Origin of the sequence: Streptomyces sp. NPDC058469, from assembly GCF_042721125.1 — a bacterium.
In the GTDB taxonomy this organism is placed as follows: domain Bacteria; phylum Actinomycetota; class Actinomycetes; order Streptomycetales; family Streptomycetaceae; genus Streptomyces.
This window is the reverse complement of the sequence record NZ_JBHXME010000008.1, coordinates 1-113754: the sequence shown is the minus strand read 5'-3', so window position 1 is coordinate 113754 and position 113754 is coordinate 1. Positions and strand designations below refer to the sequence as shown.

Below are 113754 nucleotides of genomic sequence, written 5' to 3'. Positions count from 1 at the left end.
CCTCGACTCCGCGCACGACGCCTCGGCCGACGCACTCGCCGCCGCGCGACTGGCCGGCGCGATAGCCGACCGCCACCCCAAGGTCGCGGCCCTCGGCCCGGCGGAGCTGCACCGCCGCCAGATCGAGTGGTACGCGGAATGGGCCGCGGACTTCCAGAGCTTCCTGCGCCGCAAGGGAGACCAGGACGCGGTGGTCGACGGCACGTGGCCGCTGCGCGAGCTGGAGGACGAGACCGTCTGACCCGGCGGCTCCGAAAGCGCCCAAAAGGGAAGCGCCCCAAAGGGGCGCGGGGAACTGCGCGACCAGCCACAGCGGACCGGCAGTCGCCCGAATACCAGTCAGCCCCCCATCATTAGGCGCTCAGAACGGAAACCACCGCACCGTCTCGTCCCCGTCCCGCAAAGACGCCACCCGCCGCCGAAACTCAACAAGCGCCTCAGGGTTGCTCGGTGCGTGCTGAGCAACCCAGGCACAGCTGGCCGTCTCCCGAGCACCACGGAGCACCCCGCAACCGTCCCACTCGCGCACATCCCACCCGTACGCCTCGGTGAACGAGTCATAGGCCCGGGCCGGAAAGGCGTACCGGTCCCGGGAGAGGGCCATCACCACCAGATCGTGCTCGCGCAGATCGGCGGAGAAGGTCTCCAGATCGACCAGCACCGGACCGTCCGGCCCGACATGCACATTGCGGGGCAGCGCGTCGCCATGGATCGGGCCGGGCGGCAGGTGCGGCGTGAGCGCGGCGGCGGCCGCCGCGAAACCGTCCCGCCGCTCGCGCAGATACGCCGCGTCCGCCGGGTCGATCGCGTCACCGGCGAGGCGCAGCCAGCGTTCCACACCGCCCAGCAGCTCGCGGGGCGGGAGGTCGAAGGGGGGAGAGGGGAGCGCGTGGACCACCCGTAGCAGTTCGGCCAAATCCCGGGCATCGGCCGGGCGTACGGAATCGGCCAGCCGGTGCCACACCGTCACCGGGTGCCCCTCGACCAGGCGCGCCCTCGGGTCGGCGGCCCGCACCGCCGGGACGCCGGCCTCGGCCAGCCACAGCGCGACGTTCAGCTCGCGCCGGGCACGGTCGAGGAGTTCGGCGTCACGGCCCACCTTGACGACCAGGTCACCGGCGGCGAACACCGCGTTCTCGCCGAGGGCGAGGAGCCGCGCGTCCCGTGCCGGGCCGGGCAGCACGTCCGCCGCGGCCAGTACGTCCCGGGCCCGTGCCTCGTCCATCGTCCGCCTCCGAGTGATCCCTGTGCGTGTGCGTACGGCGTCGGGTTCCCGCCATCCGACGGCCAGTGTCGCATTCGCACAGGTGGGACGCCGTGCGAGGTGCCTTGACGAGGCACGACGTGTTCACGACCATGACGGGGCCCGACCGGGCCGCGCAAAGGGGCTGATTCCATGACATCGGTGACGGAAGTGTGGAGGACGCCGAGCCGGGGCCGACAGCGACGCGCTCCCGACCACGCGGCCTGGTTCCTGGTGTTACCCGCCCTGATCCCGATCCTCGTGCTCAGCGTGGGACCGCTGCTGTACGGAATCCTGCTCGCCTTCACCGACTCCCAGTCGGGCCGGACCGCGCCCACCCAGTGGATCGGCGGTCTCAACTTCCGGGATCTGCTGCACGACACGCTGTTCTGGGAGTCGTTCCGCATCGGCCTGGTGTGGGCGGTCGGGGTGACCGTGCCGCAGTTCCTGCTCGCCCTCGGTCTCGCCCTGCTCCTCAACCAGGATCTGCGGATGCGCTGGCTCGCCCGAGCGCTGGCGATCGTCCCGTGGGCGATGCCCGAGGTCGTCGTCGGCATCATGTGGCGGATCGTCTACAACCCGGACGCGGGCATCCTCAACGAGACCCTGCACGACCTCGGCCTCGGGAACGGCCGGGACTGGCTCAGCAGCCTGACGACCGCGCTGCCCGCCGTGATCGTCGTCGGCGTCTGGGCCGGCATGCCGCAGACGACGGTCGCCCTGCTCGCCGGGCTGCAGAACACCCCGCGCGAACTGCACGAGGCGGCGGCGGTCGACGGCGCCGGAGCCTGGCGCCGCTTCCGCACGGTCACCTGGCCCGCCCTCAGACCCGTGGCGCTGGCGATCACGGCACTCAACCTGATCTGGAACTTCAACTCGTTCGCCCTGGTCTACGTCCTGACCAATGGCGGACCCGGCGGCCGCACCCGGCTGCCCATGCTCTTCGCCTACGAAGAGGCCTTCCGCTACGGCCAGTTCGGCTACGCGGCGGCGATGGGATGCGTGATGGTCGCGGTGATCTCGGTGCTCCTCGCCGTCTTCCTCGTCGGCCGCCTGAGGGGAGGAGACGACTCATGAGGACCAGCGGCACAACAGGTATGAGGACCAGCACCGGGGCCCGCGCCGGACAGTACGTCGCCCTGCTCGCGTATCTCGTCTTCCTCGCCTTCCCTCTCCTCTGGCTGATCTCCACCGCCTTCAAGTCACCGCGCGAGCTGGGCAGTCTGCACCCCACCTGGATCCCCAGACACCCCACCCTCGCCAACTTCCGCCAGGCCTTCGACGAACAGCCGCTGCTGCACGCCGCGTTGAACTCCCTGCTCGCGGCGCTCGGGGCCGCGCTGATCGCCGTGGTGATCGCGACACCGATGGCGTGGGTCATGGCCCGGCGCCGTACGGTGCTCGCGCGGGCCGCGACCGGGTGGGTGGTGGTCAGCCAGGCGTTCCCGTTCGTGCTGGTGATCATCCCGCTGTTCCTGGTGCTGAAGAACCTGCGGCTGATCGACTCCCTGGCCGGGCTGGTGCTGGTCTACGTGGTGTGGTCGCTGCCGTTCGCACTGTGGATGCTCGTCGGTTATGTACGGGCGGTACCCGCCGAGTTGGAGGAAGCGGCCGCGGTCGACGGCGCAGGGAAGCTGCGCACACTGGTGTCGGTGACAGCGCCCCTGCTCGCGCCGGGGATCGTGGCGACGGCGCTGTTCGCGTTCGTCACCGCGTGGAACGAGTTCTTCTTCGCACTGGTCCTGCTCAAGACCCCGGAGAAACAGACCCTGCCGGTCGTCCTCACCCACTTCATCGGCGCGGAGGGCGTCGCCGACCTCGGCCCGCTGGCCGCCGCCGCGTTCCTCGCGACCCTGCCCTCCCTGATCGTCTTCGCGCTGATCCAACGGCGGATCACCGGCGGCATGTTGACCGGGGCGGTGAAGAGCTGATGCGAGCGCGCTGGATCCTCGCCCTCGTCCTGACCCTGCTCCTCGCCGGCTGCACGGGCGGCGGAAACGGCTCCGCGAGCGGCCGGATCACCCTCCGCTTCCAGTCCCTGGCCTGGCAGGACGAGTCCGTCACCGCCAACAAGGAACTGGTGAAGGAGTGGAACGCCACCCATCCGGACGTCAAGGTCGAGTACTTACAGGGCAGTTGGGACAGCGTCCACGACCAACTACTCACCTCCTTCGAGGGCGGTGAAGCACCGGACATCATCCACGACGCCTCGGACGACCTCGCGGACTTCGCCTACGGCGGCTACCTCGCCGATCTGCGCAAGCTGCTGCCCGCGCGGCTCAAGTCCGAGATCCCGCAACGAAGTTGGGAGACGGCGACTTTCGGGGACGGCGTCTACGGCGTGCCGTTCCTCCAGGAGCCGAGGGTGCTGATCGCCAACGCCACCTGGCTGAAGAAGGCGGGCGTACGCATTCCCACCCCCGAACACCCGTGGAGCTGGGCGGAGTTCAGGGCCATCACCCGGCGGCTCAGCGGCGACGGCAAGTACGGCGTCGCCTGGCCGCTCAAGGAGCCGGTGTCCGCCACGCTCAACCTGTCGCTGTCGGCGGGCGGCGAGCTGTTCCACCGGGGTGCGGACGGCAAGGTGACCGTCCGCTTCGACGCGGCCGACCAGGTCGTACCCCGCACGATCCACGACCAGGTGGACGTGGACCACAGCGCCTCGCCCACGATCCTCGGCAGCGGCGGCTCCGACACCCTGCCCGGGTTCTTCGGCGGCAAGTACGCGATGATCCCGCTGGGCTTCTCCTACCGGCAGCAGATCGTGCAGCAGGCGCCCAAGGGCTTCGACTGGCAGGTGCTGCCCGCTCCCGCCGGCGCCGACGGGCTCACCCAGGGCGTCAGCCCGCAGACCCTGTCCGTCTCTCAGGACAGCCCGCACAAGAAGGAGGCCACCGAGTTCATCGACTTCCTCCTCCAGCCCAAGAACATGGTCCGACTGGCCCTGGGCGACTGGATGCTCCCCACCGGCACCCAGGCCCTCAAGGACCCGGCCCTGCACACCACCAAGAACGACTGGTCCACCGGCACCGCACTCGCTGGAGACCTCAACTCCGCGCCGGCACAGTCAGTACGCGGCTACCCGGAGTGGAAGGACAAGGTGGCCACCCCGGCGTTCCAGGAGTACTACAGCGGCGGCATCAGCCTGGCCGAACTACGCCAACGCCTGGAGAGGGACGGCAACTTGGTCCTGGCAAGATACCAACGCTGATGAGGGTGACGCCCTTCTTTCAGGGGCGCGGGGCTGTATCGATATGCGGCTCCGCCGCGTGGGCGCGACCAGCCCCCACCGCCCCGCACTCGCCACCCAACCGCACCCCACTCCCCGGATGGCGCTCCCCACCACAAAAATCCCGTTGCCCCACCTCGCCCGAACCCCCTAGCGTTCCCCACATGTCCGCCGCGAACGCGATCACGAACTCCGGTCTCGGCCGGAGCTGCACGTATGCGATCCGCATGCGCCGCGGCCCCGGTGCCCTGACCGGCCCGGGCGCGTACGCCCGCTGACACCTCCGCCGACCCGCCACTCGCGGTCCGCGGTTCCTCCTGCTCTTCCGGTCGGGGCCTTCGTCTGCCCGTATGCCCTTCACGGAAGACAAGGACCGCAGGCCATGGCCCGCCCCACCCACGTTTCCCGCGCGCTCTCGCAGAACTTCCTCGCCGACCGCGCCACCGCCGAATACGTCGCCCGCCTCGCCGTCCCGCACGGACGTCAGGTACCCCTTCTCCTCGAAGTGGGCGCAGGAAAAGGCGCGTTGACCGAGAAGCTAGCGCCCCACTGCCACGAGCTGCACGCCCACGAGATCGACCCCCGGCTCGTACCGAAACTCCGCACCCGCTTCTCCACCACACCCCAAGTGCGCGTCGTCGCCGGTGACTTCATGGATGCCCGGCCCCCGCGCACCCCGTTCGCCGTCGCCGGGAACGTGCCCTTCTCCCGCACCGCCGACATCGTCGACTGGTGTCTGCGCGCCCCCGCCCTCACCGACGCCACCCTGCTCACCCAGCTCGAATACGCCCGCAAACGCACCGGTGACTACGGCAGTTGGACCCTGCTGACGGTCCGCAGCTGGCCCCGGTACGAGTGGCGACTGGTCGGGCGGGTCGACCGTCGCCGGTTCAGTCCCGTGCCACGCGTCGACGCCGGGATCGTACGGATCGAGCGACGCCGGACCCCACTGCTCGAACCGGCCGCGCTGCGCGATTGGCGGCACCTGGTCGAGCTGGGCTTCTCAGGGGTGGGCGGCTCGCTGCACGCCTCACTGCGCCGGGCCCACCCGAGACGTCGCGTGGACGCCGCGTTCCGCGCGGCGCGCCTCGATCCACGCGCCCTTGTGGGCGAGGTGTCGCCGGACCACTGGCTACGGCTGCACGAGGAGCTGACGTCGTAGAAGGCGTCGCACAGAGGCCGTAGAAAAGAGGTCGTAGGAAGAGATGTCGTAGAACATGGGTGAGGGCCTGCTGGTTCCCCCGGGATACCAACAGGCCCTCGATCAGGGGGGAGTTACACCCGCGCGGGCTCGTCCTCGTCCTTCGTCGTGGACGGGAGCGGGTCCGGGGACTCGTCGTGGGTGAGGTCGGGGAGGCGGTGGAGCCACTTAGGGAAGTACCAGTTGCGCTCGCCGAGCAGGGCCATCACCGCGGGGAGCAGGACGCCTCGGATGACCGTGGCGTCGATGAGGACCGCGGCGGCGAGGCCGACGCCCATCTGCTTCATGGACTGCATGGACAGCGTGCCGAAGATCGCGAAGACGGCGACCATGATGACGGCGGCGCTGGTGACGACGCCGGCCGTGGTGACCACGCCGTGCTGGATCGCGTCCTGTGTCGTACGGCCGCGCTGGCGGGCCTCGCGGATGCGGGAGACGACGAACACGTGGTAGTCCATCGACAGGCCGAACAGGATCACGAAGAGGAACAGCGGCAGCCAGGTGACGATGGCGCCGACGCCCTCCGCGCCCACCAGTGAGGCGCCCCAGCCGTGTTGGAACACGGCGACGAGGATGCCGTAAGCGGCGCCCACGGACAGGAGGTTGAGGACGATCGAGGTGATCGCGACCGTCAGGGAGCGGAACGAGAGCAGCATCAGCAGGAAGGCGAAGACCACGACGAACGCGAAGACCGGGACGACCGATCCGAGAAGCTGGTCGTTGAAGTCCTTTGATCCCGCGACGTTTCCGGTGATCGGCGCCTGGACGCCGTCGACCTTGCCGAGGGTGGCGGGCCGTACCTCGTCGCGCAGCTTCTCCAGGCTCTTCGAGGCCTTGTCCTGGTCGGAGCCGCCGACGAGCGGGACGTAGACGAAGGCGACGTTCTGCGCGTCGTGCAGCTTGATGTCGACCGGGCCGCGCGAGGCACCCGAACTGACCGCCTGCGCCTTGAAGTCGGCCAACGCCTGCTTGACCTCAGGTGCGTTGATGTCCTTCGCCTTGACGATCACCTCGGCCGGATCGGAGCCGCCCGGGAAGGCGTCGTTGACGCGGTTGTAAGTCCCGACGATCGGCAGGGAGTTGCCGAACTCCTGGTCCAGGGTGAGGTTCTCGGTCTTCATGCCGACCGCGGGAGCGGCGATCGCGAGCAGCGTGCCGGCCGCGACGAGCACGGAGAGCAGCGGCTTGGCGAGAACGCGCTTGAGGACGGCGGTCCAGAACCGGCTCTCCCCGTTGCCCCGGCGGCCGCGCCGACGCAGGAACGGGATACGGCCCTTCTCGACCCGCTCGCCCAACAGCGAGAGCAGCGCGGGCAGTACGGTCACCGAGCCGACCATGGCGACCGCGACGACCATCAGCGAGGCCAGGCCCATCGCCTCGAACTCGGCGAGCCCGGTGAACAGCATGCCCGCCATCGCCACGCACACCGTGACACCGGAGACGATGATGGCGCGGCCACTGGTCGCGGCGGCGATGCGCAGCGCGGCCCCGGCGTCCCGGCCGGCCTCGCGCTCCTCGCGTTCGCGGCGCAGATAGAACAGGCAGTAGTCGACGCCGACGGCCAACCCGACCAGCAGCATCACGGAGTTGGCGGTGTCGCTCATCGGCTGGACGTGGCTGACGAGGCCCATCAGGCCCATCGTCGCCACGATCGCGGTGATGGCCAGAGCCACCGGCAGCAGCGCCGCCACCAGCGCGCCGAAGGCGATCAGCAGGATGCCGAAGGCGACGGGCACGGCGGAGTACTCGGCCTTCTTGAAGTCGTTGCCGAAGGCGTCGGAGTACTGCTTCGCCATGCTGGCGCCGCCGATCTCCTCGATCCGCAGCGAGCCGTGGTCCTTCTGCACCCCGGCGACGGCCTTCAGCACCGGCTCCACCCGGTCACCGGCGGTGTCCGCGTCGCCCCGCATGTCGAACTGGACGAGCGCGCTCCGGCCGTCCTTCGAGATCGTCCTCGTGTCGTACGGCGACGTCACGTCCGTGACCCGGCCGGTCCCCTCGACGGCCTTGACGACCGCGGTGACCGTGGTGCGGAACTCGCTGTCGGTGGACGTGACCGACGCGTCCTTCGACTGGATCAGAATGGTCTCGCTCGCCGGTTCCTTGATCCCGGCGTCGTCGATGATCGTGGCGGCTGTGTGCGTCTCGCCCTTCAGCTGGTCGCTCTCGTCGACATCGACACGGCCCGCCGCCGAACCGATTCCCATCGCCAGCACCACGAACAGCACCCAGACGCCGACCGCGGCCCATCGATGCCGGGCGCTCCAGCCGCCGGCTCGGGCGGCGAGCCCCCGCACCCGTGAATCTCGGTTCCCCATGACGGGCTTGCCCCCTTGTGCACGGTGACAGCCGCCTGCCGCCACCTCATGGTTCGAAGGTATGTGCGGGATAAGAACGTCTCCTCGTGCTTACCGGTGAAGTGCCGGGCGCGCGGCTCCTCCGGACGGACCCCGGGCCCTCACCACTGGGGAGGACGGCGGCCCCTTACATCTACCCGTGCGGCTCGGGGGTGGTGATCAGGGTGCGCGAGGTGCACGCGGTGTGTGGTGTGCGCGGTGTCCGATCCGTCGGTCCGGCCCGCTTTGTGATTACGAAACCTTGTTGAACAAGTCACAGGTGCATGTAGATGTTGATCCCGGCCCACCTCGTCCGCCAGAGTTTCCAAGGTCGTCGTGCCCACCCCCACTGGGCACGACGGCCGCTCTAAGGTGGCCGGATGACGACGTATGCGGCGCTCCTGCGCGGAATCAACGTGGGCGGCAACAAGAAGCTCCCGATGGCCGGGCTGCGCACGCTCCTGGAAGGCCTCGGGCACGACGGCGTCCGCACCTATCTGCAGAGCGGCCAGGCCGTGTTCGCGAGCGGGCACGGCGACGAGGAGTCCCTCGCGGCGGAACTCGCCCAGGCGATCGAGAAGCGGTTCGGCTTCACGGTCGACGTCATCGTCCGCGACCACGCCTACCTGAAGGCGATCGCCGACAACTGCCCTTTCCCCGCCGCCGAGTTGGAGGCCAAGCAACTCCACGTCACCTACTACTCGGTGCCGGTCGCCGAGGACCGCTTCGCGGAACTGGACCGGGCCGCGTACCTGCCCGAGGAGTTCCGAACCGGCGACCGCGCCCTGTACCTCTACGCCCCCGACGGCCTCGGCCGCTCCAAGCTCGCCGTGGGACTGTCCCGGCCGCGGCTGAACAAGGGGCTGATCGCGACGACCCGCAACTGGAACACCGTGGTCAAACTGGTGGAGATGACGGGCAGTTGACCAGTCGCCGTACCCGATGACCGGGCCCGCACACGCTGTGCGAGGCTCGTCCCATGCGCTACATCATCATCGGAGCAGGGGCGGTCGGCGGGGCCATCGGTGGTCGGCTGGCCGGGGCGGGGTGCGAGGTCGTGCTGGTCGCGCGGGGTGCGCAGCGGGCGGCGTTGGCCGAGCACGGGTTGCGGCTGAAGGTGCCGGACGGGGAGTCGACGTATCGGCTGCCGGTCGTCGAAGGGCCCGTGGAACTGGGCGAGTTGAGGGCCGACGACGTGCTCGTGCTCGCCGTCAAGACGCAGGACAGTGAGGCCGCGCTGGCGGTCTGGGGCCCGGCGCCGGTCACCGGTGGCGGCAGCGCCGCCGAGCGGTTGCCGGTCGTCTGCGCGCAGAACGGGGTGGAGAGCCAACGGCTGGCACTGCGCCGCTTCCGGCGGGTCTACGGCGTCTGCGTCTGGCTGCCCGCGACCTTCGTCGAACCGGGCGTGGTCGCCGCCGAAGGCACCCCGCTCACCGGCATCCTCCACCTCGGCCGCTACCCGCACGGCACGGACGAGACCGCCCGGCTGATCGCCGCCGACCTGGAGAAGTCGAGGTTCGAGGCGCCGGTCGTGCCGGACGTGACGCGCTGGCAGTACGCCAAGCTGCTCGGCAACCTCGTCAACGCGATCGAGGCGGTCGCCGAGGTACGCGGCACCGAGGAGAACCTGGCGCTGTACCGGCGGGTCCGGGCCGAGGGCGCGGCCGTGCTCGACGCGGCCGGTGTCGCGTACGCGAGCGCCGAGGAGGAGAAGGAGGCGCGCGGCGACAAGATCCAGCTCGTGGAGATCGACGGCACCCCGCGCGGCGGCGGCTCCTCCTGGCAGTCGCTGAACCGGGGCACCGGCACCATCGAGGCCGACTACCTCAACGGCGAGATCGCGCTGCTGGGGCGGCTGCACGGTGTACCGACACCGCTCAACGACCTGCTGCAACGGCTCGCGAACGGCTTCGCGCGCGAGCGCAGGGCGCCCGGTTCGCTGCCGTTCGACGAGCTGGTCCGCCTCGCCGACGACGCTGTCGCGTTTGTTCAAGAGTCCTGACGGCCCGCTCCCTAGCGTGGGAGCCATGAGCAACCACGACCTGCACTCGCACACGAACGACCTCCACCCGTCCACGAACGACCTCCACCCGTCCACGAACGAACTCCATCCGTACATGATCGAATGCGCCGCCGAGGCGGCCCGTGTCGCGCGCGGTGTCACCTCGGCCCAGCTCGACGACCCCACGCACTGCCCCGACTGGGACGTCCGCGCGATGGTCAACCACTGGGTCCTCTACACCTCGCACGGCCTGGAACACCGTGCCCTGCGCAAGCAGCTCCCCGAGGAGCTGACCGCGCGCGACTTCACCGCCGACCCGGAGTGGGCGGAGGCGTACGCCGCCCAGCTGGACCGGGCCGTCGCCGCCTGGGCCGACCCGGCGGTGTGGGAGGGCGAGGTCGACCTCGGCATGGCGAAGATGCCGGCCGACGAAATCGCCTCGATGATCATCAAGGAGCTGGCGGTCCACGGCTGGGACGTCGCCGCCGCCACCGGTCAGCGGTACACCGTCTCGGACGGCGCGGCCCGCCTGATCCTCGACGTGGTCGAGAAGCACGGCGACCTCTACCGCCAGTACGACGGCTTCGCCGACCCGGTACCCGTACCGGACGACGCCCCCGTCTTCGAACGCGCCCTCGCGTCCAGCGGACGGAACCCGCGGCAACAGGTCAAGGGAAAAATGGACCACTGAGAGTTCGGTGGATTGGGTCGTTCCTTCGCGCCACTCCGCGACTAACGTTCCCGGTATGAGCCGAGACAGCAGCCACGACGCGAACGGTGATGCCCCCGTCCCCGTCCGGGTCGACTTCTACTTCGACCCCGCCTGCCCCTTCGCGTGGATCACCTCCCGCTGGCTGCTGGAGGTCGAGCGCGAGCGCCCGCTCGACCTCCGCTTCCACGCGATGAGCCTCTACCTCCACAACACCGGCAACGAACTCCCCGACTGGTACCGGGAGTTGGTAGACAAGTCCATCGGCCCGGTCCGCGTCGCCGTGGCCGCCGCCGAACAGCAGGGCGACAAGGTCCTGCGGGACCTCTACACGGCCTTCGGTATCCGCATCCACGAGCGGCGCTACGACGACTTCGACGCCGTCATCGCCGAGTCCCTCGCCGACCTCGGACTCCCCGCCGAACTGGCCGACGCCGCCCACGATGTGGCCTACGACGACGCCGTGCGCCGCAGTCATGAGGCGGGCGTGGAGGAGGAGTCGGGCGGCTATGTGGGGACGCCGACCCTGCATGTCGACGGAACGGTGTGGTTCGGTCCCGTGCTGCGGGCGATTCCGCGCGGTGCGAAGGCGGCCGAACTCTTCGACAGTTTCCGGGTGTTGGCCACGTATCCCGACTTCTTCGAGCTGAAGCGGACGCGTACTGGAGGGCTGTCCTTCGCCTCCGAGGACCGACCGGATGCGGTGGCGGGGGTGGAGTGACAACAACGTCGGAAGAAACGCAGTACGGAAAGCGGCCCCCCGTCACGGCTCATCGCCGACTGGGGGCCGCTTCGCGGACGGGCCGTCCGGGGTCCGGCATCACAGGGGAGTGCCGGACTTCGGGCGGCGCTTCCCTGTCCACGGGTCGGTCATGTCCCGAGGTCGGTCACGCGCCGGGCTGTTCGGCGCGCCGGCCCCGTCCCGACAGCCGTCCCGCGAGGCGCCCCAGGGCGCCGGGGCGGTTCCAGGCGCGGAACGCGTCGAGTTTGCCGCGGCCCGCACGGTCGAGTGCCGCCTCGACCGCGCTCTGGTCCGCGACGGACAGGGCCCGCACGGCCGGCCGCAGCACCTTGGCCAGCAGCGCCGTACGGGTCTCGTCCCAGGCCGGATACGTCCCAGGGAACGCGCTCCAGTCGCAGAACCGGTCGGCGGCATACGCCGGTTCGCTCCGCAAGCGGTCGCCCACCCGCTCCGAGCGGCCCGCCCCCTCGTACGCCGCGAGCAGGCGCGGCTCGGCCGAACGGGCCAGCGAGTACAGCTCGTTCTCCGGTGCCGTCCCCTCCAGCAGCCGCCACGCGAGGGTCTGGAAGGCGCGCTCGGCGACGGTGTCCGGCACCGGATCGGCGGCGGCACCGGCCGTCAGGTCCAGCACTCTGCCGACCCACTCCTCGCCCTCGCTCGCGGTGCCCAACAGCCCGGTGAACTCCAGCAGGAGCAGGGCGGTACGCCGACCCGGCCCCAGTTCCGTGGTGAAGCAGCGGAGCAGATCGGTGGCGAGCGTCGGTATGCCGGGGTCGTCCGGGGGAGCGGCGAGCGCCGCCTCGATCAGCAACTCCCGGGTACCGGCGGTGCGGTGGGTGTCGGAGCCCAGCTCCTTCAACAGCAGGCTCGCCTCCGCGCCGGTCGGCAGCTCGCCGCCGGGCCAGGTGAGGCGGAGGGCCGTGCGCAGCACGCTCGGATCGGCGTGCGGCGACACCCCGGCCGTGCGGAGCAGACCGTGGAACCGGTCGAGCCGGTCGTCCGACCCGTCCGGCGCGACACACATCCGCAGATGCGGGAAACCGGACTGCTGGAGGTCCAGCGGCAGCCCCGAACCCTTCAACACCCGTGCCACCGGCGCCGGTTCGGCAGCGGCGAGCGTGTCGAGCGAACCGAACAGCGCGACCCGCAGCCCGGGGTGGGTGTGCACCGCGTCGAGGAGCGCGGGCGGACAGCCCACGGCGGAAGGCTCGCCGCCCGGGCGGATCTCGGCGGGTTCGGGCGACGGCTTCGTGTCGCCGCCCGACGGGGACGGGGTCGAGGAGTCCACCCACTCCCGCGCCAACCGCTCGGCCAGCTGCGGCAGTTCGTCCTGGCAGTCGACGTTGAGGAGGTCGGCGGCCCGCAGTAGCGCGAGGGGCCGTCCGGCGGCAGGCTCGGCCGTGTCCGCGATACCGGCCCGCAGGGAGGGCGCGAGATCGCGGGCCAGGTCGTCATGGGCCCGCGCGGTGAGGGACCCGGCACGCAGCGCGGGCACCGGTCCCCGGGCGAGGACCGCCGACGCCAGCACGCGCGCGGCGAGCGGCGCCGACACCGCGGCCGTCACACATCCGTCCAACCGGGCCAGCAGCGCGGCCAACGCGACCTGTTCGGCCTCGCCCGGCAGGGTCGCCGAGGGGGAGCCCAGATGCGGCACCGGGCCGCCGCACAACCCGGCGACCAACGCCGTCAGCGTGTCGTCCGGCAGTGCGCCCACCTGCTCGGCCGCCCAACTCGCCGCCGCCGCACGGGCGTCCGTACGCAGGTCGATCCCCGCGACGAGCGCGGCCACCGCCAAGGGGCCCAGATCGGCGGGGTCGTTGTCGAACAGGTCGGGGCGGCCCGCACGCCAGACGCGGGCGCACACCTCGGCCCAGGTGTTCGTGACCGGCCGGGACGGCTGCCGGCCCGTGCAGTTGTGCACGCGATAGCGCTCGTCGTCGGCGACGGGCTCGGAGGACGGCAGTACGCCGACGAGCTGCTGGTGGGCCTGCCGGGGGTCGCGGGTGTACGTCGTGAAGGTGAGCCGGTGCGCCTGTTCGCGAGGCAGGACCGTGCAGGCGAGCGCGATCCACCGGGCCACGTCGGCGCTGTCGTGCTCCACCACCACGATCTGCCCGGCGCCCGGGTCCGCGGCCACCGCCCGCAGATCGGCGAAGAACGGGGCGAGCCGTCCGGCCCGGGACACCGCGAACGCGACCAGCGCCTCCTTGCGCAGCAGCCCAGACGGTTCCACACGGTCGACGGGCTCGGGCCTGCCGTCCGGGGGAGTCGACTCGGCCCAACGCGGGGACTCCCAGGTGGAGATGGGCAGGACACCGTCCGGCAGCCGGTTCCCGGCGAGCAGCAGGAGGGCGTGCGTGTGGAAGGAGACCGGGCCCCCGGCCCAGTCTGTTCCGGTACACACGGAACGGCTCAACAGCCGTCCTCCGTCGGCGAGTTCACTGAAGCTGAAGACCGTGGGGAACCTTTTGAGCTGCTCGGCGTCGGGCTGCTGCGGGCTGTCGGGCGGTGGCTCGTACCCGAGGAGCCGCTCGGCCTCCCGCAGCACCCCCGGCGGCACCTCCGCGCCGACCGCCGTGAACCGGGGGCCGGAGTCCTCGGAGCCGGACGGCGCCGAGGTGTAGTGCAGCTGGGCCGGCGCAGGCCCTTCTCGATGCCCGAACTCCTGACCCGCCACGTGTACTTGCTCCCTACTAGCCCTCAGAGGCACCATCCCAGCAGATCCGGCAGCCGGGGGAGGCCCCTTTCCGGGAATCCGGGCAGGTGGGAACCGTGAAGGTCCTAGGCTCCGACGGCCGCCAACGCCGGTGCCAGGGCCGCGTCGTAGCGCTCCAGCAGCACCCGCGCCACCTCCGGTGCCGGGCCCAGTACGTCGGCCAGGACGTCCGCCTCCGCGGCGCCCCGTGCGATGCGGTCGGGAAGGAAGCCGGGCGCGAGGACGTACGGCGACACCGCGACGCGTTCGCAGCCCAGGGCCCGCAGTTCGCGGACCGCGTCCTCGGTGCGGGGGAGGGACGCGGAGGCGAACGCGGGGCGCACGGCGCGCCAACCGGTGTGCCACCAGTCCCGGGCGATGTCGGCGATCACCGCGATCGCCTCCGGGTCGGTGGAGCCCGCCGAGGCCAGGACGACCCCGGTCGAGGACTTATCGGCGGGCGTCAACCCGGCCTCGTAGAGCCGTCGTTCGAGGGCCCGGAGGAGGAGCGGGGACGGGCCCAGCACCTCCGCCTGCCTGATCCGCAGCCGCGGCGGTGCCTCCCGCAGGACCGCGGGGATGTCCGCCTTCGCGTGGAACGCGCGGGTCAGCAGCAGCGGGAGCGCCACGACATCCTGTACGCCCTCTGCCGCCAGTGACTCCAAGACACCTTGCACGGAAGGGATGTTGAAGTCCAGGAAGCCGATCTCCACGCGCAGCCCGGGCCGCCGCGACCGTATCCGCCGCACCAGGGCGTGGACAGTCGCGGCGTGCCGCGGATCGCGGCTGCCGTGGGCGATGACGAGAAGGACCGGCTTCCTGTGCATGGGACTCAGCTCAGCTCTTCACCAGCAGACCGCGGCTGCGCAGCACCCACCGCTCCAGCGGGCTGAACAACAGCAGGTCGATGGCGATACCGACGAACAGGATCAGGATGATCGCCTCGAACACCATCGCCATGTCGCTGTTGGTACGGCCGTTCTCCAGCAACTGGCCGAGGCCCACGCCCAGATCGGGGAACTGGGCGATGATCTCCGCCGCCATCAGCGAGCGCCACGAGAACGCCCAGCCCTGCTTCAGGCCCGCCACATAGCCGGGGAGCGCCGCCGGCAGCGTGACGTGCCAGATGCCCTTGACGCCGGTCGCGCCCATCGTGCGGCCCGCCCGCAGGAACAGCGGCGGCACCTGGTCGACGCCGGACACCAGGCCGTTGGCGATGGAGGGGACCGCGCCGAGCAGGATGACCGCGTACATCATCGAGTTGTTCAGGCCCAGCCAGATCACGGCCGGCGGCACCCAGGCCACCGACGGCAGCGACTGGAGGCCGGACAGGATCGGGCCGATCGCCGCGCGCACGAACTTCACCCGGGCCACCACCAGACCCAGCGGGGTGCCGATGAGCAGCGCGAAGAAGAAGCCCAGCAGACCGCGCGAGACGCTGGTCCAGATGTAGCCGAGCAGATCGCCCGCCAGCCAGGCGTTCTTGAACTCCGTACCCACAGCGCCGGGTGAGGGCAGCTTGCTCGGGTCGTCGACGATCGGGGTCAGGATCAGCCAGACCACGATGACCACCGCGAGCGCGACGATCGGCGGAAAGATCTTGTTGACGAAGGTCTGCCGGAAGGTCGGACGGCCGGTGACCGTGGTCTCCAGGGCGTCGAGGCCCGCCTCGACGCTCCCGGCGTCCTTGACCGTCGTCGTCTCAGTGCTGGCCATGACGGCGGATCTCCCCACGCAGTACATCGGTGATCTCAAGGGACAGTTCGGCCACGGGCGCGTCCTCGATGCGGCGCGGCTGCGGAATGTCGACCGTCCACTCGCGGGCGATCCGGCCGGGCCGGGAGGACAGCAGGACCACCCGCTGGGCGAGCCGTACCGCCTCCCGCACGTTGTGCGTGACGAACAGGACGGAGAGCCCCGTCTCGCCCCAGATACGGGTCAGTTCGTCGTGCAGGACGTCCCGTGTGATGGCGTCCAGGGCCGCGAACGGCTCGTCCATCAGCAGGATGCGGCTCTCCTGGGCGAGCGCGCGGGCCATGGCGACCCGCTGGCGCATACCGCCGGACAGCTCGTGCACCCGCTTGCCGTACGCGCCCGGCAGCCGGACCAGTTCGAGCAGCTCCTCGGTCCTGCCGCGCCGCTCCTCCTTCGGAACTCCCCTGAGTTTCAGGGCGAGTTCGATGTTCTTGCCCGCGGTGAGCCAGGGGAACAGGGCGTGCTCCTGGAACATCAGGGCGGGGCGGCCGTCCGCGGTGATGGACCCGGCGGTGGGCTTGTCGAGGCCCGCCACCAGGTTCAGCAGGGTGGACTTGCCGCAGCCCGAGGCCCCCAGGAGGGTGACGAACTCGCCGGGCGCGACATCGATGCTGATGTCGTCCAGGACGAGTTGCTGCCCAGCCGGCGTCGCGAAGGACTTCGAGACATGCTCAAGGCGTGCCGCGTACTCGACCGACGCGGTGGTCTCCTTGGCGAGCGTCGTGGCCATGGTCGTCACCTCCTGGGAAGTCATCGGGATCCTCCGATCAGCTCGTGCCGAGGCCGGCGGCGTCGACCGAGCTGTCGCCGTCCGCCTTGAGGACCTTGTTGAGGAGCGTCAGGTCGTAGATGCCCTTCAGATCGGGCTTCTCCAGCAGACCCGCCTTCACCGCGTGCGCCGCCTCGGCGTTGAGGGTGGAGGCCAGCGGGTCGTTGGTGAACTGGATCGAACTCCACGCCGGGTCGAGGACGTTGGCGGGCAGCGCCTTGCCGGAGTCGGCCTCCAGCTGCTTGTTCGCCGCGGCCTTCGCCTGCGTCGGGTTGGCGTTGATCCACTTGTTGGCCGCGACCGAGCCCTTCAGCACGGCCTCGACGACCTTCGGGTGCGCCTTCAGGAACTTCTGCGACACGATGATGTTCGTGATCACGAACTTCTTGTCGGGCCACAGCGTCGACTCGTCGAGGATCGTCTTGCCGCCCTCGGCGACCAGCTTCGACGCGGTCGGCTCCGGCACCCAGGCGCCGTCGATCGAACCGGCCTTGAAGGCGTCCGGGGTGATCTTGTTGTCGGTGCGGACGACGGTCACGTCACCCTTGCCGCTCTGCGCGTCGACCTTCCAGCCCTGGTCGGCGATCCAGTTGAGGAACGCCACGTCCTGCGTGTTGCCCAGCTGGGGCGTCGCGATCTTCTTGCCCTTGACGTCCGCGAGCGACTTGATCTTCTTCGGGTTGACGACCAGCTTCACACCGCCCGACGCCGAACCGCCGATGATCTTCAGGCTCTTGCCGTCGGACTTGGTGTAGCCGTTGATCGCCGGGGAGGGGCCGATCCAGCCGATGTCGATGGAGTTCGAGTTGAGCGCCTCGATCTCGGACGGCCCCGCGTTGAAGGTCGCGTAGTCGGCCTTGGTGGCGCCCAATTCCTTCTGGAAGAGGCCCTGTTCACGGCCGACCAGTGCGGTCGCGTGCGTCAGGTTGCCGAAGTAGCCGATCTTCACGGAGGCGAGACCCTCGATCTTCGAGGACCCGGCGGCGACCTTCTCCTTGGAGTTGGTGCTCTTGGAGTCCGACCCGTAACCGCAGGCGGCGAGGGTGAGCAGAGGGAGCGCGGCGATCACGGCTATGCCGCGACGCAGAAGTGCTGAGCGGTTGGCAGGCACGGGAGGTGTTCCTCTCGTTGGCCCGGCTGGTCACGGTCTCTCAGGTCGTGGCCGGGAGGTCGGCAGGTTTTCGTCGTCGCTTCCGGGACGTCGGGTGGGGGGACTGGGCGCGCAGGCAGTGCGCGTACGTCAGCACGCACATCGCGCCACTCCGCCCTGCCCGCTGCCGAGGGCGCCGCTGCCGACGCGGCCGCCCTCCTTCGCGAACGTGGAGTAGAAGTCGGTTGAGTTCATGGTCAGAAGTCCCAACCGTCCTCGTCCGACGCGTCCTTGACCGGCTCCGGCGCCGCGAACGACTCGCCGACCATGCCGGCGGTGAGCGTGGTGCCGTCGGCCGGGTCGATCAGGATGAACGAACCCGTGCGCCGTGAGTCGGCGTACGAGTCGACCGGCAGCGGCTCCGCGGTGCGGATCTTCACGCGGCCGATGTCGTTGGCGACGAGCTGTCCCGGGTGCGGGTGCAGGGACAGGTCGTCGAGCGTGAGGCGGGACGGGATGTCCTTGACGATCGCCTTGACCGTGCGGGTGCCGTGCTTGAGGAGCACCCGGTGGCCCACGGTCAGCGGCAGGTCGGCGACATGGCAGACGGTCGCCTCGATGTCCTGCGTGGTCGCCGGGGCGTCCTTGCTGGGCACGATGAGGTCGCCGCGCGAGATGTCGATGTCGTCCTCCAGCAGGAGGGTCACCGACTGCGTGGTCCACGCGGTCCTGACCGGCTTGCCGAGCAGGTCGATGCCGGAGATCTTCGTGGCGGCCCCGGACGGCAGCACCGTCACGGCGTCGCCGACGCGGAACGTACCGGCCGCGATCTGACCCGCGTACCCCCGGTAGTCCGGGAGGTCGGCGCTCTGCGGCCGGATCACGTACTGCACGGGCAGCCGCGCGTGGCAGTGCGCCAGGTCGTGGCTGACCGGCACCGACTCCAGGTGCTCAAGGAAGGTCGGCCCGCCGTACCAGTCCATGTTCGCGGACGGGTCCACCACGTTGTCGCCGGCCAGCGCCGAGATCGGGATCGCGGTGATCTCCGGGACGCCCAACTCGCTGGCGTACGCGGTGAATTCCTCGGCGATCGCGGCGAACACGGTCTCCTTGTACTCGACCAGGTCCATCTTGTTGACCGCGAGCACCACGTGCGGGACACGCAGCAGCGCGGCGATCGCGGCATGGCGCCGGGTCTGCTCGACGACACCGTTGCGGGCGTCGACGAGGATCACCGTCAGCTCGGCCGTGGAGGCACCCGTCACCATGTTGCGGGTGTACTGCACGTGACCGGGCGTGTCGGCGAGGATGAACCGGCGTTTGGGCGTGGCGAAGTAGCGGTACGCCACGTCGATCGTGATGCCCTGCTCCCGCTCGGCGCGCAGGCCGTCGGTGAGCAGCGCGAGGTCGGGACCGTCCTGGCCGCGATCGGCCGACACCCTTTGTACGGCCTCCAGTTGGTCGGTGAGGACCGACTTGGAGTCGTGCAACAGCCGCCCGACCAAAGTGGACTTGCCGTCGTCGACGGAGCCCGCCGTGGCGAACCGCAGCAGCGTGGTGGCCGAGAGCTCCTCGGTCGTGATGGTGCTCATGGTTAGAAGTACCCCTCGCGCTTGCGGTCTTCCATCGCGGCCTCGGACATCTTGTCGTCGGCACGCGTCGCGCCCCGCTCGGTCAGCCGGGAGGCGGCGATCTCGGTGATGACCTGCTCCAGCGTCACCGCGTCGGAGTCGACGGCACCCGTGCACGACATGTCGCCCACGGTCCGGTACCGGACGAGCCGCTTCTCGACCGACTCGGTCTCCTTCGGCCCGCCCCACTCACCGGCGGTCAGCCACATGCCGTCGCGAGCGAACACCTCACGCTCGTGCGCGAAGTAGATCTCGGGCAGTTCGATGCCCTCGCGGGCGATGTACTGCCAGACGTCCAGCTCGGTCCAGTTGCTCAAAGGGAACACGCGGACGTGCTCGCCGGGTGCGTGCCGGCCGTTGTACAGATTCCACAGCTCGGGCCGCTGGCGTCGCGGGTCCCACTGCGAGAACTCGTCGCGAAGGCTGAACACCCGTTCCTTGGCGCGGGCCTTCTCCTCGTCCCTACGACCTCCGCCGAAGACCGCGTCGAACTTCTCGCTCTGGATCTTCTCGGTGAGCGGCACGGTCTGGAGCGGGTTGCGGGTCCCGTCGGGGCGTTCGCGCAGCACACCGCGGTCGATGTAGTCCTGTACGGAGGCCACATGGAGCCGCAGCCCATGTGTGGCGACCGCACGGTCCCGGTACTCAAGTACTTCGGGGAAGTTGTGTCCGGTGTCCACATGGAGCAGGGAGAAGGGCACCGGCGCGGGCGCGAACGCCTTCAGCGCGAGGTGCAGCATGACGATGGAGTCCTTGCCGCCGGAGAAGAGGATCACCGGCCGCTCGAACTCACCCGCCACCTCACGGAAGATGTGCACCGCCTCGGACTCGAGAGCGTCCAGGTGCGAGAGGGCGTACGGCGTGTCCGTACCCTCGTCGGCCTTGGCAACGGTCGTCGTCATGCCAGTCCCCTCTCGGTGAGCAGCGCGTGGAGTGCCGCCGCCGACTCCTGCACGGTCTGGTGCTGCGACTCGATCCGCAGGTCGGGCGACTCGGGCTCCTCGTACGGGTCGTCGACCCCGGTGAGCCCGGTCAGTTCACCGGCGGCCTGCTTGGCGTAGAGACCCTTCACATCGCGTACGGAGCACACGTCGACCGGGGTCGCCACATGCACCTCGATGTAGGCGGCGCCGCTCTCCTGGTGCCGCTTGCGGACGGCCTCGCGGCTGTCGGTGTACGGCGCGATGACCGGGACGAGCGCCTTGACGCCGTTGCGGGCGAGCAGCTCGGCGAGGAAGCCGATGCGCTGCACGTTGGTGTGCCGGTCCTCGCGGCTGAAGCCGAGGCCCGCCGAGATGAACTCGCGGATCTCGTCGCCGTCGAGCACCTCGACGAGGTGGCCCTCCTCGCGCAGCCGGTCGGCCAGCTCGTACGCGATGGTGGTCTTGCCGGCACTCGGCAGTCCGGTGAGCCAGACGGTGGCTCCGGTCGTCACTTGGTTCTCCTGATCCGTAGAAAGCACATGCGTCCGTGTCGAAGGAGCCTGCGTCGATGGCGTGGCCGCGGTCATTCGTGCAGCCCGCACTCGGTCTTCCCGCGGCCCGCCCAGCGGCCGGCGCGCGCGTCCTCGCCTTCCAGGACCCGGCGGGTGCAGGGCGCACAGCCGACGGACGCGTAGCCGTCCATCAGCAACGGGTTGGTGAGGACGCCGTGTTCGGCCACATACGCGTCCACGTCGTCCTGGGTCCAGCGGGCGATGGGGGAGACCTTGACCTTCTGCCGCTTCTCGTCCCAGCCGACGACCGGGGTGTTCGCCCGGGTCGGGGACTCGTCGCGGCGCAGCCCGGTCGCCCAGGCCGCGTACTTGGTGAGGCCCTGCTCCAGGGGCTGCACCTTGCGCAGCTTGCAGCACAAGTCCGGGTCGCGGTCGTGCAGTTGAGGGCCGTACTCCGCGTCCTGCTCGGCGACGGTCTGGCGCGGGGTGAGCGTGATGACGTTGACGTCCATCACGGCCTCGACCGCGTCGCGGGTGCCGATGGTCTCCGGGAAGTGGTAGCCGGTGTCGAGGAACACCACGTCGACGCCGGGCATCGCACGGGAGGCGAGGTGGGCCACCACCGCGTCCTCCATCGAGGAGGTCACACAGAACTGCTTGCCGAAGGTCCGCACCGCCCACTGGAGGATCTCCAGCGCGGAGGCGTCCTCCAGGTCGCGGCCCGCCTGCTCGGCGAGTGCCTTCAAGTCGTCGGTGGGGCGCGCTTTCTGAGTCGTCGTCATATCTCGTCTCCCCCTGCGTCGGTCTGCCGGAGACCTCGGGCGAGGAGCCCGAGGAACTTCAGCTGAAAGGCCCGATTGCATGCCGCGCATTCCCATGCGCCATGGCCCTGCTCGTTGGGACGCAGGTCCTCGTCGCCGCAGTAGGGGCAGTAGAAGGGGGCCGCCCGCTCGCTCACGACAGTGCCTCCTCGGAGGCGCGGGTGGCCCAGACGGCGAAGCGCTCGCCGTCCTCGCGCTCCTGCTGGAACCGGGTGAGGACCCGCTCGACGTAGTCGGGCAGTTCCTCCGAAGTGACCTTCAGGCCACGGACCTTGCGGCCGAAGCCGGCCTCCAGACCGAGGGCGCCGCCGAGGTGCACCTGGAAGCCCTCGACCTGCTCACCCTGGTCGTTGAGGACCAACTGGCCCTTGAGACCGATGTCCGCGACCTGGATACGGGCGCAGGCGTTCGGGCAGCCGTTGATGTTGATGGTGATCGGCTCGTCGAACTCCGGGATGCGGCGCTCCAGTTCGTCGATGAGCGTGATGCCGCGCTGCTTGGTCTCGACGATCGCGAGCTTGCAGTACTCGATGCCGGTGCAGGCCATGGTGCCGCGCCGGAAGGGGGAGGGCTTTGCGGTGAGACCCAGTGCCTCCAGGCCCTCCACCAGGGACTCGATCCGGCTCTCCTCGACGTCGAGCACGATCATCTTCTGCTCGACCGTCGTGCGCAGCCGGCCCGAGCCGTGCGCGTGTGCCAGCTCGGCGATCTTCGTGAGCGTGGTGCCGTCGACGCGGCCGACGCGCGGGGCGAAACCGACGTAGAAGAGGCCGTCCTGCTGGCGGTGGACGCCGACGTGGTCGCGCCAGCGCTGGACCGGCTGGGCGGGGGCGGGGCCGTCGACGAGCTTGCGCTTGAGGTACTCGTCCTCCAGGATCTGGCGGAACTTCTCCTGGCCCCAGTCGGCGACGAGGAACTTCAGGCGAGCCCTCGTACGGAGGCGCCGGTAGCCGTAGTCGCGGAAGATGCCGATCACGCCGGCCCAGACGTCCGGGACCTCGTCCAGCGGGACCCAGGCACCGAGCCGGACGCCGATCTTCGGGTTGGTGGACAGACCGCCGCCGACCCACAGGTCGAAACCGGGGCCGTGCTCGGGGTGGTTCACGCCGACGAACGCGATGTCGTTGATCTCGTGTGCGACGTCGAGGAGCGGGGAGCCGGAGATCGCCGTCTTGAACTTGCGCGGCAGGTTGGAGAATTCCTTGGTGCCGATGTAGCGGCTGTGGATCTCGTCGATCGCCGAGCTGCCGTCGATGATCTCGTCCTCGGCGATGCCGGCCACCGGCGAGCCGAGGATGGTGCGGGGCGTGTCACCGCAGGCCTCGGTGGTGGAGAGACCGACCGCCTCCAGGCGGTTCCAGATCTCGGGCACGTCTTCGATGCGAATCCAGTGGTACTGCACGTTCTGCCGGTCGGTGAGGTCGGCCGTGCCGCGCGCGAACTCCTGCGAGATCTCGCCGATCACCCGCAGCTGGTCCGTGGTCAGCCGGCCGCCGTCGATCCGGACGCGCAGCATGAAGTACTTGTCGTCCAGCTCCTCCGGCTCCAGGATCGCGGTCTTGCCGCCGTCGATCCCGGGCTTGCGCTGGGTGTACAGCCCCCACCAGCGCATACGGCCGCGGAGGTCGTTCGGGTCGATCGAGTCGAACCCGCGCTTGGAGTAGATCGTCTCAATGCGTGTCCGCACATTGAGACCGTCGTCGTCCTTCTTGAACTGCTCGTTGCCGTTGAGCGGGGTGAAGTGTCCGGCGGCCCACTGACCCTCACCGCGGTGACGGCTCACCTTGCGGCGGGGCGCTGCGGCTGCAGGGTTCTCGGGGGTGGCGGCCATGTTTCTACGTCCTCCGGGACAGGCGGGTGATCGGCTCTGACCTGCGTGTACGGGCGCATGCGGACATACGCGCGCGTCTTTGCGCAGTATGAGGCAGATACGGGGAAATCCGGCGGTGCTGCGGCTCGGCTAGCCCGCCGGACAGATGGCGCTGGACATGCGGCCGAGGTCGACGTGCCGCCGACTCACCAAGGCAATTCCAGTTCCGGACATGACGGAAGCGTGTCACGGCGTTCTGGACACAGTCCAGCTTCGTCCGCCATGCGGACACCTTGGTCCCGCTATGTGAGACGAGGGTGTCATCGGTCACAAGCCGCGCACGCTGTCTTGTCGGCGCAGGTCAGGCAGGGTAGGCCCCCGGCCAGGGACCCGGCGTGGTCACCAGTGTCACTTCCTCGACCTGCGTGTCGAAGAGCTTGAAGCCCCGGCGCTGGTAGTTGTCCATCGCGTACGCCCCGTCCAGGCTGCAGGTATGCACCCACACGCGGCTGGTCGGCGCCCGCCCCGGCCAGCGGTCCGCGAGGTCCCAGGCACGGGCGGTGCCGTAGGAGAGGAGGTGGCCGCCGAGGCGGCGGCCGCGGAAGGCGGGGAGCAGCCCGAAATAGGCGATCTCGACGACGCCGTCGTCATGCGAGTCCAGTTCCAGGTACCCGGCGGGCGTGCCCCGGTCGTACACGACCCAGGTCTCCGTGCCCGGCCGGTCCAGGTACTCCTGCCACTGCGCGAACGTCCAGCCGAGCCGGTCGATCCAGAGGATGTCCCCGCCCACCGACGTGTACAGAAAGCGGCTGAACTCGGGGGAGGGCACTTCGCCGCGGACGATCCGCACGTCTCCGTCCGGCGTGATGGCCGGGAGGAGGTCGCGAGGGTCGGTCTGCTCCAGGAACCAGGTCGTCACGGGGGTGTTCGTCATGCCCGCCAGGGAATCATCCGGCCCGGGGATCTGTCGATCAGGTGATCAACCGAGCGAGCTGTCGATCGAGTTCAGCGGCAGCGCGAACAGCATCCGCCCCGACACCGACCAGACCTCGCCGGTCTCCTGCCAGTAGGAGAGGGACTCGGTCTGCGCGCTCCAGCACTGGTGCGTCTCGTCGGCGCCGCACTCGGTGGCCTTGGCGCCGTGCTCGTCCTGGCGCCACATCGAGCCGTGCGCGCTCTCCGGCCCGGTCGCGCCGCCCAGGTACCAGGCGGACCCGGTCGAGAGCACGCCCCCGGTGCCGCTGACCTTCGTCGCGTACGCCTCCTCGGGCACCGCGCGTCCCGCCGAGTCGGTGGCGAGCAGTCCCGGACGCGCGGGGTCCTTGCTGAAGGGGTAGCGCCACAGCCGCTTCGCCCCGCTGGCGACCAGACTGTCCGGCACCGAGCCGCGGTCGAGCGAGAGACCCACGGGCCGTACGGCCGCCTTGCCGCCGGTCAGCCGGTACGACCCGATCGCGGGCAGCACATACCGGTACCCGGCCGCCGACCAGCCGTCACGCACCCGGCCGACCGCGCCGGCCGTCACCGTGGTGCGCTGGATGCGGTTCATGTCGTACACGTACAGGGCGTCGCGGGTCCCGCTCGTGGTGGTGACCAGGAGTTTGTCCTGGTACCAGACCATGCCGGAGATCCTGGAGACGAGCCCTCGATAGTCACGTCCGCCGTCCGTCGGAACGGCGAGAAGGGCCCAGGTATAGGTGAGATGGGCGGAGTCGGCGGCGTTGACGAAGGCGACCCGGGCCAGGCCGCGGGTGTTCGCCGTCCAGCCGGAGAGGATCACCCGGTTCGAGCCCCACCAGCCGTCCTCGTCGGCGTCGCCCGAGGTCGTCACCGAGCGGGGCGTCCACGCCGGGTCGGCCGCGTCGCCGCTGTCCCAGCAGTACGCGCGCGTGGCCGCCGGTTCGACGGGCAGCGCCGACTTCTCGTCGGTCGTGCAGTCCGCGGCGTCGCGCAGGGTGTGGTCGGCGCTCTTCAGAACGGTGTCGACGCCCACCGGACGGCCCATCGCAGAGGAGAGCCGGTCCAACGACTGCTGCGGCTCCAGATGCTCCCGCAGCTGCAACGCGCCCAGATCGGAAGCCGAGGTGAGCGGCTTCAGCGCCCCGGGATCGGAACCGACCGTCGCCTGCGAGGCGCTGATCAGCGTCGCGGCCGCGGTGAGGCCGAGCGCGGCCCCGGTCAGCACGGCGCGCAGCGCCCTGCCCCGCCTGCGCCGGCGATGTCGCCCACGTGCACTCATAGTGTCCTCCCGAGGCGAGCCAACTGCGCCTGGTGATCCGTGCGTTGACCAGGGAGCAGGTGGGGTGGCCCGTAGAGGGATGCTACGGCAGTCATGGCCGCCTCATGGCTAAGACCCTGCAAATATGCGGAAGATGCCGCCGGACGCGCCTTTTGCGCCACCTGTCCGCGGCGTCCGGATCCGCTCCTCCGCCTCCGTCGCGGCATCCGGCAGCACCCTTCCGTCTCCGCCCCTCCGTCTCCGCTACGGCACTTGGACCGATGTCCGCCCCGTGGCCACCCCGGGTGCCGTCGACTGCGGCAGCAGCTCGCGCGGGTCGTCCGGCAACAGCACGTCGACCTCGGCGTCCTCGCGGAAGCGGTACGGCCGGTGCTCCAGGAACGCCCCGAGGTAGCGCCGTACCCGAGACATCTCGGCACGCACCGTCACCGTGCGGCCCGGGTCGCCGAACATGTCCTCGGCCAGGCCCGCGGCGCTGCGGCCGGTGCGGTGCAGGGCCAGGAGGTAGAGCAACTCGGCGTGCCGGGGGCTCAGTTCATGGGTCCAGGAGCCCGCGCTGCCGGACACCGTCACCGACCAGCGGCGCGGCAGCGCGAGGTCGAGGACGATGCGGGTGGGGGCGCCGGGCACCGGTTCGTCGGTGGCGCGGACCAACCAGCCCCCGGCCAGCGGCTCCAGAGAGCACAGCCCGAGCGACGGCAGCCAACGGCGTCCCCCGGACGGCGACTTGGGCAGCGCGATCCGCTTCACGTACGGCATTCCGGTGACCGCGGCGGTCCAGCCGTCCCGGTCCACCACCAGGGCCCGGCCGCCGATGCGGGGCAGGATCGGCGCCGCCACCGCGCGCAGCCGCTCCAGCGAGGTCATGTGCAGCTCGCGCAGCCGGGCCTCGGCGAGTTTGGCCACCGAGTCGACCCAGGCGAGGGTGGCCGGGTGCATGGTCTCCAGCGGGCCACTGACATCGACGACGCCGATCAGCCGGCCGTCCCTGGGGTCGGTGATCGGGGCGCCCGCGCAGGTGAACGCGGCCAGCGCGCGCGAGAGATGCTCGCCGGCGAAGACCTGCACGGGCCGTCGTACGACCGCCGGGGTGCCCACGCCGTTGGTGCCGATGACGTCCTCGCGCCAGTCGGTGCCGATCTCGATACCGGCCTCGTCGGCCTTGCGCAGCACCGCGGCGCTGCCCTCCCGCCAGAGCGCGCGGCCCTCGTCGTCGGCGACCAGCACGATGTGGTGGGCGGCGTCCGCGACCGACACCAGACCCTCCCGCAGCACCGGCAGGACGTGCCGCAACGGGCTTGCGCCGCGCCGCCGTTCGACCTCCTCGCGGGAGAGCAGCCCGGTCCGCAGATCGTGGTCGGGGTGGGTCCCCCCGCGTAACGCGCGCTCCCAGGACTCCTCGATCACCGGGCGCGGAACGGTGCGGGCGCGCTGTCCGGAGTGCGTGGCGTGCCGGGCGTCGCTCAACATCCGGGCCGTCCGCGCCGCGTCGACGGTGGTGCGCTGCGGCAGTCCGGCCGGCGGGTTCGCCATGGGTCCTTCTCTCCGGTCCCGTATCGACTGTTGTTCTCATAGTGCCGCTCCGCGGTGACGGAGGGAGACAGTCCGGACACAGAAGCCGCCAAGTTGCAACCCTCTGCAACCCTGGTGAACAGCCGTACGGTGTCTGAAACTTGTCCCACGCTGCGAGGGTGGTGCCGTGTCGGCGCAGCACCACCCTCGCGTTGCGTCGGCGTGGTTCAGACCGTCGGCCGGGCCCGTTCCGCGATCGACGTCAGGTCCAGGCTCGGCGGCAGGGTGCCGAAGGCGGAGCCCCAGTCACCGCCCAGCCGGGAGGCACAGAACGCGTCGGCGACCTCCGGCGGCGCGTGCTGGACGAGCAGCGCCCCTTGCAGCACCAACGCCATCCGCTCGACCACACGCCGGGCGCGGCCCTCGATGCCCTCCAGATCCGCGAACTCGGCGAGCAGGTTCTTCATCGCCCCGTCCAGCCGGTGATCGGCGCCGCGCACCCGGCCGACCTCGACCAGGAAGGCGTTCAGCGCCCGCGGTTCACGCTGCAACGCCCGCAGCACGTCGAGGGCCTGGATGTTCCCGGCGCCCTCCCAGACCGAGTTGAGCGGCGACTCCCGCACCAGGCGCGGCAGTCCGGACTCCTCGACGTATCCGTTACCGCCCAGGCACTCGGCCGCCTCGACCGCGACCGGCGAACAGCGCTTGGTCACCCAGTACTTGGCGGCCGGCACCGCCAACCGCAGGAACGCCAGCTCCTGTTCGCCACCGTCGTCATAGGCCGCCGCGAGCCGCAGTGCGAGCGTGGTGGCCGCCTCCGACTCCAGGGCGAGGTCGGCCAGCACATTGCGCATCAGCGGCTTGTCGAGGAGCTTGCCGCCGAACGCCTCGCGGTGGGCGGCGTGATGGACTGCCTGCGCGACGGCCTGCCGCATCAGACCGGCCGAGCCGAGCACACAGTCGAGCCGGGTCGCCGCGACCATCCCGATGATGGTCCGTACGCCGGCCCCCTCGTCCCCGACCCGGCGCGCCCAGGTGCCGTCGAACTCGACCTCGGCGGAGGCGTTCGACCGGTTGCCCAGCTTGTCCTTGAGCCGCTGGAGGAGGAACACGTTGCGGGTGCCGTCCGCCAGCACCCGGGGCACCAGGAAACAGGTGAGCCCGCCCGGTGCCTGCGCCAGCACGAGGAAACCGTCGGACATCGGCGCCGAGCAGAACCACTTGTGGCCGGTCAGCTCGTACGTCCCGTCCTCGGCGAGCGGTTGCGCGGCCGTCGTGTTCGCGCGGACGTCGCTGCCGCCCTGCTTCTCCGTCATGCCCATCCCGAAGACCACCCCCGCCTTGAGGTGGGCGGGCCGCAGATCACGGTCGTAGACCATGGACGTCAGCCGGGGCTCCCACTCGGCGGCGAGCGCGGGGTCGGCGCGCAGGGCGGGCACCGCCGCGTGGGTCATCGACAGCGGGCAGACGTTGCCTGCCTCGGCCTGGGTCCAGACCAGGAGTCCGGCGGCCCGGCGGACATGTCCGGCCGGGCGGTTCCAGGCGGCGGTCAGCCCGGCGGCCACGCCCTTGCCGAGCAGCCGGTGCCAGGCCGGATGGAACTCGACCTCGTCGATCCGGTGGCCGTAGCGGTCGTGGGTGCGCAGGCCCGGGGGGTTCTCGTTGGCCTGCGCACCCCACTCCTGGACCTGGGGCGAGCCGGCGGCGCGGCCCAGTGCGGACAGGTCGTCGCGGACCTCGTCCAGCAGTCCGGGCGCCGTGTGCCGTTCCACCGCCGCCGTCAGGACGCGGTCGGCGGTGAAGACGTCGTATCCGACCAGTGGGGGAGTCTGGTTCGTCACGGTGTGGGTGGTGCGTGCCATGGCTGGAACCTACCCGTGGGGACGGCGGTGGTCTGGATCTCCACCTGCGGGTGCTCTGGATCTCCACCCTGGCACAGCCGCCGTCGCGGACGTCAGGCCGAGCGGGACATGGCCGCCAGCATCGCGGTCTCGGGCGCCTCCTCCTCCAGCCAGCCGGTGCGGTAGACGGTGTCCAGATAGCGTTCGCCGAGGTCGGGGGCGATCGCCACCGCGGTTGGGCCGTGCCGTCCGTTCGGCCGCCCGTTGCGGGCGAGCCACTGTTCGGCCCCGCTGACGACCGTGCCGGTGGACCCGCCGAACAGGAAGCCCCGCGCGGCCAGCCGGCGGCAGGTCTGCACGGTGTCCGGCTCCTCGACATGGATCACGTCGTCGATGTACGACGTGTCGAGGAGGGGCGGCGCCACGCTGGTGCCCAGCCCCGGGATCATCCGGGGTCCGGCCTCCCCGCCGAAGGTGACCGAGCCGGCCGCGTCCACGGCGACGATCCGTACCCGGCGCCGCCACTGCCAGAACCAGCGCGCGCAGCCCATCAGCGTCCCGGTGGTGCCGGCGCCGACGAAGAGCACGTCCAGCTGCGGGAACCGGCGGGCGATGGCGGGTGCCGTGGTGCGGTAGTGCGCCCGCCAATTCCCTTGGTTGGTGTACTGGTTGAGCCACACGTACCGGTCGTCGGAGGCGCACAGCGCCCGGACGTACGCGATCCTGGCGCCCAGGAAACCGCCGTGCGCGTCGGGTTGGTCGACGACGTGGACCCGGCTGCCGAGCGCCTCCATCAGCTGCACCGTGGGCACGTTGCAGCGTCTGTCGGTGATGCAGAGAAACCCGTAACCGCGGCTCGCCGCGAGCACGCTCAGGGCCACCCCCAGGTTGCCGGACGACGACTCGACCAGCACCGAGCCGGGCCGCAGGATGCCGGCCCGCTCGGCGGCGTCCACCATCTCGGTGGCGGCCTTCAGTTTGACCGAGCCGGCGAAGTTGAACCCCTCGCACTTCAGATAGAGCGGCAGTTCCAGTGCTGCCCGCAGGTCGACGTAGAGGTCGTCCTCGTTGAACTCCGCGGGATCGGAAATAACAGCCATGTTTTCCCCCTAGTGGTGCGCCACGATCGCCGTCAGCCGTACCGGCGCAGCTCGTGGAAGAACCCGTCGACGACGTGGAGTTCGCCCCTACGAACCACTTCGTCATGGACGAACCTGCCGACCGCGAGGTCGAGCACCCCCAGCCCGAAGGGCGAGAACACCACCGTCCGGTCGGTCGGTACGGTCACGCGGCCTGTCAGTACGTCGTCCAGCGTGCCGTCGATGAACTCCCGCCCCCCGGTGGCCTGTTCGGCCAGATGCGGCGACGTGTCGGCCTTCAGACAGTGCTCGACGTCGTCCACGAAGTTGGCGGACGCGAGCAGGATCGCGGGGTCGAGGTCCCGCAACGACACGTGCAGGACCAGCGGATGATGCTCGAACCAGGCCGGATCGTGCACATGCGGCGTGCCGGCGATCGTCGCGAAGACCAGCAGGTCGCTGGAGCGGACGAGGACTTCGGCCTTGTCGTGCACCGTGATCCGCCCCGGCGCCCCCGACCGCTCCAGATACCCCCGGAACCCCTCCGCGCTGTCCGCGGACAGGTCGTAGACGCCCGTCTCCTCGAACTCCCAGCCGGTGGCCCGGAGATGGGTGTGGATGTAGCGGGCGATCAGCCCCGTCCCCACGAACCCGACCCGCAACGGCCGTTCACGTCCCTGGCTGAGCCGGTCGGCCGCGAGCGCCGCCGAACTGGCCGTGCGGGTCGCGCTGATCACCGAACTCTCCAGGCAGGCGTACGGATAGCCGGTGTCGGGGTCGTTGAGGATCAGTACCGCCGAGGCCCTGGGCAACCCCGACCCGGTGTTCCCCGGGAAACTAGAGATCCACTTCAGGCCGTCCACCCGCGACGGCCCGCCCAGCGACGCGGGCAGCCCGATGATCCGGGACGACGGGCGGTCCGGGAAGCGCAGGAAGAACGACGGCGGGTTCACCGACTCGCCCGCGCCGTGCAGCCGGTAGGTGGCCTCCACGAGGGCGCCGATCTCCGACTCCCGCCCGGTCAGGGCCTGTTGGACCTGTTCGCCACTGATGACCGCGAACGACGGCGTGTCGGCGCTCATGCCGCCCTCCCGCCGGCCGACGGGGCGAGGTCTTCCGGCCGCACCGGATCGCCGAGTCCGGCGAGCACCTCGCGCGGGCCCTCGAACGGCTCCCTGCCGTGCGCGGTACGGATGTTGTCCACCAGCAGCAGATCCCCGGAACGCCACGGCTCGCGCCGGACATGCCGGTCGTAGGCCTCGTTGATGGTCGCCACGATGTCGGCGTCGATCGGATCGCCGTTCCCGAAGCGGGTGTTGAAGGGCAGCGCGTCGGCGCCGTAGACGTCGACCAGGTACTCGCGCACCTCGGGCTCCATCGTCCACTCGTTCAGGAACGCGATCTGGTTGAACCAGCAGCGCCGTCCCGTGACCGGGTGGCGGCGGACGGCGGCGCGGTGCTGCAGGGTGCGCAGCGAACCGTCGCGCTGCCAGGTGAACTCGATGCCCTGGGCGCGGCAGTAGCGCTCCACGACGGCCCTGTCGTCGGTGCCGAAGGCCTCGGCGACCGACGCCCCGATCTCCTCGTGGTACGTCCGCGTCAGCAGCCAGCCCTCCCGCTCGAACCGCTCCACCAGCGGCGCGGGCAGCGAGCGCAGGACGGCCTCGGCGTCGGCGACCGGGGTCGCACCGCCCTCCGTCGGCGCCTCCAGGCAGGCGAAGAGCAGCAGCCCGGGAAACTCCAGGGCGTAGCTCAACTCGTGGTGCTGGCACATCGGTTGGTCGGTCGGCCACTTCGTGGCGGAGTACACGCCCTCCGCGTACGTACGGCGGGGTGCGAACGGCTCCCGGTCGGCCATCAGGGAGTCGGTGAGCCGCCGGAAGACGGTCTCGGCCCCGGCCGGGTCGGCGAGGCCGAGCCCGCGGACCAGGACGCAGCCGTACTCGGCGACGACGGAACGCAGCGCCGAACGGTGCCCGGCGGCCCAGCCGACCGGGTCCGAGCCGACGTCGGCGTGCAGCAGCGGTGGACTGTCCGGACTCAGGGCGACGGAGTTGAGCAGCGTCGCGGAAGAGAGCGACATCTCGGTGTTCCTTTCGGTAATGCTGTTGAGCGTTCGACCGGGGGTGCGGCTGGGCTCAGGAGGAGACCGGCGGGTCCAGCAGTCCGGCCAGGTCCGCGAGGACCGGGTGACGGGTGACGTCCTTGAGGCTGATCGCCCGGTCGAGGGCGACCGCCAGCTTCACCGCGGCCAGCGAGGTGCCGCCGCGGTCGAAGAAGTGGTCCTGGCGGCCGATCCGGTCGGCCGGAATGCCCAGCACCACCGCCCAGGCCGCCGCCAGCCGGCGCTCGGCCGGCGTATCGGGCCCGTCGCCGACCGCGTCCAGGTCACCGGCGAGCGCGGTGAGCGTCCGGCGGTCGGTCTTGCCGTTGGCGGTCAACGGCAGCGACGCCCGCCAGTGCACGACCGACGGCACCATGTACGCGGGCAGCGACTCCGCGAGCCGGGCCCGCACGACGTGCGCCCCGACGGGCTGCGAACCGGTGCAGAACGCCACCAGCTGCGTCCCGCGTACGACGACCACCGCGCCGTCCCGCACCCCGTCCACCCGCAGCAGCGCGTTCTCGATCTCGCCGATCTCGATGCGGAAGCCGCGGATCTTCACCTGGCTGTCCCGGCGCCCCAGGAACTCCAGCTTGCCGTCCGGCCGCCAGCGCCCGTGGTCACCGCTGCGGTACAGCCGCTCACCGGGCCGGTACGGGTCCTCGGTGAACGCCGCCCTCGTCCGCTCGGGATCGTTGACGTACCCCCGGCCGACGCACACACCGGAGAACACGATCTCGCCGGGCGCCCCCAGCGGCACGGGCACCAGATCCTCGTCGACGACGTACACCCGCACATTGGAGACGGGCCGGCCGAGCGGGACGCGGTCCCCGTCCGGCGCCCGGTCCATGACCTCGTGGTTGGTGTCGTCCGAAGTCTCGGTCAGGCCATAGGCGTTGACGAGCCGCACCCGGGGCCGCGCCGCGAACCAGCGCTCCACGAGCTCCTTCTTCACGGCCTCCCCGGTGACCGACACACAGCGCAGGTCCGGGAGTTCACGTGGTTGCCGCTCCAACTCGGCCAGTACGGCCTCCAGATACGACGGCACGACCTGGAGCGCGTTGACGCGCCCCGCCTCGACCGTGTCGACGAACCGCGCCACGTCCAGGATCACGTCCTGCTCCACCAGCAGCGTCCGCCCGCCCACGAGCGGCGCGCAGACCAGCTGCCACAGGGAGATGTCGAAGCACTGCGGCGCGGTCTGCGCGACCACCTGCCCGGCCCCGATCCCCAGGTCGTCGAGCTTGGCGAACACGTGGTTGAGGAAACCCGCGTGCTCGCACATGGCGCCCTTGGGCTCACCCGTGGAGCCCGACGTGAAGTAGATATAGGCGAGTTGGCCCGGTGAGACCGCGATGCCGAGGTCGCCGTCCGAGTGTCCCTCGGCATACGCCTCGTCGACGTAGAGCGTGCGGTCGGACGGGTCGCCCAGCGCGCCGTCGCTGCCGCGCTCGGTCAGCACCAGTTCGCACTCGGCGCGGTCGAGCACAATCGCCACCCGGTCGGCCGGGAAGTGCGGCTCGACGGGCAGATACACCCCGCCCGCCTTGAACACGGCGAGCACGGCGGCCATCCAGTCCAGGTTCCGCTCCAGCACCACGGCGACCACACCCTCACGGGTCAGTCCCCGGGAGAGCAGCGCCCGACTCAGCTGGTTCGCCCGGGAGTTGAGCTCCCGGTAGGTCCACCGCCGGTCGCCCTGCACGGCGGCCACCGCGTCCGGCTGCGCCGACACCCGCTCCTCGAACAGCTCGTGCACCCGCCGCTCGGGCAGCTCGCGGTGCGGGCCCGCCAACTCGTCGAGCTGGAAGCGGAGTTCGGCGTCCGACAGCAGGACCGGCCGGTCCGGCTCGGTGAGGGCCGTCAGGTGATAGCCCGCGACCCGGGCGGCGGCCTCGGCGTCCAGGACATCGGTGCGGTACCGCAGCCGCAGCGTGCGGCCGGTGACGCTCACCTGCACCGCCGGGTCCTCCTCGGCGGGTTCGCCGGACAGCGCGCCGAGGACCTTGGCGTGGGCGATTTTCAGTGCGGCGGGCTCGATCAACAGCCCGTCGGGCAGGGACACTTCGTACTCCGCCACACCGGGCACCGGAGCGAGCGTCCACCGCGGAATGATCTCCATCGTTCTCTTCCCCCCTGTTTCCTTCCCCCTACGGCATGAGCCGTCAGGGAGTCATGTGCTGTCCGGCGCGCCGTGGCGCCACCGCCGGATTCCCGCCCCACCGGGACCGCGCCGGCATCTCCTCGCCCTTCATCAGGAAGGAGTCGGCGGCGAGTTCGGCCCCGTCACCCATCGACACGCCGTAGTGAACGAGCGCACCCACCCCGAGGGTGCAGCCGGCGCCGATGGTGATCTGTTCGGACTTGAAGGTGCCGTCCTCCTGCGAGTGGGACTGCACCTTGGTGTGCGCCGACAGCGTGCAGTCGTCGCCGATCGCGGTCAGGGTGCGCTCGGTGATGTAGGCGCCGTCGTCGAAGACCCGGCGTCCGATCCGCACGCCCAGCAGCCGCCAGATCACGTTCTTGAACGGCGTGCCGTTGAACACCTGCATATAGGTGTCCGGCACCTTCCACAGCCGCTCGTGCCACCAGAAGTACGGGTCGTAGATCGAGCACAACTTGGGCTCCAGCGGCCGGAATCCGCCGACGAGACGTTCCACCAGCACGTAGTACCCGGCGGTGAAACCGAGCCCGAGCATCAGGGACGCGCCGATCAGCAGCCCCCCGCCGACGCCCTCGCCCCCGTACAGGTCGACGGCGGCGAAGCCGAACACGGTGAGCACGAACCAGTGCAGCCAGCGCACGAACAGGTACAGGCCCATCGAGCGCAGGTTGGAGCGGTTCTTCGCGGCCAGCCGGTGCTTCAGCTCGTCGCCCTCGCGCAGATGGTCGAAGCGGCTGTCGCGTTCCACCGAGCGCGGGATCTCGAAGCACGGGGAGCCCAACAGGCCCACGCCCTCACGGAGTTCGCCGTCGAGCGGCACCATCACCTTCGTGGCGAGCAGGCAGTTGTCGCCGGTGCGGCCCCCCGAGGGGTAGGCGATGTTGTTGCCCAGGAAGTTGCGCGGCCCGATCACAGCGCGCGACAGCCGGAACGACGTACTGGAGAAGTCCGCGTTGACGATCGACAGACCGTCCGCGACCATCGTGCCGCTGCCCACGGTGGCCAGATACGGCGTCTCGTGCTGCACCTCCGTACCGAAGTTGGAGCCGGTCTGCTCCACCTCGCCGAGGTCGTAGCCGATGGCCTTCAGATAGCCGACGATGTACGAGCTGTCGCCGCTCAGCCACTTGAAGAACTTCAGGTTGGTCATCCGCGCCACCGCGCGCTGCACCGAGTAGTGGAAGCCGTACAGCGGATACACCCGGTCGGGGCGCAGCAGTGGACGGAGCAGCCTCGGCAGCAGTGACACGGCGGCGAAGCCGAGCACGACGAACCCGACGAACGCCACGAGCGACAGGGCCAGCGCCTCGCCGTAGAACCGGGCGGAGTTGAGGTCCTTGGTGTTCGGATCCAGCAGGTGGTTGAGGGCCGGGACCACGGTCAGCACCATGTAGGTGCCGCCGACCGCCAGCGGGATGTAGACGAGCAGCATCTGCAGGACGGCGCCCAGGCCGTAGCCGGCGCGGCGCAGTGTCGAGCAGTCCGCGTGCGGGATCCGGACGTAGTCGACGTCCGTGGGCTGGGCCGGGGAGCCGTGCACGCGCTGCCCCGCCGGGACCTGGGCGCCGTCGTACAGCGCGGAGGAGTGGCCGAGTTGGGACCCGTCGCCCATGGTCGTGCCGATGTCGAGGACCGTCTTCTCGCCGACGTACACCTCGCTGCCGAGGGTGACCCGGCCGGTGCGGATACGGCCGGCTCGCGCCTGGTAGCAGAGGAAGAAGGTGTCCTTGCGGATGACCGTTCCGGCACCGATGGTCAGCAGGTCGGTGCAGACCGGTACGGAATGGGACAGGATCGTGACGCCCTTGCCGATCCGGGCGCCGAGGGCGCGCAGGTACAGGACGTAGACAGGGTTGCCGGCGAACAGGATCATCGGGTTGGCGTGCAGCAGGGCCTTGACGGTCCAGAACCGGACGTAGGCGAGGCCCCAGACCGGGAACTCGGTCTCTTTCCAGCGGCCCACAAGAATCCACTTGGCCACCACCGGCACCGTGCACACACCGACGAACACCGCGCCGCCGAATATCGCGGACCGCAGATAGACCTGGACCACTCCGGCACCGGAGGAAACCCATTCGTAGCCCTGCCCCGTGACCAACCCGGCGAGCACGCAATACATCGCGAAAACCAGGAACTGGAGGGCCCCGCACAGCAGATAGCGTGCCGTGCTCCCGGCCGGCGGCGCCTCCGCCTCGACCGGCGCGGCGGGCTCGGGCGTGTCGGCGAGTGCCGCCGCCAGACTGCGGATCGTCGGATATCCGTAGACGTCCCGCATCGACACCGACGGCAGATCCTCGCGTTTCCTGACCCGGGCACAGAAGTGCGCCATCACCAGCGAGTTGGCGCCCAGGTCGTCGAAGAAGTGACTGTCGAGCGGTATGACTTCCTTGCGTACGACACCGGCCAGGACCTCCGCGAGGACGGTCTCGGTGACGGTGCCGGGGTTTCCCACCACGTGGCTCCTTGGTGCTGATCGTTGTCTTTGAATTGTCAAAGACGAATACGGTGGAGTCGCGCCCGATGTTCACGGCAGGGGGAAATTAAAAAGCACGCGAAACGGGTGGGGTAAATGGGAATTCGTGAGATTGGAGTTCCCTATTGTGTGCCGAGTTTCCATACGGACGAGGCCCTGTTCCTGGGCCAATTGATTCCCCCGAGTCGTGTGCGCTGACGTCGTCCCAACGCGCGCAACGAATGCAGTCCGGATTATTTCTGGACATTCCGGAACGGGTCAAGGCTGTTTCGGTCAATGGCGCTTTTTCGTCTGCGCCGTCCGGGATGCGGGTCAACATGAATTGACGGCCGAAGGTCCCACCGGGACATTTTCCGAAACAACTGTCAAAGTTTCGAATGCGGCTTCGATTTTCGGTCTGATTATTTTCGGCCATCGCGAGCATGACACGACCGCCCCCGAGGACGTCCCGCCCGGCCGACGACCCCGGGGGACGAGTGCATCCCGGCGCGGCGGATACCTTTAGGGCGTGCAGTCAGCAAGTGAACCCCCCGAGCGGCCCACCAGCCGGTTCCACCGGGCGCGTGCCCTCTACCGGAACGTCTCCAAGCGCAGGACCGCCTGGCTGCTGGTCAAGGACACCGTCAACTCCTGCATGGAGTACCGCATCCTGGGCCTCGCGGCCGAGGCCGCGTTCTTCACGCTGCTGTCCGTGCCGCCGCTCCTGCTGAGCCTCATCGGCCTGCTGGGCTACGTCGACAGCTGGACCGGCGCCGACAGCATCGCCGGCCTGGAGAACAACATCCTGGAGGCGTCCCGCACGGTCCTGTCCGACAAGGGCGTGCACGAGATCGCCCAGCCGATCCTGCACGACGTGATGAAGGGCGGCCGGCCCGACGTCATCTCCATCGGCTTCCTGTTCGCCCTGTGGTCGGGCTCCCGCGCGGTCAACGTCTTCATCGACACCATCACCGTCATGTACGGCCTCGACGGCGTGCGCGGCCTCGTCAAGACCCGGATCGTGTCCTTCGCCCTGTTCGTCGCGGCCCTGCTGATCGGCTCGGTCGCGCTGCCGCTGATGGTGGCCGGGCCGGACGCCGTGGTGAACGTGGTGCCGTGGTCGGAGACGGTCGTACAGGTCCTGTACTGGCCGGTTGTCATCGTCCTGTCCGTCGTCTTCCTGACGACGCTGTACCACGTGTCCGTCCCCGTCCGCTCCCCGTGGATCGAGGACGTGCCCGGCGCCCTGGTCGCCCTCGCGATGTGGGTCCTCGGCAGCTACCTGCTGCGCATCTACCTCACCAGCACGGTCGAGGGCCCCACCATCTACGGCTCCCTCGCCGCGCCCGTCGCCGTCCTGCTGTGGATCGGCGTGTCCGCGTTCGCCGTGCTCGTCGGGGCCGCCGTCAACGCGGCCATCGACCGGGTCTGGCCGGCCGCCGCGACCGCCGCCGCCCGCGCCGCCAACGAACGCCGGCAGGACGAGCAGGTCGCCGAGTACGTCGCCAGAATGGCCGCGGTCCGCTCCCGGGACGGCGAGGACGACGACGACCCCGACGACTCCTACATGCCCTCAGAGTTCCCGGAACGCTGGTCCCGCTTCCTGCCCCCGGAGGACGTGACGTCCCGGCTGCGCACCCACGCCAAGAGCACCCACAACCACAAGGCAACCGGCGACTCTCAACCGCCGGACAAGTAAAACGCCCCCAGGGACGGGGCCTCTCGATCGCCAAACAGACGGGACCTCTCGATCGCCGCACAGTGAAGCGCGCCCCAAAGGGGCGCGGGGAACGGCGCGATCAGCCACGACGGACCCGCAGCCCGACGCACGGGCCTTCAGCGGGGAACGGGGCGACCAGCCACAACGAACCCGCAGCCAACGCACCGGTCTCCCCCCGGGGGGGGACTACGCCCCGACCTTCCAGACCCCCGCCGCCGCAGCCTCCCGCACGAACTCCGAGAAGTCACGCGGCTCCCGGCCCAGCACATCCTGAACCCCCTCGGAGAGATACGCGTTGCGCCCGTCGAGCAGCGACTCGAACAACTCCACCAGGAACTCGACCTCCTCGGCCGGCACCCCGAACCCCGCGAGATTCTCCCCGTACTGACGGGCCGACACCGCCCGGTACGTCAGCTCACGTCCCGTCACCGCGGCGATCTCCGCGACCGCCTCCCCGAACGTCAGCAACCGCGGCCCGGACACCGTGATCGCCTGCCCGACATACCGGTCACCGCCCGTCAGCGCCGCGACGACCACGTCCGCGATGTCCCGCACATCGACGAACGGTTCCCGTACATCACCACCGGGGAACACCAGTTCCCCACTCTCCCGCAGCCCCTCCACCAACGGCCCTTCACTGAAGTTCTGCGCGAACCACGACGCCCGTACGACCGTCCAGTCCGCCCCCGACCCCCGCAGCGCCTCCTCGGTCGGCCGCGCCCGCTCCTCACCCCGCGACGACAGCAGCACCAGCCGCCGTACGCCCAGCCCGACCGCTTCCTGCGCGAGCAGCCCCACCGCGAGGCCCGCGTCCGGCGCCCCGACGTCCGAGGGGTACACCAGGTACGCCGCGTCGGCGCCCCGCAACGTGTCCGCCCACGTCGACCGCTCCGCCCAGTCGAATCCCTGCGCCCGCGAGGCCGCCCGCACGGTCAGCCCCGCCGCCCGCGCGGCCTCCGCCACCCGGCGCCCGGTACGCCCCGAAGCACCCGTCACCACAATCGTCATGTTCCGCGCGTTCTGTGTCATGCCATCCAGTCAACGCCCGTGCGCGAGCACGGACCATCGCTGAACGGCTCATTCCCATAATCGCCCGTCTACGCTGGCCACATGGACGCCCTTGCAGGCCTTCTGGAGGGTCCACGCGCGCGTGGCGCCTTCATGATCCGCGCGTGCTTCGACCCGCCGTGGGCGGTACGCATCGAGGACCGCGCCCCGCTCACGGTCATGCTCATGGTCCGCGGCGACGCCTGGATCGCCCCGGACACGGGGGAGCGGATCCGGCTGCGGGCCGGCGACCTCGCCATCGCGCGCGGCCCCGACCCGTACACCTGCGGCGACACCCCGGACACCGCCCCGCAGGCGGTGATCCTGCCCGGCGGGGAGTGCCACTACCCCGACGGCAACCCGCTCAAGGGCTCCATGGACCTCGGCGTCCGCACCTGGGGTGACCGCCTGGACGGCTCCGCGGTCATGCTCATCGGCACCTACCTCATGCGCGGCGAGATCAACGGCCGCCTGCTGGACGCCCTCCCGCCGCTGCTCTCCCTCCCTTCCGAGGTCTGGGAGTGCCCGCTCACCCCGCTCCTCATGGAGGAGATCGTCCGCGACGAACCCGCCCAGGAGGTCGTCTTGGACCGTCTCCTCGACCTCCTGGTCATCGCCGCCCTGAGGGCCTGGTTCTCCCGCCCGGAGGCGGAGGCCCCAGCCTGGTACCGCGCCCTGGCGGACCCCGTCGTCGGCAGGGTCCTGCGCCTCCTCCAGGACGACCCGGCCCACCCCTGGACGGTCGCCTCCCTGGCCGCCAAAGCGGGCGTCTCCCGCGCGGCCCTGGCCCGCCGCTTCACCGACCTGGTCGGCGAACCCCCGATGTCCTACCTCACCGCCTGGCGCCTCGCCCTCACCGCGGACCGCCTCCGCGACACCGAGGACACCATCGGCGCGATCGCGAGGCAGGTCGGCTACGGCAGCGCGTTCGCCCTGTCCAGCGCCTTCAAACGGGTCTACGGCGTGAGCCCGCAGGAGCACCGGACGCGGTCGGCGTAGCCTTCTGAGTGTGTACGTGGAAAGGGCGTCCCGGCTGCCGGGCGCGGTGGTGTGGAGCCGAACGATCGAGGCCTCCACCGTCGGCCCGGTCCACCCCGTCCTCCCCGACGGCTGCATGGACCTCCTCTGGAACGAGGGCCGCCTGCTGGTCGCCGGCCCCGACACGCGCGCGTACGTCCCCGGGAACGCGCCCACCCATTGGGCGGGCATCCGCTTCGGCCCCGGCACCGCACCCACCTACCTGGGCGTCCCCGCACACGAACTCCGGGACCGCCGAGTCGACCTCACCGACCTGTGGCCCACCGCGACGGTACGACGCCTGCGCACCCGAATCGACAAGTCCCCCGACCCGGCCACCGCGTTGGAGGAACTGGCACTGCGACGCGCGACCGACACACCCCCACCGGATCCGCTCCTACGACACCTCGTGGCGGCCCTCGACACCGGCCGCCCCGTGGCCGCCACCGCCGACGAACTCGGCCTTGGCACCCGCCAGTTGCACCGCCGCTCCCTCACCGCGTTCGGCTACGGCCCCAAGACACTCGCCCGGGTGCTGCGCCTCCAGCGGGCCCTCGCACTGGCCCGCGCCGGAGTGCCGTTCGCGGAGACGGCGGCCCGGTCCGGTTACGCGGACCAGGCCCATCTCGCCCGGGACGTCAAGGAGTTGGCGGGGATGCCGCTGGGGGAACTGCTCGGCCGGGCCGGCTAGGCAGGCGTCAGCGGGGCGAAGAGATCCACACCGATGCCGTCGGGGTCGTGCACGACGGCGTACCGCTGGCCCCAGAAGGCGTCCCACGGCTTGAGTTCGCCGTGGTGCCCGGCGCCGGTCAACTCCTCGTAGACCCGGTCGACTTCGGCGGGGTCGTCGCAGAGCAGGGCGAGAGCGGCCCGACCACTGCCGCTGGGCGCCCGCCAACCCGGGTGGAACGAACGGACGGTGTCCTCCGTATCCAGCAACAGCCGCAGCCCACCGGGCAGTTGGGCTTCGGCGTGCGGCTGGCTCTCGGCATCCTCGGGGAACCCGAACCCGAGCCGACGGTAGAAGGCGACAGAGGCGGCCATGTCGGAGACGACCAGGCCGATCGCGTCGAATCGTGGAGTCATGGGTTCACGGTAGGCGGGACGGGTCGGCCGGTCTTGAAGGAATCGGACACGGCGGTCGTGTCGGGGCGGCTGCTCGGCGGAAGTTCACCGGTCCGCTCGGCGGAAGGTTCACCCGTCCGCTCAGTCGAAGGTCACCGGTCCGCTGGGCGTGTCCACAGTGAAGGTGAAACCCACCGGGCCCTCGGCCAGCGGCAGTTCCGCACCCACGGCCGACAGCAGCGGGTGGATCTCGTCCGGGACCGGGGCGGTCGCGGTCAGCTCCAGCAGAGGTGCGACTGGCAGGCCCGAGGCGGTCGGATGGGGCGAGGAACTCCAGTCGATGAGAAACGGCACCAGGCCGGAGGGATGCGCCGTGTCCCCATCGGTGAGCCGCCACTCCAGCAGCGTGCCGTCGGGTCGGCGACGGCTCATCGCCCGCACGGGTCCGGGGTCGTACCCCTGCGCCCGGGCCGCCGCGACCGCCGCGTCCAGGTCGGGAGGGGAGACCGCCCAGGTCACCGTCCGGGCGACGGCCAGCCCGTCGACACCGAAGGGACGCGGACCCGACGGCTCGGGCTGGTCCGGGTCCGGACCGATGATCTCCAGGTAACGGGAACCGCCGAGCGAGACAAGGTGGTTGCGGGTCCCGAGCCCGACATGGGCGCCGCCCGCGACCGGCGCGATGCCCGTGCGCTCGGTGAACTCGGCGACCGTGGCCGCCAGATCGGGGCTCGCGAGGACGAGATGGTCGAGGCGTGCGGGAAGGGCGTTCATCCCCACCGAGGCTACGCGGCGGGGCCGCGCCACAGGAGGGAGAAGTCCCTTAATTATGGAACACCTGTACGGCAGGATGGGTGCATGATCCGCACTGTGCGCGCCCTGCCGCTGCTGTTGCTCCCCGCGCTGCCCCTGCTGCTCGCCGGCTGCGGCTCGGAGCAGGCGGGCGCCGATGCCGGAACCCCCAGGGCTTCGCCCTCCCCTGCCACGTCCGCCGAAATCGCGTCCCGCGCAAGGCCGTTGGCCTTCGACCCCGCCCTCGTCTACGTCATCGACCCTCCCGGGTTCACTCTCGCCCAGCAGTCGGTCGGCGTATCGGACGTCGGTCTCTCCGTCGCGTACACGCAGCTGAAGACCGGTGCCGTGATCAACCTGCGGGTGGAACCGGGCACGATGACCGACGCGAACTGCGCGACGCAGGCGGCGTTCAGCGACCACATGACCTGCGTACGCGACGGGAACGCCTGGTACTACCGCACCGGCGGAGGAGAGATCGAGTACGTGCTGGCGCAGAAGGGCCACCTCGTACACGTCGACGCCGAACAGGGCAAGGTGACCCGCGCGGTCCTGCACAAGGCGGCCCAGTCGCTCCGCCGCCCCTACAAGAGCGAACTCCCGGTCATCCTCCCACCCGCCCGCACGGCCACCGCCCCCGTACAACGCGGCGACCTGCCCGCGAACGGGGACGGGGCGCCCAACAACGAGGTGGGGAACGGTGGTTGAGCACACGGCACAAAGGACGCCCGGTCCGTGAAATAGGCTCCGTCGCATGGCTGCCGCACCCAGACTCCTCGTCTGCACCCGCACCACCGCCTACCGCCACGACTCCATCCCGGCCGCGGTGACCGCCGTACGCACTCTCGGCCCCTTCGAGGTGGACGCCACCGAGGACCCGGCCGCCTTCGAACGCCCCCTGGACGACTACGCGGCCGTCGTCTTCCTCTCCACCAGCGGCGAGGTACTGACACCGACGGGCGGCGAACACCTCGCCGCCCACGTCGAGTCGGGCGGCGGCTTCGTCGGAGTCCACGCGGCTGCCTGCACGGAGTACGACTGGCAGTACTACGGCGACCTCCTGGGCGCCCGCTTCGACCGGCACCCCGCCTACCAGCCCGGCAACGCGCTGATCGAGGACCGCACCCACCCGGCCACCCGACACCTGCCCGCCGTATGGCGGTTCACGGACGAGTGGTACGACTTCCGCACCAGCCCGAGGAGTTCGGCGCACGTCCTGATCTCGGCCGACGAATCCTCGTACGAGGGCGGCCGGATGGGCGCCGACCACCCCCTGGCGTGGTGCCGCACCCAGGGCGCCGGCCGGGTCTTCTACACGGCCCTCGGCCACGCCTCGGAGGCCTACGAGGACCCGGACTTCCGCGCGCATCTGCTGGGCGGGATCAACTGGGCGGCGGGGCTGGGCTAGAGAGGATTCCAGGGCAGTCGCCGGATTGCCGGGATGCCGCCGGTCGCGAGCGGCCCGAAGAGCCGTAGTACATCCGCGAGGCCGATCCCGTGCGGCACCCGTCGCACCGTCTCCGCGTCGGGCTCGGCCACCGCCTCGCCCGTCACGTCGTACATGAACCGGGCCACGCGCCCACCACCGCCCGCGGTGACGCAGGGAAGCGTACCTACCCGCACGGCGACCCCGTGCTCCCTCGCGCCACCAACCGCGTCGACAGCTCCGTCCGCGTGCTCTCCGGACGGTCGCCGTCCATCATGCGGACCAGCAGCCGCAGAGCCGTGGCGGCCATCTCCGACAGCGGCTGCCGAATCGTAGTCAGCGCCGGGGTGACCCAGCGAGCCTCGGGAAGGTCGTCGAAGCCGACCACGCTGATGTCGTCCGGGACACTCAACCGCCGTTCCGCCAGGGCCTCGTAGACGCCGAGCGCCATGCGGTCGGAGCAGACGAAGACGGCCGTGGGTGGTTCGGGCAGGTCGAGGAGTTCGCGCATGCGGGCGCGGGCCATGGTCTGGTCGAAGCCGCCGTGGCGGAAGTACTCGGGGCGGCCGGGGACACCGGCGGCGGCGAGCGCGGAGCGGTAGCCGGCGACGCGGGCGCTGCTGCACATCTTGTGGCGGTGGCCCGCGATGACGGCGACGCGTTCGTGGCCCAGGGACAGCAGATGCTCGGTCGCCGTCACCCCGCCCTGCCAGTTGGCCGCGCCGACCGACACGACGCCCGGCGGCGGTTCGTGCACGGGGTCGATCATCACGAACGGGATGCGGTGCTGCTCGAGCCAGGAGTACTGGGACGGCGTCAACTCGGCCAGATTGAACAGGACTCCGGACGAACCCCGGCCAACCAGCTTGTCCAGCCAGCCCCGTTCGGGCCGGTCGGCCCGCGTCCGGGTCAGCCCGGCCGAGACCACCACCTCAAGACCGGCCTCGTACGCCGCCTCCTCCACCCCGTGCAGCACCGCCCCCGACCACGAACTCTCCAGCGCGTGGACCACCAGATCGACCATCCCCGGCGCCTTGCTCGCGTCGAACCTGGGCCTGCGCACATACCCGAGCCGCTCCAGCGCTTCCGTCACCCGCCGCCGCGTCTCCGGCGCCACGTCCTCCCGGCCGTTGACCACCTTGGACGCCGTCGGCACGGACACCCCCGCCTCCCGGGCCACGACCGCCAGAGTGGGCCCTGCCGTCACGCTCGCACTCCCCGTACGGACCATCGGGTACCGCCTCTCCAGCCCGCCCGAGGGCCATCGAAAGTTTCGACCAGCGCTGCTTCCCCGGCCCGACCACCAACCGTTCAGAAAGCGCTTCCTACGATAGGTGCGCGTCAACACGGCGGGAAGACCAGGGAATTCACGCGATCGCGCCGACCCGATCTTTCGAAACCCCGAACAGGGGAGAAAGCGTCACCTACGGGCGGGTCATCCCGGTGTGCATCTCAGCCGGAACCCGGAGAAGTCCGCCGTGAACGCGCCGTCGACCAGATCCCAGGCATGGATGCCCGCCATCGCACCGGTGAACCGCAGCCGCGACCCGTAGTCGTCGGACAGCCGACTGAAGTCCAGCACCGGCCCGACCGGCGTCCGTACCCCCTCCCGCAGACACCAGAACCGGGCATCGGCCCCCTCGACCGTCACCCCCAACGCCAGAGGAGCACGGACATCCACCTCTACGACGGCCACCTGCCGGGTGCCGTCCTCGTCCCGCTCCACAAGGCTCAGCACCGTTCGGCCAGCGCCCTGCCACTGCTGCCCCCGCTGCCCCTCACCCTCGGGCTCCGCCCAGGTCAGATGCAGGCTCAGATATGCCTCGGCGCCGTACCAGAGCACCAGCCCCGCCGCCTGCGTGAACGTCAACGGCCGTGCGTCGACCGTGACTTCGGCCTCCGCGTGATGTTCGGTGATCCGCTGGGCCAGCAGACTGTGCGCCCACCGCGACTCCGGCCCGTGCCGCCCGCGCAGCCGAATCCAGCCGGGGCGGGTGACGGTGTCGGCCCAGGACGGGTCCGGGTACGTACGCGGACTGCTCCACGGCCAGCCCAACGGACCGTCGGAATCCCGGACTTGGTCCAGCGGGGCGGCGTCGGTACGCGTCGGTACGTCCACCTCGACCGCCGGATGCCAGCCTCCCTGCCGCAGCCTCGGCCAGCCGTCCGCGTCCCACGTCACCGCCTGGATCGCGGTCTCCCGGCCCAGGGTGCAGCGCGGTCCGTCGAATGTCCGCACCGGACGCGCCGCCAGATGGCTCAACACCCAGTCTCCGCCCGGCAGTTGGACCAGTTCACCGTGTCCCGCCTTCTGCAACGGCACCGACGGGTCGTCCCGGGACGTCAGCAAGGGGCGGTCGTCGAGCTCGTACGGACCGGTGACCGTACGGCTGCGCGCCACCCGCACCCCGTGCTCGAACCCCGTGCCGCCCTCCGCGAGCAACAGGTAGTACCAGCCGCTCCGACGCACCAACTTCGGCCCCTCTATGAGCCGTTCGTGCTGGAGCAGCAGATGGGTCGCGCCGATCGGGGCGAGCGTGTCACGGTCCAGCTCCGTCGCGACGATGCCCGCGAAGCGGCGGCCACCGGGGCGACAGTCGTTCTGGAGGTTGAGCAGCCAGAGTCGGCCCTCGTCGTGGAACAGTGCAGGGTCGAAGCCGTGGCTCGCCACCCGCCGCGGGGCCGTCCACTTCCCGGCCAGGTCCGTCGCCGTCGTGATGTACGTGTCCAGGTCGAAGTACGGCGTGCCGACCGAGCGGACCACCGAGTACGTCAGCCAGAAACGCTCGCCGTCCCAGCTCAGCGAGGGTGCCCAGACGCCGCCCGAGTCGGGGACCCCGGCGAGGGAGTCGCCGGGGACCGCGCCCCGGACGTGGCCCGCGTACTGCCAGTCGGCCAGGTCCCGGGAGCGGTGGATCGGGATCGTGGGGAACCACTCGAAGGAACTGGTCGCCACGTAGTACCAGTCGCCGACCCCGACCATCGAGGGGTCGGGGGCGAAGCCGCGGACAACGGGGTTGTGCAGCAAGGTCACTTGAGGGCTCCCAGGGTGACCCCTGTACGCCAGTAGCGGCGCATCGCGACCATCATCACGGCCATCGGGACGATCGACAGGAGTGCGCCGGTGAGGACCAGGCTCGTGAGGTCGACGCCCGACTCCATGCGTTTTCCGGACCAGTTGTAGAGGCCGAGGTTGAGCGTCCAGTTCTCCTCGCCGCGCAGCACGGTCAGCGGGAGGAAGAAGGCGTTCCAGGTGTTCACGAACGCGAGCAGGAACACCGTGGCGCCGCCCGTCGTCATCATCCGCAGCACGATGCTGAAGAAGATCCGCAACTCGCCCGCGCCGTCCAGGCGTGCCGCCTCCAGGAGTTCGAACGGGACCGTGGCCTCCGTGTAGACCTTGGCGAGGTAGACGCTGAACGGGTTGATCAGGCAGGGGATCAGCATCGCCCAGGGAGTGTCGACCAGGCCGATCTTCGAGAACATCAGGTACAGCGGGAGCGTGAGCAACGCGATCGGGATCAGGAACGAGCCCACCACACACGCGAACACCGCACCGCGGCCCGGGAATTCGAAGCGCGCGAGGCCGTAGCCCGTCGCGAGCGCGATGAGCGTGCCGCCCAGGGAGCCGACTCCCGCGTACAGGAACGAGTTGGCGGTCCAGCGCAGGAAGATGCCGTTCTCGTAGGTGAAGACCTGACGCACGTTCGCCCACAGGTGCATGCCGGAGAACCACAGGCCGTTGCTCTGGTACAGGCCCGTGCGGTTCTTGGTCGCGGCGACGATCAGCCACCACACCGGGAACAGGCTGTAGGCGCTGGCCAGGACCAGACCGACGAGCAGGAAGCGCTGGCCGCCGCGTGAACGGGCCGCCGGATCGGGCTTGTTGAGGCGCCGGACCTGATGGGCGTTCCGGCGTTCTTCGGTGAGGGTCATCAGTCGGCCTCCTTCGCGGTGAGCCGGTAGAAGAGGAAGGAGGCGAGGCCGAGGATGAGCGCGAGGAGGACCGAAAGAGCCGCCGCGTAGTGGTAGTTGCCCGCGTTGAACGCCTGGTTGTAGATGATCATGATGGGCGTGAAGCTGTCGTTCACCGTCTGCGGGGTGACGTTCCGGAACAGCGCCGGCTCGTTGAAGATCTGCAGCATCTGGATGATCGAGAGCATCCCGGTCAGCACCAACGCCCCTCGTACGTAAGGGATTTTGATGCTCGTCGCGACCCGGAACTCGGAGGCGCCGTCCAGCCGCGCCGCCTCGAACAGGTCGCGGGGCACGCCCTGGAGCGCGGCGTAGATGATCACCATGTTGTAGCCGATGCCGTGCCAGGTCAGCAGGTTGCCGATGGACGGCCAGACCATCGAGGGCGCGAAGAAGTTCCAGGACAGCCCGAACAGCTTGCCCAGCGGCGTCAACGGGCCGACGTCCGGGCTGTAGAGGTTGATCCACACGATGGCCGCGACCACTCCGGGGATCATGTACGGCACGAGCAGCAGGATCCTGAACCGGCCCGCGGCCTTCGAGGACAGAGCGTCCAGGAACAGCGCCAGCAGCAGGCTGACGAGCAGCATCACCGGGATCTGTACGCACGCGAACAGCACCACGCGCAGCACCGAGTTCATGAACGCCGAGTCGGTCAGGCCCTGTTGGTAGTTGTCCAGGCCGGAGAACCGCTGCGTGGAGCCGCCGAGACCGAGCCCCGACTGGTGCTCCACGAACAGCGACTCGTAGACGGCGTACCCGATCGGTATCAAGTACAGGAACACGAAACCGAGTTGGAAGGGCACCGTGAACGCGGCGCCCTTCCAGCGCTGGGAGCGAATCATCGGCGCTGCCTCAGCCCTTGACGCTGATACCGCGGGACTTCAGGTCCTTGACCGTCCACTCCTGCATGTGCGCCAGCAGATCGGTGACCTTCTCCTGCTTGTTCATCACCTTCGCCCAGCCGGTCTGCAGCTCGGTGAACATCGCGGTCCAGTCGGGGCCGAACGCCCAGTCCGAGGTGACGGTGTTCAGGCTGTCGGTGACGATCTGCTTCGCGGGCTCGTAGTTCGTCCCGAGCAGCTTGTCGGAGATCGCCTCGTCGACGTACGCGTTGCTGTCGACCAGCGCCGGCATCACACCGTTGCCGGTGGTCGGGCTCGCCATCGTCTTCACCGCGCCCGTGTCGGTCGACATCCACAACGCGGCCTCGGCGGCCTGCTGTTGGTGCGCGCACTGCTTGGTGACCAGCGTGACGCCACCGCTCTGGTTGGTCCCGGCGGGCGTCTTCGCGGCCTCGCCCGGATAAGTCGGCCAGGGCGACAGCGCCCACTTGCCGTCGGACTTGGTGAAGTTCTGCACCATGCCCGCCATCTGCCAGGTGGAGATCTGCCGGGTCGCGGTGCCGCCGTTGTCGTAGTTGCGCTGTACGGCCGCGTAATCCGCGAAGGAGAGCGTGGAGTTGAGGTCGTTGTCGATGATGTCCTGGATCACCTGGGCCGCCTTGAGGCTGCCCGCGTCCTGGAAGTTCACCTTCCAGGAGTTGCCGTCGATGGCGTACCAGTGCGCCCCGGCCTGCATGGCCAGGACCTCCAGGGTGCTCGGGTCCTCACCGGCGTAGTTGGTGATCTTGATGCCGTGCTTCTTCAGGACCTTGCCCGCGGCGATGAACTCGTCCCAGGTCGTGGGCGCCTTCAGGCCGTACTTCTGGAAGACGTCGGTGCGGTAGATCGTGAACGCGGGGGCCGAACTGGTCGGCACGCCATACGACTTGCCCTGCACCTGTGCACTGGCCCACGAGCCCGCGTTGAACTTGGCCTTGTCCGCGGAGACGTACTGCGAGATGTCGGCGAGCGCGCCCTGCGAGACCCAGGTGGTCACGTACTCCGCCGTGTTCTGCACCAGGCAGGGCGCGTTGCCGGCCTTGACCGCGTTGGTCAGCTGCTTCTGCATCGTCAACTGGTCGGTGACCTTGGTGTACTTGAGCTTGATGTCCTTGTGCGAGGCGTTGAACGCCTTCACGACCGCGTCCTGTCCGTTGGCCCAGCCCCAGAAGGGGAGGGTGACCGGGCCGGAGGACGCCTTGTCTCCCGAGCCGGATCCGCCGCAGGCGGAGAGCAGACCCGTCAGCGCGAGGCCCGCGACGGCTGCACGAGCGAACCTTCTCCGGGGGCTGGTGAAGTTCATCAGACCGTGTTCCTTCGGAAGAGAAGAGGTAGAAACCGGTTGCTGTGAAGGTAGGCATCGGGGCCGGTTCGGAGCAAGAGGTGTGCAGCGACTTGTTTCGATCGCCCTGGACAGACCCGGTCCAGCCAGGGGATTCGAAGAGAAACCGGTTACGTAACGCCCTGGTTCCGTGTGCTGCGCTAATCCCGTCGGGTCGGCGGCCGTACCGAGTTCCGTACCACGACATGCGTGCCCAGGACCAGATGGTCGCCGTCGCTGCTTCTGCGTCGGCCCGTGCCGCCGCCTTCACGCCGGTCCGCCACCGCGCGCAGCGCGACCCGGCCCATCTCCTCGTACGGGACGTGCACGGTGGTGAGTTGGGGGGTGAGCTGGGAGGCCAGCGGGATGTCGTCGTAGCCGACGATCGACACGTCCTCGGGCACCCGCAGCCCCGCCGCGCGCAGCGCCTGCATGGCACCCGCGGCGACCACGTCGGTCCCCGCCAGCACCGCGGTGAAGTCCACGCCCTCCTTCAGGGTGTCCTCCACCGCCTCGTACCCGTGCTCGTAGTCGTACGGACCGTGCCGCACCATCCCCGGGTCGAACGGCACGCCGTACGCCTCGAAGGCCCGTTGCGCACCCCTCAACCGGCCCTGGGCGGTGGTGAGTTCGGCGTGTCCGGGCAGGACCAGGACCCGGCGGTGGCCCGCCGAGAGGAGGTGGCTGGCCATGGCGTAGGCGCCGCCCTCGTTGTCGTAGTCGACCGTCGTCGCCGGGACGTCGCCCTCCAGCGGCGGGCGGCCGACGAGCACGAGGTGCGAGCCCGCCGCGTCGAGGGAACGGGCGAAGCGGGCCATCCGCACCTGGTACTCGTCGAAGTCGTACGCGCCGCCCAGCAACACCACGGCGGCGACGCCCTGTTGGCGCATGAGGTTGACCAACGCGAGCTCGCGCTCCGGGTCGTCGCCGGTCGTGCCGACCAGGGAGAGCCAGCCGCGCAGTGTGGCAGCGCCCTCAACTCCCTTGGCCACATGGGCGAACGCGGCGCCGGTGATGTTGTTGATGAGGATGGCCACCGTGGGCGTACCGCCGCCGGCCAGGGAACGGGCGTGCGCGTTGGTGACGTAGTCCAGGTCGCCGACCACCTTCATCACCCGGCGGCGCAGCTCCTCCGACACCGGGTAGTTGCCGGACAGCACGCGCGAGACGCTCGCCACGGAGACGCCCGCGCGCTCCGCCACGTCCCGGATCGTCGCCCGGCCGACGTCGCCCGACGCCTTGCGCTGACTCACCGTAGCGACTCCTTCACCATGACCGCGTTCCCACCGGGCGCCCTGGGGCCTGCTCCCGCGCCGGTCCGGAAACCGTATCCCAAGGTCGTTCCCGGTGTGCCGGCCTGTGGACGGCGCGGATCAGGCGACACGGGCCAGGTCCGCGTGCCGTACCTCGTGGGCGGGTGGCAGGCCCGCGGCCAGGCGCTCCAGCTCGTCGACGACGATGGCGCCGAGCCGCGCCAGCTCGTTGCCGAGCGAGCCCGCGATGTGCGGCGTGAGGAAGACGTTCGGCAGCGTGTACAGCGGCGACGTGGGAGGCAGTGGCTCGGGTTCGGTGACGTCGAGGATCGCGGTCAGCCGGCCGGACGACAGCTCGTCGGTGAGGGCCTCGTGGTCGATCAGGGCGCCCCGGGAGGTGTTGATCAGCACCCCGCCGTCCCGGATGAGGGCGAGCCGCCCGCGGTCCAGCATGCGCTGCGTCTCGGGGATGTCGGGGGCGTGCAGGCTCACGATGTCGCTACGGCTCAACAGGTCGTCCAGCGGCAGGAGTTCGGCCCCCAGCGCGGCGGCCTCGGTGACGCTGACGTAGGGGTCGTGCAGGAGGACCTCGAAGTCGTACGACGGCAGCAGTTCCAGCAGTCGGCGGCCCACGCGGGAGGCGCCGATGACGCCGATCCGGCGGCCGAGGTTGCCGATCGGCGCGGTCTCGGCGGGCGTCGGGTACGTGTGCGTGTGCCGGAAGCGTTCCCGCTGGGCGAAGGTGTCCTTCCCGGCGAGCAGGATCATCGCGAGGGTGTACTCGGCGACCGGCAGCGCGTTGCCGGTGACCGCGCTGGAGACGGATACTCCGCGTTCCCACAGGGCCTCGCCGACCAGCGAACGGACCGAGCCCGCCGCGTGCAGCACGGTACGCAGCCGGGGTGCCGCCGCCAGCGCGTCGGCGTCGAGGTGCGGGCAGCCCCACCCGGTGATCAGGACCTCGGCCCGGGCGAGCGCCCCGGCGGTCTCGGGGGCGGCGAAGTCCCGTACGACGAGCCCCGGGTCGATCTCGGCCGTCTGCCGGAGCCGTGCCATCAGGGGTGAGGGAAAGAGCAGGGGCAGGTGCACCGGATCCATGGCGAACACGGCCCTCGGCGGCTGGGCGCTGGGCATGACCCTCCAGTAGTGCGGCGTGAGTACGGCCTGAGAATGATGTCGGAAACGTTTTCTGAAAGCGTCTTCTACCGTAGATCTGCTGTGGAGCGGGGGTCAATCCGTGAGAGAGGGCGCAGCACGCGGAAACATTTCGATCGCCGCCCGGCCCGAACGGACGTAGTACGCCCCGCCATGACGTGGCATGACCCGTCCAGCCGCGCTCGTCCGCCGGAATAGCCGAGCACGGTGTGATGCTCTGATGAGCAGCATGGTTCACGAGCGCGGTGAGGAGCTGGTGGGCAGATGGCGGCGACGGCAGAGCAGACGGGCCCCGTGGTCGGCACTCCGTACGGGGCGGTGCGCGGCCGGTACGAGAACGGGATCGCGGTCTTCCGGGGCATCCCCTACGCGGCGCCCCCCTTCGGCCTCCGCCGGTTCCGCCCGCCCGTCCCGCCCGAGCCCTGGACCGGTGTGCGCGACGCGTTCGCCTTCGGACCGACCGCGCCGAAACCGCCGTACTCCGAAGCCTTCGCCAGACTGCTCTCCGACCCCGTCGTGCCCGGCGACGACTGTCTCAACCTCAACGTGTGGACCCCGGAACCCGGCACGGGCGCCCGGCTGCCGGTCATGGTGTGGCTGCACGGCGGTGCGCTCACCCGGGGTTCGTCGGCCGTCCCCGTCTACGACGGACACGCCTTCGCCCGCGACGGCGTCGTCCTCGTCTCGGTCAACTACCGCCTGGGCGTGGAGGGTTACGGCCTCTTCCCGGACGCCCCCGCCAACCCCGGCCTGCGCGATCAGATCGCCGCGCTGCGCTGGGTGCACGAGTCCATCGCGGCGTTCGGCGGCGACCCCGACCGGATCACCCTCTTCGGCCAGTCCGCCGGCGCGATCAGCATCGGCGCGCTGCTCGCCGCCCCGCAGGCTCAAGGGCTGGTCCGCCGGGCCGTTCTGCAGAGCGGGCCCCCGGAGGCCTTCGACCGCGACAAGGTACGGCGGATGGTGCGCCGGATGGCGACCCGGCTGAAGATTCCCGCCACCGCCGAGGCCTTCGCCGCCGTGGACCGCGAACTCCTGCTCCGCACCCAGGCCGACGTGGGCAGACTCAGCAGCCCGGTGCTCGGCGGACCCACGTTCGGGATCGTCATCGACGGCGACCTCGTACCCCGCGACCCACTGGAAGCGCTCGTGGACGGCGAGGTGGGCCGGGGCGTCGACCTGATGCTGGGCTGGACCCGCGACGAGTACCGGCTGTGGCTGGTACCCGGCGGGCTCCACGAGCGCGTCGACCGGCTCGGCGCGGTCGCCCTGGCCGGTGCGATGGCCCGCTGCCACTGCGGCGTCGAGGTCCCGCGCGGCTACCGCGCCCTGCACCCCGGAGCCGGCACCGCCGAGACCGTCGGCCAACTGGTCACCGACCACCTCCTCCGCTACCCGCTGCACCGCCTCGCCGACGCCCGCCCCGGAAACTCCCACGTCTACGAGTTCGCCTGGCCCTCCAACCGTCCCGACCTCGGCTCCTGCCATGCCCTCGAACTCGGCTTCGTCTTCGACACGGGCGACATCCCCGAGTCCGCCAAACTCGCGGGCCAGGGCGCGCCCCAGTCGCTCGCCGACGCCATGCACGGGGCCTGGGTACGGTTCGCAGTGGACGGCGACCCGGGCTGGCAGGCCTGGGACGACTCGCATCCGGTACGGATCTTCGGGGAGGGTGCGCCGTACGTCGCGTACGGGCCGCGCGACCCCGAGTTCGCCCTGTGGGCGGCCGACGCGGTGGCCAGGGAAACGGCGGCTCCGGCCGAGGGCACGCCGCCCGTGCGGAGTGCCACCGAACTGCGGTCGGTCGTACGGCGGCTGCGGCGTACGGGGACGGGGACGGGGGATGTGCGGCGGTCGTCGTGAGGGTGGGGGTACGGGACAGAAACTGGTTGCCCAACGCCGGTTGCCGACAACTGCCCCGCTGACGTACGTGAATTGGCCGACGCACGCCCCTCCTCCCGGCCTGACACACACTGCTACTCTCCGCGCAGGGAACCGGTTGCCGATGTGTTGCCACAGGCCGGGGAGGGGCGAGGCGGTACATGACCAGGAAGAGCCAGGACGCGACCGGTAGCACCATCCGGGACGTGGCGGCCCGTGCCGGGGTGTCCGCGTCCACGGTGTCGCGGGTGCTCGGCGGGGAGTACCCGGTGAGCACGGCGACCCGCACGCGCGTGCTGCGGGCGGTACGCGACCTGGACTACGTCGCGGACGCCCGCGCCAAGGCAGTGGCGGGCGTCGGGACGCCGACCCTCGCGTTCGTCCTGGAGGACATCACGGGACCGTCGTTCGCGCTGATGGCGCACGGCGTGGAGCGCGAGGCGACCCGGCTCGGGCACCTGTGCCTGGTGTGCAGCACCGAGGGCGACGTCCAGCGCGAACTCGACTTCATCGAGACGATGCGCGCCCAGCGCACCGCCGCCGTGATCCTCGTCGGCGGCACGGCGGACACCCCGGAGTACCGCGAGCGCACCCGCCGTATCGCCGACTCGCTCGCGGCGGCCGGCTCGCGGCTCGTGCTCTGCGGGCGCCCGCCGCTCGGCCCGGGCGCGCCGGTCACGGTCATCGAGTACGACAACGAGGGCGGCGCGTACGCCCTCGTCGCGCACGTCCTGGCCCAGGGCCACCAGCGTGTCCTGTTCCTCGGCGGCAAGCCGGACCAGGCGACCGCGCAGGGCCGCGAACGTGGCTACCTCGCCGCCCACCGCGCCCGAGGCCTCGAACCCGACCCGGAACTCCTGCTCCACGGCGACTTCACCCGCGACTCGGGCCACCGTCTGATGCGCGCCGCCCTGAGCCGGAAACTGGAGTTCACGGCCGTGGTCGCCGCCACCGACATGGTCGCCGCGGGCGCGCTCACCGCCCTGCACGAGGCGGGCCTGGACGTCCCCGGCGACGTCTCACTGGCGGGCTACGACGACATCCCGTTCGCCCGCGATCTGTACCCGGCCCTGACCACGGTCCACGTCCCCTACGAGGAGCTGGGCCGCCTCGCCGTACGCACCGCGCTGGGCCGCACACCGGAGTCCCCGGACGAGCACCTGCTGCTGGGCACGCATGTGGTGGTGCGGGACTCGATCGCGGCGATCGTTCCCTGAGTCAGGAGTTGGTCAGGAGGCCGTAGGGGTGAGCGTCCGCGCGATCGACGTGATCGCCCCCGGCCCCACCCGGCAGCACCCCCCGATCAACCGCGCCCCGGACGCCCGCCACCCCTCGACCTGTTCGGCGGTGAAGGTGGAACGGCCCGTCCAGGCGCGGGCCTCGGCGTCCCAGGTCTCGCCGCTGTTGGGGTAGACGACGACAGGCTTGCCGGTGACGCGGGCCGCGGTCTCGATCGCGCCGTCGACGTCCTCGGGGGCACTGCAGTTGACGCCGACCGCGATGATCTCGTCCGCGTCGGCGGCGAGCGCGAACGCCTCCTCCAAGGGCTGCCCGGCGCGGGTGCGGTCGCCCGCGATCGAGTACGACAGCCAGGCGGGCACCCGCAGCCCGCGTACCGCCCGCAGCAGGGCCTCGGCCTCGACGGTGTCCGGGATCGTCTCGAAAGCCAGCACGTCAGGCCCGACGAAATCCAGCACCTCCAGGCGGGGCCGGTGGAAGGCCTCCAGCTCGGCCACGCTCAGCCCGTACCGGCCCCGGTACTCGGAGCCGTCCGCGAGCATCGCGCCGTACGGTCCGACCGAGGCCGCCACGTAGAGGGGCCGCTCGATGCCTCGCCGCCGTGCCTCCACGGCCGCGTCGATGGCCAACTCCACGCTCAGGGCGATGAGTTCGGCCGCACGGTCGTGCTTGATCCCGCGCTTCGCGAAGCCCTCGAAGGTGGCCTGGTAGCTGGAGGTGATCGCCACGTCGGCGCCCGCCTCGTAGTACGCGAGGTGCGCCTCGGTGATCGCCTCGGGCTGGTCTGCGAGCAGCCGCGCCGACCACAGCTCGTCGCTCAGGTCGTGCCCGGCCGCCCCGAGCTGGTTGGACAGGCCGCCGTCGAGGACGAGGGTCCCGGCGGCGAGGGCGTCGGCGAGGAGGGGAGCGGTGTCGCTGGTCATGTCTCGACGCTAGTCGATACGGCCGTACGCGTCGGTCTCCGGCCGGCTGGTGAAAGGATCGTCCATCATGCGGGACATCACGGAAGCCGAAGCGCGGGACGTCCTGGGTCAGTCCACCGGACCGGTCTCCGCGACACCGCTCACGCACAACCCCAAGAACGGTGTCACCGCAGGCGTCCGGACCGTGACCGCAGGTGACCGTACGGCCGTCCTCAAGGTGCTCACCCGCACGAAGGAGGCCACCGGTCGCTGGGCCGCCTCCGACGACCCCCGCCACGGGAACTACTGGCTGCGCGAGGCGGAGGTCTACGACTCCGGGCTCGCGCAGACCTGGCAGCCCTACGGCATCCGCGCGCCCCGGCTGCTCGCCCGGCACATCGAACACGCCCGTCGCCTCGGCGCCGCGCAGGGCGCCGCGCCGACTGGGCCTTCGCCGGCGACGGCGCCCTCGGCGAGGACCTCGGCAACTACCTCCCCGACTCCGTCTTCGACCTGTTCGTCCCGGCCGACAGCCTGCCCGGGTATGCGGCGCAGGCCTACGAGGCGTATCTGCACGGCCTCCGGGAGTCGGGCAGCCGGGTCGACGAACGGTCGTACGCCTCGGGGTGTGCGCCTCCGTCGTGAAGTACGACTGGCTCACCGCACTCATGCTCGCCCGCGCGAGCGAGGAGCAACTGGACTACGGCGGTGAGCGCGCCGTCTCCGCCGAACTCCGGTACCGGGAGCGGGGGTTGGCCCTCGCCTTCCTCGCCGGGTGGGCCGCCGAGGCGCGAGCGCCGGCTCCGCGGCTGGGCTTCCCGGAGGCGCCGAGCGGCCGTTGGTCCTACGCCGCGTGCTTCCCGCCCCCGCGCCTGCCGCTGCCCCGCGTGCGCTTGGTCACCGGGACCAACAGGCCGCCCAGCAGGCCGAGTCCGAGCGCGTACGGCCACCAGCCGAAGCCGTCGCTGCGAGCGGTGTTCGTCGTGCGGGCCTCGGCGAGCGTCGTCCCGGACGAGGACTTGGGGTGGGCGCTGGGGGAGGGGCTGCTCGCGGTGACGGCGGTCAGGACGACGTCGTTGCCGTCACCGCCCCGGTAGCTGACGCGGTACGTCGTGTCGGCGAGCTTCAGCTTGGCGCCCTCGCGAAGTCCCTTGAACGCGCCCGTCGTTGCGCCGTGACCCGTGTGGTCGAGGATCGTGACGGTCCGCGCCGGGTGTGTCCCGGCGGCGGAGAGGTCCAGGTCGCCTGCCAGGCCGACCTTGCCCGCGACCTTCAACGGCTTGTCGCGCAGGACCAGGTCGCCCTTCGCGCTCTGCGTGTAGTTCCCGGTCACGGTGAGCCCGGTCGTCACCACGCTGTCGTTCGTCACCGAACCCTTCACCGTGCCCACACCGGTTAGATCAGTCGACACACGCAGGCCCGCCGTGCCCGCGTCCAGCCGCGCACCCGCCGACGTGAGCCGAATCGCCTTGCTGCGGGTGAGGGTCGCTCCCGACCTGAGCGCCAGCGTGCCCTTGGAGACCGTCGTCGTCCCCGTGTACGTCACCGCCGTGCCCGTCAGCGTTGTCGTCGCGGCGCCGGACTGGACGAGGGACCCCTTGCCGCCGAGATGTGACACGTGGACGCCGAGTGTCATGTTTCGCAGAACAAGGGTCCCGTCGTCGACGACCCGTCGCCGCTCCGTACCGGTCAGCACTCCGCCGTCGCCACCCGGCTTCCCGGATCCCAGCCGCAGCACCGCCCCCTTCTCCACGGTCGTGGAACCGTCGTAGTGCTGCGGCGCCGCGAAGGTCACGTCGTTCCCGCGCGTCCCCGCGATGACGACGTCCCCGGCGCCGGGCGCGGCCAGCGTGTCGTGATACCTGCCGCCGCCGATCGGTGCGCCCAGGGTGACCGGACCGTCGTAGTCGAAGGTCAGCCGGGAGCGGACTCCGCTCGCCTCGTGGAGGTTGATGTAGACGGTGTCCTTGGTGCCCGGCATGAAGATGCGGTGGGTGGTGCCGTCGCCCCACTGGACGTTCGCGCCCTCGATGTTGGTGCCGCGCTTGTTCAACTGGTGGGCTATGGCACGCCAGTTGAGGTTCGAGTCGCTGAGCGACGGGTTCGTGTCGCCGCCCTGGTCGCTGTAGCTGTACTGGCCCGTGAGGACGACCTTGCTGCCCGGCCGGGAGTGGACGTTGACGTCGCTGCCGTACTCGCGCTGGTAGAAGTTCTGGCGCAGGGTGATCGTCTGGTACAGCGGGGTGTCGATGATCCAGGAGCCCTGGTTGAGGATCGCGCGGGCGTCGGGCAGCGCCACCGGGTACTCGGGGCGGCCGACCGCCATGCCGGTGCCGTTGTCAATCACCCCTGAGAAGGGGTGAGTTCCGGCGAGGTCGAGGGTGCCCCACATGTTGCGGGGCTGGGTGACCAGGCCCGAGCCGCTGATGGTGCCGATGTTGAAGGTGCGGGTCAGGGAGAGGCGCAGGGTGCCGTCGACCCGGACGTTGAGCTGGTTCAACTGGTAGCCGGGCGTGCCGTAGGGGAAGTGGCCGATCAGGCCCGTGCCGCCACCGGTGCCGTACTGCAGGGTCGTCCCGCGGTCGACCGTGATCGCGGGCGGGTCCGGGTTGCCGACGGTGGTGTACGGGTGGTTGCCGCCCCGGGTGGTGACCTTCTGCCGTTGCCGGGACGCCGGGAGCGTGAAGTCGCTGTCCTTGGTGAGGATCAGCGTGCCGCCGCCGCGCACGGTCAGCGTGCCCTGGCCGCGGAACACCCCGTCGTACGTGGTCGTCCCGGACGGCACGGTGACCACCGTGTCGCCAGAGAGCGTGACATCGCGGTCCGCGAGGACATCGGCGGTGGCGTCGCGGGCGCCTGCGGCCGAGGCGGGGGGAGCGCCGACCAGGAGGGCGACGGTCGCGAGGGCGCCTACGGCGGCTGCTGTCTTGTGGGTTTGGCTGCGCACGTCACTGGAGACGTGCGTCGGCGGCGGCGATAACAGAAATCTCGCGTCCATCTTTGTCACGCGCGACCCGTTGACCTTCCCGTAACACACCCATACCTTTTCGGCGTTCGTAATGACAGATGCCGTACGAAATCTCGAACCCCCCTCCGAGAGGCGTCAGATGAGACGTGTGTACGCAATCCTCGTCGCCCTGTGCTGCGTGCTCGCCGCCGCACTGGTGACCGCCGGACCGGCCCAGGCCGCGGCCCAGACCATCACCAACGGCACGCAGTTCAGCGACACTTCGGGCAACGCCGTGCACGCGCACGGCGGCGGGGTGATCAAGGTCGGCAGCTACTACTACTGGTTCGGCGAGGACCGCAACGCCGACAACACCTTCAAGTACGTGGACGCCTACCGCTCCGCCGACCTGAAGAACTGGGAGTTCCGCAGCCACGTCCTGACCCAGTCCAGCGCCTCCGAGCTGGGCACCGCCTACATCGAGCGGCCGAAGGTCATCTACAACGCGTCCACCGGCGAGTTCGTGATGTGGATGCACAAGGAGAACGGCGTCGACTACAGCGAGGCCAAGGCCGCCGTCGCCGTCTCCTCGACCGTGGACGGGAGTTACACCTACCAGGGCAGCTTCCAGCCGCTCGGGAACAACATGTCCCGGGACATCACGACGTTCGTCGACACCGACGGCACCGGCTACATGGTCTCCGCCGCCAACGAGAACTACGACCTGCACATCTACAAGCTCACCGCCGACTACACCGGCATCGACAGCCTGGTCGCCAACCCGTGGGTGGGCGGACACCGCGAGGCGCCCGCCCTCTTCAAGCGCAACGGCGTCTACTTCATGCTGACTTCGGCCGCCACCGGCTGGAGCGCCAACCAGCAGCAGTACGCCACCGCCACCAGCATCACCGGCCCGTGGACGGCCTTCACCAATGTCGGCGACTCGACCGCATACAACTCGCAGACCGCCTACGTCCTCCCGATCACCGGGACTTCGGGCACCTCGTACCTCTACATGGGCGACCGCTGGGGCAACTCCTTCGGCGGCACCGTCAACGACTCCCGTTACGTCTGGCTGCCGTTGACCTTCCCGACCACGACCTCGATGTCCATGGCGTCCTGGTACCCGGAGGTGTCGATCGACACGGCCGCCGGCACGATCAGCGGGACGAGCGCGACGTACAACACCCTCATTGCCCGGAACAGCGCCAAGTGCGCGGACGTGGCCAACCAGTCGCTGTGGCAGGGAGTCGCGATCAGCCAGTACACCTGCAACAGCGGCACCAACCAGAAGTGGTGGTTCAAGGACCTGGGCACCGGCTACTACGAACTCATGGGCCGGGGCAGCTCGTTGTGCCTCCAGGAGAACTCGACGAACGTCACCCAGGAGAACTGCACCGGCGCCACCGCCCAGCAGTGGAGCCTGACGACGTCCGGCAGTTACGTCCTGGTCAAGGCCAGGACCAGTGGCGAGTGCCTGGACGTGTCGGGCGCGTCCACCGCCAACTCCGCCGCGATCATCACCTACACGTGCGGCGGAGCGACCAACCAGCAGTGGACGCGCGGTAGTTGAGCACACGGTTACCGGACCGGATTCCAGCCGTCCGTGCCCGCCAGGTACTTCTGGGCCGTGTAGCTCGCGGCCTGGGAGTCGGTGAGCTGCGGGCGGTTGGAGTTCACCGTCGCGCCGGCACCCGTGTTCCTGTACTCGAAGAAGCGGGCGTTCTTCCAGGAGTAGCCGCTCATGTCCGTCCAGGGCCCGGCGACCTTCACGGCGGCGGGCAACGAGGTCTCCCGGACAACCAGTTGGCCCACCGCGTCCGCCGACGGATGCCAAGGGCGGCCCAGGTAGTACGTGTTGGCCGCCGCCGAGCTGGTCACCGAGCTGCCGGTGACGAGGATGCCGTACGCCTTCGCGGAGCTGGTGTTGGGCGCGGAGAGGAAGCCGTTGAGGCCGCCCGCCGCGGCGCCCGAGTTGCGCAGCTGGATGTTCACCCGGTCGTAGACGGCGGTGGCGTTGCCGAAGACGAAGTCCACGTCGCCCGAGACGAAGGACGAGTAGAAGTACTGCCGGTACTGACCGGTGGACGACGGCGACCAGTTGAGGACGGTGTCCTGACGGCTGATGAACCGGTCGTTGGTGAACGTCTGCCGGTCGCCCTGCGCGGTGATCGCGACGGCCTGCGTGTCCGTGATCTCGGGGTGGGCGGTCTTGTCGAAGGTGTTCTGGACGGTGATCCCGGTGACGCTGAGGCCGCTCGCCGAGAAGGTCGCCACCGAACTGCCCAGCGTCCCGTACTTGTTGCCGCCGGTGTCGGTGTAACCGGCCGCCCGGTCATAGGTGATGACGACGTCCTCGGCGTTGCCGGTGGCGCCCTTGATGGTCAACCCCGTTTTGCTCACAGGCACGTTGACGATTTCCGTGTACCTCCCTTTCCCGACGGAGATCGTGTCACCGGCGGCGGACGCGTTCACGGCGGCCTGCACGGTCGTGTAGCGGCCCGAACCGTCCTTGGCGACGGTGATGACGGTGGCGGCCTGCGCCTGCGTCACCAGCGACACCGCGACCAGCCCGAGGGCGGCCGCGGTGCCGGTCGCCACGGCGGCGGCTCGACGCCGGGCGGGGGAGCGGCGGTGCGTGTTCGGCTCTGTCATGCCTTCAAGTCGCCGCTCCCCGCCCGGGAGTTGCCGCCTCTAGGTGAGCAGATCGATCGCGTCGACCGACGTACCGGCGCTCAGGAACGACGTCGTCCCCGAGCCGCTCGCCACATAGATCTTCAGCGTGTTGTACGCGCTTGCGTCCGTCAGCCAGGCGGACGCCGGGACGCTGTACGTGAACGTGTAGTTGTTGCCCCGGTACGAGCCCACGGTCAGCGACCGGGTGCTCGGCTGGGTCGGCGGCGAGGGGACGGCCGAGGTCCAGGTGTCGTTGACGACGACCTGCGGCCGGCCGTTCGCGTAGGCCGTCGTCACCCCGATGCGCAGGGTGTGCGCGGCCGCGAGTTGAGCCGCCGTCAGCTTGAAGTACACGATGATGCCGCTGTTGACGTCCTTCCACAGATAGCAGGGGAACCCCGAGGTCTCGGTGCCGCTGCCGACGATCACGTTGCCGGTCCAGGACGCGGCCCGTACGTCCGAGGGATGCGCGTAGGTCATCAGGTCCGCGTTCTTGAACCCGCTCGGCGAGCCGTCCCAGTTGCCGATCCGCCAGATCGCGCTCGCGTTGGACGGGTCGTTCGAGGACGGGATCGCGATGCTGTTCAGCGTCGTCGTCCCACCCGCCGTGACCGCCACCGACCCGGTGTAGACGGCGAGTTCACCCTTGAAGACCGTCAGCGTGTACGTCCCCGACAGCACTCCGGCGATGGAGAAGTAGCCGTCCGAGGCCCGCGCCGAAGCCCAGTACTGGGCGGCGGAGTTGGCGATGCCGACCGTGTACGCGTACGCCGTGTCGCGCCCGGTGATGCCAACGCCCGCGACCCGGCCCCGGCCACCTGCGGCCGTGTACCCGGAGATGCCGAGCGAATCCGCCCACGAGGTGGTGAGGTTGGCGTGGTAGAGCGCCGAGGAGGGTGCGCCGCCGTCCGTGAGCGCGATGACGTACGGCCCCTGGAGGCCGAACCGCTGCGCCTCCGTCTGGTTCTCGCCGTAGTACAGGATCTCGTACAACCCGCCGCCGTCCGCGCTCTGATGGCGCAGCAGCGAGCGGTAGAACGGGCCGCCGGACGCCTTCTCGTGGTTGCTGCGCACGACCCACAGGCCGACGCTGCCGGTGGTCCAGCCGACGTAGTCGTAGTCGATGACCCGGTTCTTCGAGTAGTGCTTGGAGCGGGTCTGGCCGTCGGACTTCTCGAAGACGTCGGCGGACTCGATGGTGGTCGGCGCGTAAGTGTATGAATCCGGCTGGTCGTTGAGGAACATGCCGGCCTTGACGCGCACGATGTAGCGCGTCGCGCTAACCGAGGTGTCGGCCTTGTTGGTCCACAGATAGACGTTGTTCTCGCCGCTGCGGGCCGCGTAGTAGTGCTTCAGCGTGCCGTGCGTGACGGAGATCAGGATCGTCGTGCCGGACTGCGCGATCGTCACCGTCGACGCGCCGAGGCCGGACTCGACATGCGAGTTCATGCCGCCGTAGCCCTGGTACTCGGTGCCCTTGTAGACCAGCGACGTCAGATCGCCGTTCGTCTTGCTGACCTTGAAGACCAGGCTCGCGCCGGTGTCGACGACGTAGTTCGAGCCGTCGTCGGTGTAGCCGAAGCTCGCGGCGGACGCGGTCTCGGCGAGCGGGCCGGCGAGCGCCGCCGAACCGGCCGTAGCCGCTGCGCCGAGGACGAAGGTGCGGCGGCGAACCGGTCTGTTCACAGAACCGGACATGGGGGTGCCTCCTTCGGGAGGTGGGGGTGCGGGTGCTTTGGAGGGTGACAGTTGAATCGATTTCGCGAAAGGGCTTTCACCGCTTGGGAGTTGGCAATGATGCGAAAACTGACCGAGGTCTAGAAAGCGCTTGTCCAGAGCGGTACGGTCCACCGCCTGGCCTTGTCGTCGGACGGAGGAGCCACGAATGAGACGTTTCAACATCGCCCTGCTGGCCGCGCTGACCCTGAGCACCGCCCTGTCGGCCGCACCCGCCCAGGCCCACGACCGCACGCCCCCGCTCGGCATCGGCAACTGCACCGCGACCGCCTGCCACTTCGACGTCCCGCCCGGCACCTACGACGTGACGGTCCGCCTCGGCGGCGCGTCGGCCGCGAGCACCGCCGTCACCGGCGAGGCCCGGCGCTCCCTGCTCCCCGAGACAGCCACGGCGGCCGGCCGGACCGTGACCCGCAGCTTCACGGTGAACGTCCGTACGCCCGAGGGCGAACCCACCGGCCCCGACGGCACCCCCGGCCTGGACCTCACCCTCGGTGGCACCGCACCCGCGCTCGCCGACATCAGCGTCACCCCGGCCCACCACGCCCGCCAGATCATCCTGGTCGGCGACTCCACGGTCTGCGACCAACCGGGCGACCCGTACTCCGGCTGGGGCCAACAGCTCCCGCAGTTCCTGCGCAAGGGCGTGTCCGTCGCCAACTACGCCGATTCCGGGGAGAGTACGGTCACCTACCTGGAGAATCCCCTGCTCTGGGGGACAGTTCAGCCGCTGATCCACCCCGGCGACCTCGTCCTCGTCCAGCTCGCCCACAACGACAAGACGACCGACGAGGCGACCTATCGAGCGAACTTGGAAACCCTCGTAGCGGGTATCCGTGACAAGGGTGGTCGTCCCGTCCTCGTGACACCGATCGTCCGACGCTGGTTCAATGCCGACGGCACACTGAACAACGACATCGCGCTGCTGGTGAACGGACTCGGCGTGGATCTGCCGGGCGTCGTCCGCTCGGTCGCCGCCGCCGAGGGGGTAACGATCGTCGACCTCACGGCGCAGACCAAGGCGCTGGTGGAATCGCTGGGAGTGGAAGGCTCCAAGGCCATCTACCTCTACAACGAGAAGAAGGACAACACGCACACCTCCGCGCACGGTGCCACGGTGTACGCGGGCCTGGTGCGCGACGCACTCGTCTCCCGGCATCTGTTGCCGGAGGACCGGGTACGAGTGGGGTGACACCCGAAAGACCCCTGGGGCGTTCCGACCGGAACCGGGGCGCCCCAGGTTCCACTCTCCCGCCGTGCCCCCGCGTGTGAAAGCGAACCGATGCACCTGCCTGCCGACGACCGCGTGTTGAGCCCCCGCACCGGCTACGCCCGCGCCCACTGGGAGACGGCCGCCGACACTCTCCTCGCCGCGGTAGAGCCGTACGCGAGCGAGGACCGGGCGCTCTACCACCTCCCCGGCACTCACACCAGCTGGTCCGGCAGGCTCTCCGACGGCCTGGAGGGCTACGCCCGCACCCTGCTGCTGGCCGCCTTCCGCCGCGACGAGACGGCACTGGAGCGCTACGCCGAGGGACTCGCCGCAGGCGTCGCGGGCACCTGGCCCCGCATCGAGGACCGCAGCCAGCCCCTCGTCGAGGCCGCCTCGATCGCCCTCGCCCTGCGCCTGACCCGCCCCCTCCTCTGGGACCGCCTCGACGAGCCCGTACGACAGCGCGCGGCGGCCTGGCTCGCCGACGCCCTCGCCGCCGAACCCTGGCCCTGCAACTGGGAGTTGTTCCCCGTCACTGTGGGCGGCTTCCTCCAGGAGATCGGCTATGAGCCCGACGCGTCCCGCAAGGCAATCGACCGTGGCCTGTCGCGCATCGAGGACTGGTACGTCGGCGACGGCTGGTACACCGACGGCGACGGCCGCAAGTTCGACTACTACAACGGCTGGGCCATGCACCTCTACCCGGTCCTGCACGCCTGGCTCGCCGCCGACACCCGACTCCTCGACCTCTACGGCGGCAGACTGGAGCGCCATCTCGCCGACTACGCCCGGCTGTTCGGCGGGGACGGCGCGCCGATGCACCAAGGTCGGTCGTTGACCTATCGCTTCGCGACGACGGCTCCGCTGTGGCTGGGCGCGCTGACGGGCCGTACGCCGCTGTCGCCGGGGGAGACCAGGGGGCTGGCGTCGGGCGCGCTGAAGTACTTCCTGGAGCGCGGGGCGGTCGACTCCCGCGGCCTGCTCACCCTCGGCTGGCACGGCCCCAACGAAGCGCTCCTGCAAGGCTATTCGGGCCCCGCCTCCCCGTACTGGGCCAGCAAGGGCTTCCTCGGCCTGCTCCTCCCGCCGGACCGCGAGGTGTGGACGGCCGTCGAGGAACCCGGCCCGGCTGAGCGGGCGGATGCGGTGACGCCGATCGGCCCCGCCAACTGGCTTCTCCAGTCCACCAGTTCGGACGGCCTGGTCCGCCTCCACAACCACGGCAGCGAGGACGTCCGCTACGACCCGTACTACACGCGCCTCGCCTACTCCACTGCTACGGCGCCCTCGTCGTCGTACGACAACAGCGTGATCGTCGGCGGCGATCCGAGCCGTACGGAGATCGTGCCGTTGGGGGTGGGGGAGGGCTGGGTGGCCTCCCGGCACACGGCGGCTTCCGGGGCCCGGGTGGTCAGCCTGGTGGTGGCCGAGGGGGCGGTGGAGGTGCGGGCCCATCTGGTGGTGGGCGCGGCGGCCGGTACGCGGGTGCGGGTCACGGGGTGGCAGGCGGAGGAGTCGATGTCCGCCGAACTCGACTCCCTGTACGGCCTGTTGGGCGGCGAAGGTGTCGTCGGTGACGGGCCCACCCTGTTCGTCGCGTCGGTCCGGCTCACCGGGGAGCCGGACCCCCGTCCCCTCGCGGAACTGGTGTCCGTGGACGTCGACGAGGATCACGGCATCACCCTTCACTGGGCCGACGGCAAGCGAATGACCTACCGGTTCACGGAGTCAGCCGGGCGACCCGGAGGCTCGTCGTGGTCGGTGACGCCCCGCTGAGCGGGGTCGCGTAGGTCGGCGTGACCGGGGCGTAGGCCCAGGTCAGCGTGTCGTTCTTCAGGACCGCCATGTCACCGCTGATCCGGACGCTCACCACCTTGTCCGCGCTCTGGACCTTGCCGTTCCAGTCGATGAGCCGCAGGTGCGTGCCCGTGAAGGTGCCGGTGCAGGTGCCGGCGTTGCACTTGGCACCCTTCAGGGACTCCCAGGAGACCAGGAGACGGTCCTTGCCGTACGGCGCGACGTGCACGTTGACGTTCTCGGTGCCCGCCGCGCTCGTGAGGTAAATCGCCTTGCCGGGGCCGGAGTTGCGGTTCGCCATGAAGGCGACGGCGACCTGGTGCGTGCTCGACTTCGGGGTCACCGTCCAGCCGCGCCCGCTGGAGTCGTCGGTGTTCTTCTTGGCCGAGGCGGCGCCACGGGAGGCGAAGGCGGTCGCGTACCGTCCGCTCGTCGACTTGACCAGATCACCGGTGCGGCCGGGGAAGGTACCACCGCAGTACCCTGCCCAGCACTGTTCGCGCTGCACGACCGGCGCGACGTCCGGGGCGCCGATCCCGGTGGAGACGAACAGGCCCGAGCGCCAGTCGTCGAAGCACAGCGAGGTGAAGGCGCCGGAGGTCTCCGCGTGCAGCGCGATGCCCTCGTTGTGGCTGCAGCCCCAGCTCCAACCACCGCTCAGCTTGGCGCCCTTGGCGCTGATGTACGCCAACTTGTCGCCGAAGTGGCCGTCCGCGAAACCGCCCGCACCGTGCACGACGAAGTACGCGCCGTACTTGGTGCCGTTCCAGGTGAGTTGGCCGTCGAGACCCGGGGAGGTGTCGTTCGAGGCGGTGCCGGTGAGCTTGGTGCGGAAGGTCTGCTTGCCGTTGGTGTAGCGGACGATCGCGGCGGCCGTCTCCTTCCACTTGTTGGTGTCGGCCACCCGCGTGAGCAGCGCGAACCCGTCGTTGTGCGCGACCAGACCGCCGACCTCCTTGGCGCCCTTCACGACCGTGTCGGCGCCCGAACGCAGTCCGGCGGCGTTCAGCGGGGTCACATGAACGCCGTCGGTGGCGGGCCAGGCCACGCGCAGAGTCCCGTCGGGGGCCACGGCCGTGGTCGTGCGGGTCCACTCGCGGGTGTTGTTGTAACCGGCCGTCAGATAGGGGAACTTGGCGGCCAGCGCCACCGTCGTACTGGTCGGGGAGAGCGTGCCGGTCGCGACCTTGGCGGTCGTCGAGGTCTTCGCGGCGGCCTTCGGGGTCGTCTTCGCGGCGGACACGGTTGCCGTACCGGTGCTGGACGTAGAACTGTGGGCGGCGGCCTCGGGGGATGCGGAGGCGCTGGTGGACGCGGAGGCGGACGTGGACGTCCCGGCTGCGGTCGAGCTGTCGCCGTTGTCCGTCGCCGCGGTCGCGTACCAGGCACCGCCGAGCAGGGCCGCGACGGCGAGCGAGCCCGCGAGCGGCTTGCGGGCGATGCGGCGGGGGGAACGGCGACGGTGCGTGGTGGTGCGTCTTGCGTTGGTCATGTGCCCAAGTCGCCGCCCGCGCGGGGGAGGTTGCCGTCGCGCCGCGCGAAATATCCGGAGGTCGGTAGTTCGGAGGCATTCGGAGGTGAGACCGGCTCCACAGCCGGGACAGGCCGATCCTGGTACGTTGGATGCTTTCCTGGGTATCAGACCCTTTGGACTCAGCACCGGCGAGGGACCGAGGAACCATGGCCATGGACCCCGGCGACAAGCGACTGGCGGCGGCCGTCGTGATGGACGACGACGGGCGCGTGCTTCTGGTGCGCCGCAGCGCGACCGAGAGGTTCCTGCCGCGTGTGTGGGGCGTTCCGTGCGGGAAGCTGGAGCCGGACGAGCGGTCCGAGGACGGTGCGCTGCGGGAGCTGAAGGAAGAGACCGGGCTCCTCGGCGAGATCGTCCGCAAGATCGGCGAGTCGTCCTTCGTGAGCGAGTACCGAGGCCGCGAGATCAAGAACTGGCAGGACAACTTCCTTGTCAGGCCGCTCACTTGGGAGATCACCCTCCCCGAGCCCGACCAGGCGTACCTGTGGCTCCCGCCGTCCGAGATCAGCGGCGCGGGCATCGACATCGACGCGTACAACCTGGACGTCGTACGACAGGCCCTCACGAACTTCTGAGCGACTCCGCCAGACCGTTCAACGCGCCCAGATACTCCCGCACTTCGAGCGGCACCTTCGCCACCGCCCCCGGATGCGGGCCCGCCGCCGTGAACACATCGGTGTGACGCCGCCGGTCGGCCCCCGTCTCCAGGAACAGCGTCACGGTCGGTACGTCCGTGTCGCACCAGGCCCGGTGCAGGGTGTGCGCGGAAAGGGCGTAGGCGCTGCCCGCCGCGTACTGCCCCGTGTGGGTCAGCCGCAGTCGCGCCGGTCCCGTCGGCCGCAACCGCCAGTCGGCGCTGCGCACGGCCAGGGACTCCTCGTACCGGTCCGCCGCGATCCCGCCGTCGCCCCTGGCCTCGTACAACTCCATGGCGAGCCGGCCCCGGACCACGTAAGAGGCAAGCGGGGAACGGTGGTTGTGGATGTCCTCCCTGCCGATCGCCGTCGCACCGGGATGCCACAGATGGGCGCGCAGCATGTGGCGGGGGCCGCCGTCGATCAGCAACAGCTTGTCGAAGCCCAGGACATGACGGTACGACAGCTCGGCGCAGGCCTCCGGATCGCCTTCGCCGGAGGCGAGTTCGGCCACCAGCTCCAACAGGCGGTCGGGGGAGCCCAGTTCGGCGATCACCGCACGGGCCGCGGTCACCGTGTCGTGGTCGGACAGCTCGCCGTCCAGAGCCTCGGTCAGCAGCCGTCGCGTCGCCAGGATCTGCCGACCACCCATGCACTCACTCCCCAACTCCGGTTCACACCGGCCTCGTTCGAGTGTCCGGCTGATACATCCATACGGCATGTGCCCGCAGCGCCGATAGGCCTTGATAGGTCATCCAGATGGGCTGGCGCAGTTCCTCCGTCGTCGTGAACGTGGACCCGTCCCGGCTCCAGGACCAGATGCCGTCGGTCTGCGCCGCCCACACCGCGGCCGCCGCTCCGTCCAGCCGCTCCCGCCAGGCGTCCTCGACGCCGTCCTGCCGTGCGATCTCCTGGGCGCCCGGGGTGAGCAGCGCGCGCACGATCCAACTCGCGGTGAAATGCCGTACGTTCAGCACCTCGTGGTGCGAGGAGTCGTCCGGGTGGCGTCGGCGCACCTCCTCCCGCAGGTTCGCCAGATCGGCGCAGGTGTCGTGCGCGGTCGCCGGGCAGGCCAGCAGCCAGCGCACCCCGTCCTCGCGCGCCGAACGCTCGACGGGCCCCTCGCCCAGCACGCGGGCCGCCCGGTCCAGGGCGACCACGGCCTGCGCGGTGTGCACGGCGGAGGGCTGGGCGGGGTGCGCGGCCCAGGGCAGCGGCGAGAGACGGTGACTCCAGCAACGGCGGTGCTGGCGCTGCGGGTCGGAGAGCGCGCCGTCGATCAGGGCGCCGCGCAGCACGGGAAGCGTCGGCGCGTCGGGTGCCGCGCGCAGCAGCCCTCTCATCACGGTGGTGACGACATGGGTCAACGCCCGCCCCGTACCGTCGAGTTCGCGGGTGAACCCGGCCTCGCAGCGCGCCACCTCGTCCGCCAGCCGCTCCCGGGACGCCCCGGCCCGGGCCAGCGCGCCCAGCACCATGGCGGTCACCTCGGGGCGGGCCACGGACCCCTGTGATCGCGCCGACCAGCCGCCGCCCGGCAGCCGCAACCGCCACAGCGTGTCGATGAGATCGCCGGTGTGCAGCCGTCCGTCCGGCACGCCCAGGTCCAGCACGATGTGCAGCCCGTACGCCGTGGCCAGCGAGGTCGGCCGGGCCGGACCGTCGAACTCCTGGAGGGAGTGCGGCCACCCGACGAGACGGCCGCGCACCGGGTCGTCGACCACGGCGACCTGGGCGGCGAGGGTGCCGTATGCGGAAGTGAACACCTGCGGCAGCGGGCCCGGGGCGTTCGACGCGAAGGGAGCGGGCGCGGTGAGCTGCGCGGGTCCGGTCGTCCGGGCCCGGAGCAGGGCCGCCGCCAGCCAGGTCATCCCGGCCGTGGCGAATCCGCTCAGCCCGGAGATCAGATACTTGGCCGGCTCCCCGTCGATCGAGTCGGGCAGCACCCCGAACAGGAACTGGAACACCGCGTATCCGGCGGCCACACACCCGAACCGGCCGAGCCAGCTCACGAAGCGGGTCGGAGTGCTTCCTCCGGGAGCCGCCGGACCGGGCGGCCCCGGCGCTCTCAAGGGACCGCGTCCCAGCTGCTGTTGAGACAAGGCGCGCTCCCTCCCCCCGGGGTGGCACGTGACGTTCGCGAAGCTTCCAGTCTAAGTGGTCAGCGATACACCTGGGGCGCGGACCTGAACCGGCGTCTCCGTCAGCCCACTTCGACCTCGCGCGGCCAGTGCGTCAGCGCCACGTGCAGCGCGTCGACCGCACGCTCCCACGACCGCTGCACGTCACGGGGCGCACCGAAGCCGCCGGTCGACTCCAGGGCGCAGTAGCCGTGGAACGTACTGCGCAACAGCCGTACGGCGTCGGTGAGATCGGGTTCCTCCAGGCCGTAGGCGCGCAGCACGCCGTAGGTGATCTCGGCGGTGCGGCGCAGGGCGGGGGAGCCGGCGATGAGGGACTGGTCGATGCGGATCTGGGTGGCCGCGTACCGGCCCGGGTGTTCCAGGGCATAGGCGCGGTACGCGTCGGCGAAGGCGGAGAGCGCCTCCCGGCCCGCGCGGCCGGCGACCGCGACGGCGATCCGGTCGATCAGCTCGCCGCCCGCGAGGAACGCGACCCGCGTGCGCAGGTCCTGGAGGTTCCTGACGTGCGAGTACAGGCTCGCGTCCTTCACGCCGAAGCCGCGGGCCAGGGCGGACAGGCTGACGTTCTCGAAGCCGACCTCGTCGGCGAGGTCGGCGGCGGCCGCCACGACACGGTCGGCGGTCAGTCCCGCGCGCGCCACGGCGCACCACCTCTCCTCTGACCTGCGGTAACTGGAGACCCTAGGACGATAGCCAATAACAAGAGGGGTGTCCGGCGCGTTTCCGCACCGCCCCGCCGGACTCCGGCACCAGACTTGCCCACCATGGACGACGACTCCGGCACCCCCGCCCCCACCGGCCTTCGCGCCACCGCACTCCTCGGCCGCCCCAAACTGTGGCTCATCCCCACCGTGCTCACCGCCCTGCTCGCATTCCTGCTGTCCCTCCTCTACATGGGCGGCATCGTCAACCCCAACCGCGAACTGCACGACCTGCCCATCGCCCTCGTCAACAGCGACACCGGCAAACCGCTCACCGGCCGGCGGCAGAACCTGGGCACCCAGATCACCCACTCCATCGTGACCAACACCGGTAGCCGCGCGGCCGGTTGGCGCCAGCTCACCCGGGCCCAGGCCCAGGACGAACTGGACGCGGGCAAGGTCTACGGCGCCCTGGTCATCCCCGCCGACTTCACGAACTCCGTCGCCGCGCTGATCACCACGAACGCCACCACCCGCCCGACGATCACCGTGCTGACCAACCCCGGCAAGGGCAGCCTCGGCTCTTCCCTCGCGAGCAAGATCAGCACGACCGCGGCCCAGCAGGCATCCCTGACCATCGGCAAGCAGCTCACGGCGGCCACCGCCTCCGCGAAGCCCGACTCCACGACGAAGCTGCTTCTCGCCGACCCCGTCGCCGTCACCACCCAGGTCGGCCACCCCATCGGCGACAACAGCGGCATCGGCCTGACCGCCTTCTACTACACCCTGCTGCTGGTCCTGGCCGGTTTCATGGGCGGCAACGTCATCAGCAATGGCGTCGACACCGGCCTCGGCTACGCCGACAACGAGATCGGCCCCTGGCACACGCGCCGCCCGACCGTCCCCATCAACCGCACCCAGACGCTGCTCCTGAAGATGCTCATGACGGCCGGAATCACCCTCCTCAGCGTCTCCCTGATCATGCTCGCCAGCGTCAGCATCCTCGGCATGGACGCGACCCACATCCCGCTCCTGTGGATCTACTCCTACTGCGCGGCCCTCGCCGTCGGCCTCGGCGTCCAGGCCATCAACGCCGCGTTCGGGGGGATCGGCCAGCTGGTCTCCATGTTCGTGTTCATCGTCCTGGGCCTGCCGTCCTCCGGCGCCACCGTCCCCCTCCAGGCCGTCCCCGGCTTCTACCGCTTCCTCTCCCACTTCGAGCCCATGCGGCAACTCAGCGACGGAGTAAGGGCGATCCTCTACTTCGACGCCCGCGGCGACGCGGGCCTCACGCGCGCGTGGACCATGATCGGGATCGGTACGGCGATCGGCCTGCTCTTCGGGTTCGCGATGGTCCAGTACTACGACAGGAAGGGCCACAAGCGCCTGACGCCGCAGCCCGCTTGAGGCAGCCGATTGCCAACTGCCAACTGCCGTAGGGGATCTGAAGGGGAGATCTGAAGAGGATCTGAGAGTTGACTCTCAGGCTCTCTGAGAGAACACTCTCAGACCATGGATTCCGGCAACCGTTTCGGTGACTTAGAGATATCCGACCCGAAGGCCATGCGCGCGCTGGCGCACCCCGTACGGCTCGCGATCCTCGAACGCCTCCAGCGCCACGGCCCCGCCACCGCCTCCCGGCTCTCACCGCACGTGGGCGCCACCCCGTCCGTGACCAGCTGGCATCTGCGCCATCTCGCCGGCTTCGGCCTGGTCCGCGACGCCGAGGGCGGGACGGACCGGCGGGAGCGGCGCTGGGCGGCGGTGGCGCGGGGCTTCCGGTTCGAGGCGCCGGAGGACGAGGAGGGGCGGTCGGCGGCGCAGGTGCTGACCGGTGAGTTGTTCGCGCGCAACGCCGACCTGCCCCTGCGCTGGCTCATGGACACGGCGCCCGAACTGGAGCCGGAGTGGACCAGGCTCGCCGGGGCGAACAACACGCGGATCGTGGTGACGGCGGATGAACTGGCCGCGCTGAAGGACGCGTTGGAGGAACTGATCGCGCCGTACGTCGTCCGGGAACCGGACCGACGCCCCTCGGACGGCCGGAGTGTCCGCCTGCTGATGTACGCCCTGCCGGAGGGCCCCGGCCCCCGCCCCGGGAACGAAGACAGCGAGACCACGGACATACCGGAGTGAAGGGCCGACGGACCACTCGGCCCCCGCGACCCTCACAGCCCCCGCGAACCTCCCGGTCTCCTCGGCCCGCGCCGGACTCGCTGTGGCGGGACCGCCGTTTCGTACGGTTCTGGAGCGGCCAGTCCGTCTCCCAGTTCGGCGACCGGATCTCCGAACTGGCCTTGCCCCTCATGGCGGTTGGCGCGCTGCACGCCTCCGCGAACCAGGTCGCCCTGCTGACCGCGCTGGTCTGGACGCCGAACCTCCTGGGCCTGTTCCTGGGAGCCTGGGTGGACCACCGCCCCGCCAAACGCCGGCTGATGCTGCTCGCCGACCTGATCCGGGCCGCCGTACTGCTGTCGCTCCCGATCGCCTACGCCCTCGACACGGTGACGCTCGGCCAGCTGTACACGGTGGCCGTGCTGACCGGCACGGCGGCGGTCGTCTTCAACACGGCGTACTCGTCCTTCTTCGCCCACCTCGTACCGCCGGAGTCGTACGTCGAGGCGAACAGCAAGCTCAGCGCGAGCAGATCGGTGTCCTTCATCGCCGGCCCGGCGGTCGGCGGAGGCCTGGTCCAGGCGCTGACGGCGCCGGTCGCGGTGATCGCGGACGCGCTGTCGTTCGTGGCGTCGGCGATCCTGGTGGGCCGCACGCGAGTCGACGAACCAGTTCCTACGGTGTCGGCCGGCCCTTCGCTGCTACGACGCGCGAGGGAGGGCCTGACCTTCGTGATCCACGAGCCCGTGATGCGCGCGGGCCTCCTCTGCGCCACGACCGTCAACTTCTTCACGTTCCTGTCGGGCACGGGCCTGCTCGTGCTGTTCGCCGACCGGGTGCTCCAACTGTCGCCCGGCGCCATCGGGTTGGCGTTCGGGGTGGGCGCGACGGGCGGCCTCCTGGGCGCGGTGGCATCCCCCGCGATCGCCCGCCGGATCGGCATCGGCCGCAGCATCGTCGTCGGAGCCGTCCTGTTCCCGGCCCCGTTCGCCCTCATCGCGGCGGCAACTGGCCCTGCCTGGACCCGTCTTGGGTTCCTCGGCACAGCCGAGTTCCTCTCCGCCTTCGGCGTCATGCTCTTCGACGTCAACCTCAACTCCCTCCAGACGTCCGTGGTCCCGGACGCCCTCCGCAGCCGCGTGGCCGGCGCCTACAGCACGGTCAACTACGGGGTACGTCCACTGGGCGCGCTGATCGGCGGCGAACTCGCCACGCTGGCAGGCCTGAGAGTGACCCTGACGGTCGCGGCGGTCGGGGGAGCGATGTCGGCGCTGTGGTTGTTGGCTTCGCCGATACCGGGGATACGGGAGTTGGGGCGGTCCGGCCGGTCCTGAGCGGCTCGCGCGCGCACGCCCAGGACCGGGCCCGTCAGCCGATGAGCTTGATCAGCCCGCGCAGAGCGCCACGTTCACCGTGTCGCCCTTGACCACGATCTTCGGGCTGTGGGGAGTGAGCTCGACAACCGTGCCCGACTTGCAGCCGGGGCTCTGCGCCTTGACGACCGTGCCGAGCTTCAGCTGCGCCTTGAGGAACTGCCCCTTGGCCGTGGCCAGGTCCCAGCCGGTGAGATCGACCGCGATGGGCTCCTTCGTGAGGCCGCCCAACAGGAAGGTGGCCTTGCTGTGGTCCACGGTGGTGGTGGCGGGCTTCGCCGCCGTCTGCGAGGCGCCGCCGGTCATGGAGGCCAGTGCCGTGCCGCCGCCCGCCACGATCAGGGCGGTGGCGACACCGGCGATGATCGAGGCGCGCCTGCGGCGGTTGCGGTGGACAATGCCGGCCGTGTCGAAGGACGGAGTGGCGGTGGAGTGCGCGAAGTTGTTCATGGCGTTGATCAGTTCCTCTTCGAAAGGTGTGCAGCCGGAGGACCGCGGGTCGTACGAGCTCATCGCGTTCCTTCCGTGAGCTGCTTCGGTGAAGGGGTGGAGAGTGCGGGAAACTGGCTTCTCAACCGGTCGATTCCACGGGCCAGTTGGGAACGGACGGTGCTCGGCGAGATCTTCAGGTCGGCCGCTATCTCGGCGTCGGACAGATCGTGGAAGTACCGCAGCACCACCACCGTCCGCATCCGCATGGGCAGTTGCTGAAGAGCACGCACCAACTGGTCCCGGCTGTCGATCCGTCCGTACTCGTCGCCCGGCGCGGCCGGGTCGCCGTCCACCGGGTGCTGAGCCGTACGGCGGAACCTTCGCCAACGGTCGTTGGCAAGATTGACCATGATCCGCCGTACGTACGCGTCCGGGGCGTCCTTGACGCTGATCGTGCGCCACTTGCGGCAGGCCCGCTCCAGGGTCTCCTGGACCAGGTCCTCCGCCGCGTCGCGGCTGCCCGTCAGGACGAGTGCGCCCCGGAACAGCGCGGCCGACCGGGCGGCGACGAATCCATGGAAGTCACCCTCCGCCGACTCGGCACCGCCGCGCCCCCTGCCCGCTGCCCACTTGGCTGCCAGTTCCACACGCCCCTCCCTTCCTGTCACCCCTCCTCGACGGGAAAGCCCATGGATCTGCTGCACGACCTCTACGTGACCTGGGTCACGCCATCGACGCCCTCCCCGCCACGGCCAACGACGCCAACGCCACCCGCAGACTCGTCGCCTCCGCGAGCAGGCGCGCCATCCAACTCCCCTGTGTGGAGCCGAAGATGACGAAGACCAGGCAGGCGGCGAGTCGGGCCCGTAAGTCGGACGGGGCCGCGGTCGCGGTCACCCGTTCACCCCCGTGTAGTGGCCCAGGCTCCAGCGCCACAGCAGCCGCGCCCCGAGATACGCCAGTACGCCCACGAGCGGTGAGCCCGCCGCCAGCCAGTACGGGACGCCGGTGTCGTGGCCGTGCCCGGTCAGTACGGCGGCCGGGAGGTAGGCGACGAACGCGAGCGGAAGGGCGTAGGTGAGGAAGCCGCCCACCGCCCGGGGCAGGACGTTGAGCGGGTAGCTGCCGAAGGTGCCGAGGAGGTCCTCCAGCCAGCGACTCCAGTAGTCCGCGGACGGGAAGCGGAGGGAGGCGCTGCCCACGGCCGTGAAGAGGGCAGCCTCCAGGAGCATGCCGCCCAGGAGCGCGGCGATCAGATACGCGGTGCGGCCGGCCGTCCAGTCCAGGTGGCTGCGGCTGAGCGCGCCGATCATCAGGCCGGTCGCCACCGTGAGGTCGCCGATCGCGTTGGTGGGGAAGTACTCCAGTTGGACCTGGCGGTGGACCGGCATCGGGCGCACCAAGTAGATGTCGATGCGGCCCTCTTGGATGTACCGGCCGATGCCGTGCATACGGCCCAGGAACAGCACCATCAGGCCGTGCGCCAGCATCCGTGTCGCCGGGATCAGCAGCACGTCCGAGCTGTCCCAGCCGCCCATGCCGGCGAACCGGGTGAGCAGCACCGTCGCGAACACGATCACCGACACCTGCCAGATCGCGCCGATCGCGATCATCAGCAAGAACTCGGTGCGGTACTCCAGTTGGGCACGGAAGTTGAGGCGCGTGATACGCCACACGATCCGGACGGCTTTCACGGACATCAACCTCCTTGCGAGACGACCCGGCGGGCGGCGCGCCGCCACAGGAACCGGGTGAACAGGGACAGGGACGCCACCCACACGGCCTGCAGGGCGAGTTGGGCCCCCGCGTCGGACAACGGGACACGGCCCACATAGATCGACAGCGGCACACTGAGCGTCGCCTGGAACGGCAGGAAGCGGCTCATCGTGATGAACCAGTCCGGGAAGAACCACAGCGGCGCGTACACCCCGGACAGCAGGTTCTGCGCGAAGATCAGGATGAGCATCGCGGCGCCGTTGCGGAGCGTCCAGAAGCACAACTGGTCGATGACGAGCATGACGTAGTAGAGGACGAGCTGGCCCAGCAGCATGCTCAGCGCGAACACCCCTGCCACGGCAGGTGACTTGGGTGGGTCCACGACCCCGGCCGCGAGGCAGACGACGTAGCCCGTCAGTGCCCAGGCCAGTCCGTACATCTGCTCGCCGAACGCCCGCAGCGCGTAGTAGCGCTGCGGCGGCAGCGGGCGCAGGTACCAGTAGATGATCGTGCCGAAGTGCATGTGCTGAAGGACCGTGTCCCGGCCCGCGTACTGGTCCAACTCCCGTAGCCGGGAGGCCAGTACGGCCAGCACGGCGTACGTCACCGCCTGGTCGCGGGTGAGTCCGGCGGTGGCGCCGGTGTGGGAGTACAGGCCGCGCCACAGGGACGCCACCAGGACCACCTGCACGGTCAGGCGGAGCAGGGCGGCCGTGATGCGGGGCGGGGCGAGCAGTTCGCCGAGCGGGGTGACGCGGGCGGCGCGCCAGGCGTGCAGGGCGGCCATGTCAGGCCTCCTTGGCCGGCGGTCCGGCCTGGACGTAGGCAGCCCGCATCACGTCCTCCAACTCGGCCTCGTCCATGGCGACTTCGGTCACCTCGTACCGCTCGATGACCTGCTTCAGCGCCTGGTTGACGGTCGGCCCCTCGGCTCCGTCCGGGCCGAAGACCACCTGCGGGCCGTCCCGCCGCACCAGGGCGATGCCCGGCAGAGGTGCGACCTCGGCGTGCGCGTCGGCGAGGGTCGCGCGGATCTGCCAGGTCGAGCCGAATGTACGGCGGATCTCGTCGAGGGTGCCGTCCAGGACCAGCCGGCCGTGGTTGATGAGGACGACCCGCTCGGCAAGCCGGGCGACCTCCGTCATGTCGTGCGTGGTCAGCAGGACCGTACGGCCGCGCTCCTCCACCTGGTGCCGCAGGAACTCCCGCACCTGCTCCTTCACGACCACGTCCATGCCGATGGTCGGCTCGTCGAGGAAGACGACCGGCGGGTCGTGCAGCAGGGCGGCGGCCAGGTCGCAGCGCACCCGCTGGCCGAGGGAGAGATGGCGGACCCGGGTGTCCCAGAAGGCGGACAGTTCGAGAATGTCGTCGAACTCCCGCAGCCGGGCCGCGTGTTGGGCCTTCGGTACCTCGTAGATGTCCCGGAGGATCGCGAACGACTCGCGCACCGGCAGGTCCCACCACAGCTGGGTCCGCTGCCCGAACACCGCCCCGATGTTACGGGCGTTGCGCTCCCGCTCCTCGTACGGCACCACCCCTGCGACCCGGGCCTCGCCTGAGGTGGGCCGGAGGATGCCCGTGAGGATCTTGATGGTGGTGGATTTGCCGGCGCCGTTCGGGCCGAGCAGGGCGAGGAGTTCGCCCGGGGCGACGTCGAAGGTGACATCGGAGACGGCGTGCTTGGGCACGCGATCCGGGTTGACGAGAGAGCGCAGACCGCCGACGAGACCCGGCCGCCGGACGGTCGTGTGGAAGGTGCGGGACAGACCCCTCACCTCGATGCTGCTCGCGCTCACTGGATCAGCCTTCGGGTGAGCCGGAACAGAGCGTTCATGACGCGGACCTCCTCGTCAGTCGGATGAGCCGGAGCGTCGCCAGCAGCGACGCGCCCGACAACACGGTCAACAGCCAGGGCACCGCGTGGATCCCGGAGGCCTCGATCCCGACGCCGAGCAGCGGTGGAGCCGCCACCCCGCCGACATTCGAGGCCGCGATCACCCACGCCCCGGCGCGCCTGGCCTGGGGGAGCGCCGTGTTGAGCCACGAAAGCCCCGTCGGAAAAACCGGCGCGATGAACAAGCCAACACCGGCATACGCCACCGGTGCCACTCCTTTAATCAGCGTCAACAGCAGACACACCGTCATCCCGGCCGCGCACACCGCGAGGATGCGCTCGGGGGCGTAGCGCATCGTGATCGGTACGACGAGGAAGCGGCCCGTCGTCATCATCAGCCAGTACACCGAGGTCGCGGATGCGGCCACGGTCGCGGTGTAGCCGACAGTCTCCAGATGCGTGGGCTCCCAGCCACCGACGCCCGCCTCCACGGCCACATTGAGGATGTAGAGGACGAGGAAGCCGACGAGGACGCGGGACAGGCCCAGGCTTCTGCTTTCCGTCATCACTGGTGGAGCGTCAGATACACGTGTACGTACGCCACTTGAGCCCAGCAACACCAGCATGGCCGCGAGCACCGCGCACGCTCCGAACGCGTACGGGTAGTCGTCCGGGCCGAGCCAGGCCACGACCGCCGGGCCGAGCACCGCGCCGATGCCGAAGTGCGCGTTGAGCACGTTCAGCATGGCGGTGGATCGGTCGCCGAAGCCCACGGCGAAGAGCTGGTTGAGGCCGTAGTCGATCCCGCCGAAGCCGAGGCCGCCGAGGAACGCGGCGGCGAGGGCGAGGGGCCAGTCCGGCGCGAGTGCGAAACCCGCGCCGCCCGCCGCCATCAGGCCGTAACTCCATGCCAGCAGCGCCCTGTTGCTGATCCGGGAGTGGATCGCGTTGAAGGCGAGGACACCGGCGACCCCGCCCGCGAAGTGCAGGCTCAGGCCGAGGGCGGCGGTTGAGGGGGACAGGCCGAACTCGTGGCGCAGGCCCGGGATCGCGGGGCCGTAGAGGGCCTGGAGCATGCCGATGAGGATGAAGCCGACGCAGGACGCGACCGCGGCCGGCCGGCTGAAGAGCCGGTCGGCCGCAGGCGATTTCATGACTGTCTCAGTCAACTGGTCTCCGGGATTTCCGAGAACACGGATTCCGAGAACACGGATTCCGAGAACACGGATTCCGAGAACACGAAGGAGAACTCGGTGGGTTGGGCCTTCAGGAAGTACTGCGGAAGCGGGCCCGGGCCGCAGGACTGCGAGCCGATGCCGTGCTGGCCGTGGTCGAGGTTCACCCACACCGTGTCGCCCGGGGTGAGGTCGGTGCGGTGTTCGGCCGTGTCCAACCGCTCAGTCGTCCAGCGGCGGGCGGTGAACCAGAACTCCGGGTCGCCGTCGATCCGCAGGCCGCCCAGTTCCGCCCAACGGACGTCGGGGCGGGCGCCGTTCTCCTGCGGGCGGACGTAGGGGGTCTGGAGATCGTCGACCGTGGACTCCCAACGGCCCAGCAGTGACGCCGACTTGGTGTCGGGGTATCCCTCGCCGGGACCGCCGCCGAACCACCGCACCCGGTCGGCACTCGCGTCGATTCCGAACCGGATGCCCAGCCTCGGCAGCGGGACCGTCCAGTTGCCCTCGGGCGCCACGGACACCGTCAGCCGCAGGCGTGAACCGTCGGAGGTCCAGCGGTACACCGTGGCGAGGCCCATCTCCCAGGCCGCGGGCGCCACCCGGGTGCGTACGGTCAGCGCGTCCTCGCTCAACTCCACGCCGTCCAGGCGGTGTCGCATGCGGTGCAGGCCGAACTTGCGCCAGAGCAGACCGAATCGGACGTCCGTCTGCCAGGACGCGCCGTCGTCGTTGTCGGTGGGCGCCCGCCATACGTCGAGGCGGAGACCGGTGACGTCGACCGCGCCGATCGTCTTCAACTCCCCGGTACGGGCGTCGAAGGTGGCAGGGCCGAGCGTGATCCGCCGCTCCCCGGGCACGGGCGCGGCGAGGGCGGAGACGGACGGCAACGGGCGTGCCGCGACCGGGAATTGGCCCCAGCCGATGACATGGCCGGCGGGACCCCACGCGGTGTCGGCCGCCAGCAACGCCCTTACGGTCCACTGCGATTCGGCGCCGTCGGACCCTGCGGGCGGCTCGGGCAGCTTCACGTCGGCCGACTCGCCGGGGGCGAGTGAGGGCACCGTCAGGGTGCCCGCCTCAACTGTCTCGCCGTCCACTTGGTACGACCACGCGAAGGCCAGGGCGGACAGGTCGGCGAAGTCGTACGCGTTGGTGATGCGTACGGTGCCGTCCGCGCCGTCGCCCGTGATCCGGACCGGCTCGACCACCTTCTTGTACTCGACCAGGCCGGGGGAGGGGGTGCGGTCCGGGAAGACCAGACCGTCGCAGACGAAGTTCCCGTCGTGCAGCTCCTCGCCGAAGTCACCGCCGTACGCGAAGCCGAACCGCTCGTCCTTGATGCCGTGGTCGATCCACTCCCAGACGAAACCGCCCTGGAGCCGGTCGTACGACTCGAAGAGGCGCTGGTAGTCGGCGAGTCCGCCGGGGCCGTTGCCCATGGCGTGGGCGTACTCGCAGAGGATGAAGGGGAGTTGACGACGCCTGTGGGTGCCGCCGTCCAGGCCCTGGCCGATCCGCTCGACCTCGGCGTGGTCGGCGTACATCCGTGAATAGACGTCCGTGTCACGGCAGTTGATGTCGCCCTCGTAGTGCACGAGCCGTGAGCGGTCCCGGCCGTGGATCCACTCGGACATGGCCGTGAGACCGCGACCGGTGCCGGCCTCGTTGCCCAGCGACCAGATGACGATCGACGGGTGGTTCTTGTCGCGCTCCACCATGCGGGCCGCGCGGTCCAGCAGGGCGGGCGTCCAGCGGTCGTCGTCAACGGGGTTGTCGCGCCAGGCCTGTTCGGTGAAACCGTGGGTCTCCAGGTCGCACTCGTCGATGACCCAGAGGCCGTACTCGTCGCACAGGTCCAGGAAGTCGGGGTGCGGTGGGTAGTGCGAGGTGCGGACGGCGTTGATGTTGTGCCGCTTCATCAGCAGCACGTCCTCGCGCATGGTCTCCAGGTCGAGGGCGCGGCCCTTCTCCGGGTGCCACTCGTGGCGGTTGACGCCCTTGAAGAGGAGCGCCTTCCCGTTGACCTTGATCAGGCCGTCGGAGAGTTCGACGGTGCGGAAGCCGACGCGGAGGGGGACACGTTCGCCCTCCGTGGTGAGCAACCCGTCGTACAGGTACGGGGTTTCGGCCGTCCACGCCCGCACCGGTACGGTGACCGACTCGCCCGTCGCGACATCGATGTCCAGGGCGGGCACGGTGACGCGGCCGTCGACGTCGGAGTCGACGCGGAGAGTGCCCTCGCGGCTGGTGTGGTCGTAGGAGGCGTGCACGAAGAAGTCGAGGGCGCTGCCCGCCGGGCGGTGCAGCAGCGTGACGTCACGGAAGATGCCCGGCAGCCACCACTGGTCCTGGTCCTCCAGGTACGAGCCGGCCGACCACTGGTGGACACGGACGGCCAGGACGTTGCCGGACGGCTTCAGCAGATGCCCGACCGCGAACTCGTGCGGGAGCCGGGAGCCCTTGAACTCGCCGATGTCCGTGCCGTTCAGCCAGACGCGGGCGCAGGACTCCACGCCGTCGAAGCGCAGTACGGCCCCGCCGTCCGAGGGCCACTCGGACGGCAGGTCGAAGGTGCGGAGGTGGTCGCCGGTCGGGTTCTCGGTCGGGACGCGCGGCGGGTCGACCGGGAAGGGGTAGAGGTGGTTGGTGTAGATGGGGGAGCCGTGCCCTTGCAGGACCCAGTGGCCGGGGACTGTGACCTCGGCCCAGTCCCCGGCGTCGTAGCCCTCCCCGGCGAACGAGTCGTCCTCGGCGTCGGCCGTCGCCGACACACGCAGACGCCAACTGCCGTTCAGTGACAGTGACTTCGCGTCCGAGGACGCGTACCGGGCGCGGGGTGGAAGGGCTCCGCTGCCCGGGGAGACGTCCTCGAGATAGTCGGCGGCGGTGCTGGAAGTCATCGGTCTCCAGGTCGTGAGATGCGGGTGTCAGCCCTTGATGCCGGTCTGCGCGATCCCCTGGACCAGCCAGCGCTGGAGGAAGAGGAACACGAAGACCAGGGGCAGGATGGAAACTGCGGTGGCCATGAAGATGAGATGGAAGTTGACGGTCTGGTTCGTCATGAACGACGACAGGGCGATCTGGACGGTCCAGGAGTCCGGGTCCTGGCCGATGACGAGCGGCCAGAGGAACGCGTTCCAGCCGCTGATGAACGTGATCGTGGCGATCGCCGCGAAGAAGTTCAGCGAGTTGGGCACGACGATCCGCCAGTACGCGCCCCAGTAACCGAGCCCGTCCACGCGTGCCGCCTCCTCCAACTCCTTGGGGAACCCCAGGAAGTACTGCCGGAAGAGGAAGCAGGTGAAACCACTGAAGAGGCCCGGGATGATGAGGCCCCGGTAGGTGTCGACCCAGCCGAGGGACGAGACGAGGACGAAGCTGGGCACGAAGGTGACGGCTGTGGGGACCATCAGGGTCGCCAGGACGGCGTAGAAGACCTTGTTGGAGTGCTTGTAGGGGATGCGGGCCAGGCCGTAGCCGGCCAGCGAGCAGATCAGGAGTGTGCCCACGGTCATCAGGACGGCGACGACCGTGGAGTTCCACAGGGAGCGGCCGAACTGGACGGTCTGGTCGTCGAACAGTTCGGAGATGTTGCCCCACTGGAAGGAGGGGAGCAGCTTCCAGTTCTCGCCGGTGATCTCCGGGTCCGTGGAGAGGGCGTTGCGGACGATCAGGTAGAAGGGGAGCAGGAAGAGCAGGGCGGCGACGCCGACGGCGAGGTACAGGCCGGTGTTGCCGAGGATGCCGCCGCGCTTCTTGCGGTTCTTGCCCATCTGCGGTGCGGTGGTGGTCACTTGGCCTCCTCCCCCCTTCCGAAGCCCATGATCCTGCCCTGGGCGAGGGTGACGACGCAGATCAGCAGGGACAGGATGACCGCGCCCGCGCTGCCGGCGCCGTAGTCCTGGCTGGTGCCGAGGGCCGTCTTGTAGAGCTCCATGAGCGGGGTCTGGGCCCAAGTCGCCTTGGTTCCGATGATGTTGAAGAACTCGTCGAACGCCTGGTAGGCGGCGATGAGCAGCAGCAGGATCACCGCTGTCGAGGTGGCGCGGAGTTGGGGCAGCGTGATGTACCGGAAGGTCTGCCAGCCCGGCTTGGCTCCGTCGATGGCGGCGGCCTCGTACAGCTCCGCCGGGATGTTCTGCAGCGCCGCCAGGAACAGGATCATGTAGAAGCCGGCCTGGATCCACAGGCGCAGGCTCACGATGACCAGCCAGTACCAGGGCGGGCTCGGGTTCGCCAGATAGGCGACGTTGTCGACGCCGAACCAGCCGAGGACGGTGTTCATCAGACCGAAGCGGACGCCGCTGAAGATGGACATCTTCCAGATCAGCGCGGCGGCGACGTACGAGACGGCGGTCGGCAGGAAGAACACCGACCGGAAGAACGCCCGCATGAACCGCAGTTGGTTCACCAGCAGCGCCAGGCCCAGCGACAGTGCCCATGTGGTCGGCACGATGAACGCGGCGAACACCGTGAACGTCAGCAGCGAATCAGGGAAGTTGCTGTTGGTCAGGATCTGCTTGTAGTTGTCGAAGCCGATGAAATGGCTCGGCGTGACGGTGTAGCGGGCGTCGAAGAAGCTGAGCCAGATGCTCCATCCGATGGGGACGAAGACGAAGATCACCAGGCCGATGAGGAACGGGCCGGTGAAGAGCCAGAAGTTCAGGGTGGCGTTGCCCCGCAGCCCCCGCCGCGGCCGGGCCCGGGAGGCCTTGGCCGTGGCGGGCTGCGCGACCCCGCGTGTGGTGGTGGTCGACATCTCGGGTTCCGTCCGCCGGCCTATCCGAACAGCTTCTTGAGCTCGACGTCGACCTTTTTGTCGCAGGCGTCGAGCGCGGCTTCCGGGTTGCCGTTCTTGCGGACGGAGTTCGCGATCACGTCACCGAACGCGGTGAGCATGGTCTGGTCGAAGCCGATGTTGTCGAAGTGGCCGTAGTCGGTGAAGAGCTTGACGCCCTCGGCGGGCAGGCCGGACTTGAGCTCGGTGGCCTCGTTGGCGATCGAGGTGCGCGGCGGGATGTGGAAGCCGTAGGACAGCGCCCAGTCCTCCTGGTACTTCTTCTGGTCGATCCACAGCCACTTGACGTATTCCTTGGCCGCCTCGACGTTCGCGCCCTTGGCGTTGACGAACATCGACCAACCGCCGTTGTAGACCGACTGCCTGCCGCTGCTGCCGATGCTCGGGAAGGGGAAGACGCCCAGGTCGTCGCCGAGTGCCTTCTGCATCGCCGGCATGGACCACATGCCGCCCCACTGGATGGCACAGAGGCCCTGGTCGAGCGAGGACGGATCCCAGAAGTCGGTCGGCGCGTCCAGCAGTACGTGCCCGCTGGTGAACAACTGACGGAGTTGCTTGAGGCCCTGGACGACCCCGTCCGTGTGGTAGGCGATCTGGTTGCTCGCGTCGAGGGTGTCGGCGCCGGCCGACCAGATCACGTTGTTCTGGACGGCGGTGAAGTCGTTGCCGAGGAAGGCACCCTTGACCTTGCCGGTGGTGAGCTTGGCGGCGGCCTCCAGCAGCTCGTCGAGCGTGGTCGGCACCTCGACCTTGGCCTTCTCCAGCATCGACTTGCGGTAGTAGAAGAACTGCGGGTCGTCGATCATCCGGATGCCGTAGATCTTGCCGTCGACCGTGTGCGACTTGATGTCGGCCGGGTTGAAGTCGTCCTTGACCGGATCGATGATGTCGCTGAGGTCGGCCACCTGACCGCTCTTGACCAGCTGCAGCTGCGGGTGGAACTCGAAGACGTCCGGTGCCTGCTTGGTGAGCAGGGACGAGAAGAGCTTGGCCTCGAAGTTGGTGCCGGTGATCCAGTTGGTGGTCACGTTGGCCTTCGAGTACGCCTTCGCGTACTTCTTGATCGCCTGCTCGGTCCCCGCCTCGCCGTAGGCGTGGAAGTACTGGACGAGCTGCTTGCCCGAACCGGAGCCCCCGCCCCGCCCGTTGTTGCCGCCACAAGCGGCCAGCGTGCCCGCGGCGGCCATCCCCGCGGCCGCCCGGAATATCGATCGGCGGGACCAGTTGCTGTTGCTCATTGCCGACATGGTGACGTCCTTGTCTCTCGCGCGGCTGCGGCTCCACGGCTCGGCGGCACGTGGCCCAAATCGAGGTGCGGTGCGGGACGTTAACCTTCGCCTAAGCCTTCGGCAAGGGGTTGGACGAAGGCTGTTCGAAGCGTTGTGTAGCGTTCGGGATACCGGACGTGACGAAGGTGCGGACCGCCGTCGAGGCGGCCCGCACCACGCGTTCAGGTGGTCATTACACCTTTGACCAGGCCTCGTTGGCCCCGCCGTTGCAGCTGTAGAGGATCACTTCGCTGCCGTCGGCGGTCGCCTGCCCGCTCACGTCGAGGCATTTCCCGGACGCCTCGCTGAGGATCTGGCCGTTGCCGTTCAGCAGCCATCGCTGGCCGGGATCACCCGTGAAGTCGGCGGAGGTCGTCAGCCCCGAACTCCCCACCGTCAGATACCCGTTGGCGCTCTTCAGGCCGCCCTTCGCGTCGTACGACCACACCTGCTCGGCCCCGCCCGTGCAGGTGCCGAGCGCGGCACCCGAGGTGTCCGCCGTCAGGCACTTGCCGGACTGTCTGCCCTGGAGGGCGCCGGTCACGGCCGAACTCCCGTGTCCCTTACGGTCCTTCTGGTCGAAGACGTACGTCGTGATCGAGCGGGCGGCGAGGGTCGTGGACACCGTGGAGCCGCTGACGTCCGGCTCGGCGACCTTCGCCCAGTTCTCCGTGGCCGACGTCCGTACGGCCTGCGTCGCGCGCACCGGCGTCCTGTTGTTGAAGTGCAGGTTCAGCGAAGTGTCCGTCGCGTTCTGGTTGTTGACCACGACGACCCACTTGCCGTCCCGGTCGTACGAGCTCACCTCGACACCGCTCGGCGCTCCCGTCACGTTGTGCGCGACCGAGCCCGGTGTGACGAACTTGCTGTACTGGCCGAGCGCGTAGTACCGCTTGGTGAAGTACAGCGACTGGTTGCCGTTCGTCGCGTAGTCGGGGTCGTAGTAGATCAGCCCGTCGTTCCAGCCGACGTCGTTGCGCGCGGCCGGGTCCGTGCCGTAGCCGCTGGCGAGGGCCACCCACCACTGGAACGCCGAGTCGTGCGAGGTCGCGAAGTCCTTGTAGATGATGCGGGACATCAGCAGGGCGTTGTCGATCGTCGGGTCGTACTCCTGGTTCCAGCCCGTGCTGCCCTTGCCGAAGCAGCAGATCTCGGTGGCCCAGGAGGGCTTGCCGACCGTCTTCGCCGTCTCGTAGACATTGCCCAACTGGCCGTCGTTCGGGTTGTTGTACGTGTGATGCGCGAGCTTCGACACGTACTGTGCGGTGTCCGGCTGCGAGATCCACTGCGGGACCTCGGTGGTGAAGCTGACCGTGCTGCTCGACTCGTCGGCGATGATCGAGGTCTTCTGGTGCCGGGCCCGCTGCTCGGCGCCCAACGCCCGCACGATGTCGTCGCGTTGGTCGACGGTGACCTGCATGCCCTCCTGGCCGCAGTCGCCGAAGTCGTTGTTCGGCTCGTTGAAGGGGCTGATGTAGTCGAACTTCGCGCCCTGCCGGGCGAAGTGCGCGGTGACGTCGGCGATGTACTTCGCGTAGTCGCTCTCGTTCTCCGGCTTCAACCGGCCGCCGCAGCTCTGCCCGTTGGTCGTCCACTGTGCGGGCGCGCTGTTGACGAACCCGATCAGATCCTGGACACCGTACTTCGCGGCGTACTTGAGGAACGTCCGGCCGCCCTTGTCCTTGCTCCAGTCGTACGTGCCGTCGGCGTTCAGGAAGTCCTGGGCGGCACGAGCCGACGTGGTGACCGCCGCGCCGCCACCGCCGATGTTGTAGCGGTACGAGGAGAGGTCCAACCCCTTGGACGAGAAGAGGAGTTGGGCCACCCGGGCCTGGACCGCGGGCGTGAAGTTCTGCAGGTCGTTGACCCACCAGGCGCCGGACGCGCCGATGTTGTCGATGGTCTGGGCCGCGTGGGGAGAGACTTCGGCCGGTGCGACGCCGTCGGCGTTCGCGGGCGGCGCGGAGAGCAGGGCCCCGGTGACAGCGAATGCGGCTGCCGCTGTCGCGAGGATCGATCTCCTGGGGTGGCGGTGAGTCACGTGCATCCCTTCCGTCGTCATGAAGGTGGTGCGATACGGCTCCTTGCGGGGGTGGTGCGCTTACCTGGCTGTGCCTTTTTGTGCGAGGGCGCCCAAGTCGGTGTCGAGGGCACGACTGTGCTCAGCCCTTCGGGCCTCCGCGCGCTCGTGCCCTCGACACCGACGCGCCCCGCTGCCCGGCCGACTGAAGTGCCCCTTCCAGCGCGAACGTTGCCGCGCCCAGGCACGCCGGGTCGGTGAGGATGGGGGAGAGGACGATCCGGGTGGCGGCGAACGGCCGCCTGAGCGCGTGCCGTTGGACGGCCTCGCGCACCTCGTGCAGCAGGGGTTCGCCGAGCCTGCGGGCGACCCAGCTGCTGAGCACGACGACTTCGGGGTTGAGGATGTTGACCAGGTTGGCGATGCCCGCGCCGACGTAACGGGCCGTCTCCCGGACGACCTTGAGGGCCACGGGGTCGTTCGCGTCCACGCCGTGGGCCAGGGCGTCGATGGTGGCCGTCTGGTCCTCGGGGTGCAGCAGCGGGCTGCGCGGGCTCAACTCCCGTAGGTTCAGCATGATTCCGGGCGCGCCGACGTACGCCTCCACACAGCCGTGGTTGCCGCAGCGGCACAACCGCCCGTCCAGGACGAGCGTGGTGTGGCCCCACTCGCCGGCGCTGTTGCTCACCCCCCGGTACAGCGCCCCGCCGAGCGCGAGCCCCGCGCCGACGCCGGTCCCGAGGTTCACCACCACCGCGTCCCCGCGCCCGCGCGCCGCCCCGAACCACATCTCGGCGACCGCGCAGGCCCGCAGCGGGTTGTCCAGGTACAGGGGATAGGCGATCACCTCGGACAACAGGTCGAGCAACGGCACGTCGTGCCAGTCCCAGTTGGGCGCGTACTCCGAGACACCGGTGTCGCGGTCCACCTGCCCCGGCACGCTCACCCCGACGCCCAGCACCCGCGCGCCCTCGATGCCGGCCTGCGCGACCACCGAGCCGACGGCGGCGGCCACATGGCTGACCACCTGTTCCGGCAGGCTCTCACCAGGGCGCATGTCCTCGTCGGCGCGGGCCAGCACGTTCAGTGCCAGGTCGAAGAGTTCGACATGGACGTACGTCTCCGCGATGTCGACGCCGATCAGCGCGGCCCCCGACGCGTTGACCGCCACGAGACCGCGCGGGCGGCCCCCCGCCGAGTCCTCGAAACCGACCTCGGTGATCATCCGCAGGTCGAGCAGTTCACCGACCAGCGTGGCCACCGTCGCCAGGCTCAGCCCGGTGGCGGCGGCCAACTCCTGCCGGGAGGTGGGCGATTCGGCGATGATCTGACGCAGCACCTCATAGCGGTTCGCGGTTCGGATGTCGCGTGATGTGCCGCGCCGTTTCATCGAGCTCCCCTCGCCGGCAAGCACCGGGTGTACGAGTGCTTTTCCTGCCGGGGGTCCGGGGGTTGTCCCCCGGGAAGGCACAGTGCCGGAGCGGTCGCCATCCCTTCCCCCTCGCATCATGCCGAGGCACGACGGCACCGGCGCGCGGCAAGGCTATGGGCAGCGGGCGACGTTCGACAAGGGGTTAGGAAAGGGGCTGTACAAAGTCAGTCACCGAAGACGTCCCGGACGAAGGAGTTGGCGAATTTGCCCTCCGCGTCGAGGTCCCGCGCCAGCGCCGCGAAGTCGCCGAGCCGCGGATAGCGCCCGCGCAGCACCTCCGCCGGAGTGGTGAACACCTTGCCCCAGTGCGGCCGCGCGTCGAAGGCATCCAGTGCCTCCTCCAGCCGCCGCACCACGGGCAGGACCGTCTCCGTGTCCTCGATCCAGGTGAAGTGCAGCGCCACCGTGTCCCGCCCGTACGAGGGGCTCAGCCACTGCGCGTCGGCGGCGACCGTCCGCACTTCGCAGACCTGCAGTACACCGGCGACCGTCTCCCGGATGCCGTCGACCGCATACAGCGCGTCGAGCGCGGCAGACCGCGGCAGCAGATACTCCGACTGCAGCTCCGACCCGCTGCTCGGCGTGAACTCCGCCCGGAAGTGCGGCAGTCGCTCGTGCCACGGCCCCGGCACCCCGAGCTGCTCGGTGGTGTTGACCGCGGGCATCCCCGGCACCGGGTGCAGCGCCTCGGCCGCGGGCGCGGCCCACGGGAAGTCGACCGGTGGCTGGTCGGTGCGCCGCTTCAGCCACACCTGCCCAAAGCCCGGCTCCCGCCAGTCGGTGAACAGACTCACGCTGTACGCCGACGCCGCCACCGTCTCGAAGTCCAGCCCGGCGAGCGGCAGTTCGGTGAAGACGTACTGCTCGACGTCGAAGGCCGGCTCCAGGTCGAGGGTGAGCGAGGTGACGACACCGAGTGCGCCGAGGGAGGTCACGGCGCCGTCGAAGCGGTCGTCGCCGCGCGCGATCGTGACCGTGGAACCGTCCGCCGTCACGATCTCCACCTCACGGACGGCCGACGCGAGCGAGCCGTTGCCGACGCCCGAGCCATGTGTGCCGGTCGCCACCGAACCGGCCACGGAGATGTGCGGCAGGGACGCCATGTTGGGCAGCGCGAGCCCGTGCCCGTCCACCCGGCGGGCCAGCTCCGCGTACCGGACGCCGCCCGACACCCGTACCGTACGGGCCGTCGTGTCCACGTCGAACTCGGGCGGCAGTGCGGCGATCGACAGCAGGGTGCCGTCGGGGCCCGGCTCGGCGATCTCGTTGAAGGAGTGGCCGCTGCCCAGCACCCGTACCCGCGCGCTCTCGGCCACGAGGGTCCTGAGGGCGTCGAGTGTGTGCGGGCGGTGGAGTTCCTTCGCCGCGTAGGTGATGTTGCCGGCCCAGTTGGTGACCGTCTCCGTCATGCCTGTCGTCCCTCCGGGAGCGTGCGTTCGCGTGTTCTGCCCCAGGGGTCGGTGCGCCACAGCCGGGCGTGGATCAGCCCGACCAGGAGGACTCCTGCTGCTGCCGCAGCATAAGTCGGCAGCCGATGTGCCTGCGTATCGGTGTAGTGCCAGCAGACGGCCGCGGCGACGATCAGCACCCAGCCGGAGAGGACGTTGGTGGTGGCGGAGGGGCGGAACGGCCCGGGGCCGAGGCCCTCGCCGGTGCTGCCCATCACGTAGTACGGGAGGCCGTTCCCCGCGCAGAATCCCGCGGCGAGACCGAGGGCAAGCGTACCGATCATGGTGCTCAACTCCTTTGGGGCGGCGTGGTGTTGAGGCCGTTCATGACGAGGTCGACCAGTCGGCGCAGCCGACCGCGGAGCACCTCCGGCGTGCCGTCGGACTGGCCGATGCCGACGGTCGAGGCGAGCAGGAGCGCGGCGGTCTCGCGGGGTTCGGGAGCCTCGGCGAGCAGGTCCACCAGGGCATCGAGCAGCCGGTCCTCGACCGAGGCCAGTCCCATCGCGGCGGCCTCCGCGACCAGCTCCTGCCGGAACCGTGCCTCCGTGACACCGATCACCGTCTCAAGCTTCACCGAGAGCACGCCGTAGACCTGGTCGGCCGGTGTCCCCTCGGCGTCGCGGGCGTGGTGGGCCGCGTCCGTCGTGAGGTCGGTGACACGGGCGGCGACGGCGGCGAAGACGTCCTGCTTGTTCGCGAAGTGCTGGTACAGCGCCGGCCGGGACACGCCCGCGGCCCGCGCGAGGAGTTCCATCGAGGTCTGCCGGAACCCGTACCGGCTGAAGACGTCGACGGCCGCTGTGACGATGTCGTCCCGCTTGCTCATGCTGACAATTCTGACGATAAATGTCAGAGACGTCAATGCTTCGGATTTCGTTGTACCGGCGCCGGATGGATGCGGCATTCGATGGATGTATGGCCTTTGATGTACTGGATCGGTAGTCTCCGGCGGTATGACCGATCGTCTCCCGCAGACCGACCTCACCCGGCACCGCCGCCTCGCCGACCAGGGCAGCCTCGACCGAGCCGACCTGGACGCGATTCTCGACGCCGGTTTCGTCTGTCACCTGGGGGTCGTGATCGAGGGGCGGCCGGTCATCGTACCCACGGTGTACGGGAGGGACGGGCGGCAGCTGTATTTCCACGGGTCCGTCGCGAGTCGTAGCCTCGCGGGCGGTGCCCCCGTGTGCGTCACCGTCACGCACGTCGACGGGCTGGTCCTCGCCCGGTCGGTCTTCGAGCACGGGGTGAACTACCGCAGCGCGATGATCCACGGGGTGCCCCGCAAGGTCACCGACCCGGAGGAGAAGCTGGCCGGCCTGCGCCGCCTCACCGAACACGCGACGCCGGGACAGTGGTCGTACGCCCGACTCCCGAATCGCAAGGAACTCGCCGCGACCACCTTGCTCGCCCTCTCCCTCGACGAGGCGTCGGTCAAGATCCGCACCGGTGGGCCCGACGACGGGGACGGGCCGGACGCCGAGCTGGGCGTGTGGGCGGGAACGCTGCCGCTGACCTCGACCTGGGGCGCGCCCGTGCCGGACCCCCTGCTGCCACCGGGCATCCCGGCACCGGAGCACATCGCGCGCCGCGAGGGAACCGGGCAGGGCTGACCCGGCAACGATCTCTGCCCGGGCCCGGAAGCCCCAACCCCGCCCACCCCCATGCCCTTGGGGGCGCGGGGCTGTGTCGATATGCGGCTCCGCCGCGAGGACGCGCCCAGCCACAACGCACCCGCACCCCGCGACAACCCGAGCCCCCACCCCCGGCCCGGCCGCCCCGCCAAACCCGCCCCAACCGCACCACACCGGCCCCCCGCTCCCCCCGCCCAACCGCCGGAGGCATACCGTGAGGAGTCGTACGCCTGAGCAGGGCGCCTGAGCCGGGAGGAGACACGGGATGGGCAGCCGCACCGCGCTGGTCGAGGATCTGATGGAGCGCTTTCCGGATGTGCCGCGGGAGGCCGTCTTCAAGGAGGACCTGCTGCGCGGGGGTGTCGCCTTCGACCCGTCCGCGCTCAGCGACAACGAGGACGGCGAGGTCAAGCCGAAGTCGTACTTCATCTTCTCCTTCGACCACGGCACCCTGCCGGAGCTGGGCGAGGCCGCGCTGAGGCGCCCGCCGGAGGAGATCATCCTCACGGGCGGCCCGTACGACCTGCGACGGACCGTCGTCTCCGTGCGCGTGAACCCGACGTCGCCGTACCGCGTGGCCTCCGACGAGGACGGTGTCCTCGGGCTCTACCTCGACGGGAAGCGGATCGCGGACGTCGGTGTGCCTCCGATGCCGGAGTACTACCGGCACAAGCTCGCCAACGGCAAGTCCGTCATGGAGGTGGCCCCGACCATCCAGTGGGGCTACCTGATCTACCTGACCGTCTTCCGCGTCTGCCAGTACTTCGGCGCAAAGGAGGAGTGCCAGTACTGCGACATCAACCACAACTGGCGCCAGCACAAGGCCGCCGGCCGCCCGTACACAGGGGTCAAGGACGTCGAGGAGGTCCTCGAAGCCCTGGAGATCATCGACCGCTACGACACCGCGAAGACCTCCACCGCCTACACCCTCACCGGCGGCGCGATCACCAAGACCGTCGCCGGGCGGGACGAGGCCGACTTCTACGGCCACTACGCCAAGGCCATCGAGGAGCGCTTCCCCGGCCGCTGGATCGGCAAGGTCGTCGCCCAGGCGCTGCCGAAGGACGACGTGCAGCGCTTCAAGGACTACGGCGTGCAGATCTACCACCCCAACTACGAGGTGTGGGACGAGTACCTCTTCAAGCTGCACTGCCCCGGCAAGGAGCGGTACGTCGGCCGCGACGAGTGGCACAAGCGCATCCTGGACTCCGCGGAGATCTTCGGCGCGCGCAACGTGATCCCCAACTTCGTCGCGGGGGTGGAGATGGCGGAGCCGTTCGGCTTCACGACCGTCGACGAGGCGATTGCTTCCACGACCGAGGGCCTGCGCTTCTTCATGTCGCACGGCATCACGCCCCGCTTCACGACCTGGTGCCCGGAGCCCACCACCCCGCTGGGCAAGGCCAATCCGCAGGGCGCTCCGCTGGAGTACCACATCCGCCTGCTGCAGGCCTACCGCTCGACGATGGAGGACTTCGGGCTCAAGTCCCCGCCCGGATACGGCGAACCGGGCCCCGGCCGCGCGGTGTTCTCCGTCAGCTCCTTCATGGACAGTCTCCCCGCCGACGAGCCCGCGCCTTTGTAAGGTAACGGTGTGGCCAACTCCTGCGACGGGTGAGCCGGGAGAGGCTCGGACACGTACAACTGCACAGAGGACGACTGACGGTGACCGCAATTGAATACGCGGCTTGTCAGTTGTGTGGGGTGCGTGAAAGGCTCTGGCCCTGTCACGAGGCAGCCCCCCTCCAACTTGCCTACTGTCAGAGCTAGTTGGCCGTCATTCGTGGATGCAGGAGACCCATGCCCGACCTGCCGACTCCTCAGGACGCCGCTGAGGCAGCGCTGTTCACCGACAGCTGGGACGCCGTGCTGTCCTACGCCGACCTGTGCACGTCCGGAGCCGCCTCGGCCACCGAACTGGCCAGTGAGGCCTTCGCACTTGGCATCCAGGAGGCCCGCTCCGCCGGGTCCGGTCCGATGCGCGGACCGGCCCGCCGGGTGCTGCCGGTGATACCGCTGCTGCTGACCGCCGTACGGACCACGGCGGCCGCGTGGGAGCTCGCCGGGCGGGGGCACCGGCTCGACCCGGACCTGCGGCTGTGGCTCAACTCGGAGAAGGCGGCCCGCTACCACGGCATGCCGTTGCAGCGCCCGATCGCCCTGCGCGGTCTGCGGGACCTTCAGGAGGCGGACGCGGCGCTGCTGTGGCTGGCCGAGGTGGAGGCGCTGCCGCTGCCCGTCGTGGCCCGCCGTCTCGCCCTCGACCCGGCGCTCGTCTCCAGTGAACTCGCCCAGGTACGGGGCCTGTTCAGGGACCGCTGCCACCGCAGCCACCTCGACACACCGATGGCCGCGGAGTGCCGCAGCTACGCCCGGCTGCTGGACGCGGTGACCCGTTCACCGGCCGCCGACACGCCCGAGGACCTCTCACGGCACCTCGCCACCTGTGTGCAGTGCGCGGAAGCGGCCGCGTGCCTGCGGCTGGCGGGCGGCGGACTGCCCGCGGCCCTCGCGGGCGGGGTGATCGGCTGGGGCGGGCTCGCCTATCTGGAGCGCCGCCGCCGGGCCGCCGAGGTACGGCTCGGCGCGGGGCGTCCCGTGGCCGAACTGGAGGCCGGGGAGCCGAAGGAGGGCGCGAGCAAGGCGCGCCTCGTACGCAACGGACTGCTCGCCGCCGCCGTCCTGTTGTCGCTGGTGGCGCTCGGGGTGTCGATGATGCCCATGGGCGGCTCCGGGCACGACAACGCGGCCGGCGACAACGCCGACCGCCAGCCGGTGGGGGATCCCGCCCCCACCCTGTCGTCCGTCGGAGCCCACCCGTCGGGCACGTCCTCGCCGTCCACCCGGCCCGAGGCGAGCGATACGGCGGCGACCGACTCCGGGGACAAGAACCCCGACACGGAACCCCAGGGCACCGCCTCGGCCACCGCGAGCAACTCACCCGCCCCGACGAAGAGTTCGGGTTCGGGTGCGACCACGCCGGTGAGCTGCGACGTCACGTACGACCTCGTCAACCAGTGGCCCGACGGCTTCCAGGCCGCCATCACCGTCACCACCACCAAGGCCCTCGACACCTGGCGCGTCGCCTGGTCCTACCGCGACGGCCAGCAGGTCACCCAGATGTGGGACGCGACCGTCGCCCAGGACGGCTCCCGGGTCAGCGCCACCGCCGCCGACTACAACAAGAACGTCGCCGCGGACGGCAGCTTCACCTTCGGCTTCCTCGGGACGTGGGACAACAGCAAGAACTCGGCGCCGTACGGGTTCACGCTCAACGGGGCGGCCTGCAGCAAGTAGCCCTGTCCGTACGGCTGTCACCCGCCCCGGTGTGGTCTCCGCGCGGGTGACGACCGTAGAAGACGAACTACGTTCTCACGAACCGACGTTGCTGCGTTTGCCGATCAAGTCCCGGTACAGGGCGGCGCGTTCCTCGGACGTCTTGGCCTTGTCCAGTGCGGCCTTCCAGTCCTCCTCCAGGTCCTTCAGCTTCTGCACCCAGTTGCCGAAGTCCTTCAGATCGACGTGGCGTTGGCTCGAACCGAGGGGGGCGTCGGCACCGACCTTGTCGTCCTTGTGTCCGCCGAACTGGCTCACCGGGTTGTTGTTCTTCTCGCTGCTCGTGATGCCGTGCTGGTAGCCGTCGGGGGTCCTGCCACCGGGCCCGGCGGTCTCCAGACCGACCTGAAGTCCCCCGTCGCGCTTGTCGGTCGGGGGCTTGTACCCCATGAACATGTGCCCGTACGACTCGTTCGGGAGGATGGTGTCGCCGTGGTAGTCGGTGTTTCCCATGCCTCCGGTGGCCACGGGCAGGCCGTAGAGGTGGCTGTGGGGGTCGAGCCAGTTCTGCACGGTGGCCCCGATTTCGCCCTTCTCCACAAAGCCGCCGCGCGTTCCGTCCGCCCTGTTGTCGCCGATCTCCAGGTGATGTGTGCCGAACCCGCGCCGGTACACCGGCTTCTCGGGCGTCGACTTGAGCTGCCAGGGCTTCGGGTCCTCCTTGGTGATGTGGAGCCACTGGGGCAGTTCGTAACCGTGCTGACCGTTGGCGAGCTGCGGAATGCGGATATTGACGCGTCCGCCGTAGGCCAGGGCGTGGGCGACGTCGTCCTTGAAGTCCTCGTGCATGCCGGCCTCCGGGTTGAAGACCTTCAGCCCCTCCTTCAGGAGCAGGAAGATCTTGGTCAGCACCTCGGTGCCGCGCTGGACCCGCTCCCGGTGCTTGCCCGCGTCCGGTACGTCGTCGCTGATACCGGGCGGGAGCATGGTCTTCACGAAGGTCTGGAAGATCTGGTTGTTCCGTTCCCCCGTGAGCTGGTCCTTCTCGGACTGCGGGGTCTCCTCGGCGTGCATGGCCATGTGGTGGCCGAGTTGGTAGTCCGAGCGGGTGGGCTTGTCCGGTGACTTCCCCTGGCCGCGCTCCTCGACGTTCTGGCGCCAGCGCAGGGTGGCCACGAGGAGACGTTTGCCCTCGGGCTGCTGGAGCCAGTTGTGGAAGTCGCCCGCCTTGATGTAGGCGTCGGCCTCGGTGGTGGTGCAAATGCCCACGGTCTTCAGCCACTTGGGGTCCTCGGACTCCACGGCCTTGATCGCCTCCAGCTCCTGGTCGGTGAAGCTCGGGCCACCGCGCACCCGCCTGTGGATGACCGCCCGTACCTCCTTGTTCCCGGCCTCCTGTTCACCGCCGCCGACGAGCAGCCGCGCGAGACGGACGATGACCGGGGGTGAGGCCGTGATCGGCGGGGTGGTGGTGTGGGGCGGGGGCATGGTCGACGGGCCGGGCCGGTCCGCCCGCTGGACGGGGAGGTCACCGTCCACGCTGCGCTGCACCGCCCCACCATCCAAGGCGGCCCCGGGCAGCGACAGTTCGGGAGCGGCGCCCCTGGCCAATTTCCGGCCGTTGGCGCCGGCGCTCCTCTCGAACGGGTCGTCCGGGTGGGAGACCTTCTCGCCCTGGCCGTTGTCGGTGCCGGGCACGGGCCCCAGGGCCTGCTGGCGTACGTGGTCGACCTCTTCGTACATCACCTCGTCCTCGACGCGGTTGCCGCCGAGCACGATGTGGGAACCGGTGGTGTAGGCCAGGGCGCCGAGCTCCTCGGCGGAACGCTGGGCGACGGGGCCGCTGTGCACGCGTACGTGGCCGAAGTCCATGCTGTACGCCTGCTCGGCGCGCTGCAGGATGCGGGGCTCCAGCGGGCGTCCCGGGGAGCCGACGGCGTCGACGACGGATGCCCGCCGCTGCACCGGCACCGCCCCCTCGGCGGCGCTTGTCTCCGGCCCACTGTGCTGCCCTTCGCCGCGCTGCTCGTCGGCGCGCTGCTCGTCCCGGGCCCGCTGGATCGCGCGGCTCACCGCGGCGTTTCCGGCGGACTGTTGGAGCGCGGTGAGCGGGGGGAGGGCGGCGGCGGGTCGGGACGCGGGCCGAGGCGCGGGGCGTCCGCCGGCGCGGTCACCGCTCGGGCGGTTCTCTCCCTGGATGCGCATCTGCGGTTCCCCTCTGGTCGGCGGGTGCCCTTGCCTGTTACGGGTGCTCTTCCCTCTTACCTGATGGGCGGCCGGGGGTGGGAAGTCCGTAGGGGCAGAGTCGGGGGCAGACTTGCCGGGGGGATGGGGATTGGGTGTGCCGGGTGAATGGGGAAGCGGGCGTTTCCGGAACACGGCGTAGGTCGCCAACGTCCCCCGCGCGCACAGGATTTGGAGGCCGATCAGGGCCCTGTGTCAGACCCGGGTGCGGCGGCGCAGTGCGATGAAGCACAGCGTGCCCGCTCCGGCCGTGATGAGGGCCGACGCGGCCACGGAGGCCGCCGAGATTCCGCTGCTCCCGGTCTTGGCCAGTTGCGTGGGCGTTCCGGAGGTTGTCCCGGAGATTGTTCCGGAGGATGTCGTGGTGGTGGCCGGGGTGGTCGTTGCCGTGGGCGATGTGGAGGGCGCGGTCGGGGTGGCCGATGTGGACGGCGTGGCTGATGCGGTCGGGGTGGTGGTGCCGGAGGTGGCCGCCTTCACCATCGAACACCCCGAACCTCCGTTGCGCGCACCGGTCGGCGCACCCGCCGAGCGGGCCCTACGAGCCCGCAAGGAGGCTCCTGAGAACGAGCCCTTCCTGCTGGCCGAGATCGACTGGTAGGTGTCGGGTGGGACGAAGAGCTCGTGCCGGACGCGTGCCGGGTTGTACGGGAACCGCGAGGAATACCGGGGTTCCGGCTGACCTGTCCGCCGGGGTGCTCGCCATGGGCGCGCGTTAATTCGGTGGCGTCGCGTCCCGCGCACCTTCTAGTGTCGGCCCCGTTGGAGCGGCGACCAGGGGTCGCCGTGGGTGATGTGAGCATGTTGTGGGAGGTGTGACCGATGGCTGTCTCTGTGATGGGCGCTGCCCGCATTCAGAAGTGCATCAAGTCCACCTCCGTGGCCACCGGCTGACCTTCCTCTTCCACCGCGCCCGAGTGCGCGCGCCGGGGCCGCCCTTGTGAAGGGTCTCCCTTGACTTCCACCTCTGCTTTTCACGCGCTCGCCCGCTACGGCTGGGACGACGCGTGGGCGGACGAGTTCGCCCGCCACGACGCCGAAGGACTGCTGGCCGGCCGGGTCGTCCGGGTCGACCGGGGGCAGTGCGACGTCGTCACCGCCGACGGGACGCTGCGCGCCGACACCGCGTTCGTCACCCCGAACGACCCACTGCGCGTCGTGTGCACGGGCGACTGGGTCGCCGTAGACCCCGAAGGCAGCAATCCGCGCTACGTCCGGACACTCCTGCCCCGTCGTACCGCCTTCGTGCGCTCCACCTCCTCCAAGCGGTCCGAGGGGCAGATCCTCGCGGCCAACGTCGACCACGCGATCGTCGCCGTACCGCTGACCGGGGAACTCGACCTCGGCCGTATCGAACGGTTTCTCGCGCTCGCGTGGGAGAGCGGCACAACTGTGCAGCTTTGAAGGATGGTTGTGTTTCGGCTTCAGCCCCGCCCTCTGCCTCGGTTCCCCTTGACACACGAGCGCACACGTCCAGTGCGACGTTGCCGGACCAGGACATGCCCAACACGTTGTAGTCGTCAGCGGTGCCGGCCTTGTCCGGCATTCCGCAGGGGGGTAGGTCGCCGGTACCGCACGTGGTGGGCACATTGCTCGCGGTGCGGCGGCCTCTGGACGCTCCGGCCTGCCGTGGGCTCGCACGCTCCGGCTCGACGCCCGGCGCCGGGGGCCGGTGAGGGGAGCCCGACGCGGAGTCGGTCCCGGGCCTGCTCGCTCAGCGCCAGGCGTGGCCTTCCACCAGTGCGAAATCGGCGAGCCTTATCCGGGCGTGCACGCCCTTGACCACGTCGACGACCTGGGAGATGTCGAAGTCGGTCGCCGCGCTGAGGTAGGCGTACGCCAGCTCGTGGTCCATGCCGAAGGACGCCTTGAGGAGGTGCAGTGCGTTGCGGGCGCACTTGGCTACCGCCTCGTCGAGGTCGGTGTCCAGACCGGTCGGCACGAGATAGTCCGGGGTCCGTGCCACCGGGCCGCGGGCATCGCCGAACAATTCGATGGCCCGCTGCCGGGGGATGACGTCGATCGTGAGTGTGGCGCGCAGCGGTGCCTCCAGCGCGGTCAGCGAGATCTCGCCGTTGCCCTGCGCGAAGTGCGGGTCGCCGATGTAGAAGCCGGCGCCGGGTATCTGGACGGGGAGGTACAGGGTGCTGCCCTCGCGCAGCAGCGAGATGTCGATGTTCCCGCCGTGTTCGCCGGGCGGGGTGGAGTGCAGCCTGCTGGAACCGGGGGTGGCCACGCCCATCAGGCCGAGAAACGGCGCGATCGGGAAGCGCACCCTGCGGTCGGCGGACCCGGTGGTGAGTGGCAGGGCGGCCTGCGCGGTGGCCAGCCCGTCGGCCGCGCCGAGGACCGAGCAGAAGATGCTGGTCAGCTTGCCGTCGGCAGGGAATCTGCTGGGCAGCAGTCCTTTGGCATGTCGGCTGGAGATCACGCCGTAGGAGGTGCGCGGGACCAGCTCGTCCACCCGTACGGCGAGGTAGTCGCCGACCGCCGCGCCGCGGACCTCGATCGGCCCGGTGACGATGTGCGGCCCGTCGACGGGGGTGCGGTGGGCGCCGGAGGCGATGGCGACGGTGTCGGCCAGGACGTCTTCGCGGGGGACGCCGTGGCTGCCGAAGAAGGCGACCGGGTCGCGGCCCTGGTCCTCCATGATGCCCTCGTGGCTGACGGTGTCGACGGAGACCTGTTCGCCCGGGTCGACGGTGAGGACCGCTGTGTCGTCGGCGCAGGGCAGGCGGCCCCACAGCGTTGTCGACACCGAGGCACTGAGGTGCTGGCGCGTTGCGCCGGTCATTGTTCCTCCGGAATCAGGGCTGCTCATGGACTCTCGGTTCAGAACGACGGGTAGCTCCGCTTTGTCAGCTCGGCGACGTCGGTGAGGTGCGCGAGCATCGCGTCCCGTGCCGCCGCGCCGTCGCCGTTCTGTACCGCGTCGAAGATCAGCTGGTGTCCCTCATGGGAGGCCCGGCGGGCCTCGGAGGTCTCGTGCGAGAAGGAACGCACGGATTCCGTCCAGGTGTTGGCCAGGGTGTTGAGGGCCACCATCAACGGGTTCTGGGAGGCCTGGGCCAGCAGCATGTGGAAGCTGATGTCGGCCTTCAGCGACTCCTCCTGGGACAACTCGCGGCCGCTCTTCTCCAGCACCTGCTCAAGGGCGTGGATGGTCGCCCTCGTCGCGCGTTCGGCGGCGAGCTGTGCGAACTTCGGCTCGATCGTCTCGCGCAGCTCCGCGACGTCGCGCAGCGTCCGGTCGGACTCCGGCATCTCGTCGTACAGCGCCTGCGCGTGGGACGGCACCTCCAGCAGGATGGTGCCCCGGCCCGGCTTGCGCTCGACCACTCTCTTGACTTCCAGTTCGTGCATCGCCTCACGCAGTGACACCCGCGAGACGTTCAGAACCTGCGCCAGCTCACGCTCGGGCGGGAGCTTGGCGCCCGGCTCCAGGGAGCCGTCGCTGATCAGCGTCTCGATGTGGGCGACGATCTCCTGGCTCACGTTCAGCGACCGGCGTACGAACGCGTCGAACCCGTCCAAGGCTCCTCCTGTGGTCGGTTGGCCCGGTCGGCTCATGACGCGGTGACGTCACGGCGGGCGGCGAGGATGTCGAGGAATTCCAGGATCACCCGGACGGCGAGGTTACCGGTGAGCCCCTGCACGTCGTGGGGAGGGCTGACGGTATTGACGTCCAGGGCCACCGCGTTGAGGCCGGCGAAGGCGCGGAGGAAGTCGAGGCCTTCCCGCGCGGTCGGCCCGCCCCACTCCGGGATCGCGACTCCGGGCGCGGCGGACGGGTCGAAGAAGTCCATGTCCCAGCAGACATAGACCGGGCGGTCGCCGAGGGATGCGGCGATCGTGGCGGCGACGGAGGCGGAGCCCTGGGCGGCGAAGTCGTCCATGGTGATGATGCGGTGGCCGAGCGGGCTGACCCTGGCGTGCGTCCCGCCGAGAGAGGACAGCGTGCCGCGGACTCCGACGTGGAACGTCAGCTCGGGGTCGACGAGTCCCTCTTCGTGGGCCCGCAGGAAGGTCGTCGTGGTGGTGTAGCGGCCCGCGCCCTCCACGTCCCACGCGTCGCTGTGCGCATCGCAGTGGATGACCGCGAGTGTCCCGAACCTCCGGTGGGCGGCGCGGAGTTGGGGAAGTGTGACGGAGCCGTCGCCACCCATGGTGATCGGGACCGTACCCGCTGCAAGGAGGGCGCCGGTGGCCCGCTCGATCCGTTCCATCGCCTGCTCGACGTCTCCGGGCACCAGCGCGAGATTGCCCTGGTCCATCACGTCGAGTGCGGAGATGAAGTCGCGTTCGGAGTGGAACAGGAAACGCCGGTCGGGGAGGGCGGACCGGCGGATGTGGTCCGGTCCCTGGCGGCATCCGATGCGGGAGGCGTTGAGGCCCATGTCGAAAGGGATCCCGAGCAGCGCCGCCTTGGGCACGCTTCCGGGCGTGAGCCGGGGCAGGCCGCAGAAGGTCCCCACCTCGTACGGGCTCAGCAGTTCGGTGATGTCGGTACTCATGGCAACCGTTCTTCGTGGGTTTTCTCGGTTCGGCGTCGGTTCGGCGCGAGCTACAGAACCGCCGTCAGGAACTCGCGGGTTCGCGGGTGGGAGGGGTTGTCCAGCAGCTCGCGGGCGTCTCCGGCCTCGCAGACCTGCCCCTGGTCCATGAAGACGACCGTGTCGGCGACCTCGCGTGCGAAGCCGATCTCGTGGGTCACGACGATCATCGTCATCCCGTCACGGGCGAGATCCTTCATGACCGCGAGCACGTCACCCACCAGCTCCGGGTCGAGCGCCGAGGTGGGCTCGTCGAACAGTACGATCTCCGGCTGCATGGCCAGCGCCCGTGCGATGGCGACGCGCTGCTGCTGGCCGCCGGAGAGCTGCCGGGGGTAGCTGTCGGCCTTGTCGGCCAGACCGACGCGGTCGAGCAGTGCCCGGGCGGTGCCCACAGCCTGCTCGCGGGGGATCCGCAGCACTCCCATGGGGGCTTCGATGATGTTCTGGAGCACCGTCATATGCGGGAAGAGGTTGAACTGCTGGAAGACCATGCCGACGTGCCGGCGCTGGGCGCAGGTGTCCGAGGTCTTCTGTTCGTGGATCTTCGCTCCCACCCGGCGGTAGCCCATCAGCTCGCCGTTGACGAACAGCTTGCCGGAGTCGACGCGCTCCAGGTGGTTGACGCACCTCAGGAAGGTGCTCTTGCCGGAACCCGACGGCCCCAGGATGCACAGCACCTCTCCCCGGCGCACGGTCAGGCTGATGCCCTTGAGCACCTCCAGGCTCCCGAACCGCTTCCGCACGTTCACGGCTTCCACGATCGGTGTCGTCACGGTTTCCCTCCTCCGGTGAATCCCTGTGAGAAGTGCCGCTCGACGAAGTACTGACCGGCCGTCAGGAACGTCGTCACGGTCAGATACCAGGCGCAGGCGACGATCAGCAGGGGGATGGTCTGGAAATTACGGGTGTATATGACCTGCACCGAGTAGAGAAGGTCGGGAAACGAGATCACGCTGACCAGGGAGGTGGCCTTCAGCATGGAGGTGAGCTGGTTCGCCGTCGGCGGCAGGATGACGCGCATCGCCTGCGGCAGGACCACACGGCGGGCGACGCGCGAGGGGCGCATGCCCAGTGCGAGCGCCGCTTCTGTCTGTCCCTTGTCCACCGACAGGATCCCGGCGCGGATGATCTCGCACATGTACGCCGCCTCGTTGAGGGCGAAGGTGACCACCGCGACCACGAACGGCGTCAGTACGCCGTTGACGTTTCCGGACACGAACTCCGGGCCGAAGGGGATACCCAGGGACAGGCGCGGGTACAACGCGGCGATGTTGTAGAAGAAGACCAGTTGTGCCAGGAGCGGGGTACCCCGGAAGAACCACACGTAGCCACTGCTGGAGGCCCGCAGCACGGGGTTCGTGGAGATCCGCATCAGAGCGAGCAGGGCGCCGAGGACGGTTCCCAGTGTCATGGCGATGGCGGTGATCTCCACCGTGCGCCCGAGGCCGGCGAGTACCGATCCCGAGGTGAGGTAGTCGGCCACGACGCCCCACTGGTAACCCTCGTTGGTGACCAGCGTGTGGAGCAGCATGGCGACCAGCACCAGGACCGCCGCAGCGGCTGCCCAGCGCTGAGGATGCCGGAGCGGGACGACGGTCTCCTCTTCGTGGCCGGCGCGGTCCGGATGCCCGGTGGCGACGGCGGCGACCCGGGCCATCAGCCGCTTCCCGCGTTGAGGGTCGCCTGCTTCACAGCCAGCGACGTGAGTCCGTACTTCGCGAGTATTCGGTGGTAGGCGCCGGACTGGATCACCGAGTCGAGACCGGCCTCGACGGCCTTCGTCAGCGTGCTGCCCTTGGCCAGCGCCAGCGAGGACAGCCCGGCGTTGTAGGCCTGGCCGCTGCGCTTGAGCTGGGGGTTGTTCTTCGCCATGTAGTTCACCTGGGCCACCGGGGCGTCGAAGACCACGATGCGCCTGCTCGTGACGGCCAGGACACCGTTCGCCCCTTCCTGGTACTGCTTCACGTCAACCGCCGACTTGCCGGCCTTGGTACACGCGGCCGACTGCGTCTGCAGTGCGAGCGCCTCCGCCGAGCCCTGGATCGCTCCCGCGGTCAGGCCGCACAGCTTGGTCAGCGACAGATCGGTGTGCTTGGTGTCGGACGACGAGACCAGGAACGCGGAACCGCCGTGCAGGTAGTTGACGAGATCGACCGTCTTCTCCCGCTCGGTTGTGTCGAGCATGGGAGCGGAGGACATGTCGTAACGCTTCGCCTGAAGGCCCGGGATGAGGCCGGCGAACGACGTGTTCCGGAACGTCACCGTGACACCGAGAGCGCCGCCGATCACGTTCGCCAGCTCGACGTTCACCCCGGTCGGGGCGCTGCCCCCGTCCTCCTGGAAGACCCATGGCTGGCCGATGGTCGGATCGACGCCGACGGTGATGGACTTCGTCGAGCCGGGAAGCAGCGCGGCGGCCTTGGCGTCCACCTTCACCGGCACCGCGCTCGTAGGCGCCGCCGCCGAAGTCCCGTTGCCGCTACTGCAGCCTGCCGCCAGAACGGTGACTGCAACACAGCCAACCACCGCCGTCAGCCTCTTGCTGTGGGTCTGGCTCTCTTTACGCATCTGGCGCCCTCGCCCCTTTCCTCCGTCGTGCCCATTGGTAACTTGGTCTGACCAGTGAGACTGTAGGGCCGCCTTTCGGGGATTCCGGAGCTGAAACGATCTTTTAACGGGGACGCAACAACACCGCGTCAGCCGCGGTCCGCACGGCGCAGTGCCGCCGCCCAGGAGGACCGAACCCGTACACCATCTCCATGGACGCAACCGTTCGCCTTGGCAGCTCTGCTGAGCATCCGCTTGTTGTACCTGCCACGGCCGCGAGCGCCCTTGGCGTACCGGGCCGTCTTGCGGCCCTTCCAGAACTCGCCTGCGGAGCGGAAGCCCTTGCCAGCAACGAACGTGGCGCTTCCGGCCGGGGTGTTGCTTGCCGCCGAGCCAGCCGTAGCGGGCGGTGGTGTCGCCCACGGTGTTCACCCCTACCCCCGGCACGCAGTGGATCGGCTCCCCACGCACCATCATTGGACGGATTGCCCGGATCTTGGTCACGTCCGCTGGTGTGCTGACCGTGACGGTTCGGTGGCATGGACGCAGGCCGCCAGGGTCTCCGGGAAGACGTGACCGTGTTGGGTCATGGGTGCGCGGTAATTCGGTGGCGTCCTGGCCCGTGCACCTTCTAGGGTCGGTGATGTTCGAGCGGCAACCGCGCGTTGCCGCGGGTGACTTGGCTTGTGCTGTGGGAGGTGTGACCGATGGCTGTCTCTGTGTTGGGCGTTGCCCGCATCCGGAAGTTCATCAAGTCCACTCCCGTGGCCTCCGGCTGACCTCTCTGCTCTTTCCGCGTCTGTGTGCGCGGTGCCGGGGCCACCCTTGTGAAGGGTCACCCCTTGTCTTTCTCTTCTGCTTCGGTTTCCTCGCACCTTCTTGCCGTCTACGGCTGGGATGCGGACTGGGAAGCGGAGTTCACCCCGTTTGCCGAGCAGGGTCTCCTGCCCGGCCGTGTCGTACGGGTCGACCGCGGCCTGTGCGACGTCATCACCCCGGCCGGCACCGTCCGTGCCGACACCGAGTTCGTCGTCCCCCGTGACCCGATGAAGGTCGTGTGCACGGGCGACTGGGTCGCCGTAGACCCCGAAGGCAGCAACCCGCGCTACGTCCGGACACTCCTGCCCCGTCGTACCGCCTTCGTGCGCTCCACCTCCTCCAAGCGGTCCGAGGGGCAGATCCTCGCGGCCAACGTCGACCACGCGATCGTCGCCGTACCGCTGACCGGGGAACTCGACCTCGGCCGTATCGAACGGTTTCTCGCGCTCGCGTGGGAGTCCGGTGCCCGGCCCGTGGTTGTGCTGACCAAGGCCGACCTCGTGCCGGACGTCACGACGCTGTCGTATCTCGTCCAGGACGTGGAGACGACGGCGCCGGGTGTGCCGGTGCTGAGCGTCAGCGCTGCCACCGGGGACGGGATCGACGTGCTTGCCGCGGTCGCCGCCGGCGGTACGTCCGTGCTGATCGGGCAGTCCGGTGCGGGCAAGTCGACGCTCGCGAACGCGCTGATCGGCGAGGATGTGATGGACGTCCAGGCGACGCGTGACGTCGACGGCAAGGGCCGGCATACGACCACCACGCGCAACCTGCTCGCCCTGCCCGGCGGCGGGGTACTGATCGACACGCCCGGACTGCGCGGCGTCGGGCTGTGGGACGCGCAGACCGGGGTCGGGCAGGTCTTCGCCGAGATCGAGGAACTGGCGGGACGGTGCCGCTTCCACGACTGCGCCCACACCGCCGAACCGGGCTGCGCGGTGCTCGCCGCCCTCGACTCCGGCGAACTCCCCGAACGCCGGCTCGACAGCTACCGCAAGCTCATGCGCGAGAACCAGTGGATCGTCGCCAAGACGGACGCCCGGGCCCGTGCCGAACTGCGACGCGACTGGAAGCGGAAGGGGGCGGAGGGGAAGGCGGCGATGGAGGCGAAGCGGGGGCGCTGGGCCTGATCGGGCCGGTGACGCCGGCGCCCGGAAATGGCGCGACCAGCTGTGATGGTGTCGAGGACGACCGCCGGCACCTCGTGGCCCTCGCGACCGAACGCCCCGTCCGATTTCCGCCAGCCCCACCCCCGGGGATGGCGGAGACTGGACAGCGTGATGGACGAAGACACCAGGTACGAAGCCGTGCGGAGCCGGGATGCCCGGTTCGACGGGGAGTTCTTCTTCGGGGTCGCCACGACCGGGATCTACTGCCGGCCCAGTTGTCCGGCCGTGACGCCGAAGCGGCGCAACGTGCGGTTCTTCGCGACGGCCGCCGCCGCGCAGGGCTCGGGGTTCCGGGCCTGCCGGCGGTGCCGTCCGGACGCCGTGCCGGGGTCGGCCGAGTGGAACGCGCGCGCCGATGTCGTGGGCCGGGCCATGCGGCTGATCGGCGACGGCGTCGTGGACCGCGAGGGCGTCGCCGGGCTCGCCGTACGGCTGGGATACAGCGCACGGCAGGTCCAGCGGCAGCTCACCGCCGAACTCGGCGCCGGGCCGGTCGCCCTCGCCCGGGCCCAGCGGGCGCACACCGCACGCGTGCTCGTGCAGACCACCAACCTGCCGATCACGGAGATCGCTTTCGCGTCCGGGTTCGCCAGCGTGAGGCAGTTCAACGACACGATCCGCGCCGTGTACGCGTCGACCCCGAGCGAGCTGCGGACGATCAACGCGCCCAAGGGGCCGGCGAACGGGGCCGGACCGTCCGCCGGAATCCCGTTGCGGCTCGCCTACCGGGGCCCGTACCAGTCCGCCGCCGTCTTCGACCTCCTCGCACGCGAGGCCGTCCCGGGCATCGAGGAGATCACCGGCACCACCGGCCGCCGTACCTACCGCCGCACCCTCCGCCTTCCCTACGGCACCGGAATCGTCGCCGTCGACGAACGTCCCGGCGCCCTCAAAGCCGCGTCTCCCGCCCACCCCGGCGGCTGGCTCGACGCCCGTCTGCATCTCACCGACCACCGCGACCTGACCACCGCCGTCCAGCGGCTACGACGGCTCTTCGATCTCGACGCCGATCCGTACGCCGTCGACGAACGGCTCGGCGACGATCCCCGGCTCGCCCCGCTCATCGCCGCCCGACCCGGCCTGCGCTCACCGGGTGCCGCCGATCCGGAGGAACTGGCCGTACGGGCGCTGGTCGGGCGGGCGGAGGCCGAACTGCTGGTGCGGCGATACGGCAAGACGCTGGACGCCCCGTCCGGCGGCCTCACCCATCTCTTCCCCGAGCCTTCCGCACTGGTCGGGGCAGCATCCGGCGAGCCCCTGGCCGCCCTCGCCACCGCCCTGGCCGACGGCACCGTACGACTCGACGCCGGCGTCGACCGGGACGACGCGGAGCAAGCCCTGCTCGCGCTGCCCGGCATGGACGCCGCCACCGTCGCCGTCATCCGTACCCGCGCCCTCGGCGACCCCGACGTGGCGCCGCCCGGCGTCGACATCCCGGACGCCTGGCGCCCCTGGCGTTCCTATGCCGTACAGCACGTCCAATGCGCGCAACACGTACAAGACGTACAACACCTGTGCACAGCAGGGGAGTTGGAGTCCCGATGACCGACCCGAGCCCCGCCCCCAACGGTATTCGCTGGACGAGTTTCGACAGCCCCGTGGGCCAACTCCTCCTCACCGCCGACGAGTTCGGCGCCCTCACCTCCCTCTCCGTGCCCGGTCAGAAGGGCGGCCGTACCGTGCGGCCGGAGTGGCGGCAGGACCCCGGCCCCTTCCGCGCCGCGGGCGAACAGCTCACCGCCTACTTCGCCGGTGAACTCAAGGAATTCCAGCTGGAGTTCCGCTCCTCCGGCACCGACTTCCGTGAGCGCGTGTGGACCGCCCTCGACTCCGTTCCGTACGGCGCGACGACGACGTACGGCGAGATCGCCGCGCGGATCGGCGCGTCCCGGGCCGCCGTCCGGGCCGTGGGCGGGGCGATCGGCGCCAACCCGTTGCTGGTCGTCCGCCCCTGCCATCGGGTGATCGGCGCCGACGGGTCCATGACGGGTTATGCGGGCGGCCTCGACCGCAAGGTGCAACTGCTGACCCTGGAGGACGCGCTGCGCTGAGCTAGTCCGCCCCCGGTTCCGTGCCCACTCCCGTCTCCGGTTCTGTCTCCAGGCCCCAGCTGTGGATCCGCCGGGGGTGGATGCGGATCACTTCCTCGCTCATGTGCGGCCCCAACTCGTGCGGACCGACGAGGAGTTCGGCCTCGCCGCGGATGTCGATGCCGCGTACCTTCCATGGCCTGACGCTGACGATGTCGTCCACGACCAGCGCGACCTTCGGGTTCTTCCGCAGGTTGCGCCACTTCTTCGTCGTACCCATCGCATAGCCGCCGACCAGGATCGTCCCGTCGGCCTGCGGGAAGAAGCCGACGGGGTTCGCCTGCGGCTGGCCCTGCGGGTCGACGGTGGCGAGGCGTCCCAGCCGCTGCGATGTGAGGTACGCGCGTTCGGCCTCGGTGAATTCGGTCATGAGCGCAGCCAAACACGCCTGCCCGCCCCGCGCATCGGCCTGCGGTCCCAGGCCTTCCGCCCTACGCCCTACGCCGGACAGGGGACGCGGAGCCCGGCACCGGTGATGCTCCGTCGTCCGCCCGTCCCGGCGTGTCACGGTCGCCTCCTTGTGGCTGGTGGGGAGAGGCGGAGCAAGCATGGTCGGGGCCGGACGGGTCGTCGTGGCACTGCTGGTGTTCGTGCTGGGAGCGGGAGTTGGGGAGGGCGCGGCGACAGCCGAAGCCCTCGCCCCCGACCCGTTCGGCACCTGGACCGGCACCTGGGAAGCCGCCCCCTCCGGAACCGCGCCGGCCCAGCCCGGCGCCTCCCTGCGCAACGTCGTCCACCTCAGCGTCGGCGGAAGTGCCACCCGCGTCCGGCTCACCAACCGGCTCGGCACCGCGCCCCTCCGTCTCGACGCGGTGACCGTCGCCCTGCGCGAGGCGGGTCCGGACGCCGTGCCCGGCTCGATGCGCGTCGCCACCTTCGCGGGTGCCCCGACGGTCACGATCCCGGCGGGCCAGGACCTGGTCAGTGACCTCGTCCCGCTCGCCGTACCCGACAGAGCGGACCTGCTCGTCACCGTCCACACGCCCGACGACTCCGGCCCGGCGACCTACCACCGCGCGGCCGGACAGACCAACTACCGTGCGCCGCAAGGGAGTCGGGCCGCCGACGTCGACGGTTCCGCGTACACGACGATCACCACCTCCTGGTACTACGTCACCGGCGTCGATGTCCTCGACGCCCCGGCGGCCGGCAGTGTCGTCACCCTCGGCGACTCGCTCACCGACGGCAACGGCTCAACCCGTGACGCCAACCACCGTTGGCCCGACCGGCTCGCCGAACGTCTCGGCGCCCTGCCGCCGTACAGCCGCCTCGGTGTCCTCAACGCAGGCATCTCCGGCAACCGCCTGTTGCGCGACGGCGTAGGTCCGAGTGCCCTGTCCCGTCTCGACGCGGATGCCCTGTCGCGGTCGGGTGTGCGCGTGCTGATCGTCCTCGAAGGCATCAACGACATCAAAGGCACCCCGAACGCCACCGACCCCGGCGCCTTCGAGAGCGCCTACCGCACCCTCGTGACCAGCGCTCACGCCCACGGCATCCGTGTCATCGGCGCGACCCTCACGCCGTACGGCGGGGCCGGCGGTTTCACGGCGGCCCGCGAGGCCGTACGGCAGAAGATCAACGTCTTCATTCGTGGTGGCGGGCCCTTCGACGGGGTGGTCGACTTCGACGCGGCCGTTCGTGACCCGGAGCAGCCGGATCGGATCCGGCCCGTTTACGACTGCGGCGACCACCTGCATTTCAACGACGCGGGCATGCGGGCGCTCGCCGACACGGTCGACCTCAGCGGCCTCACCGCGCTCAGCTGAGTCCCCGACCCGAATCAGCCCCAGATCACCGCGCCGACCCACGCCCCCATGATCAGCAGGCAGGTGAACAGTTCGGTCAGCACGCTGGAGCCGCCCGAGCGCATCGCGGTACGAAGGGAGGCCATGGCCTCGCCGTGCCGGCCCAGCCGTAGGCGTTCGTGGAGGTAGATCCCGGCCATGAAGCCGGGGATCGCGCCGAGCACGGGGATCAGGACGAAGCCGAGGAGCGCGCCGGCTCCGGCGTACACGCCCATTCGGGGGGTCGCGCCGCTCGCGCGCAGCCGGCGGGCCGGGAGGGCCCAGCGCACCACCTGGGAGAGGAAGAGGACGACCGTGGCGCCCACGAGGACGCCCCAGGACACCGGCTGCGGGTCCTTCAGCGCCCACCACAGGACCGCGGCCCACACCAGCCACGACCCCGGCACTCCGGGCACCAAGACTCCGCACAGGCCGAGCAGGATGACGACGCCGACCAGGAGGAGTTCACCCACTCCCATCTGCCCAGCCTGCGGGATACCGGGTGAAACCGCAGGTCAGCTACGGGCCACCCAGCCCCGTTCGTAGGCGTGCCAGCCCAGTTGCAGCCGGGTCGTCACGCCGGTCAGCTCCATCAGCCGCTTCACCCGGCGCTGGACCGTCCGCAGGCCCAGGTCGAGCTGTTTCGCGACGCTGGCGTCGGTCAGCCCGGCCAGCAGCAGGGACAGCACCTCCAGATCCGTGCCGTCGGGGCCGTCCGGCTGCTGCTCGGTGGCGCCGGACGCGCCGAGGCGCAGTGGGAGCGCGTCCCGCCAGACCGACTCGAAGAGTCCGCAGAGCAGCTCCAGCAGGCCGCTCGCGTGTACGACGAGCGCGGCGGGTTCCGCGGTGTGCGAGGTCAGCGGCACCATCGCGAGGGTCCGGTCGGCGAGAACCAGCTTGGTCGGCACCTTGTCCAGCACCCGCACCTGTTCGTCGCGGCCGAGCGCTGCGGTGAGTTCGGTGATGCCGTCGGGCAGGTCGAGCGCGGCGCGTTCGAGGACGACCCGGTAGCGGACCCCGCGGCCGGCGGCCTGTTCCTCCGCGTCGTTCTCCATGCCGGTGACGGCGACCGGGGTCCCCGTGACCAGCGCGCAGACCTCGTCGGTCGCGCCGAGCTGGAGTTGCAGGAACCGCTGGGTGACGGCCGCTGCGCCGATCACCACCTCCACCAGATCGTGTACGGCGGGTTCGGCGGCGGTGGCCCGGTACTCCTCGGCGAGCAGCGCGGCGGCCAGTTCGGCCTTGTCCAGTTCGTGCCGCTGCTGGGTGAGCAGCGCGCCCAGGGCGACCCCGGGCGGGGCGGCGACCCAGCGGCCGGGGCGGGCCGAGGACTGGGCCGCGAGTCCGTGCTGTTCCAGGCGGCGCAGGGCGCGCTCGGTGTCGTACTCCCCGATGGTCAGCCGTCGTGCGAGATCGGGCACGTCCGCGGCGCCGACGGACACCAGTGCCCGGTACGCCGACTCGTGTGCCTCGTCCAGGCCTATCGCTCCCAGCATCAGGCGTCGTCCCTCCCCGAAGACATGACCCCGTGGGGTGTGCGGTGGCGGAATCGGCCGTGGTGGCGGGAAACAGCCACGGCGCGAACCCGCCTCGGCACATCATCGCCGTACCACCCGTCACTCTGCCAAGGTTGCGCCACCGGGGCATCAACCGCCGCCCGTAATGCCGGTATTGGGCGTTCTTGCCCTGCGGGTTCGCGCACGGTGGGTCGTGGGGACGACGGGCGTGAATCACAGGGGAACTTCAGGAAAGCCGGTCACACTCGGGGCCGGGTGGGCCGAACCCGCAACGGGATTCGGTCACAAGGAACGTGGCCCGGCCCCATGGCGTGCGCCGGCACGCAGGGGATCCCACGCAGGGGATCCGGGGCCGGGTCACTCAGGTCGTCGCCGGGCGGTCCTCCCGTGGGGGGTGGGACCGTCCGGCGGCCCTGTGTCGGATGGGCGTTCGGTACGTCATCCGACACGCCGTTCGACGAGGGGCGCGCACCCGATTTTCCGGACGCCCCGTTTCCAACTGGCCCATGCGGTGGACAATTAGGGGCATGAGCCAGCAGGGGGGAACGCCGACCGGTCACGAGGACGACTGGTGGAGCCAGCTGTACGACGACACCGCGGACGACCCGGGTCCGACGGCCGCGGGGGACTCCGTCGACGAC

At 70.0% G+C, this 113754-nt stretch carries 100 protein-coding genes and 1 pseudogene (1 of these 101 only partly in view); 33 read left to right on the top strand and 68 right to left on the bottom strand.

Translation table 11 applies throughout. The annotated features are described in order from the left end of the window. On the top strand, nt 1-241 hold the final stretch of the coding sequence (locus ACFWP5_RS07365; protein WP_384151654.1) for a 3'-5' exonuclease. It extends 482 nt beyond the left edge of the window; 241 of the gene's 723 nt are visible here — the last part of the coding sequence; its start codon lies beyond the left edge, outside the window; it ends in the stop codon at nt 239-241. A 120-nt stretch (nt 242-361) separates the two neighbouring features. Here the strand turns inward: ACFWP5_RS07365 and ACFWP5_RS07360 are convergent, their stop codons facing one another. After that, complete coding sequence (locus tag ACFWP5_RS07360) at nt 362-1225, bottom strand: phosphotransferase enzyme family protein (protein WP_384151651.1); 864 nt, start codon at nt 1223-1225, stop codon at nt 362-364. Between the two features lie 171 nt (nt 1226-1396). Here ACFWP5_RS07360 and ACFWP5_RS07355 point away from each other — a divergent pair, with 171 nt between their 5' ends. The 4 genes from ACFWP5_RS07355 (at nt 1397) to erm(O) (ending at nt 5634) form a co-directional block, all read left to right on the top strand. Further along, nucleotides 1397-2320 (top strand): carbohydrate ABC transporter permease, encoded by a 924-nt coding sequence (locus ACFWP5_RS07355; RefSeq protein ID WP_384151648.1) that lies wholly within the window; start codon nt 1397-1399, stop codon nt 2318-2320. Between the two features lie 20 nt (nt 2321-2340). Beyond that, complete coding sequence (locus ACFWP5_RS07350; RefSeq protein ID WP_384151717.1) at nt 2341-3174, top strand: carbohydrate ABC transporter permease; 834 nt, start codon at nt 2341-2343, stop codon at nt 3172-3174. After that, the gene (locus ACFWP5_RS07345) at nt 3174-4454 is read left to right on the top strand and encodes an ABC transporter substrate-binding protein (protein WP_384151645.1); all 1281 of its coding nucleotides are present in this window, start codon (nt 3174-3176) and stop codon (nt 4452-4454) included. The genes ACFWP5_RS07350 and ACFWP5_RS07345 overlap by 1 nt, the downstream gene beginning before the upstream one ends. A 400-nt stretch (nt 4455-4854) precedes the next feature. Next, on the top strand, nt 4855-5634 hold the full coding sequence (erm(O), locus tag ACFWP5_RS07340; protein ID WP_384151642.1) for a 23S rRNA (adenine(2058)-N(6))-methyltransferase Erm(O): 780 nt from the start codon (nt 4855-4857) through the stop codon (nt 5632-5634). 113 nt (nt 5635-5747) lie between these two features. On the opposite strand, the gene ACFWP5_RS07335 is transcribed toward erm(O), so the two are convergent. Next, a complete protein-coding gene (locus tag ACFWP5_RS07335) occupies nt 5748-7991 on the bottom strand; it encodes an MMPL family transporter (protein ID WP_384151639.1) in 2244 nt (747 codons plus the stop codon). Nucleotides 7992-8389: 398 nt separating this feature from the next. On the opposite strand from ACFWP5_RS07335, the gene ACFWP5_RS07330 reads away from it, so the two are divergent. From ACFWP5_RS07330 to ACFWP5_RS07315, 4 genes are all read left to right on the top strand, one after another. Then, nucleotides 8390-8935, top strand: a complete 546-nt coding sequence (locus tag ACFWP5_RS07330) for a DUF1697 domain-containing protein (RefSeq protein WP_384151637.1) — start codon at nt 8390-8392, stop codon at nt 8933-8935. 53 nt (nt 8936-8988) lie between these two features. After that, nucleotides 8989-10011, top strand: coding sequence for a ketopantoate reductase family protein (locus ACFWP5_RS07325; RefSeq protein WP_384151634.1), 1023 nt, complete (start codon nt 8989-8991; stop codon nt 10009-10011). 115 nt (nt 10012-10126) lie between these two features. After that, entirely contained in the window at nt 10127-10702 is a 576-nt protein-coding gene (locus ACFWP5_RS07320; protein ID WP_384151714.1) for a TIGR03086 family metal-binding protein, read from the top strand. 55 nt (nt 10703-10757) lie between these two features. Beyond that, entirely contained in the window at nt 10758-11441 is a 684-nt protein-coding gene (locus ACFWP5_RS07315; RefSeq protein ID WP_384151631.1) for a DsbA family protein, read from the top strand. A gap of 166 nt (nt 11442-11607) precedes the next feature. Here the strand turns inward: ACFWP5_RS07315 and ACFWP5_RS07310 are convergent, their stop codons facing one another. The 21 genes from ACFWP5_RS07310 to ACFWP5_RS07210 all read right to left on the bottom strand — a co-directional run bounded on the left by ACFWP5_RS07310 (nt 11608) and on the right by ACFWP5_RS07210 (nt 36859). Next, complete coding sequence (locus tag ACFWP5_RS07310) at nt 11608-14139, bottom strand: GTPase-associated protein 1-related protein (protein ID WP_384151628.1); 2532 nt, start codon at nt 14137-14139, stop codon at nt 11608-11610. A gap of 104 nt (nt 14140-14243) precedes the next feature. Next, nucleotides 14244-14984, bottom strand: coding sequence for a sirohydrochlorin chelatase (locus tag ACFWP5_RS07305; RefSeq protein WP_384151625.1), 741 nt, complete (start codon nt 14982-14984; stop codon nt 14244-14246). A 10-nt stretch (nt 14985-14994) separates the two neighbouring features. Continuing rightward, complete coding sequence (locus ACFWP5_RS07300) at nt 14995-15873, bottom strand: ABC transporter permease (RefSeq protein WP_384151622.1); 879 nt, start codon at nt 15871-15873, stop codon at nt 14995-14997. Beyond that, nucleotides 15860-16642 (bottom strand): ABC transporter ATP-binding protein, encoded by a 783-nt coding sequence (locus tag ACFWP5_RS07295; RefSeq protein ID WP_384151711.1) that lies wholly within the window; start codon nt 16640-16642, stop codon nt 15860-15862. The genes ACFWP5_RS07300 and ACFWP5_RS07295 overlap by 14 nt, the downstream gene beginning before the upstream one ends. 37 nt (nt 16643-16679) lie before the next feature. After that, nucleotides 16680-17792 carry an aliphatic sulfonate ABC transporter substrate-binding protein gene (locus ACFWP5_RS07290; RefSeq protein ID WP_384151619.1) on the bottom strand — a complete coding sequence of 371 codons (1113 nt, stop codon included), beginning with the start codon at nt 17790-17792 and terminating at the stop codon, nt 16680-16682. A 236-nt stretch (nt 17793-18028) separates the two neighbouring features. Further along, nucleotides 18029-19363 carry a sulfate adenylyltransferase subunit 1 gene (locus ACFWP5_RS07285; protein ID WP_384151617.1) on the bottom strand — a complete coding sequence of 445 codons (1335 nt, stop codon included), beginning with the start codon at nt 19361-19363 and terminating at the stop codon, nt 18029-18031. Between the two features lie 2 nt (nt 19364-19365). Beyond that, entirely contained in the window at nt 19366-20304 is a 939-nt protein-coding gene (gene cysD, locus ACFWP5_RS07280) for a sulfate adenylyltransferase subunit CysD (RefSeq protein ID WP_384151614.1), read from the bottom strand. After that, nucleotides 20301-20912 (bottom strand): adenylyl-sulfate kinase, encoded by a 612-nt coding sequence (cysC, locus tag ACFWP5_RS07275; protein WP_384151611.1) that lies wholly within the window; start codon nt 20910-20912, stop codon nt 20301-20303. The genes cysD and cysC overlap by 4 nt, the downstream gene beginning before the upstream one ends. Continuing rightward, nucleotides 20909-21619 carry a phosphoadenylyl-sulfate reductase gene (locus tag ACFWP5_RS07270; RefSeq protein WP_384151608.1) on the bottom strand — a complete coding sequence of 237 codons (711 nt, stop codon included), beginning with the start codon at nt 21617-21619 and terminating at the stop codon, nt 20909-20911. The genes cysC and ACFWP5_RS07270 overlap by 4 nt, the downstream gene beginning before the upstream one ends. Beyond that, entirely contained in the window at nt 21616-21795 is a 180-nt protein-coding gene (locus tag ACFWP5_RS07265; protein WP_328677244.1) for a hypothetical protein, read from the bottom strand. The genes ACFWP5_RS07270 and ACFWP5_RS07265 overlap by 4 nt, the downstream gene beginning before the upstream one ends. Then, nucleotides 21792-23489, bottom strand: a complete 1698-nt coding sequence (locus tag ACFWP5_RS07260; protein WP_384151604.1) for a nitrite/sulfite reductase — start codon at nt 23487-23489, stop codon at nt 21792-21794. Before ACFWP5_RS07260 ends, ACFWP5_RS07265 begins: the two co-directional genes overlap by 4 nt. A gap of 129 nt (nt 23490-23618) precedes the next feature. Further along, the gene (locus tag ACFWP5_RS07255; RefSeq protein WP_309500612.1) at nt 23619-23702 is read right to left on the bottom strand and encodes a putative leader peptide; all 84 of its coding nucleotides are present in this window, start codon (nt 23700-23702) and stop codon (nt 23619-23621) included. 127 nt (nt 23703-23829) lie between these two features. Further along, on the bottom strand, nt 23830-24402 hold the full coding sequence (locus ACFWP5_RS07250; protein ID WP_384151601.1) for a GNAT family N-acetyltransferase: 573 nt from the start codon (nt 24400-24402) through the stop codon (nt 23830-23832). A gap of 45 nt (nt 24403-24447) precedes the next feature. After that, nucleotides 24448-25707, bottom strand: a complete 1260-nt coding sequence (locus tag ACFWP5_RS07245) for a hypothetical protein (RefSeq protein ID WP_384151598.1) — start codon at nt 25705-25707, stop codon at nt 24448-24450. A gap of 243 nt (nt 25708-25950) precedes the next feature. Beyond that, nucleotides 25951-27240 carry a GAF domain-containing protein gene (locus ACFWP5_RS07240; RefSeq protein WP_384151595.1) on the bottom strand — a complete coding sequence of 430 codons (1290 nt, stop codon included), beginning with the start codon at nt 27238-27240 and terminating at the stop codon, nt 25951-25953. Nucleotides 27241-27446: 206 nt separating this feature from the next. Next, on the bottom strand, nt 27447-29081 hold the full coding sequence (locus tag ACFWP5_RS07235) for an acyl-CoA dehydrogenase family protein (protein ID WP_384151592.1): 1635 nt from the start codon (nt 29079-29081) through the stop codon (nt 27447-27449). A gap of 92 nt (nt 29082-29173) precedes the next feature. Continuing rightward, nucleotides 29174-30160 (bottom strand): 2,3-diaminopropionate biosynthesis protein SbnA, encoded by a 987-nt coding sequence (gene sbnA, locus ACFWP5_RS07230; RefSeq protein ID WP_384151589.1) that lies wholly within the window; start codon nt 30158-30160, stop codon nt 29174-29176. A 32-nt stretch (nt 30161-30192) separates the two neighbouring features. Further along, nucleotides 30193-31221, bottom strand: coding sequence for a 2,3-diaminopropionate biosynthesis protein SbnB (gene sbnB, locus ACFWP5_RS07225; protein ID WP_384151586.1), 1029 nt, complete (start codon nt 31219-31221; stop codon nt 30193-30195). Further along, complete coding sequence (locus ACFWP5_RS07220; RefSeq protein WP_384151583.1) at nt 31218-32222, bottom strand: TauD/TfdA family dioxygenase; 1005 nt, start codon at nt 32220-32222, stop codon at nt 31218-31220. The genes sbnB and ACFWP5_RS07220 overlap by 4 nt, the downstream gene beginning before the upstream one ends. Nucleotides 32223-32277: 55 nt before the next feature. Continuing rightward, entirely contained in the window at nt 32278-34365 is a 2088-nt protein-coding gene (locus ACFWP5_RS07215) for an amino acid adenylation domain-containing protein (protein WP_384151580.1), read from the bottom strand. A gap of 43 nt (nt 34366-34408) precedes the next feature. Continuing rightward, on the bottom strand, nt 34409-36859 hold the full coding sequence (locus ACFWP5_RS07210) for a Pls/PosA family non-ribosomal peptide synthetase (RefSeq protein WP_384151577.1): 2451 nt from the start codon (nt 36857-36859) through the stop codon (nt 34409-34411). Between the two features lie 529 nt (nt 36860-37388). Here ACFWP5_RS07210 and ACFWP5_RS07205 point away from each other — a divergent pair. Next, nucleotides 37389-38558: a YihY/virulence factor BrkB family protein gene (locus tag ACFWP5_RS07205; RefSeq protein WP_384151574.1), complete on the top strand. Its 1170-nt coding sequence runs from the start codon at nt 37389-37391 to the stop codon at nt 38556-38558. Between the two features lie 207 nt (nt 38559-38765). On the opposite strand, the gene ACFWP5_RS07200 is transcribed toward ACFWP5_RS07205, so the two are convergent. Beyond that, on the bottom strand, nt 38766-39608 hold the full coding sequence (locus ACFWP5_RS07200; protein ID WP_384151571.1) for an NmrA family NAD(P)-binding protein: 843 nt from the start codon (nt 39606-39608) through the stop codon (nt 38766-38768). An 81-nt stretch (nt 39609-39689) separates the two neighbouring features. Between ACFWP5_RS07200 and ACFWP5_RS07195 the strand changes: the two genes are divergently transcribed. Together ACFWP5_RS07195 and ACFWP5_RS07190 are read left to right on the top strand one after the other, a co-directional pair. Further along, nucleotides 39690-40625: an AraC family transcriptional regulator gene (locus tag ACFWP5_RS07195; RefSeq protein ID WP_384151568.1), complete on the top strand. Its 936-nt coding sequence runs from the start codon at nt 39690-39692 to the stop codon at nt 40623-40625. 10 nt (nt 40626-40635) lie between these two features. Further along, on the top strand, nt 40636-41334 hold the full coding sequence (locus tag ACFWP5_RS07190; RefSeq protein ID WP_384151565.1) for a helix-turn-helix domain-containing protein: 699 nt from the start codon (nt 40636-40638) through the stop codon (nt 41332-41334). Here the strand turns inward: ACFWP5_RS07190 and ACFWP5_RS07185 are convergent. Next, complete coding sequence (locus ACFWP5_RS07185) at nt 41331-41729, bottom strand: VOC family protein (RefSeq protein ID WP_384151562.1); 399 nt, start codon at nt 41727-41729, stop codon at nt 41331-41333. The two genes, ACFWP5_RS07190 and ACFWP5_RS07185, sit on opposite strands and share 4 nt — an antisense overlap. A 120-nt stretch (nt 41730-41849) precedes the next feature. Further along, on the bottom strand, nt 41850-42482 hold the full coding sequence (locus ACFWP5_RS07180) for a VOC family protein (RefSeq protein WP_384151559.1): 633 nt from the start codon (nt 42480-42482) through the stop codon (nt 41850-41852). Nucleotides 42483-42566: 84 nt separating this feature from the next. On the opposite strand from ACFWP5_RS07180, the gene ACFWP5_RS07175 reads away from it, so the two are divergent. Continuing rightward, the gene (locus ACFWP5_RS07175; protein ID WP_384151556.1) at nt 42567-43208 is read left to right on the top strand and encodes a hypothetical protein; all 642 of its coding nucleotides are present in this window, start codon (nt 42567-42569) and stop codon (nt 43206-43208) included. 46 nt (nt 43209-43254) lie between these two features. Continuing rightward, entirely contained in the window at nt 43255-43908 is a 654-nt protein-coding gene (locus ACFWP5_RS07170) for a ThuA domain-containing protein (RefSeq protein ID WP_384151554.1), read from the top strand. Here ACFWP5_RS07170 and ACFWP5_RS07165 read toward each other — a convergent pair. The 8 genes from ACFWP5_RS07165 to ACFWP5_RS07130 all read right to left on the bottom strand — a co-directional run bounded on the left by ACFWP5_RS07165 (nt 43905) and on the right by ACFWP5_RS07130 (nt 52493). Beyond that, a complete protein-coding gene (locus tag ACFWP5_RS07165) occupies nt 43905-44075 on the bottom strand; it encodes a hypothetical protein (protein ID WP_384151551.1) in 171 nt (56 codons plus the stop codon). The two genes, ACFWP5_RS07170 and ACFWP5_RS07165, sit on opposite strands and share 4 nt — an antisense overlap. Nucleotides 44076-44113: 38 nt before the next feature. Beyond that, the gene (locus tag ACFWP5_RS07160) at nt 44114-45157 is read right to left on the bottom strand and encodes a LacI family DNA-binding transcriptional regulator (protein WP_384151548.1); all 1044 of its coding nucleotides are present in this window, start codon (nt 45155-45157) and stop codon (nt 44114-44116) included. A gap of 204 nt (nt 45158-45361) precedes the next feature. Next, nucleotides 45362-46960: a family 43 glycosylhydrolase gene (locus ACFWP5_RS07155; RefSeq protein WP_384151545.1), complete on the bottom strand. Its 1599-nt coding sequence runs from the start codon at nt 46958-46960 to the stop codon at nt 45362-45364. Further along, nucleotides 46957-47862 (bottom strand): carbohydrate ABC transporter permease, encoded by a 906-nt coding sequence (locus ACFWP5_RS07150; protein WP_384151542.1) that lies wholly within the window; start codon nt 47860-47862, stop codon nt 46957-46959. The genes ACFWP5_RS07155 and ACFWP5_RS07150 overlap by 4 nt, the downstream gene beginning before the upstream one ends. Beyond that, entirely contained in the window at nt 47862-48746 is an 885-nt protein-coding gene (locus ACFWP5_RS07145) for a carbohydrate ABC transporter permease (protein WP_384151539.1), read from the bottom strand. Before ACFWP5_RS07145 ends, ACFWP5_RS07150 begins: the two co-directional genes overlap by 1 nt. Before the next feature lie 10 nt (nt 48747-48756). Beyond that, nucleotides 48757-50088 (bottom strand): ABC transporter substrate-binding protein, encoded by a 1332-nt coding sequence (locus ACFWP5_RS07140; protein WP_384151535.1) that lies wholly within the window; start codon nt 50086-50088, stop codon nt 48757-48759. 179 nt (nt 50089-50267) lie between these two features. Then, nucleotides 50268-51359 (bottom strand): LacI family DNA-binding transcriptional regulator, encoded by a 1092-nt coding sequence (locus ACFWP5_RS07135; RefSeq protein WP_384151532.1) that lies wholly within the window; start codon nt 51357-51359, stop codon nt 50268-50270. A gap of 120 nt (nt 51360-51479) precedes the next feature. Then, nucleotides 51480-52493 (bottom strand): hydroxyacid dehydrogenase, encoded by a 1014-nt coding sequence (locus ACFWP5_RS07130; protein WP_384151529.1) that lies wholly within the window; start codon nt 52491-52493, stop codon nt 51480-51482. Between the two features lie 285 nt (nt 52494-52778). Between ACFWP5_RS07130 and ACFWP5_RS07125 the strand changes: the two genes are divergently transcribed. Beyond that, nucleotides 52779-54377, top strand: a complete 1599-nt coding sequence (locus ACFWP5_RS07125; protein ID WP_384151526.1) for a carboxylesterase/lipase family protein — start codon at nt 52779-52781, stop codon at nt 54375-54377. Nucleotides 54378-54556: 179 nt separating this feature from the next. After that, entirely contained in the window at nt 54557-55612 is a 1056-nt protein-coding gene (locus ACFWP5_RS07120) for a LacI family DNA-binding transcriptional regulator (protein ID WP_384151523.1), read from the top strand. Nucleotides 55613-55624: 12 nt separating this feature from the next. Here ACFWP5_RS07120 and mmuM read toward each other — a convergent pair whose 3' ends face one another. Then, a complete protein-coding gene (gene mmuM, locus ACFWP5_RS07115) occupies nt 55625-56557 on the bottom strand; it encodes a homocysteine S-methyltransferase (RefSeq protein WP_384151520.1) in 933 nt (310 codons plus the stop codon). Nucleotides 56558-56624: 67 nt separating this feature from the next. Between mmuM and ACFWP5_RS07110 the strand changes: the two genes are divergently transcribed. Then, entirely contained in the window at nt 56625-57248 is a 624-nt protein-coding gene (locus ACFWP5_RS07110) for a hypothetical protein (protein ID WP_384151517.1), read from the top strand. A 132-nt stretch (nt 57249-57380) separates the two neighbouring features. Here the strand turns inward: ACFWP5_RS07110 and ACFWP5_RS07105 are convergent, their stop codons facing one another. Continuing rightward, nucleotides 57381-59483: an autotransporter gene (locus ACFWP5_RS07105; RefSeq protein WP_384151514.1), complete on the bottom strand. Its 2103-nt coding sequence runs from the start codon at nt 59481-59483 to the stop codon at nt 57381-57383. A gap of 160 nt (nt 59484-59643) precedes the next feature. Here ACFWP5_RS07105 and ACFWP5_RS07100 point away from each other — a divergent pair, with 160 nt between their 5' ends. After that, entirely contained in the window at nt 59644-61056 is a 1413-nt protein-coding gene (locus tag ACFWP5_RS07100; RefSeq protein ID WP_384151511.1) for an RICIN domain-containing protein, read from the top strand. Nucleotides 61057-61064: 8 nt separating this feature from the next. Here ACFWP5_RS07100 and ACFWP5_RS07095 read toward each other — a convergent pair whose 3' ends face one another. Together ACFWP5_RS07095 and ACFWP5_RS07090 are read right to left on the bottom strand one after the other, a co-directional pair. Further along, a complete protein-coding gene (locus ACFWP5_RS07095) occupies nt 61065-62138 on the bottom strand; it encodes a pectinesterase family protein (RefSeq protein ID WP_384151508.1) in 1074 nt (357 codons plus the stop codon). A 39-nt stretch (nt 62139-62177) separates the two neighbouring features. Continuing rightward, nucleotides 62178-63857, bottom strand: a complete 1680-nt coding sequence (locus ACFWP5_RS07090) for a rhamnogalacturonan lyase B N-terminal domain-containing protein (RefSeq protein ID WP_384151505.1) — start codon at nt 63855-63857, stop codon at nt 62178-62180. 187 nt (nt 63858-64044) lie between these two features. Between ACFWP5_RS07090 and ACFWP5_RS07085 the strand changes: the two genes are divergently transcribed. Continuing rightward, nucleotides 64045-65088 (top strand): rhamnogalacturonan acetylesterase, encoded by a 1044-nt coding sequence (locus ACFWP5_RS07085; protein ID WP_384151502.1) that lies wholly within the window; start codon nt 64045-64047, stop codon nt 65086-65088. Nucleotides 65089-65178: 90 nt separating this feature from the next. Continuing rightward, complete coding sequence (locus tag ACFWP5_RS07080; protein ID WP_384151499.1) at nt 65179-66885, top strand: DUF2264 domain-containing protein; 1707 nt, start codon at nt 65179-65181, stop codon at nt 66883-66885. Here the strand turns inward: ACFWP5_RS07080 and ACFWP5_RS07075 are convergent. After that, nucleotides 66830-68398 (bottom strand): hypothetical protein, encoded by a 1569-nt coding sequence (locus ACFWP5_RS07075; protein WP_384151496.1) that lies wholly within the window; start codon nt 68396-68398, stop codon nt 66830-66832. The genes ACFWP5_RS07080 and ACFWP5_RS07075 overlap by 56 nt on opposite strands. Nucleotides 68399-68592: 194 nt before the next feature. Here ACFWP5_RS07075 and ACFWP5_RS07070 point away from each other — a divergent pair, with 194 nt between their 5' ends. Then, entirely contained in the window at nt 68593-69015 is a 423-nt protein-coding gene (locus ACFWP5_RS07070) for an NUDIX hydrolase (protein WP_384151708.1), read from the top strand. Here the strand turns inward: ACFWP5_RS07070 and ACFWP5_RS07065 are convergent. From ACFWP5_RS07065 to ACFWP5_RS07055, 3 genes are all read right to left on the bottom strand, one after another. Next, nucleotides 69002-69727 (bottom strand): hypothetical protein, encoded by a 726-nt coding sequence (locus ACFWP5_RS07065; RefSeq protein WP_384151493.1) that lies wholly within the window; start codon nt 69725-69727, stop codon nt 69002-69004. The genes ACFWP5_RS07070 and ACFWP5_RS07065 overlap by 14 nt on opposite strands. Nucleotides 69728-69749: 22 nt before the next feature. After that, nucleotides 69750-71087, bottom strand: coding sequence for a hypothetical protein (locus ACFWP5_RS07060; protein ID WP_384151490.1), 1338 nt, complete (start codon nt 71085-71087; stop codon nt 69750-69752). A 191-nt stretch (nt 71088-71278) separates the two neighbouring features. Then, on the bottom strand, nt 71279-71860 hold the full coding sequence (locus tag ACFWP5_RS07055) for a TetR-like C-terminal domain-containing protein (RefSeq protein WP_384151487.1): 582 nt from the start codon (nt 71858-71860) through the stop codon (nt 71279-71281). A gap of 123 nt (nt 71861-71983) precedes the next feature. Between ACFWP5_RS07055 and ACFWP5_RS07050 the strand changes: the two genes are divergently transcribed. The 3 genes from ACFWP5_RS07050 (at nt 71984) to ACFWP5_RS07040 (ending at nt 75309) form a co-directional block, all read left to right on the top strand. Then, a complete protein-coding gene (locus tag ACFWP5_RS07050) occupies nt 71984-73267 on the top strand; it encodes a YhgE/Pip domain-containing protein (RefSeq protein WP_384151484.1) in 1284 nt (427 codons plus the stop codon). A gap of 105 nt (nt 73268-73372) precedes the next feature. Then, the gene (locus tag ACFWP5_RS07045; protein ID WP_384151481.1) at nt 73373-73996 is read left to right on the top strand and encodes an ArsR/SmtB family transcription factor; all 624 of its coding nucleotides are present in this window, start codon (nt 73373-73375) and stop codon (nt 73994-73996) included. Further along, complete coding sequence (locus tag ACFWP5_RS07040) at nt 73993-75309, top strand: MFS transporter (protein WP_384151478.1); 1317 nt, start codon at nt 73993-73995, stop codon at nt 75307-75309. The genes ACFWP5_RS07045 and ACFWP5_RS07040 overlap by 4 nt, the downstream gene beginning before the upstream one ends. Nucleotides 75310-75360: 51 nt before the next feature. Here the strand turns inward: ACFWP5_RS07040 and ACFWP5_RS07035 are convergent, their stop codons facing one another. The 16 genes from ACFWP5_RS07035 to ACFWP5_RS06960 form a co-directional block, all read right to left on the bottom strand. Then, a complete protein-coding gene (locus tag ACFWP5_RS07035; protein ID WP_384151475.1) occupies nt 75361-75861 on the bottom strand; it encodes a hypothetical protein in 501 nt (166 codons plus the stop codon). Next, entirely contained in the window at nt 75858-76427 is a 570-nt protein-coding gene (locus ACFWP5_RS07030; protein ID WP_384151472.1) for a SigE family RNA polymerase sigma factor, read from the bottom strand. The genes ACFWP5_RS07035 and ACFWP5_RS07030 overlap by 4 nt, the downstream gene beginning before the upstream one ends. Before the next feature lie 76 nt (nt 76428-76503). Further along, nucleotides 76504-76677 carry a hypothetical protein gene (locus tag ACFWP5_RS07025; protein WP_384151469.1) on the bottom strand — a complete coding sequence of 58 codons (174 nt, stop codon included), beginning with the start codon at nt 76675-76677 and terminating at the stop codon, nt 76504-76506. Continuing rightward, nucleotides 76674-77480, bottom strand: coding sequence for an ABC transporter permease (locus ACFWP5_RS07020; RefSeq protein ID WP_384151466.1), 807 nt, complete (start codon nt 77478-77480; stop codon nt 76674-76676). Before ACFWP5_RS07020 ends, ACFWP5_RS07025 begins: the two co-directional genes overlap by 4 nt. After that, nucleotides 77480-78283 (bottom strand): ABC transporter permease, encoded by an 804-nt coding sequence (locus tag ACFWP5_RS07015; RefSeq protein ID WP_384151463.1) that lies wholly within the window; start codon nt 78281-78283, stop codon nt 77480-77482. The genes ACFWP5_RS07020 and ACFWP5_RS07015 overlap by 1 nt, the downstream gene beginning before the upstream one ends. 1 nt (nt 78284) lies before the next feature. Then, on the bottom strand, nt 78285-79295 hold the full coding sequence (locus ACFWP5_RS07010) for an ATP-binding cassette domain-containing protein (RefSeq protein WP_384151460.1): 1011 nt from the start codon (nt 79293-79295) through the stop codon (nt 78285-78287). Nucleotides 79296-79329: 34 nt separating this feature from the next. Then, nucleotides 79330-80487, bottom strand: a complete 1158-nt coding sequence (locus tag ACFWP5_RS07005; RefSeq protein WP_384151457.1) for an MFS transporter — start codon at nt 80485-80487, stop codon at nt 79330-79332. A gap of 11 nt (nt 80488-80498) precedes the next feature. After that, on the bottom strand, nt 80499-83411 hold the full coding sequence (locus ACFWP5_RS07000; protein WP_384151454.1) for a glycoside hydrolase family 2 TIM barrel-domain containing protein: 2913 nt from the start codon (nt 83409-83411) through the stop codon (nt 80499-80501). A 27-nt stretch (nt 83412-83438) separates the two neighbouring features. After that, a complete protein-coding gene (locus ACFWP5_RS06995) occupies nt 83439-84305 on the bottom strand; it encodes a carbohydrate ABC transporter permease (RefSeq protein WP_384151450.1) in 867 nt (288 codons plus the stop codon). Further along, complete coding sequence (locus ACFWP5_RS06990; protein ID WP_384151447.1) at nt 84302-85270, bottom strand: carbohydrate ABC transporter permease; 969 nt, start codon at nt 85268-85270, stop codon at nt 84302-84304. Before ACFWP5_RS06990 ends, ACFWP5_RS06995 begins: the two co-directional genes overlap by 4 nt. Before the next feature lie 20 nt (nt 85271-85290). Further along, the gene (locus tag ACFWP5_RS06985; RefSeq protein WP_384151445.1) at nt 85291-86556 is read right to left on the bottom strand and encodes an ABC transporter substrate-binding protein; all 1266 of its coding nucleotides are present in this window, start codon (nt 86554-86556) and stop codon (nt 85291-85293) included. A gap of 214 nt (nt 86557-86770) precedes the next feature. Next, entirely contained in the window at nt 86771-88624 is a 1854-nt protein-coding gene (locus tag ACFWP5_RS06980) for a glycoside hydrolase (RefSeq protein ID WP_384151442.1), read from the bottom strand. Nucleotides 88625-88739: 115 nt separating this feature from the next. Continuing rightward, nucleotides 88740-89987 (bottom strand): ROK family transcriptional regulator, encoded by a 1248-nt coding sequence (locus tag ACFWP5_RS06975; RefSeq protein ID WP_384151440.1) that lies wholly within the window; start codon nt 89985-89987, stop codon nt 88740-88742. A 206-nt stretch (nt 89988-90193) separates the two neighbouring features. Then, nucleotides 90194-91438, bottom strand: coding sequence for an FAD-binding protein (locus tag ACFWP5_RS06970; protein ID WP_384151437.1), 1245 nt, complete (start codon nt 91436-91438; stop codon nt 90194-90196). Continuing rightward, complete coding sequence (locus ACFWP5_RS06965; RefSeq protein ID WP_384151434.1) at nt 91435-91761, bottom strand: hypothetical protein; 327 nt, start codon at nt 91759-91761, stop codon at nt 91435-91437. Before ACFWP5_RS06965 ends, ACFWP5_RS06970 begins: the two co-directional genes overlap by 4 nt. A gap of 5 nt (nt 91762-91766) precedes the next feature. Next, on the bottom strand, nt 91767-92306 hold the full coding sequence (locus ACFWP5_RS06960) for a TetR/AcrR family transcriptional regulator (protein WP_384151431.1): 540 nt from the start codon (nt 92304-92306) through the stop codon (nt 91767-91769). Between the two features lie 127 nt (nt 92307-92433). Here ACFWP5_RS06960 and ACFWP5_RS06955 point away from each other — a divergent pair, with 127 nt between their 5' ends. From ACFWP5_RS06955 to ACFWP5_RS06945, 3 genes are all read left to right on the top strand, one after another. Next, nucleotides 92434-93093, top strand: a complete 660-nt coding sequence (locus ACFWP5_RS06955) for a pyridoxamine 5'-phosphate oxidase family protein (RefSeq protein ID WP_384151428.1) — start codon at nt 92434-92436, stop codon at nt 93091-93093. Between the two features lie 286 nt (nt 93094-93379). Beyond that, complete coding sequence (locus ACFWP5_RS06950) at nt 93380-94699, top strand: radical SAM protein (protein WP_384151425.1); 1320 nt, start codon at nt 93380-93382, stop codon at nt 94697-94699. Between the two features lie 215 nt (nt 94700-94914). Further along, complete coding sequence (locus ACFWP5_RS06945) at nt 94915-96411, top strand: cellulose-binding domain-containing protein (protein ID WP_384151422.1); 1497 nt, start codon at nt 94915-94917, stop codon at nt 96409-96411. A gap of 75 nt (nt 96412-96486) precedes the next feature. On the opposite strand, the gene ACFWP5_RS06940 is transcribed toward ACFWP5_RS06945, so the two are convergent. Further along, complete coding sequence (locus ACFWP5_RS06940) at nt 96487-98595, bottom strand: DUF4157 domain-containing protein (protein WP_384151418.1); 2109 nt, start codon at nt 98593-98595, stop codon at nt 96487-96489. Between the two features lie 262 nt (nt 98596-98857). On the opposite strand from ACFWP5_RS06940, the gene ACFWP5_RS06935 reads away from it, so the two are divergent. After that, nucleotides 98858-99235, top strand: coding sequence for a hypothetical protein (locus ACFWP5_RS06935; protein WP_384151416.1), 378 nt, complete (start codon nt 98858-98860; stop codon nt 99233-99235). A 353-nt stretch (nt 99236-99588) separates the two neighbouring features. Continuing rightward, nucleotides 99589-100020: pseudogene (locus ACFWP5_RS06930) on the top strand (GTPase RsgA); the annotation flags it as partial. 328 nt (nt 100021-100348) lie between these two features. On the opposite strand, the gene ACFWP5_RS06925 reads toward ACFWP5_RS06930, so the two are convergent. The 6 genes from ACFWP5_RS06925 to ACFWP5_RS06900 are packed head-to-tail and all read right to left on the bottom strand — an operon-like array spanning nt 100349 to nt 105758. Beyond that, complete coding sequence (locus tag ACFWP5_RS06925) at nt 100349-101428, bottom strand: acetamidase/formamidase family protein (RefSeq protein ID WP_384151413.1); 1080 nt, start codon at nt 101426-101428, stop codon at nt 100349-100351. A gap of 38 nt (nt 101429-101466) precedes the next feature. After that, entirely contained in the window at nt 101467-102168 is a 702-nt protein-coding gene (locus tag ACFWP5_RS06920) for a FadR/GntR family transcriptional regulator (RefSeq protein ID WP_384151410.1), read from the bottom strand. 32 nt (nt 102169-102200) lie between these two features. Further along, the gene (locus ACFWP5_RS06915; protein WP_384151407.1) at nt 102201-103148 is read right to left on the bottom strand and encodes an arginase family protein; all 948 of its coding nucleotides are present in this window, start codon (nt 103146-103148) and stop codon (nt 102201-102203) included. Nucleotides 103149-103198: 50 nt separating this feature from the next. Beyond that, nucleotides 103199-103963, bottom strand: a complete 765-nt coding sequence (locus ACFWP5_RS06910) for an amino acid ABC transporter ATP-binding protein (protein WP_384151404.1) — start codon at nt 103961-103963, stop codon at nt 103199-103201. Beyond that, a complete protein-coding gene (locus ACFWP5_RS06905; protein ID WP_384151401.1) occupies nt 103960-104847 on the bottom strand; it encodes an amino acid ABC transporter permease in 888 nt (295 codons plus the stop codon). Before ACFWP5_RS06905 ends, ACFWP5_RS06910 begins: the two co-directional genes overlap by 4 nt. Beyond that, complete coding sequence (locus ACFWP5_RS06900; RefSeq protein ID WP_384151398.1) at nt 104847-105758, bottom strand: transporter substrate-binding domain-containing protein; 912 nt, start codon at nt 105756-105758, stop codon at nt 104847-104849. The genes ACFWP5_RS06905 and ACFWP5_RS06900 overlap by 1 nt, the downstream gene beginning before the upstream one ends. Before the next feature lie 821 nt (nt 105759-106579). On the opposite strand from ACFWP5_RS06900, the gene rsgA reads away from it, so the two are divergent. The 3 genes from rsgA (at nt 106580) to ACFWP5_RS06885 (ending at nt 109773) form a co-directional block, all read left to right on the top strand. Further along, nucleotides 106580-107683 carry a ribosome small subunit-dependent GTPase A gene (rsgA, locus tag ACFWP5_RS06895; RefSeq protein ID WP_384151395.1) on the top strand — a complete coding sequence of 368 codons (1104 nt, stop codon included), beginning with the start codon at nt 106580-106582 and terminating at the stop codon, nt 107681-107683. Between the two features lie 150 nt (nt 107684-107833). Further along, nucleotides 107834-109267, top strand: a complete 1434-nt coding sequence (locus tag ACFWP5_RS06890; RefSeq protein WP_384151705.1) for a DNA-3-methyladenine glycosylase 2 family protein — start codon at nt 107834-107836, stop codon at nt 109265-109267. Then, entirely contained in the window at nt 109264-109773 is a 510-nt protein-coding gene (locus tag ACFWP5_RS06885; RefSeq protein WP_384151392.1) for a methylated-DNA--[protein]-cysteine S-methyltransferase, read from the top strand. The genes ACFWP5_RS06890 and ACFWP5_RS06885 overlap by 4 nt, the downstream gene beginning before the upstream one ends. Nucleotide 109774: 1 nt before the next feature. On the opposite strand, the gene ACFWP5_RS06880 is transcribed toward ACFWP5_RS06885, so the two are convergent. After that, nucleotides 109775-110182 (bottom strand): PPOX class F420-dependent oxidoreductase, encoded by a 408-nt coding sequence (locus ACFWP5_RS06880; RefSeq protein ID WP_384151389.1) that lies wholly within the window; start codon nt 110180-110182, stop codon nt 109775-109777. Between the two features lie 178 nt (nt 110183-110360). On the opposite strand from ACFWP5_RS06880, the gene ACFWP5_RS06875 reads away from it, so the two are divergent. Further along, nucleotides 110361-111578: an SGNH/GDSL hydrolase family protein gene (locus tag ACFWP5_RS06875; protein WP_384151386.1), complete on the top strand. Its 1218-nt coding sequence runs from the start codon at nt 110361-110363 to the stop codon at nt 111576-111578. Between the two features lie 14 nt (nt 111579-111592). Here the strand turns inward: ACFWP5_RS06875 and ACFWP5_RS06870 are convergent, their stop codons facing one another. Both ACFWP5_RS06870 and ACFWP5_RS06865 read right to left on the bottom strand, forming a co-directional pair. Beyond that, the gene (locus ACFWP5_RS06870; protein WP_384151383.1) at nt 111593-112075 is read right to left on the bottom strand and encodes a DUF456 domain-containing protein; all 483 of its coding nucleotides are present in this window, start codon (nt 112073-112075) and stop codon (nt 111593-111595) included. A 36-nt stretch (nt 112076-112111) separates the two neighbouring features. Then, the gene (locus tag ACFWP5_RS06865) at nt 112112-113092 is read right to left on the bottom strand and encodes a helix-turn-helix domain-containing protein (protein WP_384151380.1); all 981 of its coding nucleotides are present in this window, start codon (nt 113090-113092) and stop codon (nt 112112-112114) included. Between the last annotated feature and the right edge of the window lie 662 nt (nt 113093-113754).

Bases quoted from the DNA above. Each gene is read 5' to 3' on its own strand.
- ACFWP5_RS07360 (WP_384151651.1), bottom strand. From the start codon at position 1,225: ATGGACGAGGCACGGGCCCGGGACGTACTGGCCGCGGCGGACGTGCTG.
- ACFWP5_RS07355 (WP_384151648.1), top strand. From the start codon at position 1,397: ATGACATCGGTGACGGAAGTGTGGAGGACGCCGAGCCGGGGCCGACAG.
- ACFWP5_RS07350 (WP_384151717.1), top strand. From the start codon at position 2,341: ATGAGGACCAGCACCGGGGCCCGCGCCGGACAGTACGTCGCCCTGCTC.
- ACFWP5_RS07345 (WP_384151645.1), top strand. From the start codon at position 3,174: ATGCGAGCGCGCTGGATCCTCGCCCTCGTCCTGACCCTGCTCCTCGCC.
- ACFWP5_RS07335 (WP_384151639.1), bottom strand. From the start codon at position 7,991: ATGGGGAACCGAGATTCACGGGTGCGGGGGCTCGCCGCCCGAGCCGGC.
- ACFWP5_RS07330 (WP_384151637.1), top strand. From the start codon at position 8,390: ATGACGACGTATGCGGCGCTCCTGCGCGGAATCAACGTGGGCGGCAAC.
- ACFWP5_RS07325 (WP_384151634.1), top strand. From the start codon at position 8,989: ATGCGCTACATCATCATCGGAGCAGGGGCGGTCGGCGGGGCCATCGGT.
- ACFWP5_RS07320 (WP_384151714.1), top strand. From the start codon at position 10,127: ATGATCGAATGCGCCGCCGAGGCGGCCCGTGTCGCGCGCGGTGTCACC.
- ACFWP5_RS07315 (WP_384151631.1), top strand. From the start codon at position 10,758: ATGAGCCGAGACAGCAGCCACGACGCGAACGGTGATGCCCCCGTCCCC.
- ACFWP5_RS07305 (WP_384151625.1), bottom strand. From the start codon at position 14,984: ATGCACAGGAAGCCGGTCCTTCTCGTCATCGCCCACGGCAGCCGCGAT.
- ACFWP5_RS07300 (WP_384151622.1), bottom strand. From the start codon at position 15,873: ATGGCCAGCACTGAGACGACGACGGTCAAGGACGCCGGGAGCGTCGAG.
- ACFWP5_RS07295 (WP_384151711.1), bottom strand. From the start codon at position 16,642: ATGGCCACGACGCTCGCCAAGGAGACCACCGCGTCGGTCGAGTACGCG.
- ACFWP5_RS07285 (WP_384151617.1), bottom strand. From the start codon at position 19,363: ATGAGCACCATCACGACCGAGGAGCTCTCGGCCACCACGCTGCTGCGG.
- cysD (WP_384151614.1), bottom strand. From the start codon at position 20,304: ATGACGACGACCGTTGCCAAGGCCGACGAGGGTACGGACACGCCGTAC.
- cysC (WP_384151611.1), bottom strand. From the start codon at position 20,912: ATGACCGCGGCCACGCCATCGACGCAGGCTCCTTCGACACGGACGCAT.
- ACFWP5_RS07270 (WP_384151608.1), bottom strand. From the start codon at position 21,619: ATGACGACGACTCAGAAAGCGCGCCCCACCGACGACTTGAAGGCACTC.
- ACFWP5_RS07260 (WP_384151604.1), bottom strand. From the start codon at position 23,489: ATGGCCGCCACCCCCGAGAACCCTGCAGCCGCAGCGCCCCGCCGCAAG.
- ACFWP5_RS07255 (WP_309500612.1), bottom strand. From the start codon at position 23,702: ATGTCCGGAACTGGAATTGCCTTGGTGAGTCGGCGGCACGTCGACCTC.
- ACFWP5_RS07250 (WP_384151601.1), bottom strand. From the start codon at position 24,402: ATGACGAACACCCCCGTGACGACCTGGTTCCTGGAGCAGACCGACCCT.
- ACFWP5_RS07245 (WP_384151598.1), bottom strand. From the start codon at position 25,707: ATGAGTGCACGTGGGCGACATCGCCGGCGCAGGCGGGGCAGGGCGCTG.
- ACFWP5_RS07240 (WP_384151595.1), bottom strand. From the start codon at position 27,240: ATGGCGAACCCGCCGGCCGGACTGCCGCAGCGCACCACCGTCGACGCG.
- ACFWP5_RS07235 (WP_384151592.1), bottom strand. From the start codon at position 29,081: ATGGCACGCACCACCCACACCGTGACGAACCAGACTCCCCCACTGGTC.
- sbnA (WP_384151589.1), bottom strand. From the start codon at position 30,160: ATGGCTGTTATTTCCGATCCCGCGGAGTTCAACGAGGACGACCTCTAC.
- sbnB (WP_384151586.1), bottom strand. From the start codon at position 31,221: ATGAGCGCCGACACGCCGTCGTTCGCGGTCATCAGTGGCGAACAGGTC.
- ACFWP5_RS07220 (WP_384151583.1), bottom strand. From the start codon at position 32,222: ATGTCGCTCTCTTCCGCGACGCTGCTCAACTCCGTCGCCCTGAGTCCG.
- ACFWP5_RS07215 (WP_384151580.1), bottom strand. From the start codon at position 34,365: ATGGAGATCATTCCGCGGTGGACGCTCGCTCCGGTGCCCGGTGTGGCG.
- ACFWP5_RS07200 (WP_384151571.1), bottom strand. From the start codon at position 39,608: ATGACACAGAACGCGCGGAACATGACGATTGTGGTGACGGGTGCTTCG.
- ACFWP5_RS07195 (WP_384151568.1), top strand. From the start codon at position 39,690: ATGGACGCCCTTGCAGGCCTTCTGGAGGGTCCACGCGCGCGTGGCGCC.
- ACFWP5_RS07185 (WP_384151562.1), bottom strand. From the start codon at position 41,729: ATGACTCCACGATTCGACGCGATCGGCCTGGTCGTCTCCGACATGGCC.
- ACFWP5_RS07180 (WP_384151559.1), bottom strand. From the start codon at position 42,482: ATGAACGCCCTTCCCGCACGCCTCGACCATCTCGTCCTCGCGAGCCCC.
- ACFWP5_RS07175 (WP_384151556.1), top strand. From the start codon at position 42,567: ATGATCCGCACTGTGCGCGCCCTGCCGCTGCTGTTGCTCCCCGCGCTG.
- ACFWP5_RS07170 (WP_384151554.1), top strand. From the start codon at position 43,255: ATGGCTGCCGCACCCAGACTCCTCGTCTGCACCCGCACCACCGCCTAC.
- ACFWP5_RS07160 (WP_384151548.1), bottom strand. From the start codon at position 45,157: ATGGTCCGTACGGGGAGTGCGAGCGTGACGGCAGGGCCCACTCTGGCG.
- ACFWP5_RS07150 (WP_384151542.1), bottom strand. From the start codon at position 47,862: ATGACCCTCACCGAAGAACGCCGGAACGCCCATCAGGTCCGGCGCCTC.
- ACFWP5_RS07145 (WP_384151539.1), bottom strand. From the start codon at position 48,746: ATGATTCGCTCCCAGCGCTGGAAGGGCGCCGCGTTCACGGTGCCCTTC.
- ACFWP5_RS07140 (WP_384151535.1), bottom strand. From the start codon at position 50,088: ATGAACTTCACCAGCCCCCGGAGAAGGTTCGCTCGTGCAGCCGTCGCG.
- ACFWP5_RS07130 (WP_384151529.1), bottom strand. From the start codon at position 52,493: ATGCCCAGCGCCCAGCCGCCGAGGGCCGTGTTCGCCATGGATCCGGTG.
- ACFWP5_RS07125 (WP_384151526.1), top strand. From the start codon at position 52,779: ATGGCGGCGACGGCAGAGCAGACGGGCCCCGTGGTCGGCACTCCGTAC.
- ACFWP5_RS07120 (WP_384151523.1), top strand. From the start codon at position 54,557: ATGACCAGGAAGAGCCAGGACGCGACCGGTAGCACCATCCGGGACGTG.
- mmuM (WP_384151520.1), bottom strand. From the start codon at position 56,557: ATGACCAGCGACACCGCTCCCCTCCTCGCCGACGCCCTCGCCGCCGGG.
- ACFWP5_RS07110 (WP_384151517.1), top strand. From the start codon at position 56,625: ATGCGGGACATCACGGAAGCCGAAGCGCGGGACGTCCTGGGTCAGTCC.
- ACFWP5_RS07100 (WP_384151511.1), top strand. From the start codon at position 59,644: ATGAGACGTGTGTACGCAATCCTCGTCGCCCTGTGCTGCGTGCTCGCC.
- ACFWP5_RS07095 (WP_384151508.1), bottom strand. From the start codon at position 62,138: ATGACAGAGCCGAACACGCACCGCCGCTCCCCCGCCCGGCGTCGAGCC.
- ACFWP5_RS07090 (WP_384151505.1), bottom strand. From the start codon at position 63,857: ATGTCCGGTTCTGTGAACAGACCGGTTCGCCGCCGCACCTTCGTCCTC.
- ACFWP5_RS07085 (WP_384151502.1), top strand. From the start codon at position 64,045: ATGAGACGTTTCAACATCGCCCTGCTGGCCGCGCTGACCCTGAGCACC.
- ACFWP5_RS07080 (WP_384151499.1), top strand. From the start codon at position 65,179: ATGCACCTGCCTGCCGACGACCGCGTGTTGAGCCCCCGCACCGGCTAC.
- ACFWP5_RS07075 (WP_384151496.1), bottom strand. From the start codon at position 68,398: ATGACCAACGCAAGACGCACCACCACGCACCGTCGCCGTTCCCCCCGC.
- ACFWP5_RS07070 (WP_384151708.1), top strand. From the start codon at position 68,593: ATGGACCCCGGCGACAAGCGACTGGCGGCGGCCGTCGTGATGGACGAC.
- ACFWP5_RS07065 (WP_384151493.1), bottom strand. From the start codon at position 69,727: ATGGGTGGTCGGCAGATCCTGGCGACGCGACGGCTGCTGACCGAGGCT.
- ACFWP5_RS07050 (WP_384151484.1), top strand. From the start codon at position 71,984: ATGGACGACGACTCCGGCACCCCCGCCCCCACCGGCCTTCGCGCCACC.
- ACFWP5_RS07045 (WP_384151481.1), top strand. From the start codon at position 73,373: ATGGATTCCGGCAACCGTTTCGGTGACTTAGAGATATCCGACCCGAAG.
- ACFWP5_RS07035 (WP_384151475.1), bottom strand. From the start codon at position 75,861: ATGAGCTCGTACGACCCGCGGTCCTCCGGCTGCACACCTTTCGAAGAG.
- ACFWP5_RS07020 (WP_384151466.1), bottom strand. From the start codon at position 77,480: ATGTCCGTGAAAGCCGTCCGGATCGTGTGGCGTATCACGCGCCTCAAC.
- ACFWP5_RS07015 (WP_384151463.1), bottom strand. From the start codon at position 78,283: ATGGCCGCCCTGCACGCCTGGCGCGCCGCCCGCGTCACCCCGCTCGGC.
- ACFWP5_RS07005 (WP_384151457.1), bottom strand. From the start codon at position 80,487: ATGAAATCGCCTGCGGCCGACCGGCTCTTCAGCCGGCCGGCCGCGGTC.
- ACFWP5_RS07000 (WP_384151454.1), bottom strand. From the start codon at position 83,411: ATGACTTCCAGCACCGCCGCCGACTATCTCGAGGACGTCTCCCCGGGC.
- ACFWP5_RS06990 (WP_384151447.1), bottom strand. From the start codon at position 85,270: ATGTCGACCACCACCACACGCGGGGTCGCGCAGCCCGCCACGGCCAAG.
- ACFWP5_RS06985 (WP_384151445.1), bottom strand. From the start codon at position 86,556: ATGTCGGCAATGAGCAACAGCAACTGGTCCCGCCGATCGATATTCCGG.
- ACFWP5_RS06980 (WP_384151442.1), bottom strand. From the start codon at position 88,624: ATGCACGTGACTCACCGCCACCCCAGGAGATCGATCCTCGCGACAGCG.
- ACFWP5_RS06975 (WP_384151440.1), bottom strand. From the start codon at position 89,987: ATGAAACGGCGCGGCACATCACGCGACATCCGAACCGCGAACCGCTAT.
- ACFWP5_RS06970 (WP_384151437.1), bottom strand. From the start codon at position 91,438: ATGACGGAGACGGTCACCAACTGGGCCGGCAACATCACCTACGCGGCG.
- ACFWP5_RS06965 (WP_384151434.1), bottom strand. From the start codon at position 91,761: ATGATCGGTACGCTTGCCCTCGGTCTCGCCGCGGGATTCTGCGCGGGG.
- ACFWP5_RS06960 (WP_384151431.1), bottom strand. From the start codon at position 92,306: ATGAGCAAGCGGGACGACATCGTCACAGCGGCCGTCGACGTCTTCAGC.
- ACFWP5_RS06955 (WP_384151428.1), top strand. From the start codon at position 92,434: ATGACCGATCGTCTCCCGCAGACCGACCTCACCCGGCACCGCCGCCTC.
- ACFWP5_RS06950 (WP_384151425.1), top strand. From the start codon at position 93,380: ATGGGCAGCCGCACCGCGCTGGTCGAGGATCTGATGGAGCGCTTTCCG.
- ACFWP5_RS06945 (WP_384151422.1), top strand. From the start codon at position 94,915: ATGCCCGACCTGCCGACTCCTCAGGACGCCGCTGAGGCAGCGCTGTTC.
- ACFWP5_RS06940 (WP_384151418.1), bottom strand. From the start codon at position 98,595: ATGCGCATCCAGGGAGAGAACCGCCCGAGCGGTGACCGCGCCGGCGGA.
- ACFWP5_RS06935 (WP_384151416.1), top strand. From the start codon at position 98,858: ATGAAGCACAGCGTGCCCGCTCCGGCCGTGATGAGGGCCGACGCGGCC.
- ACFWP5_RS06925 (WP_384151413.1), bottom strand. From the start codon at position 101,428: ATGACCGGCGCAACGCGCCAGCACCTCAGTGCCTCGGTGTCGACAACG.
- ACFWP5_RS06915 (WP_384151407.1), bottom strand. From the start codon at position 103,148: ATGAGTACCGACATCACCGAACTGCTGAGCCCGTACGAGGTGGGGACC.
- ACFWP5_RS06905 (WP_384151401.1), bottom strand. From the start codon at position 104,847: ATGGCCCGGGTCGCCGCCGTCGCCACCGGGCATCCGGACCGCGCCGGC.
- ACFWP5_RS06900 (WP_384151398.1), bottom strand. From the start codon at position 105,758: ATGCGTAAAGAGAGCCAGACCCACAGCAAGAGGCTGACGGCGGTGGTT.
- ACFWP5_RS06890 (WP_384151705.1), top strand. From the start codon at position 107,834: ATGGACGAAGACACCAGGTACGAAGCCGTGCGGAGCCGGGATGCCCGG.
- ACFWP5_RS06885 (WP_384151392.1), top strand. From the start codon at position 109,264: ATGACCGACCCGAGCCCCGCCCCCAACGGTATTCGCTGGACGAGTTTC.
- ACFWP5_RS06880 (WP_384151389.1), bottom strand. From the start codon at position 110,182: ATGACCGAATTCACCGAGGCCGAACGCGCGTACCTCACATCGCAGCGG.
- ACFWP5_RS06875 (WP_384151386.1), top strand. From the start codon at position 110,361: ATGGTCGGGGCCGGACGGGTCGTCGTGGCACTGCTGGTGTTCGTGCTG.
- ACFWP5_RS06870 (WP_384151383.1), bottom strand. From the start codon at position 112,075: ATGGGAGTGGGTGAACTCCTCCTGGTCGGCGTCGTCATCCTGCTCGGC.
- ACFWP5_RS06865 (WP_384151380.1), bottom strand. From the start codon at position 113,092: ATGCTGGGAGCGATAGGCCTGGACGAGGCACACGAGTCGGCGTACCGG.